This window comes from Micromonospora sp. NPDC050695 (genome assembly GCF_040654415.1).
Classification (GTDB): Bacteria; Actinomycetota; Actinomycetes; order Mycobacteriales; family Micromonosporaceae; genus Micromonospora.
Map to the genome: position 1 here is coordinate 1 of NZ_JBFAHZ010000020.1, position 106,979 is coordinate 106,979.

Consider the following 106,979-nt stretch of genomic DNA (forward strand, 5'->3'; position numbering starts at 1 on the left):
CCCTCAACCCACACCCCTACAACTCCATCTCCTCGAACTCCTCGACATCGACCCACTCGAGTGGTGTTGACAATCAGCCACGTGCGGAATGCAGGACTAGCGTCAGCCCCGGGCTCGCGCCCAGGAGAGGAAGCGCTCGGTCATCCGTGCCGGCGGGTGGTCCGGGTGGAGTTGGGTGAGCTGGTGGGTCGCCTCGTTCATCAGGGTGCCGAGGTAGATCAGCAGCCCCATCCGGTTGGTCCGGTACTCCGTCAGCAGGGCGAGCTTGGCCGGCTGGCACGGCCACTCCCGGCCGCAGTTGCGGCACCGCCACAGCGGGCGCATGGCGACATGCGGGACGGGCGGCCGGATCACCGCCACCGCCACCGCGTCACGCGCTGATGGATTGTCGGGCTGGGCACATCGACCTCCTCGGGATGGGGATGGGGTCGCTCCCGCAAGGGGGGAAACGGGAGCGACCCCGGGCCAGAGCCCGCCGCCGCCACGTCGGCCACCAGCGGACCCGCCACTGGTGACAGTCTGGTGATGACACGACTACGGTCGATTCGTTCTCGCGGCATCCGTGCAGCTCGGCGACCCAGATGGGCAGCCGTGACGGACACGCCGATCCAGAGTGAGCAGAGGCTGGGGAATCGATGGGGACCGCTACCGACTACGTCCTGGAGGAACTACGCCTGCTGCGGGCGGGGTCCGGGCTCAGCCAGGACGACTTCGGCAAGGGCATCGGGTATTCGGGCTCGCACGTCAGCTCGGTGGAGACCGGCGGACGACCGCCCACGAAGGAGTACATGCGGGCGATCGACGCCCACCACACGACCGACGGACGCTTTCTGCGCATGCTGGACAGGTTGGCCCGGCTCGACGCCGAGCCGGCCTGGCTGCGCGAGTGGATCGAGTTCGAGCGGGAGGCGACGACGCTGCGCTGGTTCGAGTTGGCGTACGTGCCGGGCCTGTTCCAGACCGAGCGGTACGCCCGCGCCACGCTGGCCGGCGGCCGGTTCGACGCCGAGGACGTCGACCGCATCGTCGCCTCCCGCCTGGAACGGCAGGCGATCCTGCACCGCCCACGTCCGCCGCAGCTCATCGCCGTCCTGGACGAGGCGGTGCTGCGCCGGCCGGTGCTCGACCAGCCCGGTCTCATGGTCGAGCAGTGCGAGAAACTGGTCGAGCTGGCGGCGGCCGAGCACATCCAGGTGCACATCGTCCCAGTGGACGCGGGGATGTACCTGGGGATGGGCGGCCAGTTCATCATCGCCGAGATGCCGGACGGCGAACGGGTGACCTACGCCGACAACCAGCTCACCGCGCAGATCGTCGACGCGTCGACCGACGTCGCTAAGCTGGCCAAGACGTGGGAGATCGTCCGCAACGAGGCGCTACCCCGCCGGCAGTCAATCGAGCTGATCAAGGAAGTGACGAAGTCATGGATGCCCTGACTCCACGCTGGCACAAGTCGACCAGGTCCGGCGGCAACGGCGGCGCCTGCGTCGAGGTCGCCGACAACATGCCGCACATCGTGCTGGTGCGCGACACCAAGGACCGCGATGGCGGCACCCTCCACGTCAGCCCGGCGGCTTGGAGAGCTTTCGTCGGTTACGCCAAACAGCACTGAACGTGCATCCAGGAGAGGCCCCTGCCCCGGGGCCTCTCCCCGCACGCTCCGTGCCGCTAGACCCGCGACAAACCGCCTCGTCGATCCCACCCCCCGCTCCGCGATCTTGCACCGGATCTGCCCGGGTCGTCCACGCCCAGACCGGGTCAGCCCGGTGGCCTGTGGCGGTTGGAGGCTGACACGCACGTCGGCACCGGGCATGCGGAGACGGTGACCGCACGCTTCAAGGATCTCTGTCTCGATGCCGCGGACCCGCTCGCCCTGGGCGGCTTCTGGGCCCGGATGCTCGACGCCGACGTGGCCGACGCCGGCGAGGGTGACACCCGCGTCGATCCCCGCTCCGCGCGCTCGGACGCCGAGTCGATCTGGGTGAACCGGGTGCCCGAGCCGAGGGTCGGCAAGACCCGCGTACACCTGGATCTGCGCCTGCCCGACGCGGGCCCGGCGGCGCTGCTCGCGGAGGGCGCCCGGCTCATCACCGAGCCGTCCGGCGAGGTGACCTGGTGGGTGCTGGCCGACCCGGAGGGCAACGAGTTCTGCGCGTTCGCGCCGCGTCGGGTGAACGACCGACTACCCAGCGCGGGCGGCGTCGACTAGCGTTTTGTAGCGCCGCAGCCAGCGCGTTCGCCGCCGCCGTCGACACGCCTCCGGCCGACTCCAAGCTGCCCGATCGGTGGGTAATCGCGGGAACGTCCCACCGCCGCTCCCCCGGTTCGGCAGGATCGTCCCAACGAGGAGGTGCCGTCGTGCAGGACACCCGCGCTCTCGCCCTGACGTTTGAGGTGAGCGGCCTGCCACCGGTCAAGACCGAAGCGTTGTCCATCTTCGCCGCCGGGCACCGGCAGGCGACGAGGGTACGCACCCTGCTCCAGGCCGCCCTCGCGGCGGCCCAGCGCACCGGCTGGACGCCGCTGCCTGGGCCCGTCGAGGTCGACCTGGTGCTGCGCTGCCCGCCCGGGCACCGAACATCCGACGCCAGCACCCTGCTCGGCGGCGTCTGTGCGGTGTTGCAGGACAAGAAGCGCGTGTCGTCCATCGGCCTGGCCCACCTCGGCGTCCTGGTGGACGTCGCCCTCTACGACGACGACCGGCAGATCCGCCGGTTGTCGTACCACGAGGAGCCGGCGGAGGAATTCTCGTACCAGGTGCGGGTCGCCGCCGTACCGACCGGGGTTTAACCGACGTCCGCGGTGGGGTATCGCGGTCGCCGACGAAGGGAGCACCGATGTCGGAGCCACATGTCACGCTCGACCCGCGCGGGCTCGATCCTGTGCAGCAGAAGCTGCGCGGCCCGCTGGAGGAGCAACTGACCTCGGCGCTTCAGGCCGCCACCGAACGGGTCAGCGCGGGCTACGCCGGCGAGCCGGTCGAGCAGGTCTGCCAGCGACTGCTGGACGAGACCCGCTCGGGTCTGCACCCCGACATCGCGGCCGGCTTCAACCCTGACATGGACGAGTTCTGCCGGGTCGCGGTGGCGATCGTCCGACGCGAAGGGGCCTGAGCGCGGGGCCTGTCGGTGGTGGCCCGACGCCACACCCGGACGGCGAGAGCCGGCCCAGGTCAGGTGGGCTCCGACCGCGGTGGGCCGCAGCACCCCACCGTCGGTCGGGTCCAGTTCGTCGTCTTCCAGCACCCACGTGTGCCCGTCTCTGGCCCCGACGCCGCGTCGGTGGTCACGGCCACCGCAGCAGCCTCGCCGCGATCATCGCTTCGCGCTCCTCCTGCCCCTCGGGCCGCAGCCGGCCGCCCCGGGTGAGCATCACCACGCCGTGCAGCAGGCTCCAGCCCACCTCGGCGAGAGTGTCCAGGTCCCGCCCCTCGGCGAGCGGGGCCAGGGCCGCCCGCAGCTCGGTGAAGACCGCCCGCGGCGCCGCCGGCACGCCATCGTCGCCGAGGGCCAGGTCGGGGGTCAGCGCGAGCATCGCGTCGTAGACCTCCGGATTCGCGTACGCGAAGTCGAGGTACGCGGAAGCGACCGCCGACCAGACGCCCTCGGGTTCGTCGGTGGCGTCCGCGTGCGCCTCCGCCAGGTCGGCGGCCAGGTCGGCGAAGGCGCACACCGCGACGGCGGCGAGCAGCGCCTCCAGATCGGCGAAGTGGCGGTAGATGTCACCGATGTCGATCTCGGCCCGCTCGGACAGCCGGCGGGTGCTCACCCCCGCCCAGCCTTCCGTCTCAGCCAGCTCTCGCGCGACCGTGACGATGAGGTCACGCCGGTCCTGTTCGGTGGCCTTCTCGGCAGGTCCGGGCACGCACCCGAGCGTACGGGCGAACACCACCCACACTTCTTCGGTGACGGATTGGTGACTGTCCGCGAGAAGCTGGGCGCGGCCGGCACCTGCCACACCCGAGGTCCGGCTCGTCAGGTGAGGAGATCACCGCGACGGGCGGGGACGTGGTCGTGCGGGACGACTCGGGCCCGAGCCCTTCATCGGGTGACCGGCGGCGCTGCCATCCCGGCCAGGGCCCGAGCTGAGCCCTGGCCGGGACAATATGGTCAGCCGATCCGGCTGGCGCGCTGCCGACGGCGGGTCAGCAACACCAGGACGATGCCGAAGAGAGCGAGCATCGCGCCAATGGTCAGCGGCGCGCCGACGCTGTCACCGGTCACCGGCAGGATCCGCGGGACGTAGCGGAAGGTGAGCCCGTTGGAGGCCCCACGGTCGGTGCTCACGACGACCGTGGTGTTCCCGGCCGCGCAGGGCGGGGTACGGAAGGTCAATGAACGCCCGTTCGGCGGCACGGTGACCTGGTTCGCCGGGATGGTCGCGCCGCAGATGGTGACCACCGTCCCGCCGGGCACGAATCCGGAACCACCGATCGTCACGGTGGTGCCACCACCGACCGGCCCCTGACCCGGGGTCACCGTGTCGATGACTGGCGGCGCGGGCGGCGCGACGTACGTGAACGGTGGCGCGGTGGCCGTGCCCGCGGGGAACACCAGGCGCACGTCCGCCGGCCCGGCCGAGTTCGGCGGCGTGACCACGGTGATCGTGGTGCCGGCCGGGTTGACGGTGAACCCGGTGCCCGGCACCCCGTCGAAGGTCACCCCGGACGCCCCGGCGAAGCCACTGCCGGTGATGGTCACCGTGGTGCCACCCGAGGTCGGCCCCGTCGTCGGGGTCAGCCCGGTCGCGTTGGCGGCACTACCGTCGGGCAGGTACGTGTAGTCCAGCGGTGCGGCCGTGCCGCCGCCGGTGCTCACCACCACCACCGCCGGCCCGACCGCGCCCGGCGGGGTGAGCGCCGTCAACGAGGTGCCGTCCGGGCTGACCGTGACGTTGGCGGCCGGGACCCCGTCGAAGGTGACGTTCGTGTCACCGGGGACGAGGGCTGTGCCGGTGATCGTCACCGTCTGGCCACCCGACTGCGGGCCCGCGTTCGGCGTGATCGACGTGGCGGTCGGAGGCGCCGCGACGTACGTGAACCCGTTCGGCGCATTGGCGTTCTCGCCCGGAATGAGCACGGCCACGTCCACGGGACCGACCTGCCCAGGCGGTGTGACAACGGTCAGCGAGGTGCCGCTCGGGTCCACGACGAGGTTGGTGCCCGACGTGTCGCCGAAGGTCACCTCGGTCGCCCCGGTGAACCCGGTGCCGGTGACCGTCACCGTCGTACCGCCGGTGGTCGGGCCGGTGTTCGGCACGATCGAGGTGATGGTCGGCGCGATGTACGTGAACGTCGGCGCGGTCACCCGACCGGCGGGGAAGACCAATTCAACCAGGGCCGGTCCTTGCGGGTTCGGAGGGGTCACCACGGTGATCGTGGTGCCGGCCGGGTTGACGGTGAACCCGGTGCTGGGCAGCCCGTTGAAGTCCACTGCCGCCACCCCGGTGAAGCCGGTGCCGGTGATGGTCACCGTCGTGCCGCCGGCCGTCGGGCCGGAGGGCGGCGTGAGACCGGTGATCACAGCCGCGCTGCCGTCGGCCAGGTAGGTGTAGCCGAGCGGCGGCGCTGCGCCGTTCACCGTGCTGACCACGACCGACGCCGGACCGATCGCGCCGGGCGGGGTGACCGCCGTCAACGAGGTGCCGCTCGGGTTGACCGTGACGGTGGTGGCCGGCGAACCGTCGAAGGTGACCGTGGTGCCACCCGAGATGAAGCCCGTACCGGTGATGGTCACCGTCTGGCCGCCCGACTGCGGGCCCTCGTCCGGGTTGATCGTCGCGGTGGTGGGCGCAGTGGGCGGGCGTTCGCAGTTGGCCTCGGCGACGATCACCGTTCCGATCGGGATGGTCGTCGGCACGCCGAGGATGGTGCCCGACAGGGTGAAGGTGGCTCGTATGGTGATCGCGGTGGCGCCGGCGGCGGTGGTCGTCTCGACGCGGGTCAGCGATGCGTTCAGGCTCGCGTCCACCAGCCCCGACACCACCACGGCCGCACTGCCGACGACGGCGGGGGTGTTCGCCGTCAGGGTCACCGCGGAGCCGAATAGTTCCAGCCCGACGAGCGTGGTGTCCGCGCCGGTCGGGCCGACCTGCGGGCAGGTCGCGGTGGCGGTGGCCTCGGTGGCGTCCAACACGTCGACGCCGAGCACGGCCAGGTTGAGGCCGTTGACGCTGGAGGACGCCGACGACGAGGCCGCTGCCCGGGTGGCGGTGACCTCCTCGACGGTGCCGCTGGCAGTCACGCCGAGCGCCCCGGGTATCGAGATGGCCAGCAGGGTCTCGGTGTCGGTGCCGCCGGCAGGCGGCGCGGTGGCGGTGCCGATGGTGGCGTCGGCGGTGATCACGGCCGTGCCGAGTACCTCCGCAGACAGGTCGACGACGACACCGCGGGCGTTCGCGTCACCCGGCGCCGCGCGTGCTGGCGTCCCCAGCCCCAGGGTCGCCAGGCCGGCGACCAGCAGCGCCGTGGATGCGCTCGTGATTCTTCTTCGCAGCAGGACAGGTCTCACCGATATTCCCCCGTTCAGATGGACTGACGGGTCTGCTCGGCGTGGGTCCACCCGTCACCGGGACAACGAGGGCAAATCGTGCAAGTTGCGCATAATGCTCATTTGGGTCGCAATCGTAGGTGATCCAGGATCGCCCACCTTGCCAACCGCTAGTTGCTCTTGATCAGTTTCATGGTCAGGCGAGACTCGACTCGCAGGACACCCGGTAGGCCGATGAGCTTGCCGCTGAGGAATGCCTCAAAGGCGCCATGGTCCTCGACAGCGACCCGCACGAGGTAGTCGGGGCGGCCGAACATGCGGCGAAACTCAACCACCTCGTCGTAGGCGGACACGGTGTCTTCGAACTCCTGCACCGTTTGGAGGTTCTGCGCCGCGATCTCGACGTCGATCAGAACCTCGAGCCCACGGCCGGTCGCGACGGGGTCGATCACGGCGCGGTAGCCGGCGATGACGCCGGTGTCCTCCAGCCGTTTGACCCGGCGCAGACACGGCGGCGGAGTGAGCCCCACCCGCCGTGCCAACTCGACGTTACTCAACCTGCCGTCCCGACTCAGTTGAAATAAAATTTCCCGATCAAGCGCATCAAGGCGTTCCCGATTACCCACACGACGATTATACGGCAACTATTTGGCACCAAATTACGCAGGCTTTGAAATACAATTTCAGCATGTCAAGCGATCCGACGGCGGCTGCCACCGGGAAGGACCACGACGTGAAGGCGCCGTCCTCGCTGCTCGCCGCACTCAAGGACTCCCTGCCCGTCGGACTGGGGCTGGCACCGTTGGGCGTCGCTCTCGGAGTGCTGGTCGTTCAAGCCGGACTGCACTGGTGGTGGGCCACGGTCTTCACCACGGTCATCTACGCCGGCTCATTCGAGTTCCTGCTCATTGGCCTCATCAGCGCATTCGCGCCGCTGGCCACGATCGCGGCGACCGCGCTGCTGGTCAACGTTCGGCACCTGTTCTACGGGCTGTCGTTCCCACTGCACCGAGTCCACAGCCGCAGAGGCAAGCTGTACAGCACCTTCGCGTTGACCGACGAGGCATACGCCCTCACCGCCAACAGGCAGGCTCAAGCATGGCCCGGCCGCCGCATCGTCGCGCTTCAAATGTTTCTGCACCTGTACTGGGTGGGTGGCGCAACACTCGGCGGGACACTCGGCGCACTGATCCCAGAGCGCGTCGCCGGTCTGGACTTCGCGCTGACCGCGTTGTTCGTCGTGCTGGCCATCGAGGCGATCCGGGCCCGCCGCCACGACCTCCCTACCCCACTCCTGGCCCTGCTCGCGGCGCTCGCCACCTACCTCAGTCTCCCGAACCAGTTCTTGCCCGTCGCCCTCACGCTGTTCACCACGGCGCTGCTCGTACGCCGATTTCTGACCACCCGGAGACCCACTCGTGCCTGACGCCCCGTATCTACTCGCCGCGGTCGTGACCTCCGCCGCCGTCGCGTGGGGACTGCGCGCCCTGCCGTTCGCCGTCCTGGACCGGCTCCGCGCCAGCCCCACCGTCACCTACCTCGCGGCCGCCATGCCTGCCGGCATCATGATCACCCTCGCGGCCTACTGCCTCCGCGACGTGCCACACCAGCGTCCCGACCGCCTGATCGTCACGCTGCTGGCTGTTGGCATCACCGTTGGGCTGCACCTCTGGCGCCGCAGCGCCCTTCTCAGCATCCTGGTCGGCACCGCCACCTACGTCACGCTCGTCAGCACCCTGCTCGCCAATTGAAGGGCGCTGTCGACCTATGAGGCCGGATGCCAGCCGAGCAGTGGGCCGAGTCGGGTTGCCATGTCGGTGAGGATCTGAACGTAATCGGCGTGCTCAAAAGTGAATGGCAGGGCGAAGGCGACCTCGGTCACCTCACGGAACGCGGCATGCGCGTACAGACGCTCGGCGATCATCTCCGCCGGTCCGACGATGTCGGGGGCGAACATCACCCGGCTCGGCCCGTGCGTTGACGTGGTCCGGGGCATCCGCTGACGGCTGTACTCCTCGTAGCGGGCACGCTGGTCCGGGGTGGCCGAGTCGGTGGGGATCACGACCAGGCCCTGAGAGACCCGGGCACGGTCGCCGTCCGGGTGCAGAGCTCGGAAGGCCCGGATCTGGGATAGCTGGACCTCGGCGAAGTCCGTGGACTCCTCTGCCTTCACCACGCTGCTGGTGAGCAGGTTCATGCCCTGCTCGCCGGCCCATCGCGCCGACCGGAGGCTTCCGGCGCCGTACCACATCCGGCTGGCCAGACCGGGAGAGTGTGGCTGCACCCGCTCGGAGAACGCCTCCATGCCCTTGACGCCGTCGAAGTCACTGGCCGGTGCGCCACGGACGAAGTCGAGCAGCCGCCGCAGCCGGGTGTAGTCGAACTCCTCGGCGTGTGCGGTGTCGGGGTACAGCGATCGCATGACGCTGTCGTCACGCGTCGGCGGGCCGACGCTCACTCCCGGGTTGAGCCGCCCGCCGGAGAGGATGTCGACGGTCGCCAGGTCCTCGGCCAGCCGCAGCGGATTCTCCCAGCCGAGGGGGGTGACCGCGGTGCCGAGTTCGATGCGGCTGGTCCGCTGTGAGGCAGCCGCCAGGACGGCGATCGGTGAGGAGATGCCGTACTGGAGGTGGCGGTGGCGCACCCAGGCGCTGTCGAACCCGAGTTGCTCGCCGAGCGCGATGATGTCCAGCGTCGACTCGTGGCCTGCGCGCGGGTCGGCCTCGTCGAACAGACCGATCGTGAGGAAACCGAGCTTCCTCAGCGGGGTCGAGGGTGCGGGCACCGGTTCCTCCAGGCGTACGGCGTGTTCTTGGCTGGTCTCACAACAGGTGTGTCGGACCGCGGTGCGAGCGCCGCTCGCCGGCGGCGTTTCGGGCATCCGGAGTGGACAGACGAGATCTGGGTCCAGCGAGAGTCTAGGAAAGTGTGACTGGACGATGTCTTTACCTGAGCTGGATCCTGCGACGACGCCAGTCGTCATCCGGCGCGACACCGGGGCGGGAAGGCGCGATCGGAGGCGCTTCTCACCGGATCACCGGCGCAGGGTGAGGATCAGGTCGGCGACCAGGGCCGTCCAACCGGTCTGGTGCCAGGCGCCCAGCCCCGCCCCGTTGTCGCCGTGGAAGTACTCGGGGAAGGCGACCAGGTCCCGCCAGTCCGGGTGGGTCTGGAAGAGCTGACAGGCACCGTAGATCGGCCGTCTCCCCCAGTCGTCCTGCGTGAACAGCGAGATCAGTCGGGCGGACAGGTCGTCGGCGATCTCGTCCAGCGTGCGCTTCACCCCGGAGCGGGTCGGGTACTCGACCTGGAGGTCGTCGCCGAAGAACGCCGCATAGTCGCGCAGCGCGCTGATCAGCAGGAAGTTCGTCGGCATCCAGATCGGGCCGCGCCAGTTCGAGTTGCCGCCGAACAGGCCGCTGGTCGACTCGGCCGGCTCGTAGCCGACGGAGAACTCCTGACCGCCGAGGGTCACCGAGAACGGCTTGTCCAGGTGCGCGCGGGACAGCGTGCGCAGGCCGTACTCGGACAGGAACTCGTCGGTGTCCAGCATCCGGGCGAGCAGCCGGACCACCTGCTCCGGGCCGACCATGGACAGCAGCCGCTGCTGGCGGCCGTCGGGGCCGAGCCGGCGGGTGCCGATCACCTGGGCGTACTCGGGGCGGTTGGTGAGGAACCAGCGCAGCCGGGCGCCCAGCTCCGGCAGGCGGTGCAGGGTCTTCGCCGTGAGCCGGGTGGTGGCCGCCAGTGGCAGCAGCCCGACCACCGAGCGCACCTTGAGCGGCACCTTCGTGCCGTCGGCGAGGCGCAGCACGTCGTAGAAGAAGGCGTCCTCGTCGTCCCACAGCCCCTGCTCGTACGCGGCGGCGGCGATGTACGCGAAGTGTTCGAAGAACTTGGTGGCGGTGTCCACCCAGGTCCGGTCGTGCTCGGCCAGCACGATCGCCATGTCCAGCAGGTTGAGCGCGTACATGGCCATCCAGCCGGTGCCGTCGGACTGCTCCAGCACCCCCGCCACCGGCAGCGCCGCCGAACGGTCGAACGGCCCGACGTTGTCCAGCCCGAGGAAGCCGCCCTCGAACACGTTGTTGCCGCCGGTGTCCTTGCGGTTGACCCACCAGGTGAAGTTGAGCAGCAGCTTGTGCATCACCCGGGCCAGGAACTCGAAGTCCCGGCCGCCGTCGATCTCGAACACCTTGAGCGCCGCCCAGGCGTGCACCGGCGGGTTCACGTCGCCGAACGCCCACTCGTACGCCGGGATCTGCCCGTTGGGGTGCAGGTACCACTCGCGGAGCAGGAGCAGTAGTTGTTCCTTGGCGAAGCCCGGGTCGACGCGGGCGATGCTGACGCAGTGGAAGGCCAGGTCCCAGGCCGCGTACCACGGGTATTCCCACGGGTCGGGCATGGAGATCACGTCGAAGCTGGTCATGTGCCACCAGGCGCTGTTGCGCCCGTGTCGGCGCCCGGCCGGCGGGGGCGACGAGCCCGGATCGCCCTCCAGCCAGCGCTTGACGTCGAAGTGGTAGAACTGCTTGCCCCACATCAGCCCGGCGATGGCCTGCCGGGCGACCAGCGCCTCGTCGGGGGTGGCGGCCGGCGGGATCACCCCGGCGAAGAACCGGTTCGCCTCGGCGCGCCGTGCCCACACCACCGCCTCGAACCCTTCGCCGAGGTCGGCCGGGGGCGGCGGGGCGGCGGCCGGCGGCGAGGCGGTGCGGGTGAGCCGCAACCGGATCTGCCGTTGCCCGCCGGCCGGCACGTCGAGGACGTAGTGCAGCGCGCCCTTGGTGCCCTCCCGCGCCGGGTTGACGGTGGCCGCGCCGTTGACCACGTGGTCGTTGATGCCGTCCTTCGGGTACGCCGAGCGGCCGGGCAGCCCCCAGAGCCGTTCGGCGTTGGTGTCGTTGTCGCAGAGCAGCGGCACCGGGCCGCCGTCGCCCTCCAGCAGCAGCTGGCCGAACACCCGGTGTTCACCGACCAGCCGGGTGCCCTCGCCGGTCAGGGTGGGAATGCGGTCCCCGCCGGGCAGGCCCCAGGCCCAGGTGTTGCGGAACCACAGGGTGGGCAGCACGTGCAGGTTCTCCGCCCGGTCGCCCCGGTTCGCCACGGTGATCACCATGCACAGGTCGGTCGGGGACGCCTTGGCGTAGTCGACGGTCACCGCCCAGTACCGGTCGTCGTCGAAGATCCCGGTGTCCACCAGCTCGTACTCGGTGTCGTCGCGGCCGCGCAGCGCGTTCACCGCGACGAGTTCGTCGTACGGGAAGGCGGCCTGCGGGTAGTGGTAGCGCCAGCGCATCCAGGAGTGGGTGGGCGTGGAGTCCTCGTACCACCAGTACTCCTTGACGTCCTCGCCGTGGTTGCCGCCGTCACCGCCGAGGCCGAACATCCGCTCCTTGAGGATCGGGTCCTTGCCGTTCCACAACGCGAGAGCGAACGCGAAGGTCTGTCGATCGTCGCAGACGCCCGCCATCCCGTCTTCATTCCACCGGTAGGCTCTGGACCGGGCGTGGTCATGTGGGAAGTAGTCCCAGGCCGTACCGTGCTCGCTGTAGTCCTCCCGTACCGTCCCCCACGCCCGTTCGGACAGATAGGGACCCCATGCGCGCCAGTCCTGCTCCCCCGAGTCGGCTTGGGCGAGCCGGAGCCGCTCAGCGTCGGGTGGCGAGGCGTCGGAGGACGAACGGTCAATGATCACGTGCACATCTTCGACGCCGCTGCGGTACTTGACCACAGCGGCCATTCTCGTCGTGGCGTGTTACACCCCGCAGCCGGTGGAGGAAAGTTGATCGACATTCACTTCGGCCCGCAGGTCTGCGGCGATCTGAGCAGCGCGGCGAGCCGGGAATGGCTGGTGCCCGACGGTCTCGGCGGGTACGCGATGGGCACCGTCGGCGGGTTGCGGACCCGCCGCTACCACGGTCTGCTCGTGGTGCCCGGCGAAACCCCGGCGTCCCGCCAGGTGGGACTGGTCAGTCTCGATCCGGCGGTCACCCTGCCGTCCGGCGCACGGGTGCGGCTCGGCGCGCACGAGTGGTCCTCCGGCGACGTGGACCCGCGCGGCTTCGAGCTGTTGGAGCGCTTCGACCTGGTCGACGGGCTGCCCCGGTGGCGGTGGCGGATCGGCGCGGTGGTGATCGAACGCGAGCTGGCCATGCTGCCGGGCCGCTCCTGCGTGGCGGTGGTGCACCGGCTGGTGGCCGGCGGGCCGGTCCGGTTGGAGCTGTCCGCCGCCTGCACCTGGCGCGACGCGCACGGCGAACGGCGCGCCGACGGGCCGACCCCGCAGGTCGAGACGGTGGCCGACGGCGCGGTGGTCGAGGGCGCGTACCGGTTGGCCGGGCCGGGCTGGGCACCGGAGGGGCAGTGGTGGCTGGGCGTGCACCACCGCGAGGAGGCCAACCGGGGTCTGCACCCGGACGAGGACCTCTGGTACGCGGGCCGCTTCGCCGGCGAGCTGGAACGCCCCGGCGACACGGTGTCGGTGCGGGCCTGGGCGGGCCGGCTCGACGAGGAGCCTCCGCCCGCAGCGGAGATCGTGGCGACCGCCCGGCGGCGCAACCGGCAGGTGGTGGCGACGGCGAAACCCGCCGATGACGTGGAGGCGACCCTCGCGCTGGCCGCGGACGCGTTCGTGGTGCGTCCCGGCGGCGGGACGGTCGACGTGGTGGCCGGGTACCCGTGGTTCGGCGCCTGGTCACGGGACACGATGATCTCGTACGAGGGGTTGTTCCTCTGCACGGGTCGCGCCGCCGAGGGCCGGGAGCTGCTGCGGTCGTACGCGGCGACGCTGTCCGAGGGGATGCTCGCCAACACGGCCGACACCGGACGGGTGGAGTACAACACCGTCGACGGCACGCTGTGGTTCCTGCACGCGGTGAGCCGGCACGTCACCGTCACCGGCGACACCGACCTCGGCGACGAGCTGCTGCCCGCGCTGCGGACGGTCGTGGACGCCCACGTGGCCGGCACCCGCTACGGGATCGCCGTCGACCCGGCCGACGGGCTGCTCACCCAGGGTGCTCCGGGCACCGCGCTGACCTGGATGGATGCCCGGGTGTACGGGGTGCCGGTCACCCCGCGTACCGGCAAGCCGGTCGAGGTCAACGCGCTGTGGATCAACGGGCTGGCCGGGCTCGCGGAGCTGACCGAGCTGGCCGGGCAGGACGCGGCCGACCTGTGGCGGCGGCACGGGCAGGCGACGTCCTCGTTCCGGGACCGCTTCCCGGCCCCGACCGGCTGGCTGCACGACGTGCTGGACGCGCCCGCTCCGGCGTACCCGCTGGGTGGCGCGGCCCTGCACGACGATGATGCACTCCGCCCCAACCAGCTGCTGGCCTGGTCGTTGCCGTTCGCGCCGCTGGAGCCGGACGAGCCGACGCTGCGCCGGGTCGCCGCGGGGCTGTTCACTCCGCTCGGGCCGCGCAGTCTAGCCCCGGACGCGCCGGAGTTCGTGGGCCGGCACGGCGGTGGTCCCGCGGAGCGCGACGGGGGCTATCACCAGGGCACGGTCTGGCCGTGGCTGCTCGGTCCGTACGTGGACGCCTGCCGCCGGGGAAAGATGTCAGTCGATGACGTTTTCATCGGCATAGAGGCCCATTTGACCGAATATGGGCTAGGATCGGTAAGTGAGACGGCCGATGGCCTCGCGCCGCACACCGCTACCGGGTGCCCGTTCCAGGCATGGTCGGTGGCCGAGCTGCTGCGGGTGCGGCGAAAGGGCCAGTAGCGCTTTACACGACCGCAACGGTGGTGTCGCCACTGGTTATCGCGATCCCGGCAGGATTGGCTCCGATCCAGGCGCGACGGCGACATCGAATCCGGTGTCGGTCGGCGCGCGCCCGGGGACAACTCAAAGGGGGCCGCATGTCACTCGATGCCCACGTGATCGACATCCACCCCGCCCGGCAGCTGCGGGTGCTGATGCTCTCCTGGGAGTACCCGCCGGTGCTCGTCGGCGGCCTCGGCCGACACGTGCACGCCCTCTCCGTCGCCCTGGTCGCCGCCGGCCACGAGGTCACCGTCGTCACCCGCCACGCCGAGGGCGCACCCCTGGAGGAGTACGCCGACGGCGTGCGCATCCTGCGCGCCCCCGAAGACCCGGTCACCTTTCCTTTGGCCACCGGCTCCCTGCTCGCCTGGACGATGGCGTTCAACCACACCCTCACCCGCACCGCCCTGCGCGCCACCCAGGCCGGCAGCTATGACGTCATCCACGCCCACGACTGGCTCGTCGCGCACACCGCCATGACCCTGCGCGACCACCTGGACATCCCCCTCGTCACCACCATCCACGCCACCGAAGCCGGCCGGCACCAGGGCTGGCTACCCGAGGAGATGAACCGCACCATCCACGGCGTCGAACACTGGCTCAGCGGCGTCTCCACCCGCGTCATCACCTGCTCGGGGTACATGCGCGACCAGGTCACCACCCTCTTCGACGTACCGGCCGCACAGGTCGACGTGGTGCCCAACGGGGTCGACGACCGCGCCTGGCGGGCCCGTCCGCGTGCGGTCGCCTCGGCCCGCGCCCGCTTCGCCGGGACCGGCCCGCTGGTCGGGTACGCCGGGCGGCTGGTCTACGAGAAGGGCGTGCAGCACCTCGTCCACGCGGTGCCCCGGCTGCGGGAGCAGCACCCCGGGCTGCGCGTGGTGATCGCCGGCGACGGCCCGTACCGCGCCGAGCTGGAGGCCCAGGCCCGCCGGCTGGCGCTCTCCTCGACCGTCCGCTTCACCGGTTTCCTCGACGCCACCCAGCTGCCCGCGGTGCTCGGCGCCACCGACGCGACCGTGGTGCCCAGCCTCTACGAGCCGTTCGGCATGGTGGCCCTGGAGGCGGCGGCCGCCGGCGCGCCCCTGGCCGTGGCCCGCACCGGCGGCCTCGCCGAGATCGTCGAGGCCGGCGTGACCGGTGTGACGTTCCCGCACAGCGACCCGGACGCGCTCGCCGGCGCGGTCGGTCAGCTCCTCGGCGACGAGGTCTTCGCCCGCCGGGTGGCCCGCAAGGCCCGCACCATGGTCGGCGAGCGCTACGGCTGGGCCACGATCGCGGCCCGCACGGCGGCCAGCTACGCCGCCGCCCGCCGCGAGCACGGTCCGCTGCAGGCCCGGCGTGCCGCGGCCCAACTGGCGGGTGGACGTACCCGGATCGCCATCCCGGAGGGCAATCTGCTCGCCACCGTCGACCACGCCGCCTGCTGAGGTGAGTCGGACGACCGATAGGTGACTTCCAATCCGCTGGTTAGGGTGTAGCCCGGACAGCGGCTGAGGAGGAGCGTGCGCAGGTGCTGATCGCCGGTCGGTACCGGCTGCTCGACCTGGTTGGTCGCGGGGGCATGGGTCGGGTGTGGCGTGCCCGCGACGAGATGCTGCACCGCGAGGTCGCGGTCAAGGAGGTCGTGCCACCGGGTTGGCTGGCCGACCACGAGCGTGCCGAACTGCGCTCGCGCACCCTGCGGGAGGCGCGCACCGCGGCCCGGCTCAACCACCCCGCGGTGGTCCGGCTCTACGACGTCGTCCCGGTCGAGGGCAGCCCGTGGATCGTCATGGAGTACGTGCCGTCGCGCACCCTGCAGGACGTCCTGGACGCCGAGGGGCCGCTGGAGCCGACCCGTGCCGCCCGGATCGGGCTGGCGCTGCTCGGCGCGCTGCACGCCGCGCACACGGCCGGGGTGCTGCACCGCGACATCAAGCCGCAGAACGTGCTCATGGCCCACGACGGGCGGGTGATGCTCACCGACTTCGGGCTGGCCACCTTCGACGGTGGCGACGGCGCGATGACCCGCCCCGGGATGGTGCTCGGCTCTCCGCAGTACGTCGCGCCGGAGCGGGCCGCCGAAGGGGTGTCCACGGTGGCGGCCGACCTGTGGTCGCTCGGGGCCACCCTGCACGCTGCCGTCGAGGGCCGCTCCCCGTACGCCCGCAGCACCGCCATGGCCACCCTCAGCGCGCTGGCCGCCGGCCCGCGGGACCCGGCCCCGCACGCCGGGCCGCTCGCGCCGGTGCTCGCCGGGCTGTTACGCCGCGATCCGCACGACCGTCTCGACCACGATGCCGCCCGCCGACTGCTCACCGCCGCGGCGGACGGTCGCACCGATCCAGCGCTGACGTCCGGCGGCGCCAACCCGCTTTTGGCGTCCGGTGGCGCCAACCCGCTCGCGGCGTCCGGCCCCGATGGTCCGGCGGACGGCAACCGCGCCGCCGCAGCCGATGGCCTCGCCGACGACCTGGTCGACCAGGACCCCACCATCCCGCTACCCGAGCCCGGCGAACCCGCCGCAGACCCGGGCGGCCCGGTCTCCACCACACCGCCGGACAGGCGGCGCACCGCTCGCCGGGCCGCGCTGATCGCCGTCGCTCTGCTGGTCGCCGCGGCCGCCGGCGTGGGTACCGCGTTGGCCGTCACCGGTGACGAGCCCAGCGACACCGCCGGGTGGCCCACCGCCGCGCCGCCGAACCGTCCCCCGGACGGGCCGGGCGGCCCCGGTCGCGGCCCCAACCGGCCCGGCCCACCCCCGGGTGGACGCGACGTCCCGCCGCCGCCGTTCGCGTGTGTCCGTCCGGATGTCGTCGGCGCGCCGGTGCTGGCCGGCGCACCGCTCCCGGGCGAGGCGTTCCGGCCGCCGCCCGGCTGGGTCTGGCACGCCGACACCACCGGCTTCCGGGTCTCCGTCCCGGCGACCTGGCACTACTCCCAGGACGGCGCGGTGGCCTGCTTCCAGGACCCGACGACCGGCCGGGCCTTCAGCGTCGCCCGGGGCGACAGCGCCGACCCGCTGGTCCGGCTACGCGCGGCCCGCGACGCTGCGGCCGCCGCCGGAGCACTGCCGGGGTACGACGAGATCCGGCTCGCCGCCAGCGACGGTGGCGCGGAGTGGGAGTGCCGCTGGGAGGCCCCGAACGGCCCGTGGCTGCACGCCCGGCAACAGGTCGTCGGGGCCGGCCGCTGGACGCTGGGCTGGATCACCGACGACAGGGACTGGAACCGGGCCGACACAGACTGGCGGGCAGTCCGAAACAGTTTCCGACCACCCCCCTGACCTGCACCGTATGGCCATGATCCGGACCACCGTCCGGCGTGGATCGAGGCCGCTCAGCGGATGAGAAACCCGCCTTCGGTGGCTATCGTGTAACTCGGGGTGACCGAGGGGGAGCGACCGTGCAGCAGTTGCTGATCGCGGGTCGGTACCGGCTGCGCGACCTGGTCGGCACCGGCGGAATGGGCCGGGTGTGGCTGGCACGCGACGAGATGCTGCACCGCGATGTCGCGGTGAAGGAGGTCGTGCTGCCGTCCTGGCTGGCCGAGGCCGAGCGCGAGGAGCTGCGGCTGCGGACGCTGCGCGAGGCACGCACCGCCGCTCGACTCAACCACCCGAACGTGGTCCGCATCTACGACGTGGTGCACGACCGGGACAGCCCCTGGATCGTGATGGAGTACGTGCCGTCCCGGTCGGTGCAGCAGATCATCAGCGCGGAGGGCCCGCTGAGCCCGCAGCGCACCGCCCGGATCGGGCTGGCGGTGCTGGCCGCGTTGCGGGCCGCGCACAGCGCCGGCGTGCTGCACCGCGATGTGAAACCGCACAACGTGCTGGTCGCCGACGACGGGCGGGTGGTGCTCACCGACTTCGGGCTGGCCACCTTCGACGGCGGCGACGGGGCGATGACCGGGCCGGGCACGGTGCTCGGCTCGCCGCAGTTCGTCGCCCCGGAACGAGCGCGCGAAGGGGTGTCGGACCCGCGTACCGACCTGTGGTCGTTGGGCGCGACGCTCTACGCGAGCGTCGAGGGCCAGTCGCCGTACGCCCGGTCGAACGCGATGGCGACGCTCAGCGCGTTGGCCACCGAACCACCGGACCCGATGCGCCGCGCCGGGCCGCTGCGCCCGGTGCTCACCGGCCTGCTGCAGCGCGATCCCTGGCGACGGTTGACCGCCGCCGAGGCGGAGGCGCTGCTGCGCGGCGCTGCGGCGACCCCGGACGAACCCACCGGCCCGGCCCGGTCCTCGGCGGTGGCGGCGGTACGCAGCGCCGGCCGGGCCCTGGCGCACACACCGGTCGACCCGCTCGGCGGTCCGCCGGCGCCACCCAGCCGTCACTCCGGCCGGCGGGGCATGGTGATCGGCCTGGCCGGCGCGGCCGTCGCACTCGTCATCGCCGGCAGCTTCACGTGGGCGCTGGTGGCCCGCGACACCGACCGGACACCGCCGTCCGGCACCGGCGGCGGCGCGGCCACCACCCGCCCGGCCGCGTTCGCCTGCTCGACGCCTCCGCCCGCGACGGCAACCCCGGTGCCGCCCTCGTCGCCGCCGGCCGACGGGCGGTACGGGCTGCTCGACGGTTGGACGTGGCACGACGACCCGGCCGGGTTCCGGATCGCCGTGCCGGTGGGCTGGGCGCGCTGGACCGAGGGTGCGGTGACCTGCTTCCGCGAGGTCGGTGGGGCACGGGTGCTCAGTGTCGAGGCGGGGCCGTCGCGCCCCGACCCGGTGGCGCACTGGAAGGCCGAGGAGGCTCGGCTCACCGCCAGCGACGCGTTGCCGGGCTATCACCGGTTCGACATCTCCGCGATGGACATCTTCGACGGCGGGGCGGCGTGGGAGTGCCGGTGGGAGAACGCCGCCGGCGACCAGGTGCACAGCTTCCGCCTGCTGGCCAACACGTCGGCCGGGCGTTCGTACACCGTCTCGTGGTTGACAAAAGAGTTCGACTGGCAGGTCAACGCGGCATACTTGCCGATGATCCGGCAGAGCTTCACCCCCGCTCTCTGACACCATCCGTTGTGGACCGACCGGGTGATGCCCCTGCGGCGCCGACGCTGACTACAGTGGCGTAGTTTTGGGCGCTCAAGATCCCTGGGGAGGGTGAGCCGAGATGATGGGACCGTCGCACGCGCTGTCCGGCGCGGCGGTATGGCTGGCCGGGTCCTGGGCGTTGGACCAGTTCGCCGACTACCACCAGTCGCCGCTCGCGTTGGCGGTGGGCACCGCGGTGTGCGCGGGTGGTGCGCTCTTTCCGGACCTCGACATGTCGGGCAAGGTGACCAAGAACCAGGGTGGGGCGACGGTGGCCCGCACGTTCGGCGTCTTCTCGCTGTTCGCCGCCGAGGTGATGGAGAAGATCTCCCTCGGGGTCTACTACGCCACGAAACTCAGCAAGGATCCGCGCCGCAACAACGGCCACCGGACGCTGACCCACACGCTTCCGTTCACCGTGCTGGTCGGGTGGGGCACCACCGCGCTCTGCGCCGCGTACGGCAAGTGGGCGGTGATCACCATCCTGTTCTTCATGTTCGGCCTGGCGATGCGCGGCCTGTTCGACGAGTGGGCCGAACGGGCCGGTTGGGTGATCATCACCCTCGCGTCGGCGGGCGCGGCCTGGTTCACCTTCGCCAACCTGCCGGGTGGGCGCGGCTATCCGCTGATCGGCACCGCCGTCGGCGTGGGCTGCTTCGTGCACATCCTCGGCGACATGATCACGAGAGCCGGCGTGCCGATTCTCTGGCCCGTCCCGATCAAGCGACGGATGTGGACGATGATCGGCCTGCCGAACGGCATCGCCCTGCGTACCGGCAGCAAGGCCGAGGTGGTCGTGCTGCGGGCAGTGCTGACGGTCGTGGCGGTCCTCGCCACGGCGGGCCTGATCGCACCGTCGGTGCTGCAACGGTTCAACATCGAGATATGACCGACCCGGCCGCGCCGTCACCTCCGCAGGCCGACGAGCGGGTGCCGGATTTCTGGCGCGCACTGGGGCTGCCGGGGCTCGCCGACGTACACGTGCACTTCCTTCCGCCGCGACTGCTGCGGCGGGTGTGGGCGTACTTCGACGCGGCGGGGCCCCTGGTCGGCACCGACTGGCCGATCCGCTACCGGTGGAGCGACGCCGACCGGGTCGCGCACCTGCGCCGGCTCGGGGTGCGGGCATTCAGCGCGTTGGCGTACGCGCACCGGCCGGGCATGGCGGCGGAGCTCAACCGCTGGACGCTGGAGTTCGCCCGCGCCACCCCGGGCTGCCTGGCCTCGGCCACGTTCTTTCCCGAGCGGGACGCCCCGCGCTACGTCGAGGCGGCGCTCGCCGGGGGCGCCCGGCTGTTCAAGGTGCACCTGCAGGTGGGCGGCTTCGCACCGACGAATCCGATGCTGGATGCCGTCTGGGGGACGCTGGCCGACGCGGGGGTGCCGGTGGTCGTGCACGCCGGGCACGCCCCGGTGGGGACCGCGCACACCGGGCCGGACCCGTTCGCCGCCCTGCTCGCCCGCCATCCTCGGCCGACGGCGGTGGTGGCACACCTCGGCGCCCCGGACTACCGGGCCTTCCTGGACCTTGCGGAGACGTACGAGCGGGTCCGGTTGGACACCACCATGGCGTTCACGCCCTTCTTCGACCGGTTCGTTCCATTCCCCGGTGACGAGCTGCCCCGGTTGCGCGAGTTGGGGCTCGCCGGCAAGGTGCTGCTGGGCAGCGACTTCCCGAACATCCCCTACCCGTACGCCGACCAGCTGACCGGCCTGGCCCGGCTGGACCTCGGCGACGACTGGCTGCGGGCGGTCTGCTGGAACAGCGCCGCCGCCCTGTTCGACCTCTCCTGACCCCACCCCCTCCCCCCAGGGTCACCGCAACCGCGACTCGCCACCCGCGCGCCGCCCCGTCCCCCGCGCGACGTCTCCCGCCTCCCGCCCCCAAGATCGCGCTCGATCCTCGAAGTAGTGGCCTCCCCAGCGGCCCGAGGGGACTACATCCAGGATCGAGCGCGATCTTGGGGGTGGGAGGGCCACGCGCACGGCGCGGGAGGGCCACGCGCACGGCGGTGAATTCTTTTCGACATCGGCTATTGACGTCGCCGTAACAGGTGGCCTAGCGTCCTGTCGAACCGCTTCGTCGAACCGCTTCGACGAAGATTCGGGAGCGGTCCCACGCCTGGCCGGAGGAGGTGCGCGGTGGCCACCATGCACGACGTCGCGCGCCTCGCCCGGGTCTCGGTCAGCACCGTGTCGTACGTGCTCACCGGCACCCGCCCGATCTCCCAGGCCACCCGGGACAAGGTGCTCGCCGCCATGGCGGAGCTCGACTACCAGCCCAACGCGATGGCCCGCGGCCTGGCCAGCCGGCGCAGCCGGATCCTGGGCCTGCTGATGCCGATGGACGAGCGCGGCCTGGGTGCGACCGAAACCGCCTTCGTCACCGGCGCCGCCGCGGCGGCCAGCACCGCCGGCTACCACCTGGTGCTCTCGCCGGTCGGCGGTGGGGATCTCGACGACCTGCGGCGGCTGGCCACCCAGCGGATGCTCGACGGTGTCGTGCTGATGGAGGTGCAGCTCGCCGACGAGCGGGTCACGGTGCTCCAGGAGGCTGGCGTACCGCTGGTCCTGATCGGCCGCACCGGCGACACCAGCGCGCTCTCCTACGTCGACATCGACTTCGAGCAGACCGTACGGGAGGCCGTCGCGCACCTGGTCGGCCTGGGGCACCGGCGGATCGTGTACGTCAACCACTCCGCCGCCACGCTGGCCAGCGGCTACGGCCCGGCGCTGCGTACCCGGGACGCTTTCGTCTCGGCGATGACCGGGCACGGCCTGGAGCCCGTGATGATCGCGGCCGAGGACAGCGCCGCCGGCGGGCGGGCCGCCCTGGCCGCGGCGTTCGCGCAGGCGCCGGAGCTGACCGCCGTGCTGGCCATGAACGAGACCGCGATCTTCGGCATCCTCGGCGAGCTGACCGGGCGGGGGCTGTCGGTGCCCGACGACGTCTCGGTCGTCTCGATGGTCACCTCGCCGCAGGTCGCCGAGCTGGCCACCCCGGCGCTGACCGCGATGACGTCACCCGGATCGGCGCTCGGCCGGATCGCGATCGAGGCGCTGCTGCGCCATCTGGACGGCCCCGCCGGAGGGCGTCATCAGCAGTTGCTGCCGTGCGCGCTGGAGATCCGCGGATCGACGGCCGCGCCGCGAAGCCGCCAACCGATGGGGGCTGACCAGTAAAAACAGCCCGCCGCCGCGCTGCAACGCGACGACGGGCCCAGTGAAGTACCGCTAGATACTCAACGAGGAGGATAGCAATGCAGCGATTCCACCGGATCGTCGCCGCGATCGCCCTGGCGGCGACCGCGACGACCACCGTGGCCGCCTGCGGCGGTGGTGACAACGGGGACAACAGCGACGCCAAGACCCTCAAGCTCTGGCACTACGAGAGCGAGAACAGCGCCATGGGGGTCGGCTGGAACCGGGCGATCGAGATCTTCAAGTCCGAGCACCCGGGCGTCGAGGTGCGCTTCGAGCGCAAGGCGTTCGAGCAGATCCAGCAGAACGCTGGCATGATCATCAATTCGTCCGAGGGTCCGGACATCATGGAGTACAACAAGGGCAACGCGACGGCCGGCCTGCTGTCCTCCCAGGGCCTGCTCACCGACCTGAGCGCCGAGGCCGACAAGCGCGGCTGGGCCGGCAAGCTCAGCCCCAGCCTGCAGACCACCGCCCGGTACAGCGACAAGGGCGTGATGGGTACGGGCAACTGGTTCGGCGTGCCCAACTACGGCGAGTACGTGACGGTCTACTACAACAAGGACCTGTTCCAGCGCAACGGCGTCAAGGTCCCGACCAGCATGGCCGAGATGACTGCCGCGATGGACACCTTCGTCGGCAAGGGCGTCACCCCGCTGGGCATGGCCGGTGCCGAGTACCCGGCCGGGCAGCTGTTCTACCAGCTGGCCCTCTCGAAGGCCGACCGGCAGTTCGTGGACAACTACCAGCTCTACAAGAACCCGGTCGACTTCAAGGCCGACCCGCTGAAGTACGGCGCGGACACCTTCGCCGAGTGGGTCCGCAAGGGCTACGTCGCCAAGGACTCGGCGAGCCTCAAGGCCGAGGACATGGGCACCGCGTTCATCGCCGGCAAGACCCCGATGATCGTCTCGGGCAGCTGGTGGTACGGCCGCTTCAAGGCCGAGATGAAGGCCAACTGGGACACCTTCCTCTTCCCGGGCAACACCCTGCAGGCCGGCTCCTCCGGCAACCTCTGGGTGGTCCCGACGAACAGCAAGGCCAAGAGCCTGGCGTACGACTTCATCGACATCACCCTGCGTCCGGAGATCCAGGACCTGATCGGCAACAACGGTGGCGTCCCGGTGGCCGGTGACCCCGCGAAGATCAGCGACCCGAAGGACCGCAAGCTGATCGAGGACTTCAACACGGTCAGCAAGTCCGACGGCCTGGCGTTCTACCCGGACTGGCCGGTGCCCGGCTTCTACGACGTACTGGTCGGCGGCTTCCAGGGCCTGATCAACGGGTCCAAGTCCCCGGACCAGGTGCTCGACACGATCGCCAAGCCGTACGCCGATGGCGTCAAGGAGATCACCGGCAAGTGACACGGTGAGCGGCGGGCGTGACCGGCACGACCGGCGCGCCCGCCCGCCCCGCTGGGAAGGATCTTCCATGGCAGTCTCCGAGACCGTCGCCCCCACACAGCCGGCGGCGACCCCGCCCCCGCCCAGCCGCGGACCTCGCGGCCGCAACGCGGCGTACTGGCTCTACCTGCTCCCCGGAGCGGTGCTGTTCATCCTGGTCATCGGCGCACCGCTGGTCGGCACCGGCTACCTGTCGTTGACCAAGTGGTCCGGCGTCGGCGACCCGACCTGGGCGGGCCTGGACAACTACCAGCAGCTGCTGCACGACGACGTGTTCTGGGCGTCGTTCCGCAACACCGTCGCGATGATCATCGCGATGGTCGTGCTGCCCACCCTGCTCGGGCTGCTGCTCGCCGCGGTGCTCTTCGACGTCATCGGCCGCCGGTTCAAGCCCCGCACGGCCGCCGCGCTGCGGGCCGCGTTCTATCTCCCGCAGGTGCTGCCCGTCGTGGTGGCCGGCATCGTCTGGGGCTGGATCCTGCGCCCCGACGGCGCGTTCAACGGCCTGCTCGACGCGGTCGGCCTCGGTGCGCTGCGCCACGACTGGCTCGGCGACCCGGACACCGCGCTGCCGGCCGTGATGGCGGTGATGATCTGGGTGCAGATCGGCTACCCCGTGGTCGTCTTCATGGCGGCGCTGCAGCGGGTCGACCCCGAGTTGTACGAGGCCGCCGAGGTCGACGGCGCGAACTGGTTGCACCGGTTCCGGGCGATCACCCTGCCGCAGATCCGGCCGGAGACCTTCGTGGTGGCCCTGACCTGCACCATCGCCGCGTTGAAGGTGTTCGGGCCGATCTTCGCCCTGACCCGGGGCGGCCCGGAGAACGCCACCAACGTGCCGTCGTACTTCGCGTACTACACGTTCTTCAAGAAGCTCCAGGTCGGCTACGGCTCCGCGATCTCCACCGTGCTCACGGTGATCATCGTGGTGGTCGCCGGTGTCTTCATCTGGATGCAGGCCCGCAGCGAGCGTCGGGACCGGGGGTTCTGAGATGGCCGTCATGATCACCGAAGCCCCCGCGCCGGCCGGTCGGCCGGTACGCGACCGGCACCACCGTGGCGCGAGCCGCTGGGTGGTGCTCACCCTGGTCACCCTCGGCGCGCTCGTCATGCTGGTGCCGTTCGCGTTCATGCTGCTCAACGCGTTCAAATCGCCCGGTGACTACTCGTCGGGCGGGCCGCTGAGCTGGCCGACCGAGTTCTACACCAAGGGCCTGCGGACGTACTGGACCGAGGTGAACTTCCCGCTGAAGCTGTGGAACTCGGCGCTCATCGCCGGGTCCGTGGCGGTGCTCGGCGTCGTCGTCGCGCTGCTCAACGCGTACGCCCTGGGCATCGGTCGGGTCCGTGGCCGGCTGTGGATCGTCGGGCTGTTCCTGCTGGCCAACATGCTGCCGCAGGAGGCGCTGATCTACCCGCTGTACTACGTGGCGAAGGAGATCGGCCTCTACAACACCCGACTCTCGGTGATCATCATCTTCACCGTGATCCAGAGCGCGTTCGGCACCTACCTGCTGGCCTCGGTCCTGGGGACGTTCCCGCGCTCGCTGCTGGAGGCCGCCGCGCTCGACGGCGCCGGCAAGTGGACGGTGCTGTGGCGGGTGGTCTTTCCCAACCTGCGGCCCACCCTCGCGGTGCTGCTCATCTTCTTCTTCATCTGGACGTGGAACGAGTTCCTCATCCCGCTGGTCATGCTCATCGACAACCAGACGCAGACCATCCCGGTCGCGCTCGCGTCGTTGCAGGGCGACCGGCTGATGGACGCCCCGACCACCAACGCGGGCGCGTTGATCAGCCTGGTGCCGGCCATCCTCTTCTTCCTCATCTTCCAGCGCACCCTCGCGCGCGGCATCACGGCAGGAGCCGAGAAGTGAAGTTCACCGACGGGTACTGGCAACTGCGCCCCGGTGTCAGTGTCCTGCGCCCCGGCACCGTCGAGTCGGTCGAGCCGGACGACCGCGGGTTCACCGTCTTCGCGCCGACCGGTCAGATCACCGGACGCGGCGACACCCTCAACCGGCCCGTGGTGACCGTCCGGTTCTTCACGCCCGCCGCCGGCGTCGTCGGGGTCACCATCGCCCACCACACCGGCGGGCTCCCCCGGGAGCCGCACTTCGGGCTGAACACCGACGACGCGCACCCGGTCACCGTGGACGTCACCGGCCTCAGCGCGTCGCTGACCACCGGCGACCTGACCGCCCGCGTCGCGCTCGTCGACGGCTGGCGGGTCGAGTTCCTGCACGGCGACCGGCTGGTCACCGCGTCCACGGGACGCAGCATCGGCGTCGTCACCGACGCCGAGGGCCGCCGGCACGTCCACGAACGGCTCGCGCTGGGCGTCGGTGAGACGGTGTACGGGCTGGGCGAGCGCTTCGGCCCGTTCGTCAAGAACGGCCAGACCGTCGACATCTGGAACGCCGACGGTGGCACCGCCAGCGAGCAGGCGTACAAGAACGTGCCGTTCTATCTCAGCAGCGCCGGTTACGGGGTGTTCGTCGACCACCCGGAGCACGTGTCGTTCGAGGTCGGCTCCGAGGTCGTCACCCAGACCCAGTTCAGCGTCGAGGGCCAGACCCTCACCTACTACGTCATCGACGGGCCCACCCCGAAGGACGTGCTGCGCCGCTACACCGCGCTGACCGGCCGGCCCGCACGCGTGCCCGCCTGGTCGTACGGGCTGTGGCTGTCCACGTCGTTCACCACCTCGTACGACGAGAAGACGGTGACCGAGTTCGTCGACGGGATGGCCGAGCGTGGGTTGCCGTTGTCGGTGTTCCACTTCGACTGCTTCTGGATGCGCCAGTTCCACTGGGTCGACTTCGTGTGGGATCCGGAGACCTTCGCAGACCCGGAGGGGATGCTGCGCCGGCTGCACGAGCGCGACCTGAAGGTGTGCGTCTGGATCAACCCGTACATCGCGCAGCGCTCCTACCTGTTCGAGGAGGGCCGCGCGGCCGGCTATCTGGTGCGCAACCCGGACGGCTCGGTCTGGCAGTGGGACAAGTGGCAGGCCGGCATGGCGCTCGTCGACTTCACCAACCCGGACGCGGTCCGCTGGTTCACCGGCAAGCTCAAGGCGCTGCTGGACATGGGCGTCGACTGCTTCAAGACCGACTTCGGCGAGCGCATCCCGACCGACGTGGTGTGGCACGACGGCTCGGACCCGCAGCGGATGCACAACTACTACTCCTACCTCTACAACAAGGCGGTCTTCGAGCTGTTGGAGACCGAACGTGGGGAGGGTGAGGCCGTGCTGTTCGCCCGCTCGGCCACCACCGGTGGGCAGCAGTTCCCGGTGCACTGGGGCGGCGACTGCGAGTCGACGTTCGTGGCGATGGCCGAGTCGCTGCGGGGCGGGCTGTCCCTGGCCGCGTCCGGCTTCGGCTACTGGAGCCATGACATCGGCGGCTTCGAGGGCACGCCCGACCCGGCGGTGTTCAAGCGGTGGGTCGCGTTCGGGCTGCTCTCCTCGCACTCGCGGCTGCACGGCTCCGGCTCGTACCGGGTGCCGTGGGCGTACGACGACGAGGCCGTCGACGTGCTGCGGCACTTCACCCAGCTCAAGCTCAGCCTGATGCCGTACCTCGCGGCCGCCGCGCAGGAGGCGCACCGCGACGGTACGCCGATGATGCGCCCGATGGTCCTGGAGTTCCCGGACGACCCGGCCACCGCGCACCTGGACCGGCAGTACATGCTCGGCTCGGACGTGCTGGTCGCCCCGGTGCTCAGCGCCGACGGTGAGGTCACCTTCTACGTACCCGCCGGCACCTGGACGCACCTGGTCACCGGCGCGCAGCTCACCGGGCCGGCGTGGGTGACCGAGAAGCACGGGTACGACAGCCTGCCGGTGCTGGCCCGCCCCGGCGCGGTCATCCCGTTCGGCTCCCGCACCGATCGACCGGACTACGAGTGGGCCGACGACGTGCGGCTGCGGCTCTACGCACCGGCGCCGGGGCAGCGGACCCGGGTGCGGGTACCGTCTCCCGGGCACGGTCCGGGCGCCGAGTTCGAGGTGCGCTACGACGGTGCCACGGCCAGCGCCGAACTGGTCGCCGGCGCCTCGACGGGATACATCTGCGAGATCCAGGGGACAGAACGATGACGCAACACCACTTCCCGGAGAGTTTTCTCTGGGGGTCGGCGACCGCCTCGTACCAGATCGAGGGCGCTGCCACCGAGGACGGCCGTGGCCCGTCCATCTGGGACACCTACAGCCACACACCCGGGCGGACGCTGAACGGCGACACCGGCGACGTGGCCGCCGACCACTACCACCGGTGGCAGCAGGACCTGGATCACATCGCCGAGCTGGGTCTGGGCGCGTACCGGTTCTCCATCTCCTGGCCCCGGGTGCAGCCGGGTGGGTCGGGCCGGTTCAACCAGGCCGGCATCGACTTCTACTCGCGGCTGGTGGACGGGCTGTTGGAGCGCGGGGTCCGCCCGGTGGCGACCATGTACCACTGGGACCTGCCGCAGGAGCTGGAGGACGCCGGCGGTTGGGCGTCGCGGGAGACCGCGCTGCGCTTCCAGGAGTACGCGGCCGGCATCGTCGGCGCGCTGGGCGACCGGGTGCACACCTGGACCACCCTGAACGAGCCGTGGTGCTCCGCGTACCTGGGGTACGCCTCCGGCGTCCACGCGCCGGGCCGCACCGAGCCGGCGGCGGCGCTGGCCGCGGTGCACCACCTCAACCTCGCGCACGGTCTGGCCGGGCGGGTGGTCCGCGAGCTGGCCCCGACCGCCGAGCTGTCGGTGACGCTGAACCTGCACGTCATCCGGCCGGCCTCGGATTCCGCCGCGGACGCCGACGCGGTCCGCCGGATCGACGCGCTGGCCAACCGGGCGTTCCTCGGCCCGATGCTGGACGGTGCGTACCCGGCCGACCTGCTCGCCGACACCGCGTCGGTGACCGACTGGTCGTTCGTGCGCGAGGGCGACGAGAAGCTGATCGCGGTGCCGCTGGACGTGCTCGGGGTGAACTACTACTCCAGCACCCTCGTCCGGGCCTGGGACGGGGTGTCGCCGCGCTCCGACGCCGACGGGCACGGCGCCTCGACCTCGACGCCGTGGGTGGCCGCCGAGCACGTCGACTTCCTGCCGCAGCCCGGCCCGTACACGGCGATGGGGTGGAACATCGACCCGCCGGCGCTGACCGAGCTGCTGCTGCGCCTGCGCCGCGAGTACCCGAGCCAGCCGATGATGATCACCGAGAACGGCGCGGCGTTCGACGACGTGGTGTCGGCCGACGGCCGGATCCACGACGATCGGCGCATCGACTACCTGCGCCGGCACATCGGCGCGATGGCCGACGCCCGGGCGCAGGGCGCGGACGTCCGGGGCTACTTCGTCTGGTCGCTGCTGGACAACTTCGAGTGGGGCTACGGCTACGACCGCCGCTTCGGGATCATCCGCGTCGACTACGACACCCAGGTCCGTACCTGGAAGGACAGCGCCCACTGGTACCAGCGGCTCGCCGCCACCGGCGAGCTGGACCAGCCGGTAGATTAACGATCTCTCCGCGCCGGCAAGCCTGAACGACGATCGTCCACCAGGCTTGCCGGCGCGGGAGCGCCCAGCCGCCCTGCCACTCATGATCGAAACGGCGATCGGTGGCAGCTCAGCGGTGCGGCGCTCGGCGTGTCGAGTCGCTCAGCTGCCAACGATCAAGGACAGTCCAGCCCCAAGGTCAACACTGGGGCAGACCGAGACCGCCCCGCTGGCTGGGCTGGATCCAGACTTCGGAGATGTAGCCGACGCGGCCGTCCAACCGGACGCCGTAGTACCGGGTCGAGGTGTACAGCTGCGGGTTGGTGTCGTCGGCCGGGTCGGAGTCGTTGCCGTTGGTGGTGCGTGGGCCCTGGGTCTGACAGACGGCCGGCTTGTAGGTGTCGCCCGTACGCCGATCGGTTCCGCCGATGTTGCAGCCCTTCTTGCTGCACGACCTTTCCGGGTAGGTGGTCAGGTAGGCCGGCACCGGGTCCTCGCCCATGCCGGTAGCACCCCTGGTGGCAAGATTGTGGACGGTCAGGGCCACCTGGACCGGAGCCTGTGGCGGGGGCGGGGGCGGCGAGGGTGCCTGGGGCGGCGTCTGCCGCTTCGGAGTCTGGGTGGTCGGCAGCGGCCTCAGCGGCGGCGCGGTCAGCGTCGGTAGCGGGGCGGCCGCCGTCGGCTTGACGGTCGGCGCTGGGTTGGCGTTGGGCAGGACGATCGGGGCGCAGCCGACGATCAGGCCGACCAGCGGATGAGCCAGACCCGCGCTGTTCAGATAGTCCTGCAGGGACCAGCCATTCTGGGCGTCGTCCATAACTACCGCCAAGCTGAGCGCGTCATTGTCGAGTCCCGCGGTCAGGACGCTGAAGGCGCAGGCGGCCGACTTTTCGCGGATTTCGGTGCCACTGCACGGGTTGGTCAGGCCACTGTAGGAGCAGATGGTGCGGGACAGGTCCTTGCGACCGACGCTGAAGGCGCCGTTGTGTTTGGAGCCGGCTTTGCCGTTTTGATCGCGGCACTCCAAATTCCACTTGATCGTGGTCTTGTCGGACTTCGCCGGGACCGTGGCCATGAATTCGTAGCCGGTGAAGTAGGGCGGGCGGTAGATCGATCCGAATCGCGAATGCTGCAACTTGAACGGGTAGTGCAGGGTCTTGGAGACGCTGCCATCGCTCATCTTGAGCAGGGCTGGGCTGCCGCCGTAGCCGTCCGAGAGGCTCGTTACCGACGAGCATGAGACCGAGCCTCTGACCATCACGGTCTGCGGATCCTTGTTGCTCGGCGGACCCCAGGGCCAGGTGACCGCGAAGCCCGGCGTTGCCAGCAGCAGCACGACTGCCAGGGCCACAACGGCCGAGGCAGCGCCGATCAACAGGCTCGGTCGGTGCAGTGGTGCCACGTCGCCTCCCGTCTGGACGGACTGGACGGACTGGAGGCCATGGTGGCAGTTCGGCCGGGCGGGTGCCGAGGCAATCCCACGGAGCCAGGCCGTCAGCTTGCCGACAGTGCCGCCTACGTTTGAGGGCCCAGGCCATCATCAGCGGGTGGCTGATGGGCAAGACCGCAACCCCGACCAGTTGGCACCGCTCAGACACCTACCCGCTGCGGCGGGACGGTCAGGCCGTACAGCGCCATCAGCTCCGGGGTGTCGACCCGGCTGCCGTCGGCCACCGAGTCGCAGGCGATGTCGACGATCTGGTCCTTGTGGGCCAGCAGGTACGGTCGGGCGCCCACGTCGGCGCTGGCCAGGGTGGCGATGCCGGGCCAGTGCCGGCGGCCGAACAGCATCGGGTAGCCGCGCAGCCCGTCGTAGGTGGCACAGACCAGCACGTCCGGGTACGGCAGCGCGGTCACCCGGCGAACCGCCGCGGGGGTCAGGCCCGGCATGTCGACCGGAACCACGACCACCGCCTCGATCCCCTCGTCGTCCATCGCGGCCAGGCCGGCCCGGATCGACGAGCCGACCCCGGTGCCCCACGCCTTGTTGATCACAACGGTGGCCTTGCCCAGGTCGGCGGTCTCCCGGACCTGCTCGGCGGCGGCGCCCAGCACGACCACGATCTGCTCGCAGTCGGCCTCGGTCATCGTGTCGATCATCTGGTTGACCAGGGGCTTCTCGCCCTGGTGCAGCAGGGCCTCGGGACCACCGATCCGTCGTCCCCCGCCTGCGGCGATGATCATTGCTGCGATGCGGTTCAGCTGCGCCCCCTCCAGCACGGAACCGACCGTGACCGGTCGGCCCCTCCTACGGACACTGCAACGAGGACGGCCGCCCGAGGGTGGCGGGGCGAAAAGGAGAAATAGTGCAACCGTTACACATCCCGGCGACCTCAGGTCGATCACCGGCGAGACGGCACCGCCGGTCAGGCCGCGTCGGCGTAGCAGTCGACGATGGACAGATCCAGCGGGAAACGGACCGGCGTCGCACCGAAGAGCAACGCCGACGCCCGCTCCCCCGCCCGGTTGACGGCCTCGGCGACGGCCTCGGCCTCGCCCGCCGGGGCGTGCACGACCACCTCGTCGTGCTGGAAGAAGACCAGCTCGGCCTCGCTGCCGGACAGCTCCGTCCGTAGTGTCGCCAGCAACGTCGACGCCCACTCCGCGGCCGTGGCCTGGATGACGAAGTTGCGGGTGAACCGGCCCCTCGACCGGGCGGCCCGCGCCCGCGGACCCTGCGGATCGACCGCCCCGTCCGGATCGACCGACGCGTCGTCGAGATCACCGAACCCGGCCGTCCCCGGCGGGCACGTCCGCCCCAGCCAGGAACGCACCAGCCCACCCGCCTCGCCGGTACGTGCCGCCGCCTCGACGAAACCGAACGCCGTCGGGTAGCTGCGCTTCAGCACCGCCAACGCCGGCACCGCCGCCCCGCCGGTCTGCCCGTACATGGCACCCAGCAGCGCCACCTTGGCCCGGGCCCGGTCACCACCGAAGGAGTCCCGGGCGAGCGCGGCGTAGAGATCGCCGGCACCACCGGCCGCCGCCAACCGGGCGTCACCGGAGACCGCCGCCAGCACGCGCGGCTCCAACTGGCCGGCGTCGGCCACCACCAGCCGCCAGCCCGGATCGGCCACCACCGCGCGGCGGATCACCTTCGGGATCTGCAACGCCCCGCCGCCCCGGGTGGCCCAGCGGCCGGACACCACCCCACCCGGCACGTACTCCGGCTGGAACCGCCCGTCGCGCACCCACTGCTCAAGCCAGGACCAGCCGTGTGCCGTCCAGATCCGGTAGAGCTCCTTGTATTCCAGCACCAGCGGCACCGCCGGGTGGTCCACGCCGCGCAGGACCCAGGCGCGGGTGTTGGGCAGCTCCACCCCGACCCGGGCGAACGCCCTCAGCAGCTCCGCCGGGGAGTCGGTGTGCAGGTGGCGTACGCCGAACGCGTCGGCGATCCGGCCGGCCAGGTCGGCCAACCGCCGCGGCGGGCCGCCCACCGGGGACGGCTCACCCAGCAGCTCGGCGAGGATCGCGTCGTGCACCTCGGCCCGCCAGGGCAGCCCGGCGACGCCCATCTCCACCGCGATCAGCGCGCCGGCCGACTCGGCGGCCACCAGCAACCGGAACCGGCCCGGGTGCTCGGTGGTGGCGACCCGGGCGAGCTGGTCGGCGTACACCTGGGTCAGTGCCTCGATGCCCGGGCCCGGCGGGCCGGGCAGCGTGTCGAAGAGCGCGGCCTGGCCGTGCCCGGGGGGCGCGGCGGCGCGCGGCGGCGGGTCGGCCGGCACCGGCCCGCCGGTCAGTCGGGCCCAGGCGGCGGCCAGCGAGCGGGGCTCGCCCCAGCGGCCGGCGTGCCCGAGCAACAGCGCCTCGGTCAGCTCCACGTCGTGGCACCGCTCGACGCGCACGCCGGCGCGCAGCAGCGCCGGATAGATCGCGCCCGCGCCGGCCCAGACCCATCGCGGATGCTCGGCGGCCTCCCGTGCGGCCATCGCCGCCGCGAGGTCGCTGACGGTCTCGATCGGGCCGGCCGGCCGGCCGGCGGCGTCGAGCGGACGCAGGTCTCCCCCGCCCCGCTCGTCTGCCACCACCGCCACCAGCACGAATGTGATTCTGCCTTCCCCGTGCGACAGGTAAACGGGTCGGTGGGTCGGCCGGGCGCTCGGTAGCGTGGTCGGGTGCCTCCGCAGATCCCGCATTCCGAGCCCGGCACTCCCGACACGCGCGGTCCGATGCGGTACCTGTGGTGGCTGGTCCGCCGCCAGCCCTGGCGGGTGCTGCGCGGCAGCCTGCTCGGGACGGCCTGGATGGTCGGGCTGTCGGCACGGCCCTACCTGATCTATCGCGCCGTCGACGACGGGTTGCGCGCCCGCGACACCCGCGCCCTGGCGCTCTGGGTCGCGGCGATCATCGTGGCCGGGGTGGCGCTGTCCTACCTGGGCATCATGCGGCACCGCACGATGACCTTCATCCGGGAGGACGCCAAGGCCCGCTCGGCGGAGGTCCTGCTGCGCCAGCTGTCCCGGGTCGGTGCGACGTTGCCGCGCCGCTCCGCCGCCGGCGAGGTGTCCACCGTCGGCGGCTCCGACATCGACTGGTCGGCGCAGGTGCTGACCCTGACCGGCCCGGGGGTCGGCGCGGTCGTCGCGTACGCGGTCATCGCCGTGGTGCTCTGGTCGATCTCGCCGGTGCTCGCGCTCTGCGTGCTGCTCGGGGTGCCGGCGGTCGGGCTGGTCGTCGGGCCGCTGCTGCGCCGCCTGGAGCGCGCCGAATCGGTCTACCGCAGGCAGCAGGGCGCGCTCACCGCCCGATCCGGCGACATCGTGGCTGGCCTGCGGGTGCTCGCCGGGGTGGGCGGCCGGGATCTCTTCGCCCGCCGGTACGCGGCCAGATCGCAGGATTTGCGCGCCGAGGGGTACCGGGTCGGCGCGGTCGTCAGCTGGATCGACGCGGCGACCGTCGCCATCCCCGGCCTGTTCCTGGCGGCGGTGGTGTGGTTGACGGCCCGGATGGCGGTGGCCGGTGACGTCACGATCGGTGAACTGGTCGCCGTCTACGGCTACGTGGCCACCCTGATCGTGCCGGTCTGGTTCCTGCTGGAGGGCAGTCACCAGCTGATCCGGGGTCGGGTCGCCGCCCGACGGATCGCCGACCTGCTCAGGCTCGGCCCGGACGACGTCGGCGGGCCGGGGCGGCGCTGGCCCGGGGGCGTCCCCGACGCACGCCACCCGCACGCCGTGGCCGCTCCGACCGGTCCCGCCGACCTGCACGACCCGGTGACCGGGCTGACCGTACGCGCCGGCCGGCTGACCGGCGTGGCCGTCGACGACCCGGCGGCGGCCGAGGCGCTGGCCGACCGGCTCGGCCGGTACGTGGTCAGCGACACCACCTGGGGCGGCGTACCGCTGACCGGGGTCGCCCTGGACGAGGTCCGCGCCCGGATCCTGGTCGCCGACCACGACTCGTACCTCTTCGCCGGGACGCTGCGCGACATCCTGCGCCCCGGTACCGACGACGAGCAGATCCGCGCCGCCCTCCGGACCGCCTCGGCCCAGGACATCGTCGACGCCCTGCCGGACGGGCTGGACACCGCGCTGGACGCCCGGGCCCGGACGCTCTCCGGTGGTCAGCGCCAACGGGTACGCCTGGCCCGGGCGCTCCTCGTCGAGCCGGAGGTGCTGATCCTCGTCGACCCGACGTCGGCGGTGGACGCGCACACCGAGGCGCGGATCGCCGAACGGCTGCGGGCCGCACGGGCCGGGCGGACGACCGTGGTGCTCGCCACGTCGCCGCTGCTGCTCGGCCGCGCCGACGAGGTCGCGCACCTGAGCGCGGGCCGGATCACCGCCACCGGCACCCACGCCGACCTGCTCGACCAGGATTCGGGCTACCGGCACCTGGTGGCCCGGGGCAGCGACGATCCCGGCGCGGGGCGGCCCGCCGACGCCGAGGAGGCGTACCGGTGAACCGGCTACCGGTCGCGGACCGCGGCACCGTACGGCGCGCCCTGCGGGACATGATCAGCCGGCATCGCCGGGCCGTCGGCGTCGTGCTGGTGCTGCACGGCGCCGCCGCGCTCGCCGGGCTCGCCCCGCCCTGGTTGCTGGGCACCATCGTCGACCGGGTCACCGCCGGTGCCACGGTGGCCACGGTGGACCGGCTGGCGCTGGCCATCGCCGGCTGCGTCCTGGCCAGCGCGTTGCTCTCCCGGTTCGCCCAGTACGCCGGCCACCGCTTCGGTGAACGGGCCGTCGCCGAGCTGCGCGAGCAGTTCGTCACCCGAACGCTCGGGCTGCCGGTCTCGGTCGTCGAGCGCGCCGGCTCCGGCGACCTGGCGACCCGTAGCTCGGTCGACGTGGCGACGGTCGGCACCACCGTCCGTGACGTGGTGCCCACCATCGTCATCGCCACGGTGCAGTTGACGTTGCTGTTCGGGGCGGTGTTCCTGCTGCATCCGCTGCTCGGGCTCGCGGCGCTGGCCGGGCTGCCGTCGATCGTGGCGGTGACCCGGTGGTACCTGCGCCGGGCCAGTTCCGCGTACCTCCGTGAGGGCGCGGAGTCGGCCGAGCTGACCGAGACGTTGACCACCACCGCCGAGGGCGCCCGCACGGTGGAGGCGCTGCGGTTGACCGACGAGCGGGTCCGGCACGGCACCACCCGCGTCACCCGGGTGTGGCAGGCCCGGAGGGCGACCCTCGCGCTGCGTACCGTGTTCTTCTCGGTGGTGGAGGCCAGCTATCCGCTGCCGGTCGCCATGGTCCTGCTCGTTGGCGGCTACCTGCTCTCCCGGGACATGGTCTCGCTCGGCGCGGTCGTCGCCGCCGCGCTCTACCTGCAACAGGCCATCGAACCGCTGGACCGGTTGCTCCAGTGGACCGAGCAGGCGCAGCGCGGCTTCGCGTCGTTCGCCCGGGTGCTGGGCGTCGGCCTGGTTCCGCCGGAGCCGCCCGGCACCACGGCCCCCTCCCGCGGCCAGCGGCTCGTCGTGCGCGGGGCGCGGTTCTCCTACGCCGGCGGGCACGACGTGCTGCACGGCATCGACCTGGAGGTGCAGCCCGGTGAGCGGCTGGCCGTGGTCGGCCCGTCGGGCGCCGGCAAGTCGACCCTGGCCCGGCTGCTGGCCGGGATCGACGCTCCTCGCCGCGGCGTCGTCAGCATCGGCGGTCGCCCGGTCACCGACCTCGACCCCGCCGAACGTCGCCGCCGGATCGCCCTGGTCACCCAGGAGCACCACGTCTTCATCGGTACGGTCCGTGACAACCTGTCGTTCGCCGCACCGGACGCCACAGACGAGCAGATGCGCGCCGCGCTGGCCACCGTGGGCGCCGACTGGTACGCCGAACTGCCCGACGGTCTGGACACCGCTCTCGGCGACGGCGCCCGGCAACTCGGCGCCGCCGAGGCGCAGCAGCTGGCCCTCGCACGGCTGGTGCTCGCCGACCCGCACACCCTGATCCTCGACGAGGCGACCGCCGCGCTCGACCCGAGCACCGCCCGGCGTACCGAGCGGGCCCTGGCGGCCGTGCTGGTCGGTCGTACCGTCATCGCGATCGCGCACCGGCTCAACACCGCGCACGACGCCGACCGGGTCGCCGTGCTGGCCGACGGCCGGATCACCGAGATCGGCAGCCACGATGACCTCGTGGCTGCCGACGGGGCGTACGCGGCGCTCTGGCACTCCTGGCACGGCCAGGCCGACGAGCGGTGACGGGCTACTTCACGGCGCCGGAGGTGAGGCCGGCCTGGATCTGGCGTTGGAACACCGCGTACACGATGATCATCGGGAGGATGGCGATGGTCAGCGCCGCGAACAACCCGGACCAGTCGGCCTCGTAGCCGGCGTTGACCGAGATGTCGGCGATGCCCTGGGTGAGCACCCACTTGTCCTTGGCGTTGGAGAGCAGCACCAGCGGCAGCTGGTACTGCGCCCACTGACCGATGATGTTGAAGATCGCGACGCTGATCAGGCCCGGCTTCGCCATCGGCATCATCACCTGGAAGAACAGCCGGGTGTGCCCACAGCCGTCGATCATCCCCGCCTCGGCCACCGACGTCGGCAGCGTCTTGAAGAACGCCGCCAGGAAGAACACCGTGAACGGCAACGAGTACGCGATGTAGACCAGCACCACACCGGTGTGGGTGTCCAGCAGGCCCAGGTTCTTCACCACGAAGAAGAGCGGCACCAGGGCCAGGAAGACCGGGAACGCCAACCCGGAGACGAACAGGTAGTAGATCGCCCGGTTGCCCCAGAACTTGTAGCGGGCCAGCACGTACGCGGCCATCGAGCCGAGCAGCATGGTGCCGAACGTGCTGCACGACACCACGATCACGCTGTTCAGGAAGTACCGGCCGACGTTCGCCTTGGTCCAGGCCCGCCCGAAGTTCTCCCACCGCAGCTCCGCCGGCAACGTCCACGGGCTGCTGAAGATCTCGGAGGTGTTCTTGAACGCGGCGAGGAACGTCCAGAGGATCGGCACGATCACGATGACCGCCCACACGGCGAGCGCGACGTGCCCCAGGCCGGCGAGGAGCCGTACCTCCGAACGGGGGCCCTTGCGCCCCCGCCGGGCGTTCGCGTCCGGGTCGCCGGTCTTCGGCGGTAGCGCCGCCGGTGTGGGCGGCAGCGTCGACTGCGGGTTCATCAGTACTCCACGCTTTCCCGCTTGGTGAGCCGCAGCGTCAGCGCCGCGAACGTGATGGTGAGGAAGAACAGCGCCACACCCATCGCCGAGGCGTAGCCGTACTTCGAGTAGACGAACGCGTTGCGGTAGATCTCCATGGCCAGCACGGTGGTGGCGCCGTCCGGGCCGCCACCGTCCACCGAGAGCACCGCGACGATGGCGAACGCGTCGAACGCCGCGATGCCGAGGTACACCCAGGCCACCTGGAGGGTGTCCCACAGCAGCGGCAGGGTGACCCGGAAGAACAGGGTCACCTTGCTCGCCCCGTCCATCTCGGCGGCCTCGTAGATCTCACCGGGAATGGAGGCCATCCCCGCCGAGAAGAGCACCACGTAGAAGCCGACCGCCTGCCAGACCAGCACCGCGATGATCGACCACAGGGCCAGGTTCGGGCGGACCAGGAAGAGGATCGGATCCAGGCCGAGCTTCATCAGCACGCCGTTGATCAGGCCGGACTCGTTCGGCCGGTACACCATCTGGAACAGCACCGCGATGATCGCCACCGCCAGGACCTGGGGGAAGAAGAACACCACCCGGTAGAACTTCGCCCCCCAGACCCCCTGGCGCTGCCCCCCGCTGCTCTTGCCGCCCACGTTCAGCAGGAAGGCGAAGAACAGCGCGATGGCGATGGTGATCAGCGGCAGGGCAAGCAGCAGTACGGCGTGGTGCTGGACCGCCTTCAGGAAGCTGCCGTCGTCGAGCAGCCTCCGGTAGTTGTCGAAGCCCACCCACTGGGGAGCGGACAGCCCCCGCCAGTTGGTCATCGAGATCTGGAACGCCTGCGCGTACGGCGCGATCACGAAGACCACGTACAGCGTGACCGGGGCGAACAGGAACCCGATCACGAATGGATACTTGCCGTGCCGCATGACCTCTACGCTCCGATCGATCAGCGCTTGAACTTGGTGACGGAGCTGTCCTTCTTGATCGCGTCGGCGCGCTTCTGGATCCGCTCCACGAAGGCGTCCGCGTTGATCCGGCCGAACATCAGCTCGTTGGTGGCGGTGCGCGCCTCCGTGTCGAGCTCCTTGTACCAGTTGTCGAAGAGCATGTTGAACACGTCCTTGCCGGCTGCCTTCAGCGCCGCTTGCGCGCTGGCCACACCCGGCGGGAACTGGAAGCCCTCGCTGCCGGCCGGCACGACCGTGGCGGCACCGACGGTCTCGGTGAAGCCCCGGGCGCCCGCCTTCGACAGCATCTGGCGCATGTACTCCAGGCCGCCACGCGGGTTCTTGCTCTTCGACGAGACGAAGTATCCCTCGCCACCGGCCGCCCGGATAGCGGTCGCCGGCAGCTTGTCCGACGCGGTCAGGCTGGGCACCGGCATGAGCTGATAGGTGAACCCCGCCGGCGTGTCCTTCTTCTGCTCGTTCTCCAGCCAGTCGCCGGACGGGTAGAAAGCGACCTTGCCCTGGTTCTGCCGCAGCTGCACGTCGGTGTGCTTGAGCCCCTCGAAGCTCTTGTCCGAGTACTTCGCGCCGATCTCGGCCCACGCCGCCGCGGCCTGCTTGACAGCGTCCTGCTTCCAGGCGCCGTCCTCCAGGTTGTCGATGTTCTTCAGGACGTCCGGGCCGCCGATCTTCGCGGCCTGGGTGAGGATCACGTTCCACTGGTAGTAGGCCGCGTTCGCCCCGGCGTAGCCGTACGGGGTGATGCCCTTGGCCTTGATCTGCTCGCAGAGCGCCTTGAACTGGTCGAAGGTCGTGGGCGCGGTCCAGCCGTTGTCCTTGAACAGCTTGCCGGAGTACCAGATGCCGTACACCGTCGAGACGTAGTACAGGACGAACGGCTTGCGCTGCCCGTCGGCGGTACTGAACATGCCCTGCTCGACCACGCCCGGGATGATGGTGTCGCGGACCTTCGTGCTCGGGTCGTCGACCGACGGCGCATCCCACAGCTCGGTGAGATCCTGCAGCTGACCGTCGTTGACGAGCGCACCGAAGTCGAGGAACTTCTCGCCCGAGTTGTTCACGAACTCCGGCGGGTTGCCGGACGCGAACCGCGGCTGGAGCACGGTGGAGACGGCCTGGGTGGACTGGTGCTTGATCTCCGCCTTGGGGAACGCCTTCTTGTAGAGCGGCTCGTGCACGTCGGTGGCGTACTTCTCGCCGTAGCCGCCGTTGAAGATGACCACCTCGATCGGGGCGTCCTCCTTGACGCCCAGCGGGTTCTTCTCGCTCTTGGTGCCGCCGGCGGCCTGTTCGTTGTCGTTGTCGCCGCCGCTGGTGGCGCAGGCGCTGAGCAGTCCGATGGCCGGAGTGGCGAGCATGCCCACGGCGGCGGCGCGACGCAGCACCGTGCGACGGTCGAGTGCGGCGGGGTGTTCGGGGGTAATCGACATCGTCGTCTCTCCTTGTGGAATGTCGGGTCAGGCGGTGCGCCGGAGACGCCCGGCGTACCGCGACTCGAGGGCGATGTTGTGCTCGTCCCCGCCGGGGACGTTGGCGGAGAGGTAGATAGGGGGCACCTCTCCGGCCTGGTGGAACCGTCGTACGACCTCCGCGGTCAGCAACTGCGCCAGCAGCGCCGTGGTGACCGAGGAGACCGCACAGACCGCGCCGCCGCCCTCGAGCGGCAGCAGTGCGTCGCCGTACGGCGCGCCGTTGTCCAGCACGACGTCGGCGAGGTCGGCGAGCCGTTGACCGGACGGGTGCCGTGGCGCCACCCGCGCGGTGTGCTCGACCGAGGTGACCGCGATCAACGGGTGACCGCGCTCGGTGACCAGCGCCGCCAGCTCGACCACCGAGCCGTTGATGCCGGATTGGGACGCCACCACGAACACGTCGCGCGGCTGGGGCGCCGCGAGCGCGTAGATCTGGTGGGCGATGGAGGGGTCGCGTTCCAGCTTGGGGTCGGCGAGCACGTCGCGCGGGGCGTCGCCGTGCACCACCAGGTCCCGGACCGAGAGCCGGTTGGTGGGGACCAGCCCACCGGCGCGGGCGACCAGTTCGGCGGCGAACGCCTCGGAGTGCCCGGCGCCGAACGCCTGGAGCACACCGCCGGCGCGCAGGCTGGTGGCGATCAGGTCGGCGGCGCGGGTGATCCCGTCGGCCTCGGAGTCGAGCAGCCGGTCGAGCACGGGGCGGACCGCGTCCGCGTACCCCTGGGCGCTGATCATGAGAGGGCTCCCTTCGCGGCCTTGTGCCCGTCGACGGCCTGCGCGGTACGCCGGAAGGCCGCGTGGGCGCGGTCGTGGGTGCGCTGGGCGACGGCGATGTAGAGCAGGTCGAGCACCACCAGCTGGGGGTGCCGGGCGGAGAGCGCGTCCGGCCGGAAGGTGGTCGCCTGGCTGGCGGTGACCAGCACGATGTCGGCCAGCTCGGCCAACGGCGAGCGGGGAAAGCCGGTGAGCGCGATCGTGGTGGCGCCGCGGCTGCCGGCCTCGGCCAGCATCTCGATCGTCTCCCGGGTCTGCCCGGTGTGTGAGATGCCGAGCGCCACGTCACCGGTGCGCAGCAGCGCCGCGCTGGCGAGCCCCTCGTGGATGTCGTTCCAGGCCCACGCGGCCACCCCGATGCGGTGCAGGCTGAACTGCATCTCCTCGCCGACCAGCGCGCTGCCGCTGGCACCGAAGATGTTGACCCGGGTGGCGCCGGCGATCGCCACGGCGGCCCGTTCCACCTCGGCGAGGTCGAGCAGGGCTGCGGTGTCGTGCATGGCCCGGGTGTCGGCGGCCATGATCTGGTCGAGCACCCGGGCGAGCGGGTCGCCCGGCTGGATCTCCCGTCCGATGTCGACGGTCCAGCCGGCCGAGCGGGCCCGGCCGGTCTCGGCGGCGATGCCCAGCCGCAGGTCGGCGTACCCCTCGAAGCCCATCGCCCGGCAGAACCGGGTGATGGTCGCCGGTGAGGTGCCGCTGCGCTCAGCCAGCTCGACGATGGTGGAGCGGGCGGCGGCCTCCGGGTCGCTGAGCACGTGCTCGGCGACCCGGCGCAGGGCGCCGGTCAGCTCGCCGAGACCGTTGCGGACGCGGGCCAGCACCCCGTCGGAGGCGGAGGTCCTTCGGTCGGTCACATCGGCGTCGACCACCGCGGTCCCCGCAGCGGTGTCCACCTCGTGATCAACCATGAGTCGCCTCGCCTTTCCGAAAAGACTGTTAACTGTTAGTGGTAAAAGTTCTTACTGAACGGCCCTCCGTGTCAAGACTGTGGGCGAAGTTTTCAAACTGTTACCTGTCGCACAGCACGTCGGAGCCGCCAGAATTTGCCCTTCGCGAGCGCGCCGACCAGCATGAACAGGCCCACAGCCGCGCAGCGCAAGGAGGCCCGTGCCGATGTCCGACACCGTCGTGGTCGGTCTCGACGTCGGGGGTACGTCCACCCGGGCGACCGCCCTGACCCTCTCCGGTGAACGCCTCGGCACCGGTCGCGCCGGCGGTGGCAACCCCACCAGCCACGGCGCCGAACGGGCCGCCGCCGAACTGCTGAGCGCGCTCCGCGGCGCACTCGCCGACGTCGACCCGGCCCGGGTGGCCGCCGGCACCATCGGACTCGCCGGAGCCGCCCGACTGCTCGCCGACCCCGCCGGGCGCGCCGCCTTCGACCGGGCCTGGCACGACGGCGGCCTACGCTGCCCGTACGCCGTGCACGGCGACGCCCTCGTCGCGTACGCCTCCGGCACCGCCGCCCCCGACGGCACGATCCTCATCGCCGGCACCGGGGCGATCACCGCGCAGGTACGCGACCTGCGGCTGGACCGCGTCGCCGACGGTCACGGCTGGCTGCTCGGCGACACCGGATCGGGCTTCTGGCTGGGCCGCGAGGCGGTGCGCCGACTCCTGGCCGACCTCGACGCCGGCCACACCCCGGGCACACTGGGCACGGCGATCCTCACCGAACTGGTGGGCAGCGCCGACATCGCCCCGCGCCCCCGCGACACCGTCGACGCCACCGTCCAGGCGGTCACCCGCCAACCCCCGATCGAGCTGGCCCGGCTCGCGCCGCTGGTGGTCACCGCGGCGACCGACGGCGAGCCGGTCGCCACCGCCCTGATCACCGAGGCCGCCGCCCACCTGGCCGAGAGCGTGGGCCGCATCCGCCCGACCGGCGCGCAGACACCTGTCGTCCTCGGCGGCGGCCTGCTCACCGCCGACACCCTGCTGGCCACCGCCGTCCGCGCCGAGCTCGGCCGCCGCTGGCCGGACGCACCCCTGCGCACCGCCGGCGACGGGGCCGCCGCCGCAGCCTGGCTCGCCGCCCGCGACCTGCCCGAGGTAACCGACCCGAGCGCCCTACACGCCCACCTCTTCCCCACCCCGTAACCCACCGCCCCGCACCCCGGTCCAGGCCAGGCCGGGCCGCGCCAGGCCGCGCCAGGCCGCGCCGCGCCGCGCCAGGTCATGATCGTGCTCGAACCAGGATGTAGTGGCCTCACGCCGCGGCAAGGGGACTACATCCGGGATCGAGCACGATCAAGGCGCTGGCCGCCGCTCCACACCCGCCTCGACGCGCCCCAGAGCGCCGGAACCGCTCCAACCCATCGCAGCAGGGCCAAGGTCCGCGCAACATCCCCGAAACTGCTGCCTCAGCACGCGCCGAGGCAGCAGTTTCACCGAAGTTGCGCGGATCTTGGGCGGGCCAGCGGCAGGCCAGCGGCGGGCCGGCGGCGGGCCGGCGGCGGGCCGGCGGCGGGCCGGCGGCGGGCCGGCGGCGGCCGGGGTCGGGGCCAGGTCGGGCCGGAGTCGAGGCCGGGTCGGGCCGGAGTCGAGGCCGGGCCGGGGTCGAAGCCGGGCAGCGGTCGGGGCCAGGTCGGGGTCGGACCGGAGTCGAGGCCGGGTCGGGCCGGGGTCGAAGCCGGGCAGCGGTCGGGGCCAGGTCGAGGACGGGCCAGGCCGGTCAAGGCCGGCGTGGGAGGGTTGAGGATCGGGACCGATCGAGGGTGCGGGTGTGGTGATCGGTATCAGTCAGATGGCAGGGGCGCTACTTGAGCTGGCCGGCGGTCAGGCCGGCCTGGACCTGACGCTGGAAGGCCACGTAGATCGCGAGCACCGGCAGCACCGCGATGCTCAACCCGGCGAAGAGCCGTGCGTAGTCACCGGCGTAGCCCTGGCTGACCGACAGCGCGAACAGCCCTTGGGCGAGCATCCACTTGGACTCGTCGCCCTGCAACAACACCTGCGGCAACAGGAACTGGTTCCAGTGGCTGAGGAAGTTGAAGATCGCCACGCTGATCATTCCCGGTCGCGCCATCGGCAGCATCACCCGGAAGAACAACCGGAAGTGACCGCAGCCGTCGACCAGCGCGGCTTCTGCCACCGAGGTCGGCAGGGTCCGGAAGAACGCGGTCAGGAAGAACACCGTGAACGGCAGCGAGTAGGCCGCGTACACCAGGATCAGCCCGAGCCAGGTGTTGAACAGGCCGGCGTTGCGGACCACGAAGAAGAGCGGCACCAGGGCGAGGAACACCGGGAACATCAGTCCGCCCACGAACAGGTAGTAGACGAACTGCCGGCCGCGGAACTCGTACCGGGCGAACACGTACGCGGCGGTGGCGCCCATCAGCATGGTGAGGCTGACCGAGCCGGTGACCACGACAAGGCTGTTGAGGAAGTACCGGCCGATGTGCGCGCCCGTCCAGGCCCGCGCCCAGTTGTCCAGGTGCAGCGCCCCGGGCAGCCCCCACGGGTCGGCCAGGATCTCGCCGTTGGTCTTGAACGAGCTGATGAACATCCACAGCAGCGGCAGGACGGTGAGCAGGCCCCAGATCAGCAGGAAGCCGTGCGAGAGGGCGTTGGCGACGCCGAGGTCCCGTCGGACGGGGCGATCCCGGCCGGCGGCCGGTGTCGGCGGGGTCACGGCGGGGGCGGGGTTGTCCAGTGTGGTCACGAGTACTCGATCCGTTCGCGCCGGCCGACCCGCAGTGACAGCACGGCCACCGAGAGGGTCAGGAAGAACATCACCACGCCGATCGCCGAGGCGTAGCCGAACTTGGTCTCGCTGCCGAAGGCGGTGTCGTACATGCGGACGCCGATCACGTCGGTGGAGAAGTTCGGGCCACCGTTGGTCATCAGCTGCACGAGGATGAACCCGTCCAGGGCGAAGATGGCCAGGTAGACCCAGGCGACCTGGACGGTGTCCCAGAGCAGCGGCAGGGTGACCCGGCGCAGGGTGGTGAAGCGGGACGCGCCGTCGAGCAGCACCGCCTCGTAGATCTCCTTCGGTACGGCCGACATCGCGGCACCGAAGAGCACCACGTAGAAGCCGACGTTGCTCCACACCATCACCGCGAGTACGCACCAGAAGGCGGTCGCCGGGTCACCGAGCCAGGTCGGTGAGGGCAGGCCGACGGCGTGTACGGCGCTGGTGAGCAGCCCCTTGTTGGGGTGGTAGACCTCCTTCCAGAGCAGCGCGATGATCACCACGGAGAGCACCTGCGGGAAGAAGTACACGGTGCGGTAGAGCGCGCCGCCGCGTACCCCGGTGACTCCGGCTCGGCCCTTGCGCCCGCCCATGGCGAGCATGGTGGCGAAGAACAGCCCGAGCACGATGGTCAGTACGGGCACCAGGGCGAGCAGGATTGCGTTGTTCTTCAGCGCGTTCCAGACGTAGTCGTCGTGCCACAGGGTCGTGAAGTTCGCCAGGCCGACCGGGTTGGCGTCGGCGGAGTAGCCGAGCCAGTCGGTGGTGGAGATCTGGAACGCCTGCAGGTACGGCGAGACGACGAAGAACACGTACAGCAGGACCGGCGGCACCAGGAACGTGACGATCAGCGGCCACTTGCCATGTCTCACGAGACGGACCTCTTCCGTTGGGTGCGGCCGGTGGGGGGTGGGGTCCGCCCCCACCGGCCGGGCGGGTCAGGCCGCTCGCTTGTACTTCTTGATCGAGCTGTCCTGGGCGATCGAGTCGGTGCCCTTCTGGCACTGGTCGAGGAACTCCGCGGGGCCGATGCGGCCGCTGAAGAACTCGCCGCACGCGGCGTCGACGAGGTTGCGCTCCAGCTTGCGGTAGTAGTTGTTGTAGACCCAGTTGAAGCCGTTGGCGCCGGACGCGTCGAGGGCCTTGACCACGGTGTTCAGCCCGTACGGCAGCTCGACGCCCTCGCTGGCGCCGGCGACCACGGTGAGGCTGGCGACCTTGCGGGTGAAGTCCTGCGCGCCCTTCTTGGACAGCATGGTGCGGAAGTACTCCAGGCCGCCGGCGAGGTTGCGCGCCTTGGCGGGCACCATGAACGGCTCGCCGGCGGTGCCGCGGATCGCCTCGAACGGCAGTTTGTCGCCGCTGCCGAGGCTCGGCGTGGGCGCGATGGTCATGTTGAATCCGGCCGGGGTGACGTCCTTCTGCTCGCTCTCCAACCAGGAGCCGCAGGAGATGAACGCGGCCTTGCCCTGGCACCAGGCGGTCTGCGACTGCTTGTGGTCCAGGCCGGACGAGCCGTCGAGGATGTACTTGTCCTTGACGATCTGGTGCCACGCGTCGGCGGCGGTCCGCATCGAGTCGGACTTCCAGGCGTTCGGCTCCAGGTTGTCGATGGCGGTGGCCACCGACGGGCCGCCGAGCTTGATCGCGGTGGCGATCAGCGGCCAGCTCATGTAGCGCGGGTGCAGGCCGGCGTACGTCCACGGGGCGATGCCGGCGGCCTTGATCTGCTTGCAGAGGGCGATGTGCTCGTCCCAGGTCTTGGCGTACGTCCAGCCGCGGTCGGCGAAGAGCTTGCTGGAGTACCAGATGCCGTACGCGGTGTAGGTGTAGTTGAGCACCAGGAACTTGCCGTCGTACGACCCGACCTCGACGGCGCCGGGCAGCAGCGTGTCGCGGACGGTCTTGCCGGGGACGTCGAGGCTCGGCGCGGCGAGCAGTTCGTCGAGGCCGGCGATGGCGTTCTGGCTGACCAGGCCGTTGAAGTCGATCTGGCCGGCGCCGGAGTTGTTGACCACGTCCGGTGGGGTGCCGTCGACGAAGCGCGGCTGGAGGGTCTTGCTGATCTCCTGGGTGGAGGAGTGCTTGATCTTCGCCTTCGGGTACTTCTCGGTGTACATGGCCTCGTGGGCCTTGGCGTACTCCTCACCGAACCCGCCGCCGAAGATCACCACCTCGAGCGGGGCGTCCTCCTTGACGCCGAGCGGGTTATCGGCACTCTTGGTGCCCTGGTAGGTCTCGGCATCGTTCTTGTCGCCGCCACCGCCGGTGGCGCAGCCGGTCAGCAGACCGGCGGCGGGGGTGGCCAGTAGGCCGGCAGCGGCACTGCGCCGCAGGATGTCGCGCCTGTTCATCAGGTCTCCTCGGGTCGGGTCGGGCGGGTCGCCGGTGCTTGGGGGAAGGCGTCCGCCGCGCGAGGTTCGTTGGTTCTCTTCAGTTCAGATGATGTTGCTGAAGAATTTCTACGACAGCCGGGCTCGGACTTCAAGTCCTGACGGTCGAACCGTTATCGCCACCGGCCATCGACCGGTCGCCTAGCCTGGGGCGATGCGCCGCCTGCGCCAGCTCGCCGAGCGCACCCCGGCCAGCCGGGAACGGTACGTCGACCTGCTCCGCGCGCTCGCCATCGTCATGGTCGTTCTCGGACACTGGGGCGTCACGGTGATCGTGCGCGACGCCGCCGGTCGTCCCACCGGGCACTCCGCTCTCGGCGAGCTGCGCTGGGCGTACCCCCTCACCTGGATCGCCCAGGTGATGCCGGTGTTCTTCCTGGTCGGCGGCTACGCCAACGCGATCTCACTGACCCGGCTGCGCGCCCGGGGCGGTGACGCGGCCGGCTGGCTGCTCGACCGCAGCGCCCGGCTGGTCCGCCCCACCAGCGCCCTGCTGCTGGTGCTGACCGCCGCCGCGGCGGTGGCCCGGCTGCTCGGCGCCGACCCGACCCAGGTCCGGCAGGTGGTCTGGTTCGCCACCATCCCGCTCTGGTTCCTCGTCGCCTACCTGGCGGTGGTCGTGCTCACCGGACCGATGTACGCGCTGCACCGCCGCTTCGGCCTGGCCGTCCCCCTCGCCCTGGTCGCGCTCGTCGGCCTCGGAGACCTCGGCCGGCTCACCGGCCCGGTGCAGCTGAGCTGGGGCAACTACCTGTTCGGCTGGCTGGCCGTACACCAGCTCGGCTTCGCCTGGCACGACGCCCGCGCCGCGCCGCCGCCCGGCCCTGGGATGACCGCGCCACCGCAGGCGGCGACCGACGCCGCCGGTCAGGCCGCGCCGCGGCCCGCCGGTCGGACCGCGCCGCCCAAGGCTCAGGCCGACGCCGGTCGGGCCGCGCCACCGCAGGCGGAGGCCGACGCCGCCGGGCCGTCGACGCCCGACCGTGCGGGGGTACGCCGGCACCCGCTGCCCACCTCCCGTCGTGCGGGCCTGGTGTTCCTGGCCGTCGGGCTGGCCGCCGCGCTGCTGCTCACCGGGCCCGGCCCCTGGCCGGTCGCCATGCTCAACGTGCCCGGCGAACGACTGGACAACGCCAGCCCACCCAGCCTCGCGCTGCTGGCCGTCGCCGCCGCCCAGCTCGGCCTGGTCCTGCTGCTGCGCGACCCGGTGGAGCGCCTGCTGGGCCGCACCGGCGCGTGGTCGCTGGTGATCGGCGTCAACCTCGTGGTGCTGACGGTCTTCCTCTGGCACCTGAGCGCCGCGATCCTGCTGATCGGGCTGCTCGACGCCACCGGGACGCTGCCCACCCCGGAGGTCGGTTCGGGCGCCTGGTGGGCGTGGCGGGTGCCCTGGCTGCTGCTGCTCACGGTGATCCTGGCGGTGCTCGTCGCGATCTTCGGACCGGTGGAGGCCCGCAGCACCCGGCACCGCACCGGGCGTCGGGCCGGCCGGGGCACCGCGACGCGGGCGGCGCTGACCGTAGCCGGGTACGCCGCCGTCGTGGCCGGGCTGCTGATCAACAGCGCGACGGCGGCCCGCGCCCCGGAGCCGCTCGGCACGCCCGCCCCGGCGTTGCTGGCGTACCTGGCCGGGGCGGGTGTGCTGCGGCTGCTCAGGTCTGGGTGGGGAACCCGAGGTTGACGCCGCCGTGCCGCGGGTCCAGCCACCGGCTGGTGACGACCTTGCCCCGGGTGAAGAACCGCACCCCGTCCTCGCCGTGCGCGTGCAGATCGCCGAAGAGCGACGACTTCCAGCCGCCGAACGAGTGGTACGCCATCGGCACCGGGATCGGCACGTTGATCCCGACCATGCCCACCTCCACCTCGTGCTGGTAGCGCCGGGCGGCACCGCCGTCGTTGGTGAAGATGGCCGTGCCGTTGCCGTACGGGCTCGCGTTGACCAGGTCCACCGCCTCGTCGTACGAGCCGACCCGGACCACGCCCAGCACCGGCCCGAAGATCTCGTCGGTGTAGATCGACATGTCCGGGGTCACCCGGTCGAACAGCGTCGGCCCGAGCCAGAAGCCGTCCGGGTCGCCATCCGGCGTCACGTTCCGCCCGTCCACGACCGGCACCGCGCCGGCGGCCACCCCGGCGGCCACGTAGGACCGCACCCGCTCCGCGTGCGCGGCGGTGACCAGCGGACCCATGTCGCAGCCCCGCCGGCCGTCACCGGTGCGCAGCCCGGCCAACCGTTCGGCGATCCGCTCGACCAGCGCGTCCGCCACCGGCTCCACGGCCACCAGCACCGAGATGGCCATGCACCGCTCCCCCGCCGAGCCGAACCCCGCGTTGACCGCCGCGTCGGCGGCCAGATCCAGGTCGGCGTCCGGGAGCACCACCATGTGGTTCTTCGCACCGCCGAGGGCCTGCACCCGCTTGCCCGTGGCGGTGCCCCGCTGGTAGACGTACCGGGCGATCGGGGTGGAGCCGACGAACGACACCGCGCGCACCTCCGGATGCTCCAGCAGCGCGTCGACCGCCTCCTTGTCGCCGTTGACCACGTTGAGCACCCCGTCGGGCAGGCCCGCCTCGGCGAACCACTCCGCCAGCAGCAGCGCCGCGCTCGGGTCCTTCTCGCTCGGCTTGAGCACCACCGCGTTGCCGCAGGCCACCGCCACCGGCACGAACCACAGCGGCACCATCACCGGGAAGTTGAACGGGGAGATCACCGCGACCACGCCGAGCGGCTGCCGCAGGGTGTACGAGTCGACCTCGGTGGACACGTTCTCGCTGAACGCGCCGCGCAGCGCCGACGGCAGGCCGCACGCGTACTCGATCACCTCCAGGCCACGCTGCACCTCGCCGGCGGCGTCGGCGAGCACCTTGCCGTGCTCGGCGGTGATCACCTCGGCGAGCCGGTCCCGCCGGGCGTGCACCAACTCCCGGAACGCGAACAGCACCGCCGACCGCCGCGCCAGCGACGCGTCCCGCCAGGACCGCGCCGCGCGGACCGCGGCCTGCACCGCGACGTCCACGTCCGCGGCCGAGGCCAGCTCGACCTCGGCGGTACGCCGACCGGTCGCCGGATCGAACACGTCGCCGCGCCGCTCGGACGTGCCGCCGACCCGCTTGCCGTCGACGAAGTGACCGATGCTCATGCCGCCACCCCCGCAGCCGACCGGATCGCGTCGACGAGGATCGCCAGGCCCTCCCGGGCCTCCTCCTCGGTCAGCGTCAACGGTGGGCCCATCCGCAGCACGTTGCCGTAGAGACCGCCCTTGCCGGCCAGCAGGCCACCGTCGCGCGCGGCTTCGAAGACCTGGTTGGTCAGCGCCGGGTCCGGCTCACCGGTGCCCGGCCGGACGAACTCGACGCCGAGCATCAGCCCCTTTCCGCGTACCTCGGCGACGCAGTCGAGGCCGCCCACCGCGGACCGCAGGCCGTCGGCGAGGATCGCGCCGACGCGGGCCGCGTTCGCCTGGAGGTCGTGCTCGACGAGGTAGTCGAGCACCGCGTTGCCGGCCGCGGTGGAGATCGGATTGCCGCCGAACGTGGAGAAGCTGATCGCCGGCACCGCCTGGAGCACCTCGGCGCGGCCGACCACCCCGGCGAGGGCGAACCCGTTGCCGATGCCCTTGGCGAAGGTGAGCAGGTCCGGCGTGACGCCGTGCGCCTGGTAACCCCAGAAGTGCTCGCCGGTACGCCCCCAGCCGGTCTGCACCTCGTCGGCGATGAACAGGATGCCGTGCTCGTCGAGCACCTTCTTCCACCCGGCGAAGAGCCCGTCCGGCGGGTGCACGAACCCACCGACGCCCTGGATCGGCTCGGCGATCAGCGCGGCCACGGCACCGGCGGTCTGGGTGGCCAGCACCTCCCGCAGATCCTCCACCGCCGCGTCGACCTGCTCCTCGGCGCTGAGCCGCGCGAGCAGGCCACGCACGCGGTCCCCGGAGTGCAGCCACGCCACCTGCAACGGGTTGAGCCCGCTCGCCGACCAGTTGCGGTTGCCGGTGACGCCCATCGCCGCGTACGACCGGCCGTGGTAGCTGTTGCGCACCGCCAGAACCTGGTGCGAGCGGCGGTGGTTGGTGGCGACCAGCAGCGCCGCCTCGTTCGCCTCGGTGCCGGAGTTGGTGAAGAAGACCCGGGCATCCGGAATGCCGGAGCGCTGGGCGATCTTCTCGGCCAGCTCCACCTGGTGGCGGATCAGGTAGAGCGTCGAGGTGTGCACGATGCCGGTGGCGAGCTGACGCTCGACCGCCTCCCGGATCTCCGGGATGTCGTAGCCGATCATGTTGGTCAGCACCCCGCCGAAGAAGTCCAGGTAGCTGCGCCCCTGCGCGTCGGTGACCCGGCGGCCCGAACCCGACACCAGCTCGATCGGCTCGTCGTAGTACAACGGCATCCAGGACGGGAGCACGGCCCGGTGCCGGGCCAGCAGGTCGTCGGTCATCGTGGCAACCCTTCAGCGGCGTTCGTGGATACCGCACGCTCCCACCGCCGGCCGATGCGAACAACTGTCAGCGTGTAGCGCAAGGACATCGCAACCTGACAGCACGTCAACGGTTTCCGAGGCACCGATCATGGTTGACCGCTGTTTACCGCAGCACCTAGGAGCCACTCCCACTCGATCCGTAGTCTGACGGATCACGCTGACCGCCCAGACCACGGCCGTCACCAGCAGGACGGCGCTCCACGTTCCGGTCTACCCGCTCCGCTCTGTGGGACCGTCAGTCCCGCAAGGTCGCGGCGCTCGCACAGAGGTCGAACACGCGGGTGAGCCGATCGATCTCGCCGTGCGCGGTCATGCGGGCCTCCCAACAGCTCGACCCGTCCCAGAGCGTCAGATTGACGTGGAGCTGCGCACCGACCACACCGAGCGGCAACAGGCCCACCCGCACTCCGGCCTCGCGCTGCCGTTCCACCAGCGCGGACAGCTCGTCAGTCAGTGTGGCGTAGACGAAGACCCGGGTGCGGCGGCCGGTAGCATCCGGCAGGTGCAGAGAACGGACGCGGCCCTCTCCACCGGGACGATCGACGAGCGGATCGCGGCGGAGGTTCGGGCCTGGATCTGCTCCGCACCGCTCCGCGGCCTGGTCCGGCAGTTCGGCGGTAGCTGGCCCGACGGCGACCTCACCGAGGTGCTCCGCTTTCTGGACGACTTCTCCGCCCGGCACTGGGACTTCCGGGGCGGTCGGGAACGGCCCGAGGCCCGCGAGCCCGACCTCGACCCGGCCACCGCGGAACTGGTGCTCGCCTCGGCGTCCGCGCTCGGGCTGATCCACCCGGTGCCGCCGACCCGAGGCGCGTACGCCCACCTGGTGGTGCTCGGCGGCCTGGCGCACGCCTGCGTACGCCGCGTCGCCTACGCCGCGCACCTGCTGCGTACCGGGCTCGCGGTGAGTGGCGAGGTGGCCGTGCTGGGCAGCTTCCGGCCGTTGTCCGACTGGGAACGCCGGACGCTGGCCGACGCGGGCCTGCCGGCCGACGAGACCGAGGTGGACGTGCTGGACACGGCCGTCCGGCGGGTGTTCGGGGTGGCCGCCCCGGCGGAGCGGGACGGCGTCGACGCCGGCCACCCGCACCACTCCTGGTCGTCGCGGACCTACCGACCGGACGGGCTGCCGCCGGTGCGGGTGCTCGCCGCGCCGTCCAGCGAACCGGACCGGCGGCGCGCGCACACCGCCGACACGCAACGGTTCTGGGCCGGGCACGCGCAGCTCGCCCGCGGCGACGAGGTGCTGATGGTCACCGCGCCGATCTACGTGCCGTTCCAGCACTGCGACGCGCTGCGGACCCTGGCCGTGCCGTACGGCTGCGGCATCGACACGATCGGGGTGGACCCGACGCTGGCCGACCTGGCGGTGCTGCCCGAGCAGACCCTCACGCCCGGGCGCTACCTCCAGGAGATCCGTTCGGCGATCCGCGCGATGCGCGCCCTGCACGACCTCCGCTGAACCGGGGCCACCCGGCAGTGTCGGCGACGGCCCAGCTCAGCCTGCCGTGTCGCCGCGCCCAGCTCAGCCGGCGGTGTCGGCGCGCCCAGCTCAGCCGGCGGTGTCGGCGACGGCCTGGGCGAAGACCTCGGAGCGGTGCTCGAAGTTACGGAACCGGCCGTAGCTGGGCGCGGCCGGGGACAGCAGCACCACCCCGCCGGCCGGCGTCACCTCCCGGGACAACCGGACCGCGTCCTCAAGGTCGTCGACCAGCTCGGTACGGACCTTGGGCAGTCCGGCGAGCGCCTCGACGATGCGGGCGCCGCTGTCCGGGATGCCGATCACGGTCAACTCGCGCTCCGCGAGGTGCTCGGCAAGCGGCGTGTAGTCCAGCCCCCGGTCGGTGCCGCCGACGATCACGGTCAACGGCCGCCCGTCGTACGCGTCGATGGCGTGCATGGCCGCGTACGGGCTGGTGGCCAGGGTGTCGTCGACGAAGGTCAACCCGGACGGGTCGGTGATCTCGGTGAGCCGGTGGGCCAGCCCCTGGAACTCGGCGACCGCGATGGCGAGGCTGTCCTTCTCGGCCACCACGTCGATGCCGAGCGCGTCGAGCACGGCGAGGGCGACGCACAGGTTGCCCTCGTTGTGCCGGCCCACCAGCGGCAGGACGGCACGCGGGAACAGCGGCTGGTCGCCGAGGTGGAACCAGGGCGTGCCGTCCGTACCGGTGGCGACGTGGGTGGTGTCGGGGCGGCCGGCACGCACCGCCGGCAGGTCCCCCAGTTCGGCGCCGAGCCGGGGGTCCGCGCCGTTCACCACGATCGTCTGCGGGTCGTGGGCGAGCAGGTTGAGCTTGTCCCGGTAGTACTCCCGTTCCCCGCCGTGCGCATCCAGGTGCTCGGGGAAGAGCGCGGTGACCACCGCCACCCGGGGCGAGTCGGTGAGGTCGCTGCACTGGTAGCTGGACAGCTCCAGCACGTACAGCTCCGCCTCCGGCAGGTCGAGGGTGGGCACGCCGATGTTGCCGCCGAAGACGTTCGGTCGGCCCGTCGCGGTGAGCAGGTGGCTGATCAGGCTGGAGGTGGTGCTCTTGCCCTTGCTGCCGGTCACCCCGACGGTGCGGGCGGCGTGGTCGGCCATCCACAGCGCCGTGCCCTGGGTGACCGGCACGCCGCGTCGACGCAGCTCGACCATCCACGGGTGGGTCTGCGGCACGCCCGGCGAGCGGACCACCACGTCGGCGGCGGCCAGCCGCTCGAAGCCCGCCTCACCGGTGATCAGCGGCGCCGCCTCGGCCAGCGGGCCGTCCCAGGGCAGCGACAGGAAGTTGGCGCTGTCGTCGACGGCGACCAGCTCGGCGGGGCCGTGCGCGGCGATCGCGGTCACAGCGGCCCGGCCCTCCCGGCCGGTCCCCCAGACAGCGACGGTACGTCCGCGCAGGTCAGACAGGCGCACGGGGCTCTCCTCGAAGATCACGGCGGCGGCGGGGCGGGCCCGGTCCGGACACGGCCGGACGAACCAGGGCCTAGTATGGCGTGTGCCCAACGAGCAGCTCCGGCGGATGGACGCCTTCACGTTCCCGTCCTACTCGATCGACTTCGCCACCGGCGAGGTGTTGTTCGACTACGCCCTGACCGGCCCGGCCGGTGAGCAGCGGTTCACCGAGGTGATCACCCTCCCGCTGCCGGCGGAGCCACCGTCGGACGAGACGGTGGCGACCGTCAACCGGGTGCTGGAGGTGCTGCACCTGGTCGCCGGGGTCAGCTACTACAAGGCCGCCGCGCCTCCCCGACTGGTGCTGCCGGCACCGCTGGGCGCGGCCACCGTCGACTACGTCACGGCCATCTACACCAAGGGCCTCGCGGAGTACGCGTACCGCAACCAGCTGCCGCACGTGCTCCAGCTGCGCCCGGAGGTGCCGGCCGGTTCGCCGGAGCCGCCACGGGTGTACGACGACTCCGGCCGCCGCCCCCTCTCCGCGGTCGGCGGCGGCAAGGACTCGATCGTGAGCCTGGAGGCGCTGCGCCGCGCCGAGCTGGACCCGGTGCCGTTCTCGGTCAACCCGAACCACGTGATCGTCGCGGTGAACGAGGCGTCCGGGCTGACCCCGCTGGCCGCGCGGCGGCGCATCGACCCGGTGCTGTTCGACCTGAACGCGTCCGGTGCGCTGAACGGGCACATCCCGGTGACCGCGATCAACTCGCTGATCGCGGTGGCCACGGCCGTGCTGCACGGGCTCGGTCCGGTGGTGATGTCCAACGAGCGTTCGGCGTCCGACCCGAACCTGGTCTGGGACGGACACGAGATCAACCACCAGTGGTCCAAGGGCGTCGAGGCCGAGGGGCTGCTGCGGGCGTCGCTGGCCGAGCACGCCGGCCTGACCGAACCGTACTTCTCGCTGCTGCGCTCGCTGTCCGAGCTGCACATCGCCCGGCTGTTCGCCGAGTTCACCCGGTACGACGACGTGGTGACCAGCTGCAACCAGGCGTTCAAGCTGCGGGACGCGAGTGAGCGCTGGTGCCGTGACTGCCCGAAGTGCCGGTTCGTCTTCCTTGCCATGGCGCCGTTCATGGCGCGCGAGCGCGTGACCCACATCTTCGGCGGTGACCTGCTGGCCGACAAGTCGCAGATCCCCGGCTACCGCGAACTGCTCGGCGTGGACGGGCACAAGCCGTTCGAGTGCGTGGGCGAGGTCGAGGAGTCGGTGGTGGCCCTCGGCCTGCTCGCCGAACAGGACCAGTGGCGCGACGCCCCGGTGATCCAAGCGCTGGTGGAGGCGGTGCCGGCGACGGCCTGGTCCGCGGTGGCCAGCTCGGACGTCTTCACCCCCGGCGGCCCCAATCACATCCCGGAAACCTACGCAAAAGCGCTGAACACCCTCATCTGACACTCTCGCTCGCCCTGGGTGTGGGTCGCTGCTCCTTTGGAGCTGTTGTCGTAAACGAATCGAAGCGTGGTTGACCCAAGCCACGCCCGAAGCAGGCCGGGCCGAGCCGAGCCGAGCTGAGCCGGGCTGAGCCGAGCCGAGCCGAGCCGGGCGATTAAGCCCACGGCATCAACTCGACAGCGTGCCTGAGTGGCCCCGACGCCAGGCGACCTCGTCCGCGTCGATCATGGAGTTGTGGTGGGCGCAACAGACCGTTTCGCGACTTTTGTGGGGCACCACAACTCCATGATCGACGCGGCGGGGCCGGGGCGGGGCCGGGGGCCGCGGGGCCGGGGGGCCGGGGGGGCCGGGGGGGCCGGGGGCCGGGCGGGTTAGGGGGTTCGGACTGCTTCCAGGGCCAGTAGGGCTACGTGGAGGGAGAGGCTGGCCTCCACCGAGTCGAGGTCCACGTCGAGGATGCGGGCGATGCGGGCCAGACGTTCGTAGAAGGCCGGTCGGGACAGGTGGGCCGCGGCGGCGGCGGCGGACTTGTTGCGGCCCTGCTCCAGGTACGCGCGCAGGGTGTCGAGCAGCTGCTCCCGGGGGTGGCGGGCGTCGTACTCGAGGAGCGCACCGAGTTCACGCTCCACGAAGGTCTGCAACCGGGGCTCGTCGCGCAGCAGGTGCAGCAGCCCGGCCAGGCCGACGTGGGGAAGCCGGAAGATCGGCAGGTCACGACGGTCCCGGCGGGCCGCCTCGGCGATCTGCCGCGCCTCTACCAGCGACCGACGGGCCTCGCGCAGGCTGCCCACCCCGGATCCGGCGGCCACGATCACCGCACCCGCGCCGGCACCTCGGGACGGCTCGGCACCGGACGCCGACCGGGATGCGTCGCCGCCGGAGGGTGCGCGGCCGGTGCCGGCGTCGAGGCGTACCCGACGGAGTGCGCCGGCGAACGCGGACAGCGCGCGGTCCTCGGCGGCCGGGTCCGGCAGGGCCAGCAGGGCGCCCACCGAGTTGTCGTCGACGGCACTGGTCAGCGCGGTCAGTTTCGCCTCCCGCAGCGCCTGGCCGACCGCCTCGGAGAGGTCCCGCAGCCGGGCCTGACCGGCCTCGGGGCCGCCCTCTCCGGCGGGGTCGTCGGCGCGGTGGCGGACCATCACGCCGACCAGGTGCCGCCGGTCGAGCACCACGCCGAGCGCCTTCGCCCGCAGCGCCACCTCGTCCACCGGCCGGGAGTGGTCGAGCAGCGCGGTGAGCAGGGTGCGGTGGATCTGCCGTTCCAGACCTTCGGCGTCGCGGCGGATCAGCCGGCCCAGCGCGAGGGTGGACGCGGCCCGTTCGATCAGGATCGTGAGCCGGGTCGGCGGGCCGGCGGCCGGTGCACCGGCCCGGGCGCTGGGCACGTCGCCGCTGGCCGGCCAGCGCAGCAGCAGCCGACCCCAGTCCTGCCCCCGGGCTCCGACCGCGGTGACCAGCCAGCCGCTGTCCGGGTCGTACGCGGTCCGCCCGGCCGGCCGGATCCGCCGGGAGTGCTGCTCCCAGCCGTCCAGCAGCAGCTCGGCGCTTTCGCCGGCCGGGTCGTACCCGAGGACCTGCCGGGACAGGTTCTCCAGTACCACGGGGCAACCTGACAGCTCGGCGGCCTGCCGGATCACCTCGGTGGCGTCGGCACCTTCGACGGAGAGGTCGTTGAACCGCTGGTGGATCTCCTCGGTGGCCCGCAGCTCGGTGAGCTGCGCGTCGACGATCAGCGCGTGCACCGCCTCGGTGATCCGCACGAACGGGGTGGCCCGACGCAGTTCCACCAGGGGAAGGCCGCGCCGTTCGGCCGTGGCGACCATCACCCTGGGTACTCCGCTGACGTACCGGCGGCCCAGCTCGACGACCAGCCCGGAGACTCCGACGTCGGCGAGGTCGCCGATGAACGCGCGCAGTCCCGCGTCGTCGCCCGGCAGCCCGATGCCGGTGGTGAGCACCAGCTCGCCGCCCCCGAGCAGGGTGGCGATGTCGGGCACCTCGGCGACGTGCACCCAGCGGACGGGCCGGTCCAGCCCCGCGTCGCCGGCGACGACGCGGGGCGCGCCGTGGCGGACCGGGTCCAGGGCGAGGACCTCACGGACGGTAGGGAACACGGCCGACACGCTACCGTCCGTGACGCCGGAACTCGACTTGCCTCCGCCGGGCGGGCCGGCCCCGGGCGCCTGCCACCGGCGGCCGGGGGTCAGCCGGGCTCAGTCGACGCCGAACTCCATGGCGGCGCGGTCGAGGGCCTCGTCGGCGGCGGAGGCGACGCCTCGGGAGGCGATGGCCTCCGCGCCACCCTCCGGCATCGCACCGATCAGCCCGGTCGAGGCTGCCTGCGCGGCGCCGATCATCCGCTGGGGGGCGGCACCGCCGACCATGCCGAGGGAGGCGTACTGCTCCAGCTTCGCCCGCGAGTCGGCGATGTCCAGGTTGCGCATGGTGAGCTGGCCGATCCGGTCCGACGGGCCGAACGCCGAGTCCTCGGTACGCTCCATCGACAGCTTGTCGGGGTGGTAGCTGAACGCCGGGCCGGTGGTGTCCAGGATCGAGTAGTCCTCGCCCCGGCGCAGCCGCAACGTCACCTCGCCGGTGACCGCCGTGCCCACCCAGCGCTGCAACGACTCGCGCAGCATCAGCGCCTGCGGGTCCAGCCAGCGACCCTCGTACATCAGGCGACCGAGGCGGCGACCCTCGTTGTGGTAGTTGGCCAGGGTGTCCTCGTTGTGGATGGCGTTGACCAGCCGCTCGTACGCGGCGTGCAGCAGCGCCATGCCGGGCGCCTCGTAGATGCCCCGGCTCTTGGCCTCGATGATCCGGTTCTCGATCTGGTCGGACATGCCCAGGCCGTGCCGGCCACCGATGGCGTTGGCCTCCAGCACCAGGTCGACGGGGCTGCCGAACTCCTTGCCGTTGATCGTCACCGGGCGGCCCTGGTCGAAGCCGATGGTGACGTCCTCGGTGGGGATCTCCACCGACAGGTCCCAGAACCGGACGCCCATGATCGGGTTGACCGTCTCGATGCCGGTGTCGAGGTGTTCGAGGGTCTTCGCCTCGTGCGTGGCGCCCCAGATGTTGGCGTCGGTGGAGTACGCCTTCTCGGTGCTGTCCCGGTACGGCAGGCCGCGCTCCAGCAGCCACTCCGACATCTCCGTACGCCCGCCCAGTTCGGTGACGAAGGCGGTGTCGAGCCACGGCTTGTAGATGCGCAGCTGCGGGTTGGCCAGCAGGCCGTACCGGTAGAAGCGCTCGATGTCGTTGCCCTTGAAGGTCGACCCGTCGCCCCAGATCTGGACGTCGTCGGAGATCATCGCCCGCACCAGCAGGGTCCCGGTGACGGCCCGGCCCAGCGGGGTGGTGTTGAAGTACGCGCGTCCGCCCGAGCGGATGTGGAAGGCACCGCAGGTCAGTGCGGCGAGCCCTTCCTCGACCAAGGCTGCGCGGCAGTCGACGAGTCGGGCGACCTCGGCGCCGTAGCTGAGCGCACGACCGGGCACCGAGGCGATGTCGGGCTCGTCGTACTGGCCGATGTCGGCCGTGTAGGCGCAGGGGACGGCGCCCTTGTCGCGCATCCACGCGACCGCGACCGAGGTGTCGAGGCCGCCGGAGAAGGCGATACCGACACGTTCGCCGATGGGCAGGGAGGTGAGAACCTTGGACACGGGGAAGATTATTCAACAAGACGCATGGTCATGCAAGTCGAAGTGGTTACTCGCTGTCGCTCGGCGCGTCGTCGCGGCCCAACTCCCAGAGCGCCACCGCCGCTGCGGCGGCCAGGTTCAACGAGTCGACCCCGCGTCGCATCGGGAGGACCACCCGCACGTCGCTGGCCGCCCGAGCCGCCCCGTCAGGCCGGGCCCCTCACGAGCAGATCGCTGGGGGCTTCGTCCACCACATCCCGATCTTGACTGAGGGGATGATGGACGGAACCGCTGTGACCTTCACGCTCGCGGCGCTGCACGCGACCGGCTACCGAGTCGACATGGAATTCTGGTACGGCGAGGCTGAGTCCTGCTGTCCACCCAACCCGCCGCAGTCCGGCGGCAAATGACAGAGAGGTAGCCATGCGCCGCGAATGGGCCGCCCTGCCTGGGACGGTCGTGACGGAGATAGCCGAGCGCGTCGGCGGGATCATCGACGTACGCCCAGCTCTGACGGGCAACCACGCCGAGATCGCGTCGAGTGTCGTCGGCACGTCCGGCATGGTCTTCGTCAAGGCCGCCACGACCGGGCTGAGCGTCCAGACGCTGCGCTATGAGCTGGCGGCAACGGGGGCGGTCGACCGGTTCCCGCCGGCCGTCCTGTGGCACTTCGAGCGCGACGGCTGGTTGGTGGTGGGGGCCGAGCTACTTGACGGCCCCCACCCCGACCTGTCTCCCGGAAGTCCAGATCTGGACCTGCTCCAGGTGACCCTTAAGGCCCTTCAGGGCAAGTCGGCTCCGCCCGGGACCTGGTTCACTCCGGCGGGCCGCCTCGGGTTTGCGTTGCCCGAGATGCAAGGCCGAACGCTCGTTCACTCCGACATCAACCCGACCAACCTCATCCTCACGGCGAACGGGCTACGCGTTGTCGACTGGGCGTGGACGACTGAGGCCGCCTCGTGGGTCGAGCTGGCGCTGCTCGTGCAGTGGCTCATCGGCAGTGGCCACAGCCCGGCGCAGGCCGAGGAGTGGCTGGGGCAGTTCCCCGCCTGGACCTCGGTTGGCCGCGACACTCTCGACGCCTTCGCCGCGATGAACGCCGCGAAATGGGCGGTCAAGGCCGAACAGAGCGCAGACGGGTGGGTGCATGATCTTGCGGCCTGGACCTGCGCATGGGCGAAGCACCGGAGCGCCGCCGGCTGACGATTTCAGCGCCCACGACCGCCCGCCCCGGGTTCGCCTCCTCCCCCCGAAGAGGACGAGCTGGGGCGGGCTACTAATTCAAGCTGGAGGCATTCCCAGCTCATCCTCGCGGCCCAGCTCCCAGAACGACACCGCAGCAGCAGCCGCCACGTTGAGCGAGTCGACACCACGGCGCATCGGCAGGACCACCCGCACGTCACTGGCCGCCTGCGCCGCCGCCGTCAGGCCGGGGCCTTCCGCTCCCAGCAGCAGGGCGGCCTTCGCTCGCTGAGCCGCGGTGAGGCGCTGAATCGGCACTGCATCGGGTGCCGGCGTCATGGCCAGGATCGTGAAGCCGGCGGCGCGCACCAGGTCCAGCCCTTCCGGCCACGGGTCCAGCTTCGCATAGGGGACGGCGAACACCTCGCCCATACTGACCCGCACACTGCGTCGGTAGAGCGGATCGGCGCAGGACGGCGAGAGCAGCACCGCGTCGATACCGAGAGCGGCGGCTCCCCGATACACCGCTCCCAGATTCGTGTGGTTATTCAGCCCTTCCAGCACCGCCACCCGGTGGGCGCTGGCCAACACGTCCTCGGCCGCAGGCAACGGCTTGCGATGAAAGCTGGCCAGCACGCCTCGGTGGACGTGAAATCCGGTGACGGCCTCCAGCACCTCCTGGTTAGCCGCGTACGCCGGTCCGTGGTCGAGCAGGTCGCCGAGCTGGTCTACCCGCTTCGCGTCCACCAGGAAGGAGCGCGGCTGATAGCCCGCGCGCAGCGCCCGGCGCAGTACCAGCTCCCCCTCGGCGATGAACAGGCCGTGCGGCGGCTCCCAGCGGGTGCGCAGCTCGACGTCGGTGAGCGCGCGGTAGTCGGCGATCCGGTCGTCGTCGGGGTCGGTGATCTGGTGGACGGGCACCCGACGATTCTGCCGGACGGGAAGCCCTGCCCTCCGACGCCCGCCCGACCGGGTGTTTTGTCCGAAGAAGACGGGGAATGACCGGCGGAGTATCCGACCAGACGGGAAGGGATCAGCCAGGTGAGCGCAGACCGCACCACGGCGATGGAATCCGGCGCTCTGCCCCGGCACCCGACCGTCGCGGACCACATCGTCTCCCGCCTGTTCAGCTGGGGCGTCCACCGCTACTTCGGTTATCCCGGCGACGGCATCAACGGCCTCACCTCCGCGCTGCAACGCACCGAGGGGCGGGCCCAGTTCATCCAGGTCCGCCACGAGGAGACCGCCGGCTTCGCCGCCTCCGCGCACGTCAAGTACGGCGGCGGCCCGCTGGGCTGCGCGCTGGTCACCAGCGGGCCGGGCGCCATCCACCTGCTCAACGGCCTGTACGACGCGAAACTCGACCACCAACCGGTGATCGCCCTGGTCGGGCACACCGCGACCACCGCCGAGGGCGGCGGCTACTACCAGGAGGTCGACCTGCTCGCCCTCTACAAGGACGTGGCCGCGGCGTTCCTGGCCCAGCTCGACCACCCGGCGCAGGTACGCCACCTGGTCGACCGGGCGTGCCGGACGGCGCTGGCCCGGCGTACCGTCACCGCCCTGATCCTGCCCCTGGACATCCAGGACGAGCCGGCCGTCCCGAACCCGCCGCACGCGCACGGCTACTACCAGACCAGCAACGCGCCGAGCAGCACGCCGACGATTCCACCGGAGGCGGACGTGCGCCGGGCGGCGGAGGTGCTGGGCGGCGGGCAGCGGGTGGCCATGCTGGTCGGCCAGGGCGCCCTCGGCGCGCGCGACGAGGTCCGTGAGATCGCCGATCGGCTCGGCGCTGGCGTGGCCACCGCACTGCTCGGCTTCACCGCCGTCGACCACCGCGCGCCATGGGTGACCGGCGCGATCGGGCTGCTCGGCACCCGACCGAGCTGGCAGCTGATGAGCGGCTGCGACCGGCTGCTGATCGTGGGCAGCAACATGCCGTACTCGGAGTTCTACCCGCCGCCCGGGCAGGCCCGCGCGGTGCAGATCGACCTGGACGGCACCCAGCTCGGGCTGCGGTACCCGACCGAGGTGAACCTGACCGGCGACGCCCGCCCCACCCTGCAGGCGTTGCTGCGCGAGCTGGGCCCCGGCCCCGGGCCGGCCGCCTGGCGGGCCGAGATCGCCGAGGCCACCTCGGCGTGGCGCCGGGCGCAACGCGACCTGGCCGAGCAGGCCGCCGAACCGGTCAACCCGCAGCTGCTCTTCCACACCCTCAACGAGCGCCTCCCCGACAACGCGATGCTCGCCGTGGACTGCGGCACCACCACCGCCTGGTACGCCCGACACATCCAGGTCCGCCCCTCGATGCTGGCCAGTCTGTCCGGCACGCTGCTGTCCATGGGCGGAGCCATGCCGTACGCGCTGAGCGCGAAGTTCGCCCACCCGGACCGACCGCTGATCGCGCTGATCGGTGACGGCGCCATGCAGATGAACGGCGTCAACGAGCTGATCACGGTGGCGAAGTACTGGCGCAGCTGGGCCGATCCGCGGTTCGTGGTGCTGGTGCTCAACAACCGGGATCTGGCGTTCGTGAGCTGGGAGCAACGCTCCAGCGAGGGGACGCCGATGTTCCCGGACAGCCAGCAGCTGCCGGACATCGCCTACCACCAGTGGGCGGAGGTGCTCGGCCTGCGCGGCGAGCTGATCGACTCGCCGGAGCAGATCCCGGACGTCTGGGAACGGGCGCTCACCGCCGACCGGCCGGTGGTCATCAACGCGCTGGTCGACCCGGCCGAGCTGATGCTGCCGCCGCACTTCACCGCCGAACAGGCCCGCAAGACCGCGGCGGCCGTACTACGCGGCGACACCGACTGGGCCGGCATCATCCGCCGCGGCCTACCCGCGACGATCGCCAGCTACCGCCCCCGCCGCCGCGACCGCTGAACCCTGCGCCCAGCCCCCACCACGCCCCTGCCCCCGCGATTCAGCCTCGGCGGTTGAGCCAGCGCTGCAGGGCTGAGCGGGGGTCCTCGGTGGTGGGTTGCTGGCGGTCCGGGACCGCGGGGCGTTCCACCGGGCGGCGCGGTTCGCCGGCCAGCTCGCGGCTGGGCGCGGCGAACGCCTTCTCCGGCTGGCCCTTGACCGCGGTGGCGATGACCCGGGCGACGGCGTCGATCACCTTCGTCTGCACGGCGGAGCCCACCGAGTCGGCCGGGTCGTCCGGGTTGGTGGCGATGCCGGCCACCGCGACCTGCGGGGTGAAGCCGACGAACGTCTCGGTCGCGTTCTGCTCCGAGCTACCGGACTTGCCGGCCACCGGTCGACCGTCGAGGATGTCGTTCACACCGGTGGCGGTGCCGCCGTTGCACTGCCCGTACGGCGACTGCTGCCCCACCGGGCAGCGGGCGGCGTCGGTCGCGGCGCGGGCCACGTCGGCGTCGAGGACGCGCTTGCAGGACGGCTCCCCCACCGGCACCTTCGTGCCGTTCGCGGCGGTCACCGAGACGACCGGCAGCGGTGTGCAGTAGGTGCCCTCGGCGGCCACCGTGGCGTACGCGTTGGCCAGGTCCAGCGGGGTGGTGGCGGCCACGCCCAGGGTGAACGAACCCCAGTTCGCGGCGTTGTCCTTGGCGAACGCGGCGTCCGAGTCGGCGCGAAACGTGATCCCGAGCCGCTGCGCCATCTGCACCACCTTGTCCTGGCCGACCTGCTCGGCCAGCCAGACGAAGTACGTGTTCACCGACCGGCCGAAGCCGTCCCACATCATCCGGTACCCGTCCATCCAGTCCGGGTTGGCGTTGGCCGGGCACCAGTGGCCGTCGCAACTGCCCGGGCCCTCCGCGGCGTACCGGGTGGGCAGCTTGGCGGGCGCGTCGAAGCCGGTGGAGAGGGTACGGCCCGACTCCAGCGCGGCGAGCATGGTGAACAGCTTGAACGTCGAACCCGCCTGGTACCCGTCGACGCTGGCACCACCGGAGATCAACGGGTTGACGGTGTTCGGGTAGTTGGCCTGCCCGGCCGGGTTGTCCGCGAGGCTGTAGTGCCGGTTGACCGCCATGGCCAGCACCCGACCGGTGCCCGGCTGCACGGCCGCGATCGGCAGGGCGCGCTTGTTGTCGTACCCGTAGACCTTGGTCGCCTGCTGCTGCGCGGTGGCCTGGACCTTCGGGTCCAGCGAAGTGATCACGGTGTAGCCGCCCGAGCGCAGGGCCTGCTCGCGCTCCGGCACGGTGGCCCCGAACGCCGGCTGGGTCAGCCACCAGCGGCGCAGGTAGTCACAGAAGTAGCCCCAGTCGTCGTGCCCCTGCGACACCGCGGTGCAGCCGTTGGGCGGTGCGGTGGGGTGCAGGGTCAGCGGCTCGGACTTCGCCCGCGCGGCCTGCGCGGCGGTGACCGCCCCGGTGGCGACCATGGAGTCCAGCACGTACGACCGGCGGGCCAGCGCCTCGTCCTTGTCGCCGTCGATGGGGCTGTACGCGTCCGGGGACTGCACCAGGCCGGCGAGCAGCGCCGACTCGGCGAGGGTCAGCTTCGCCGGGGGCTTACCGAAGTAGCGCTGGCTGGCCGCCGCGATCCCGTACGCGCCGGAGCCGAAGTAGGCGATGTTCAGGTAGCGGTCGAGAATCTCGTCCTTGCCGAGGCTCTGCTCGAGCGCGCCCGCGTACCGGATCTCCTGGAGCTTGCGCCCGACGGTGGGGTCGGTGGCGGCGGCCCGCTCCTCGGCAGTGCGGGTGGGGTCGGTCTTGAGGACGTTACGGACGTACTGCATGGTCAGCGTCGAGCCGCCCTGCTCGGTGCCGCCGCCCTTGACGTTGGCGACCAGTGCCCGGGCCAGGCCGCGCAGGTCGGTGCCGCCGTGGTCGTAGAACCGCCGGTCCTCGGCCGCCACGATCGCCTGCCGCATCACCGGGGCGATGTCCTCCAGCGCGACGTCGGTGCGGTTCACGTCGTAGAACGTGGTGATCAGCGTCTTACCGTCGTTGGCGTAGAGGTACGACCGCTGCGGGGTGGCCGGGGTGCGCAGCGAGTCGGGCAGCGCGGCGTACGTGCCGAGCGCCGAGCGGGCGGCGAACCCGAGCAGCAGGTTGCCCGGCAGCGCGGCGACCGCCAGGGCGAGCCCGGCCAGCAAGCCGGCGAGCAGCACGGTGAACAGCCGCGACAGCGGCGAGCGGGAGGCGGCCATGCTCCCCAGGATTGCCACAAAAACCGCCAACCGACCACCCCCGCCCGGCGATTGTCAGCAACTTCACGGCCCCCCACCAGCGAACCCCCACCAACCCCGCCCCCACTCCCCCTCCCGCCCCTCCTTCCCTGGTGATCAAGAGGTTTGCGTCAGCCGAGAGCCCTTTTCTGACGCAAACCTCTTGATCACCAGGGATCGGGGTGGGTGGGCGGGGTTTAGGGGGTGGGCGTGCTGACGCTTGCGGCGGCGGCGTCTCGGGCGGTTTCGCGGGGCATCAGTCGGCCGGAGCGGTAGCCGATGCCGATGCCGGCGATCAGCACGAAGATCGCGCCGAAGGTCTGCAGCGAGCCGATCAGGGCACCGCCCAGGCCGAGAAGGGGCGCGGCGATGATCAGCATGACGCCGTCGCCGAGGCTGAACGAGCCCGAGCGGGCCACCGCCCAACCGGTCAGGAACCAGCCCACGCTGTAGAACGTCGCGCCGAGCAGGACCAGCGACCGGGCGGAGGTGCCGAAGACCGGCGTCTGCTCCTCCAGCCCGGCGAACGGCAGCATCAGCACGGTGCCGGCGATGCTGACCAGCAGGCCGGCGGCGGCCACCCGGCGGCTGCGGGTCGCGGCCAGCAGCCCGGTGAGCGCCAGCAGGGCGAGCAGGCCGAGCCAGACCGCGGCCACCCAGCCGATCAGGTACACCGCGCGGCCGTCGGCCGGATACGGGTCGTTGCCCACCCCTCCGTCACTGGCCATCGCCACCGCGCCGTAGAGGATGGCGTACGCGGGCAGCAGCCACACCGCGGCCCGCGCGAAGCGGCGCACCGACCAGGCCCAACTGGCGTTCGTGGCCGGGCCGGCCGGGGTGGGCTCACCGACGAACGGCAGTACGCCGAACCCGCCACCGGTGCGCCGGGAGCCCAGCGGAGCCGCCGGGTCGTGCGCGCCGGGCACGGGGGTCGAGGACCACATCCGATTCGCCGGATCCTTCATGCGTCACCTCGCTCGTCGTCGAGCGGTGCACCGACGCGCCGGGGCGCCCCGATTGCCTGGTCACCACCCGTCCTAGGACCGATCGTGGCAGGCGTCGGAGCGCCCCATGAGTCTTTCTCGCATTTACCCGGCCTGGTGGCCGGCAGACTGGATCAGCCGCGCTCGCGCTGGTCGGCCGGGTCCTCGACGAGGCTGGCCGGCGACACCGGCTCCGGGGCGGGCAGCCCCTGCTGACCCTTGCCGCCGGTGGCCTGCGCCTCGGCGACGCGTACCTCATCGTGGATCTGCTGAGCGGCGGCCGCCGCGGCCTGCGCGGCCTCCGCGGCCTCGCGCTCGACCTGGCTCGCCTGGTCCGCGGCCTCCGGTGCGGGCAGGTCCCCCACCATCTGGCTCAGCCCGCCGAGCGCGCCACCCATCCCCTCCAGAGCCTTGGTCAGCTCGGCCGGGACGATCCAGACCTTGTTGGCGCTGCCCTGGGCGATCTGCGGCAGGGCCTGCAGGTACTGGTAGGCGAGCACCTTCTGGCTCGGGTTCGCCTGGTGGATCGCGTCGAAGACCGTCCGGATCGCCTTCGCCTGACCCTCGGCCTGCAGGATCCGGGCCTGCCGGTCACCGTCGGCCCGCAGCACCGCGGACTGCTTGTCACCCTCGGCGGTGAGGATCACCGACTGCTTGTGGCCCTCGGCCGTGAGGATCGCCGCGCGGCGGTCCCGCTCAGCGCGCATCTGCTTCTCCATCGAGTCGCGGATGCTGGCCGGCGGCTCGATCGCCTTGATCTCCACCCGGGTCACCTTGATGCCCCAGCGGCCGGTCGTCTCGTCCAGCACGCCGGAGAGGTGCCGGTTGATCTCGTCGCGGCTGGTCAGCGCCCGCTCCAGGTCCAGCGAGCCGATCACGTTACGCAGCGTCGTGACGGTGAGCTGCTCGATGGCCTGCAGGAAGCTGGAGATCTCGTAGGTCGCGCGGACCGAGTCGACCACCTTGAAGTAGAGGACGGTGTCGATCGAGACCACCAGGTTGTCCGAGGTGATCACCGGCTGCGGCGGGAAGCTGACCACCTGCTCCCGCATGTCGACCTTGGTGCGGACCGCGTCGATGAACGGCACCAGCAGGTTGAGGCCGGGGTTGAGGGTGCGCTTGTACTTGCCGAGCCGTTCCACCACGTCCTGGCGCTGCTGCGGCACGATCCGCACCGCCTTCGCCAGCGTTATCACGGCGATCAGCGCCACCGCGATCACCAGCACCCCGATTACCGTCATCCCGTTCACCCTCTCGCTTCCGGCAGCTCGCCGGCGGAAGAAACGTCGTCCTGCCAGACCAGGGCGGTCGCGCCCCGGACCTTAATCACCCGAACCCGTTGACCAGGGTCGTAAACCTGCGTCGTGTCGTACGAGCGGGCGCTCCAGAGCTCGCCGTCAATCTTGACGAGGCCGTGCTCGGCGTCCACCCGTTCCAGCACCATCGCCGTGGAGCCCTCGATCGCCTCCACACCGAACGGCTGCTCGCCGCTGTCCAGCGCGGAACGGCGATGCCGTCGCATGACCGGGCGGGCCACCACCAGACTCAACGCCGACACCACCGCGAAGACCAGCGCCTGCACGGCCACCGGCGCGCCCAGAGCGGCAGCGCCCGCGGCGGCGAACGCACCGACCCCGAACAGAATCAGGAAAAGCGTCGTCGTGAAGATCTCGGCGACCGCCAGCACCACACCCAACACGATCCACACCACGGCGTCCACACCACGATCGTGACACGCACATGCACGCGCGACCTTCCCGGGAAGATCAGTAGGCTCGGCGAAGCCATTTCCGGCCGACCAAAACACCTGAAATCAGCGGCGCCGATCCGAGGAGACCCCCGTGACCCTGCTGCCCGAGACCGCCCGACAGATCGACACCCGGGTCGCCCAGGCACAGGCCGACGGTCACGCCCCGTCGCTGGTACTGGGCGTGGTCCGCGACGGCACACTGGCGCACGTGGCCACCGCCGGCGAGCACCCCCGCCCGGGCGTCGACCTGCAGTACCGGCTGGGCTCGATCAGCAAGACGATGACCGCCACCCTGATCATGCAGTTACGCGACGCCGGCCGGCTCGCCGTCGACGACCCGCTGGAGGAGCACCTCCCGGGTACCGGCGTCGGCACGCTCACCCTGCGCCAACTCCTCGGGCACGCCAGCGGCATCCAGCGCGAACCCGAGGGCGACTGGTGGGAGCGGACCGCCGGGGTCGACCTGACCACCCTGCTCGCCGGGCTCACCGCCGACAAGATCGCCTACCCGCCGCACGCCACGTACCACTACTCCAACCTGGCGTACGGGCTCCTCGGCGGCGTGCTCGAACGACTCACCGGGACGCCCTGGATCGACCTGCTCGACGAGCGGATCCTCACCCCGTTGCGCATGCGCCGCACCACGTACACCGAGACCGAGCCGTTCGCCCGCGGCTACGTCGTACACCCCTGGCACGACACCCTGCGCGAGGAGCCACGTACCGACACCGGCGCGATGGCCCCGGCCGGGCAACTCTGGTCGACGATCGAGGACCTGGGCCGCTGGGCCGCGTTCCTCGCCGACCCCGACCCGTCGGTGCTGGCCGCCACCACGTTAACCGAGATGTGCTCACCCGTGGTGATCAGCGACCTGGAGGCGTGGAAGAGCGGGCACGGCCTCGGGGTGGAGCTCTTCCGGGAAGGCGACCGGGTGTACGTCGGGCACGGCGGCTCGATGCCCGGCTACGTCGCCTCGTTGGCCGTACACCGACCCAGCCGTACCGCGGTGGTCGGCTTCGCCAACTCGTACGGCCTGCGCACCGGGCACATCGGCGCGCTCGGCCGGCAGCTCCTCACCCTGGTGCTGGACGCCGAGCCCGCGCCGGTCACGCCCTGGCTGCCGGCCGCCGCCGCGCCACCGGCCGAACTGGCCGAGCTCACCGGCCGCTGGTGGTGGATGGGCAGCGAGATCGAGGTGTCCGTCGATGCCGCCGGCGAACTGCGCGCCGGCCCCGTCGGTGCGCCGAATCTGCGCTTCGTGGCCGAGGGGCCGGACCGGTGGCGGGGCCACGCCGGCGACGAGAATGGCGAGATCCTCCGCGTGCTGCGCGACGGCCACGGCCGGGCAGTCGCCCTGGACATTGCCACCTTCGTCCACACCCGCACCCCCGACCAGGTGCCCTGAGTCCCGCGCTGCCCCCACCCCTTCCGCGACCCGCGCCGCCCACGAAACGCGCCGCCTCGCCGGCGACATCCGCGCCGCCTGTCCAAGATCCGCGCAACATCACCGATGGTGGTGCCTCGTCGCGCTCGGAGGCAGCAACATCAGGGAAACTGCGCGGATCTTGCGGTGCGGGCGCGACAGGGGGCCGGGCGGCGGGCGGCCGGGCCGGCAGGCGGCCGGGCCGGCGGGCGGCGGGCGGCGGGCCGGCGGGCCGGCGGGCCGGCGGGCGGGCGGGTCAGGCTGGCTCGGTGACGAAGTCGATGAGGCGTTCCATGGCGTTGATCAGGGGTGTTTCCACGTCGGCGAAGCTGTTCACCCGAGACAGGATGTGCCGCCACATGTCGGCCGGCTCGGCCACCCCGAGGGCCGCGCAGACCCCCTCCTTCCACGGCTGCCCCGGCGGCACCACCGGCCACGCCGCGATGCCCAGCGCCGCCGGCTTGACCGCCTGCCACACGTCCACGTAGGGGTGCCCGGTCACCAGCACGTACGGCGAGTTCACGCGGGCGACGATCCGACTCTCCTTGCTGCCCGGCACCAGGTGGTCGACGAGGACGCCGAGTCGTCGGGTCGGGCCGGGGCCGAAGTCGCGGACGTCGGCGTCGAGGTCGTCGATGCCGTCCAACGGCTCGACGACCACACCCTCGATCCGCAGGTCGTCGCCCCAGATCCGCTCGACCAGCGCGGCGTCATGGATGCCCTCCACCCAGATCCGGCTGGCCTTTGCCACCTGAGCCCGGACGTTGTCCACGGCCACCGAACCGGACGCGGTGCGCCGACGGGCCGCCGGCACCGGCGCGCGGGTGGGACGGCGCAGGGTGACCGGGCGACCGTCGAGCAGGAAGGCGGCGGGGAGCAGCGGGAAGTTGCGCCGCCGACCGTGCCGGTCCTCCAGGATCACCGCGCCGGCCTCGAAGCCGACCACCGCACCGCAGAATCCGGAGTCGGCGTCCTCGACCACGAGGTCCGGTTCGGCGTCCACCTCGGGGGTGACCTTGCGTCGCCGCCAGTCCCCCGCCAACACGTCCTCGCCGTATCGCCCCGCCATGTCCAGCACGCTAACTCCCCCACCGCCCGCCCCACTCCCGACACACCGCCCGCCGCCCCACTCCGTCGATCATGGGGTTGTGGTGCCTCGCGAAAGTCCTGCAATCCACGTTTACCGCCCACCACAACTTCATGATCGACACGGGGCAGCGGTGGCGGCCTTCGCAAGCCGAACAAGGGCGAAGGGGGCAGTTCGGGGCAGGGCGGGCGGCCGGAGCGGCAGTCGAGACAGGGCCGGCCGTGACCACGTACCCTTTCGGCATGTCCACCCCCGCAACGGGCGCGGCCACAGTCGCGCCGCGCCGGTCAAGCCGGTTCGTTGCCTGGGTGCGCGCGTGGCGCGCTGGGTTGGTGCCGTACGACGAGGTCGCCGACGCCATCGCCGGCGACGAGGAGCACCTCGTCGCGGACGCCCCCGGCACCTGGACCGACGTCCCGCTGGGCGCCGCGCTGCCCACCCTGGCCAAGCTCTCCCCGGACGAGATCCGTCTGGTGCTGCCGGCGCCGGGTGACCCCCGGGGTCTGCCCGGCCCGGGGGATTTCGCCGGAGCCGCGCTCGTCACGGGCGAGGCGGTGGTGGCCGGCGGGCTCGGTTTGATCCCGCAGGTGCGGTCGCACACCTCCGGTTCGGGGGACTGTTTCGAGACGGTGCTGTGGCGGGTGTATCCGCTGCCGGCGAACGCGCACGCCGCCTCCCTCTCGCTGCCCGGCGCCGCCGAGGCGGAGGCCGAGCTGGCCGCCGCGCTGGCCGAGACGACCGCCGCGCTGACCCGCCTCGACGTGGCCCAGTGGCGACCCGAGCTGGCCGGCGCGCTGGCCGCCCTGCGCCGCCCGGACGGCGCCACCGACCTGCCACCGGGCTTCGACCCGCGGGCCCGGCGGCTGTTCGCCCGCGCCGCGGTCCTCGACCGGGTGCTGGCGCTGGCCGGCCACGCCGCGCCCGGTGGGGCGATCAACAACTACGAGGCCCAGCAGCGCGACGCGGCGCTGCGCCCCCTCACCGCGGCCTGCCGGCAGGCGCTGGTGGCCGCCTGCAACGCCCCCCTGCGCCCCTGACCGGAACGCCCGAGCGACGCCCCAGCGGGCAAGATCGCCGCCCGCAGCGGGCAAGATCGCACTCGATCCAGGATGTAGTGGCCTCCGGCGGGAGGATGACCACTACTTCCTGGATCGAGCGCGATCATCGCCACGCGGCGCGAGGCGGCCCAGCGCGCGAGGCGGCCCAGCGCGCGAGGCGGGTCAGCGCGCGAGGCGGGTCAGACCTCGTCGAGCAGGTCTGCGACGGAGTTGATGATGCGGGACGGGCGGTACGGGTAGCGCTCCGCTTCGGTGCGGCTGCTGATCCCGGTGAGCACCAGGATCGTCTCCAGCCCGGCCTCCAGGCCACAGAGGATGTCGGTGTCCATCCGGTCACCGATCATCGCGGTGCTCTCCGAGTGCGCGTTGATGGTGTTCAACGCCGAGCGCATCATCATCGGGTTGGGTTTGCCGACGAAGTACGGCTCCACCCCGGTCGCCTTGGAGATCATGGCGGCGACCGAGCCGGCGGCGGGCAGGGCGCCCTCCACCGACGGGCCGGTCACGTCGGGGTTGGTGCAGATGAAACGGGCCCCGTCGTTGATCAGGCGGACCGCCTTGGTGATCGCCTCGAAGCTGTAGGTGCGGGTCTCGCCGAGCACCACGTAGTCGGGGGCGAAGTCGGTGAGCACGTACCCGACGGCGTGCAACGCCGTGGTCAGCCCGGCCTCCCCGATGACGTACGCGGTGCCGCCGGGCCGCTGGTCGGCGAGGAACTGGCCGGTGGCCAGCGCGGACGACCAGATCGACTCCTCCGGCACGTCCAGTCCCATCCGGCTCAGCCGGGCCGTCAGGTCGCGCGGGGTGTAGATCGAGTTGTTGGTCAGCACCAGGAACGGCTTGCCGGAGGCACGCAGCCGGTTGATGAACTCTGGCGCGCCGGGTACCGGCTGACCCTCGTGCACGAGTACGCCGTCCATGTCGGTCAGCCAGCTCTGCACGGGCTTGCGGTCATGCATCGGTTCCCCCAGCGGGCGTCGGACGGCGGGTCGGCACGCAGCAGACGGTGGGGCAGCTGTCCCACATCGGCAGCTCGCCGAGTCGACGGCGCAGCTGCGCGCCGTCCGGGTCGGTCCGCTCGGTGACCAGCTCACGGACCATGGTCACGAAGCGCGGGTCGGTGCCCGGTGTGTCGGCCCGGACGAAGTCCAGGCCGAGTTGCTTGGCGGTCTCCAACGCCTCGGTGTCCAGGTCCCACACCACTTCCAGGTGGTCGGAGACGAACCCGATGGGGCTGACGACCACGCTGGTGGTGCCGCTCTGCGCGAGGGTGGCCAGGTGATCGTTGATGTCCGGCTTCAGCCACGGCACGTGCGGCGGGCCGGAGCGGCTCTGCCAGACGAGGTCGTACGGGAGGTCGGGGGCGGCGGCCGCGGCCACCAGCCGGGCGGTCTCGTGTAGCTGCGCCTCGTACCGGCCGCCGTGCGGGCCGGCGTTGGCCGCCATCGAGCTGGGAATGGAGTGGGCGGTGAAGACCAGCCGGGTGCTGTCCCGCTTCGCCGGGTCGAGCTGGGCCAGGGCGGCGCGGACGGCGTCGGTGTGCGGCTCGACGAAGCCCGGGTGGTCCCAGAATTGGCGCAACTTCTCGATCACCGGCGCGTCCGGGCCGACCGCGGCACGGGCGGCGGCGATGTCCTCCTGGTACTGCCGGCAGGACGAGTAGCCGCCGTACGCGCTGGTGACGAAGGCCAGCGCCCGGGTGATCCCGTCGTCGCGCATCTGGGTCACGGTGTCGGCGAGCATCGGATCCCAGTTGCGGTTGCCCCAGTAGATGGGCAGGTCGAGGCCGTGCGCGGCGAAGTCGGCGCGGACGGCGGCCAGCAGCTCGCGGTTCTGCTGGTTGATCGGGGACACCCCACCGAAGTGCTGGTAGTGCTCGGCGACCTCGGCCAGCCGCTCGGGCGGCACACCCCGACCGCGGGTCACGTTCTGCAGGAACGGCATCACGTCCTCGGGCCGCTCCGGTCCACCGAAGGACACCAGCACCACCGCGTCGTACGACATGGGGTCATTCTCGCCCCTCGGCCCGGACGGCCCGGCGACGCCCCCTGCTCCGGACGCGTGGGTCACGCGTCCGGAGCGCCGGGGGCGTCGTCGTGGCAGGGTCAGGCGCCGATGGCGTGGTAGCCGCCGTCGACGTGCACGATCTCGCCGGTGGTGGCCGGGAACCAGTCGGACAGCAGTGCCAGGCAGGCCCGGGCGGCGGGCTCCTGGTCGGTGAGGCTCCAGCCCAGCGGGGCCCGCTCGGTCCAGGCGTCCTCGAACTGGTCGAAGCCGGGGATCGACTTGGCGGCGATGGTGCGCAGTGGGCCGGCGGCGACCAGGTTGCTGCGGATGCCCTGCTTGCCCAGGTGCAGCGCCAGGTAACGGGACGCGGACTCCAGGCCGGCCTTGGCCACGCCCATCCAGTCGTAGACCGGCCACGCCTTGGTGGCGTCGAACGTCAGTCCGACCACCGCGCCGCCGGGCGACATCAGCGGCAGCGCCGCCATCGCGAGGGACTTGTAGGAGAAGGTGGAGACGTGCAGGGCGGTCGCCACGTCCTCCCAGGGCGCGTCGAGGAAGCCGCCGCCGAGGCAGCTCTGCGGGGCGAAGCCGATCGAGTGCACGACACCGTCGAGGCCGTCGACGTGCTCGCGGACCCGGTCGGCGAGGCCGGCCAGGTGCTCGGTGTTGGTGACGTCCACCTCGATGACCGGCGCCGGCTCGGGCAGCCGCTTGGCGATCCGCTCGACCAGGGAGAGCCGGCCGTAGCCGGTGAGCACGACCTGCGCGCCGTTCTCCTGAGCGAGCTTCGCCACCGAGAAGGCGATCGAGGCGTCGGTGATGACACCGGTGACGAGCAGGCGCTTACCGGCGAGCAGTCCGGACATCGCAGATTTCCTCCGTAGTGAGAAAGGGTCAGTGGCCCATGCCGAGGCCGCCGTCGACCGGGATGACGGCGCCGGAGACGTACCCGGCGCTGTCCGAGGCCAGCCAGGTGACCACCGCGGCGACCTCGTCCGGGCTGGCCATCCGGCCGGCCGGGATGGACTTGCGGATCTCCGCCTTGCGGTCGTCGGACAGGCCGGCGGTCATGTCCGTGTCGATGAAGCCGGGCGCCACCACGTTCGCGGTGATGTTGCGGCTGCCCAGTTCGCGGGTGATCGAGCGGGCCACGCCGACGAGGCCGGCCTTGCTGGCCGCGTAGTTGACCTGACCGGCACCGCCGGACAGGCCGACCACCGACGAGATGAAGACCATGCGGCCCCACTTGGCGCGGAGCATCTTGCCGGAGGCCCGCTTGGCGACCCGGAACGCGCCGGTGAGGTTGGTGTCCAGCACCCCGGTGAACTGCTCCTCGGTCATCCGCAGCAGCAGCGTGTCGTCGGTCATGCCGGCGTTGGCGACCAGCACCTCGACCGGCCCCAGCTCAGCCTCGACGGCGGTGAACGCGGCGTCGATCGAGGCGGCGTCGGTGACGTCGGCGCGGACGCCGAACAGCCCGTCGGGTGCCTCGCCGCTGCGGTGGGTGACCGCCACCCGGTCGCCCTGCTTGGCGAAGGCCTGCGCGATGGCCAGGCCGATCCCCCGGTTGCCCCCGGTCACCAGCACGGTACGGGCCACTGTTCCCCCTTGCGAATGGTCAGCACGGACGCGTCGGAGCCTAGGCGTTACCGGCAGGTAAGCGCTAACGGGAGTCGTGTCACACCGGGGTACGACACCGGGATCAACCCCTGGTGGCACGCCTTGCGGCGGGCTCGGCCCGTAGCCTCCCGGTGGTGAACCGGCAACCGATCGCCGTGGCCCTGCGAGCCCTGCGGCACACCCTGCTGGGCCCGGACGCCCCGGTCGAACGCCCGCTGCTGGCCCGTTGGCCCACGCTGGCCCCGTACGGCGCGCCCGTCGGGCTGCTCGCCGTGCTCGGCCTCTTCCTGATCACGCTGACCGTGGAGAGCGAGTGGGGCCTGTCGCTGCCGGTCGCGGTGCTGTTCGCGGCGATGACCGTGGCGCCGCTGCTGGCGCTGCCCCGGCGTCCGCTGCTGGCCTGGCGGCTGACGGTGCTGGCCCTGCTGATCTGCACGTTCAACGCGCCGGCCGACCGGTCCTGGCCGTGGACGCCGCCGCTGGCGCTCGGGTCGGTCGCGGTGGTCGCGGTGGTCGTCGCGCGGGTCGACCGGCCGGTGCTGCTCTGGGTGGTGACGATCACCACGGTGCCGGTGCTGACCCTGGTGCACCCCGACAACCGGGTGCCGGTCCTGCTGCTGCTCGGCGCGCTGGCGATCGTCGGCGATCTGATCCGGCGCAACCAGACGTCCCGGCGCGCGTTGGCCGCGCAGACCGAGCTGAGCGAGCGGGAGCAGGAACGGCGTGCGGTGCTGGAGGAACGCACCCGGATCGCCCGGGAGCTGCACGACGTGGTGGCTCACCACATGTCGCTGATCGCCGTGCAGGCGGAGACCGCCCCGTACCGGCTGACCGACGTGCCGGCGCCGGCAACGGCGGAGTTCGTCGCCATCGCCGCCTCGGCCCGCGACGCGCTGACCGACATGCGGCGGCTGCTGGGGGTGCTGCGCAGCGAGGCCACCGGTGCCCAGACCGCGCCACAACCCGGCCTGGGCGACCTCGACGCGATGGTGGAGGCCGCCCGCCGGGCCGGGCTGCCGGTGACGTTGGACGCCGGGCCGGTCCAGGACGGGCGGGTGCCCGCGCCGGTCGGGCTGGCCGCGTACCGCATCGTGCAGGAGGGGTTGGCCAACGCGGCCCGGCACGCGGCCGGGGCCGCGGTGCGCGTCACGGTCCGCGCCGACCCGTCCAGGCTGGGAGTACGCGTCGAGAACTCCCCGGCCGACGCCGGACCGAGCGCCGACGGCGGGCCGGGGCACGGGCTGACCGGCATGCGGGAGCGCGCCACCTCGGTGGGCGGTACGTTCACCGCCGGGCCGCTGCCCGACGGGGGTTACGCGGTGGCGGCCGAACTGCCGTACGAGGCGGAGAGCGGAGACGCATGATCAAGGTGCTGATCGCCGACGACCAGGCGATGGTCCGGCAGGGCTTCGGCGCGCTGCTCGCCGCCCAGCCGGACCTGCTGGTGGTGGGTGACGCCGCCGACGGTGCGCAGGCCGTCGCCGCCGCCCGCCGGCTCGACCCGGACGTGGTGCTGATGGACGTCCGGATGCCGGTCATGGACGGGCTGGAGGCCACCCGCAAGCTGCTCGGCGACCGGGCGGCGCAGCGCCCCCGGGTGCTCATCCTCACCACCTTCGACCTGGACGACTACGTGTACGAGGCGCTGCGCGCCGGGGCGAGCGGCTTCCTGCTCAAGGACGCCCCGGCGGCCGACCTGGTGCAGGCGGTGCGGGTGGTGGCCGAGCAGACCGTGAAGACGCACGTCGGGCGGATCCTGGCCAAGCTGGGGCTGCGCGACCGCGCCCAGGCCGTGGTGCTGGCGTACGAGACGGGTCTGGTGGCCGCCGGCGAGTAGTCCCGGGGAGCCAGCCCACGGACGGCTCCGCGGGACGACGACCGGGCACCGCCCACCCGCCCATTCTCCCTCCGGACGACATTCCGGAGGGAGAACGTGATGCGACGACGAGGTGCCAGCCGGCTGGCGTTGGGCGCGCTGCTCGGCGTGAACCTGATCCTGCCGGCACCACCCGGGCTGGTCGCGGCGCCCGGGTTCGTCGAGGCGTACCCGGTGACGGCGGCGGCGATGCGCGCGGCCGGCCCCCCGTACGCGGACTGGGTGGCCGGCGGACGCCGGTTCCTGCTGTTCGACCGGCGCGGCGACGGTCGCGTCGTCGAGGTGCTGGGCGACCTGGCGGGCGCGGACCGGATCGCGGTGTTGGTGCCGGGGGTGGGCAGCACGCTCGCCGACTACGACCGGGGGCTGGGCGGGGTGGCCCGCCGCGCTCCGGCGGCGCAGGCCGGGCAGCTGTACCGCCAGCTGCGGTCGGCCGATCCGGCGGCGCGGGTCGCGGTGCTGGCCTGGCTGGGCTACGACCCGCCGGACGGGGTGTTGACGGCCGCCGGTGGCGTCCGCGCCCGACAGGGTGCGGCCGGGCTGGCCGGCCTGCTGCGGGAGCTGGCCGCGCGCCGGCCGGCCGCGACGATCACCCTGGTCGGGCACAGCTACGGGGCGCTGGTGGTGTCGCTGGCCGCCACGGACGCCCCGGTCCAGGTCACCGACGTGGTCAGCCTCGGCGGGGTCGGCGCCGGGGTGCGGCACGCCGACGACCTGCCCGGTGGGCGCCGGTTCTGGGCGGCCGAGGCGCCCACCGACTGGATCTACCTGTGGCACCAGCCGGTGCTGGTGGCGGTGACCGCGCTCACCGCCCGGGCCGGGGTGGCCCTGCCGGGTCTGCACACCGCGCCGGACGGTCCGGGCTGGGTGCTGGCCCGGTGCTGCTGGTTGCCCCTACTGGCGGTCGTGCTGGTCACGCTGGTGCGGGTGGACCGGCCGGCGGACCGCCGCGGGGCGGGGCGGCGGCCGGGCGGTGGAGGGGGCACCGGCCGGTCGGCCGAGTGCGTCCGGTCGACACCTCAGGTGTACGATCATCGACGTTCCGGCCGGGCCGACTTGCAGGAGGTGATCGCTGTGCGAGATAGCGATCCTCCCAGTCGTGGCCGGGCCGATGGTCAGCCCCGCTGAGCCACGACTCAGTCTGGTGAGCTGACCCCGCTCCGCTCCCGCACCGCTTCGGCTCCTGCCGAGGCGCGTGTGCCGCGCCGTCCGACCCCGGACGGTCGCCGGGAGCCGCCCGGTCACGACTTCGTGTGCGCGTCCCCACCCCCTGCGGTCCGCCCCCGCACGCGGACCGTCCAGCCGCCACCGGAGCCGTCCATGAGCCGTTACGTCGCCCCGCTGGGCTTCACCCTCGCCGCCGTCTGGGTGGCCGTCGTCTTCGTCCTGGCCGGCGGCGGTCACTGACCCACCGCCGGCCCTCGCTCGACGCGCCCGCTCAGAGCATCCGCGACGACCACAGCAGGCTGAGCGCGCCCGCGCAGAGCGCCAACAGCAACGCCACTCCGGCGTACCACTGGGTCACCTCGCGCGGCTCGGTGCGGAAACCGATCGAGCTGCCCATGTCCTGGTAGACCTGCTTCAACTCGCTCACCGAGGCCGCCTCGTAGAAGTAGCCCTCGGTGGTCTCGGCCAGCTCGGCCAGGGCCATCCGGTCCACCGGCACCCGCTGGAGCTGCCCGCCGATGTCGACCTGACCGGTGTCGGTGCCGAAGGCGATGGTGGACACCGGCACGTTCGCCGCCTGCGCGGCGGCCGCCGCCTCCTCCACCGACCGGCCCGAGGTGCGGAACCCGTCGGAGAGCAGCACGATCCGGGCCGGTGGGATGCCCGCCGCGCCGTCCGCCGGCACCGACCGGATCGCCTCCAGGCAGGTGAACACCGCCTCGCCGGTGGCGGTCGCCTCGGCCAGCACCAGCCCGTCGATGGCACTGGTCACCGCGTCCCGGTCCTTGCCCGGCGGCACCAGCACGTTCGCGGCCTTGGCGAACGACACGAGGCCCAGGTTGTAGCTCTCCGGCAGCTCGCTGACGAACTGCTTGGCCGCCTCCTGCGCCGCCTCCAGCCGGTTCGGCGCCACGTCGTCGGCCTGCATCGACAGCGACACGTCGATGGCGAGCATCACGGTGGCCCGCTCCAGCGGCTCCTTCGTGTCCACCGCCGGCCGGGCCAGCGCGGTGGCCAGCACCAGCAGGCAGAGCAGGAACGCGGTCGCCGGTACGTGCCGACGCCAGCCCAGCCCCTTCGGCGCCAGCGTGCGCAGCAGATCCACGTTGGTGAACCGCATCGCGTACGCCCGGCGGTGCAGCTGCCGCCAGACGTAGAACGCGGCGAGGGCGAACACCGGCAGCACGGCCAGCAGCCACCACGGTTGCAGAAAACGGATCATCGTGTCGTCCCCCGGGTACGCGCGTGCCGCTGCGCGGCCACGAAACGCACCATGTCCAGCAGCCAGTCTCGGTCGGTACGCAGACGCAGGTGGGCCGCGCCGGCGCCGCGCAGCGCGGCTGCGATCGTGGCCCGCTGGGCGGCGGCAGCCTCCGCGTAGCGCTGCCGCAGCCGCGGGTCGGCGGTCTGCACCTCGTGCAGCTCGCCACTTTCCGGGTCGACCACCGGCAGCACCCCCACGTCGGGCAGCTCCAGCTCGCGCGGGTCGACCACCTCGATGGCCAGCACGTCGTGGCGGACGCGCAGCTTGCGCATCGGCCGGGACCACTGCTCGGCCGGCGCGAGGAAGTCCGAGACCACCACGGCCACCCCGCGCCGTCGGGGCGGGCGGTTGAGCATCTCGACGAGGGCACCCAGGTCACCCCGGCCGGGCTGGATCGCGGTGCCGGCGACCGCGCGCAGCAGGCCCTGCGCCTCCTTGCGGCCGGAGCGGGCCGGCAGCCGGGTGAGCACCCCGGGCCCGACCGGGGGCGACCCGCCCCGCCAGCGCCGGGCCGGCGCGGGCGTCCCCCCGCCGGTGCCGATCACGGCGCCGATGCGGTTGCCGCCGCGCACGGTCAGGTGGGTGATGGCGGCCGCGGCGGCCACCACCACCTCCCGCTTGAGCCACTGCCCGGTGCCGAAGTCCAGGCTGGCCGAGAGGTCCAGCGCCAGCCAGGTCTCCAGTTCCCGATCGGCGACCGTACGCCGCACGTGCGGCGTCGTGGTCCGTGCGGTGACCGGCCAGTCCATCCGGCGTACGTCGTCGCCGGGCCGGTATTCCCGTGACTCCCCCGCCTCGCTGCCCGGCCCGGGGAGCAGACCGGCGTAGTCGCCCTGGAGCAGACCGTCGAGCTTGCGGGTGACCAGGAGCTGGAGCCGGGACAGCACCGCCTCGCTGCGGTCGCCGAGAGGGGCGGGACGAGGGGTGGGTGAGGTCACGGGCGCTGCCCGGGCCATCCGGCGCCCGGCGGCGCGACGGTCGGCGATGCGGTGGCCTGCTGGCGGGGAGCGACCGCCGGCAGCGGGATGGTGGACATCACCCGGTGCACGATGTGGTCGGCCGGCACGTCGTCGGCGAGCGCGTCGTAGCTGAGCACCAGCCGGTGCCGCAGGATGTCCGGGGCGATGTCCTGCACGTCCTGCGGCAGGGCGTAGTCGCGTCCGCGCAGCAGCGCCAGGGCGCGGGTGGCCCGGACCAGGCCGAGCGAGGCGCGCGGGCTGGCCCCGTACTGGATCAGCTGGGCGACGTCCGGCATGCCGTGCTCGGCCGGGGCGCGGGTCGCCAGCACCAGACGCACCGCGTAGTCGACCAGGGCGTTGTGCACGAAGACCTGGTCGGCCTTGCGTTGCAGGGCGATCAGCTCGGGGGTGTCGAAGACCGCCGTCGGCTCCGGCGCGGCCACGCCCATCCGGTAGACGATCTCGCGTTCCTCCGCGTCGGTGGGGTAGCCCACGACGATCTTCATGAGGAACCGGTCCCGCTGCGCCTCCGGCAGCGGGTAGACGCCCTCCTGCTCGATCGGGTTCTGGGTGGCCATCACCAGGAACGGGTCGGGCACCCGGTGGCTCTCCCCACCGATGGACACCTGCCGCTCGCTCATCACCTCCAGCAGCGCCGACTGCACCTTGGCCGGAGCCCGGTTGATCTCGTCGGCGAGCAGGAAGTTGACGAAGACCGGGCCCAGCTCCACGTCGAACTTCTCGCTCGACTGCCGGTAGATCCGGGTGCCCATGATGTCGGCCGGCACCAGGTCCGGGGTGAACTGCACCCGGGCGAAGGACCCGCCGACGACCTTGGCGAGGGTCTCCACGGCGAGGGTCTTGGCCACCCCGGGAACCCCTTCGAGGAGGCAGTGGCCGCGGGCGAGCAGCGCGACGAACATCCGCTCCACCATCCGGTCCTGCCCGACGATCACCCGCTTGATCTCGAACAGCGCCTTCTCCAGCAGAGTGGCGTCCTGCGCGGGTGTGGTCGCCGGGGCGGGTTTCTCCGGGGCCGACGCCCCGTTCGGCGTCGGGGCGTCGGGCATGGTCGGCTGGGCCACCGGTCCTCCACAGCGTTTGTCGGTCGTCGCGGCTGGTGCGGTATCAAGACTCGCACGCCTTCCTGAGTGTCGAGGTGGGGAGAAGCCGATTTTTGCCGCGCCGTCCTCAGCAGCCGAATCGCGCGTCACGGGTGGACACGGACCCGTCCGCCGCGTGTACGATTCACCCCGTCGCCGGGCGGCTCCCCCCGTGGCCGCCCGGCGCTCAAGCCCTCCGTCCCGCCGCCCTAGACTGGCCGGGATGAGCATCCCCTCCCCTGCCGACGAGCCCCTGGTCTGCTCGGCCCGGGGTTGTCGCGCCCCCGCCGTGTGGGCCCTGAAGTGGAACAATCCGCGCCTGCACGACGCCGAGCGCCGAAAGACCTGGCTCGCCTGCGAGGAGCATCGGGGCAGCCTCGGTGATTTCCTGGAGGCTCGCGGCTTCCTGCGTGCCGTCGCTGAAGTGCCCGGATCGCCTACGCTCGACGTGTGAGCGGCGACCCACCGGCTTCCCCCGGCCCCACCTCCCCGTCCTGGCCGCCCACCCCGGCCACCCCACCCGGCGTCGCGCCGCCGCCCGGCGCGTTTCCCGCGCCCGGCACGCTCGGCCCGCACCCCACCGCTGCGGACGTCGCGTCGCCCGCCCCGCTGCCGCCGGGCGCGGTGCCGCCACCCGGCCACCGGCCGTCAGCCACCGCCGACCATCGCGCGCCCGACCTGCCGGCACCCGGCCTCCTGCCGCCCGACCCGGGCTCATCCGTCGGGCGCGGGCCGTTGGAGCCCTGGCCGGACACGGTGCACTGGCAGTCGATCTCCACCGACCTGATCTGGGTGGAGCTGATCCGGCTGGCGGTCGTGGTCGCCATCGGGCTGGCGGTGACGGCGGTCGGCTGGGCCTTGAGCGGGCACTGGCTGTTCGGGCTCGCCCTCGCCGTCGTGCTGGGGCTCGGCGCGTGGCGGGCCATCACCGTCGTCCGGGCGGTCCGGGCCTGGGGGTACGCCGAACGGGAAAACGACCTGCTGGTGCGGCACGGGCTGCTGGTCCGGCGGCTCTCCATCGTCCCGTACTCGCGGATGCAGTTCATCGACGTCAGCGCCGGGCCGTTGGAACGCGCCTTCGACCTGGCCACCGTGCAGTTGCACACGGCGGCGGCGGCCAGCGATGCCCGGGTGCCGGGGCTGCGCCCCGCGGAGGCGTCCCGGCTGCGCGACCGGCTCACCGCGCTCGGCGAGGACCGGGCGGAGGGCCTGTGAGCACCCGCGCGGGCAGCCGAGGGCCGCGCCGATGAGCGACGGGCCCGCCGAGCCGAGCACCGTGCCACCCACCGGCCCGACGCCACCGGGGCCGGCGCTGCCCACTGGTGTGGCACCGCCTGGCCCGGTGCCGCCGGGGGCGCCCGCGCCGTGGCCGACGCCACCGGGCGACGGCGACGGCGAGCCACGGCAACGACTGCACCCCCTCAGCCCACTGCTGCACGGGGCCAAGTCACTGGTCGTGGTGATCGCCGGGTTGTCCTGGTCGACGCTGTCCCGGGTCGGCTTCGGCTGGTTCGCCGCGATGGTGGGGGCGCTGGCGCTCGGCGCGACCGTGCTGTCGGTGATCAGCTGGTACAACACCGGCTACCACGTGGTGGGCCGCGAACTGCGGGTGTACGAGGGGCTGCTCTGGCGGCGTACCCGGGCGATCCCGCTGGAACGGTTGCAGGCCGTGGAGGTGGTCCGGCCGCTGCTCGCCCAGCTCACCGGCCTGGCCGAGCTGCGCCTGGAGGTGGTCGGCGGGGGCAAGACCGAGGCGCCGCTGGCGTACCTCGGGGTGGCCGACGCGGCCCGGCTGCGCGGGCGGCTGCTGGCGCTGGCCGGGCGGGTGGCGCAGACACCCGCGCCGGAGCACCCGGTCGCCCCGGGTGTCGCGACGGCTCCGGCGGCCACGCCCGGTCGGCCGCTACACGCCGTACGTAACAAGGATCTGCTGGTCAGTCAACTACTCACCCCGCAGGCGTTCCTGCTCCCGTTCGGTGTCGCCTTCGTCGTGGTGCAGTTCCTCACCGCGGGGTCGTGGTCGTTCGTCGCGGTCGCCAGCACGTTGACCGCGATGGCGGGTGTGCTGCTGCAACCGATCCGCCGGGTCCTCGACGACTGGAACTTCCGGCTGGGCCGCGACGGCGCCACGCTGCGGGTGCACAACGGTCTGCTGGAGACGCGGGCGCAGACCGTGCCGCTGGAGCGGGTGCAGACCGTGCGGGCCACCTGGCCGTTGTTGTGGCGGGTGAACGGCTGGCTGCGGTTGCGCCTGGAGGTGGCCGGTTACTCCGTCGCCGAGGCCGATGACCGCAACCGACCCGACCGGCTGCTACCGGTCGGCGACCTACCGACGGCGGCGGCGATCGTCGCCGAGGTGCTCCCGGGGGTACGCCTCGACGCGCTCACGCTGAGTCCGCCGCCGCCCCGCACGCGCTGGCTGCACCCGCTGGGGCGGCGTGCGCTCGGCGCGGGACTGTTCGAGCGGGTCTTCGCCACCCGGTCGGGCCTGCTGACCCGGCAGGTGGCGATCGTCCCGTACGCGCGGATCCAGAGCGTGCGGGTGGTGCAGGGGCCGGTCCAGCGCCGGCTGGGGCTGGCCACCGTCTACGCGGACACCGCCGGCGGCTCCGGCGCCACCGCCCAGGACCGCGACCTGGCCGAGGCGTGGGCCCTGTCGGCCGAGCTGACCTCCCGGGCGCACGCCGCCCGCCTGCGCTGAGGCCCAGCGGGGCGCCGGGTCAGTGGTCGGCGGGGACCGCCGGCTGTGGGGTGGGCGTCGGTGGTGTCTCCGCGACCGGTTGCGTCCCGGGTTTCGGGTGGCGGGCCCGCCAGGCGGCCCACCCGCGCTCGGCCAGGCCGACCACCAGGTAGGTGATTCCCACGTACGCCCAGCCGACCAGCACGTCGATCACGTAGTGCTCACCGGAGTAGACCAGGGTGAAGGTCATCGCCAGCGGGTACGCCAGCAGCAGCGGCCACCAGCGGCGGCGGGTGGTGGTCAGGAAGAACAGCACCACGAACAGCGCCCACGCGGTGTGCAGCGACGGCATCGCGGCGACCGGGTTCGAGGCGATCTGACCGGCGTTGAGGACGTTGCCGGCACCGTGCATGCCGAACGCCTTCCAACCCCGCGTGGAGATCCGGGCGACCTCGGTGAGCAGGCCGTTCTGGGCGGCCCACCAGGGCGGTGCGGCCGGGTAGACGAAGTAGGTGACCAGGCCGGCGGCGCACAGGAACCCCCAGCGGCGCATGTACGCGGCCCAGCGGTGCCGGTCGCGCAGCCAGAGCACCGCCGCGGCGGTCAGCGCCACCACGAAGTGCGAGAAGTACACCCAGCTCGCCGCGACGTCCCACCAGTGCACCTGCGGGCGGTACAGGTGCTCCTGCAACCAGACGGTGGGCACCTCCCCGCCGGTGGCCCAGCCGAACATGAACCGGTCGGCGACGATCAGCTCCATCGCGTGCGGGGTGGCGCCGTTGTCGGCGAACCCCCGCGAGAGGTTGTAGACGACGAACAGCAGCACCACCGGCACCCAGTCCCGGGCGAAGCGCAGGTGGCTGCGCCACGGCCGGTCGCTGTTCCAGGCGATCGTCGCCAACCAGATCCAGACGAACGCGTACGCGGGGTCGGTGGGCAGCCCGATCGCCAGCCACGCGGCGACGAAGGCGACCGCCCAGACCGTCATGGCGACGATGCGCCGACGGCCCCCGTCGGGCGACGCGGGCGGGTCGGTCCGGGCGGGGGGCTGGGGGTCAGTCACGACGGCCATCGCGGTCAAGGTTAACGACGGGTACAGCATCGACCGACGGGGACCACCCGTCGGTGGGTCGGGATGGGTGCGCCCGGATCGGCGGGCGCGTGCTCGACGCGTCCGGGGAGCACCTAGGCTGACGACCATGCAGGAGCAGCCCGAGCCGGCCTTCGCGCCGGGTCTGACCGCCCAGGTCGAGTTGACCGTCAGTGACGCCGACACCGCCCAGGCGGTCGGTTCCGGGGACGTACCGGTGCTGGGCACTCCCCGGGTGCTCGCGCTGGCCGAGGCGGCCACGGTCGCGGCGACGGCGGTCGGCATGCCACCCGGGTCGACCACGGTGGGGACGCGCGTCGAGCTGGAGCACCTGGCGCCGACGGTGGTCGGCCGGACGGTCCGGGCGCAGGCGCTGCTGGCGACCGTCGACGGTCGCCGGCTGTCGTTCGAGGTCACCGTCAGTGACGGCGATCAGACGGTGGCCCGGGGGCGGGTGGACCGGATCCTGGTGGACCGGCACCGCTTCGTCGAGCGCGCCGGGCGGTCCTCGTGACCGCCGGGTTCGTCGAGGTCGCCGACCGGGTGTACGTGCGGCCCGAGCCTCTGCTGCGGGTCAACGTGACGCTGGTCGTCGGCGCGGATGAGGCGCTGCTGGTAGACACGCTGTCCTCGGCGGCCCAGGCCACCGCGCTGGCCGACGCCGTCCGGGCGGTCACCGACCGTCCGCTGACCATCGTCAACACCCACCACCACTACGACCACTGCTTCGGCAACGCCGTCCTGGCCGGCGACCCGCCCCGCCCGGTGTACGCGCACCACCTGGCCGCCGCGGCCCTGCGCGAGCAGCCGGAGCGGCTGCGCCGGCAGGCGTACGAGGAGCTGCGTCAGGAGCACCCGGCGCTGGCCGCCGAGTTGGCCGACACGCCACTGCTCGCGCCGACGCACATCGTGCAGACCGAGACGGAGCTGGATCTGGGTGGCCGGCGGGTGCTGCTGCGTCACCCGGGGCGGGGGCACACCGACGCCGACCTGGTGGTGCACGTGCCCGACGCGGACGTGCTGGTCGCCGGGGACCTGGTGGAGCAGAGCGGCCCGCCCGCCTTCGAGGACTCGTACCCCCTGCAGTGGCCGGACGCGGTCACGGACCTGCTGCGGCTGACCACCGCGCGCACGCTGGTTGTGCCGGGCCACGGCGACCCGGTGGACGTCGAGTTCGTCCGCGCCCAGCACGCCGAGCTGGCGCGGCTGGCCTGGCTGATCCGGGCCGCCAACACCGGCGGCGCGCCCCCCGAGCGGGTGGCCGCCGAGGCCCCCTTCGGCGCCCGCGCCGCCCTGGTGGCGGCGAACCGCGGCTACCAAGAGCTCAACGGAACCCCGTAGTCCCCCGTCCCCCGTCCAGTCGGCGGGGGACCGGGACCGTCAGGCCGCGAAGCGGCGTTCGACGTCGGCGCGGGTGGGCATGGCGGTGGCGCCGCCCGGGGATTCGCAGACCAGGCCGGCCACCCGCAGCGCGAACGCCACCCTCTCGATCCAGCCGTGCGGGGCGGCCGGTTCGCCGTCGACGAGCAGGTCGGCGATCAACGCGGCCATCACCGAGTCACCCGCTCCGGTGGCGTCGACGGCGTCGACCTTGGGGGCCGGCACGAGGACCGGGTCGGCATCGGCGGCGGCCAGCACCGCGCCGGCCGCGCCGAGTGTCACCACGACCGTGGTGGCCCCCAGCTCACGCAGGTACGCGGCCACCCCCTCGACCGGCTCACCCGGATAGAGCAGTTGCGCGTCGGCGCCGCTCAACGTGACCACGTGCGCTCCGGCGGCGAACTCGGCCACCACCTCGCGCAGCCCGGCCAGCGCGGCCGGGCCGTCCAGCAGCCGGGGCCGTACGTTCGGGTCGAAGACCCGCAGACCGGTGGCGAGTGACCAGGCTCGGCGGGCGGCGGCCAGGGTGGCGGGTTGCAGCAGCACGACCGACCCGCAGTAGAGCACGTCGGCGCCCTCCACCAGTGCCAGGTGCAGGTCGTCGGGACCGAGCAGACCGTAGGAGGGCGGTTCGCCGTAGAAGCGGAAGTCGGGTTCCGGGCCGGCGAGGGTGACCACGGCGAGCGAGGTCGACGCCGGTGCCGTCACCGCGCCGGCCAACCCGACGTCGGCGGCGGTCAGGAAGGCGCGGATCCGGCCGGCCAGCACGTCGTCGCCCAGCGATCCGACGAACTGTGCCGCGCCGCCGAGTCGGGCCACCCCGACGGCGACGTTGAGCGGGCCACCGCCGATGGCCTGCCGGTAGACCCGCTCGCCGTCGCACTCGCTGTCGAGCAGGTCGACGAGCGCCTCGCCGAGCACCACCGCGTATCCCATTCGGAGGTCCTTTCGTCATCCCCAACGGCCACCGCATGATCAGGCTGGCACCGCGGACGCGCCGCTGCGCGCGCGCCGGGTCAACCCGGCTGGTGGATCGGGCCGGCGAGCGCGGCCAGCGGCCGACCGGACCCGCCCCAGCGGGCCGCGACGATCTGCGCGGCCACGCTCACCGCGGTCTCCTCCGGGGTACGCCCACCGAGGTCCAGCCCGATCGGGGAGGCGAGCCGGGCGAGTTGCGCCTCGTCGAGCCCGGACTCGCGCAGCAACTTGTGCCGCTCGTCGTGGGTGCGCCGCGAGCCCATCGCCCCGACGTACGCGAGCCGGTGGCGCAGCGCCAGCCCCAGCAGCGGCACGTCGAACTTCGGGTCGTGGGTGAGCACGCAGACCACCGTCCGTCCGTCGACGCGGCCGGCGTCCAGCTCCGTGCGCAGGTAGCGGTGCGGCCACTGCGCCACGACCTCGTCCGCCTCCGGGAAGCGCCGTGCGGTGGCGAAGACCGGCCGGGCGTCACACACGGTGACCCGGTAGCCGAGGAACGCGCCGATCCGGGCCACCGCGGCGGCGAAGTCGATCGCCCCGAAGACGATCATCCGGGGTGGTGTGGCGTACGCGGTCACGAAGAGGCTGAGGCCGGTGCCCCGACGTTGGCCGTGGTAGCCGTACCGGAGCATGCCGCTGTGTCCGGCGGCGAGCAGCCCGAGAGCGTCGGCGGTGGCGGCGTCGTCGAGCCGGTCGTCGCCGAGGGAGCCGATGACCTGCTCGCCGGTCAGCACCAGCCGCCGACCGAGCCGCCGGGCCGGATCGACGGGGACCGCGCTCGACGGGTCGCCCGCGTCGGCCGCCACGCAGGTGACCACCGCCGCCGGCCGGCCGGCACGGCGCGCGGCGTCGAGGGCGTCCACCTCCGCGAGGCGGCCGGGGTCGACCCGTTCCACGAACACGTCGAGCACCCCGCCGCAGGTCAGACCCACGGCGTACGCGTCGTCGTCGCTGACTCCGTAGCGGGTCAGCTCCGCTACGCCGGTGTCGAGGACGTGGCGGGCGCGTTCGTACAGGTCCGCTTCCACGCAGCCGCCGGAGACGCTGCCGGTGACCGTACCGTCGGCGGTGACCAGCATGGCGGCGCCGGGCGGCTGCGGCGCGGAGCGCCAGGTGGCCACGACGGTGGCCAGGGCGACCGGCTCGCCGGCGCGGCAGCGACGCAGCAGTTCGTCGAACACGTCCGGCACGCGTCGCCACCTTTCCGGCATATTTCTCCCTCTGAGCAGGATATGTCGCTCAACGCGGCAGCACGGCCCGTCCCCTATATCGAGGGTTGGCTATTGCATCGAGTCCGGCGGCGTGGTGGGATGGCGCATACCGGGCGGTGCGAGGGCTGCCGCGCCGCCGGTTGCCGGGTTGTTCGACGCGAGGGCGCCGGTCCGTGACAGGACCGTTGACGGCGCGCGTCCACCGGCCGTTTCCGGCCAGGGCACGTCGCCGTGATCGCCACATCCCACCCGATTGCGGCGGGGCGGCCCGGGCGGCGCGCCTCGCGAGTCAGGAGACCCCGTGAACCGTTCCCGTACGGCCGCGCTGCTCACCGCGGCCGTTACCCTCGCCCTGGGTGCCGTCGCCCTGGCGTCCAGCCCACAGCCGGCCGCCGCGCACGGCGCCGCGATGACCCCCGGCAGCCGCACCTACCTGTGTTGGCAGGACGGCCTGAGCCAGACCGGCGAGATCCGCCCCAACAACCCCGCATGCTCCGCCGCCGTGGGTCAGAGCGGGGCGAACTCCCTCTACAACTGGTTCAGCGTGCTGCGCTCCGACGCCGGCGGCCGGACCACCGGCTTCATCCCGGACGGGCAGCTGTGCAGTGGTGGCAACCCGGGCTACCGGGGCTACGACCTTCCCCGCACCGACTGGCCACTGACGCACCTGACCGCCGGGGCGCGGCTGGACTTCCGGTACAGCAACTGGGCGCACCACCCGGGCACCTTCTACTTCTACGTGACGAAGAACAGCTGGAGCCCGACCCGCGCGTTGGCCTGGAGTGACCTGGAGGAGCAGCCGTTCCTCACGGTGACCAACCCGCCGCAGCGCGGCGGCGTCGGCACCAACGAGGGGCACTACTACTTCAGTGGCAACCTGCCGTCGGGCAAGAGCGGCCAGCACATCATCTACTCACGCTGGGTGCGCTCGGATTCGCAGGAGAACTTCTTCGGCTGCTCCGACGTGACCTTCGACGGCGGCAACGGTCAGGTGACCGGTGTGGGTCCGGGTGGCACGCCGCCCACCCCCACCCCGACCCCGACCACCCCGACGCCGACGCCGACCGACCCGACGCCGACGCCGACCACGCCGACGCCCCTGCCGCCCAACGGCGACTGCATGGCGGTCTACAAGGTGGTCAGCGCCTGGCAGGGCGGCTTCCAGGGCGAAGTCATGATCATGAACCACGGCAGTACGCCGTTCTCCGGCTGGACCGCGAGCTGGACCTGGCCCAGCGGACAGTCGATCAGTCAGATCTGGGGCGCCACACAGACGTCGTCCGGCTCAACGGTGACCGCGACGAACGTCTCGTACAACGGCACGGTCGCACCGGAGGGCACCACCACGTTCGGCTTCCTGGCCAGCACCACAGGAACGAACGCGCTCCCAACGGTCACCTGCGCCCGCCGGTAACCGCACACCCCTCTAGATGATCAAGAGGTTTGCGTCGCCGGAACGGCTCCGGATGACGCAAACCTCTTGATCAACAGGGGTGTCAGTGTCAGCGGACCATGGAGCCGACCACCGGCTTCGTGAGCAGGGCGGACTGGTTGCGCTGGATGCCCGGGTCGAGGGTCTTCGCCACGAAGATGGCGTGCCAGATGCAGAAGATCAGCACCGTCCACACCTTGCGGGAGTGGTCGGCCTCCTCCCGCTTGTGCTCGTCGAGCAGCCGCAGCGCGTACGACAGGTCGAGCAGGTCACCGGCCCCCGACGTGCTCAGCACGTGCCGGGCCCACTCGTACATCTCGCCGCGCAGCCAGACCCGGGTGGGCGTCGGGAAGCCCAGCTTCTTGCGGTTCACGATGGCCGGCGGGACGACACCCTGCAGCGCCTGCCGCATCGCGTACTTCGTGGCGTCGGAGCGCGGCGGCAGCTTCAGGTCCACCGGGATCTTCGCCGCCACGTCGAACACCTCGCGGTCGAGGAACGGCACCCGCACCTCCAGCGAGTGCGACATCGAGATCCGGTCCGCCTTGACCAGGATGTCGCCGCGCAACCACGTGTAGAGGTCGACGTACTGCATCTTGGTGACGTCGTCCAGCTCGGTGCACTCGGCGTAGATCGGGGCCGTCACGTCGGTGTAGCGCACCGAGGGGTCGTAGCGACGCAGCAGGTGCTGCTTCTCCTCCTCGGTGAACATCCGCGCGTTGCCGTAGTAACGCTCCTCGATCGGGGTGGTGCCGCGCTCCAGGAAGCTCTTGCCCTTGACCCCCTGCGGGATCGCCTTGGAGACCGCGCGCAGGCCCTTCTGCACGCCACCCGGCAGGCCGTTGACGGTGCCGAGCGACAGCGGCTCCCGGTAGATCGTGTAGCCGCCGAAGAACTCGTCCGCGCCCTCACCGGAGAGCACCACCGTGACGTGCTCGGCGGCCTTCTTCGCCACGAAGTACAGCGGCACCAGCGCCGGGTCGGCCACCGGGTCGTCCAGATGCCAGACGATCTTCGGCAGCGCGTCGATCATGTCCTGCGGACCGATCTTGGTGGGGATGGTGGTGACGTCCAGGTGCCGGGCCGAATCCTGCGCGACGTCGATCTCCGAATACCCCGGTACGTCGTAGCCGACGGTGAAGGTGAGGATGTTCGGGTTGAACTCCCGGGCCAGCGCGACCACCGCCGTGGAGTCGATGCCGCTGGACAGGAACGAGCCCACCGGCACGTCGGAGCGCATGTGCATGCGCACGCTCTCCCGCAGCGTCTCCCGGATCTCGTGGTACAGCTTCTGCTCGTCGTCGACCGGCGCCGGCCGGAACACCGGCCGATACCACCGGCGTACGTCGATCCGCCCGCCCGGCGTCCAGGTCAGGTACTCCCCCGAGCCGATCCGGCTGATGCCCTTGTGCAGGGTGCCGGGCTCCGGCACGTACTGCAGGGTCAGGTAGTGGCTCAGGCTCGCCGCGTCGATACCCGCGTCACCCTGGTAGTTGCTGTGCGCGAACGGCAGCAGCGCCTTCTTCTCCGACGCCAGGTAGAGCCCGTCGGCGGTCTCCAGATAGTGCAGCGGCTTGATGCCGAAGTAGTCGCGGGCACCGAACGCGCGCCGCTCCTGCCGGTCCCAGATGACGAACGCGAACATGCCGCGCAGCCGGGTGAGCACCTGCTCGCCCCAGTAGTGGTAACCGGCGACGATCACCTCACCGTCACCGGCGGTGGCGAACTGGGCGCCGAAGTCCCTGATCAACTCCTCGCGCAGCTCGATGTAGTTGTAAATCTCACCGTTGAAGGTCAGCAGGTAACGGCCGTTCGCGTAGGGCAGCGGCTCGTGGCTCGACGCGACGTCGATGATGGCGAGCCGCTTGTGGGCGAACACTCCGTCCGCGTACCGGCCGGAGGCGTCGCCGACCACCTCGACCCCTGTCTCGTCAGGGCCGCGGTGGTGCAGGCATTCCAATGCTCCGGCGATGTGGTCGCGGTGCGCGGCGGCGTTGCCGTTCGCGCTGAAGAAGGCCAGGAGTCCGCACATGGTGGTCATCTTCCCACGCGTGCCACAGGCCCGTCGCAGCCGTCCGTCGATCCGGAGCGCTCCCGGGCGGCGCCACCGCGAACCGGGCGCGCGGTACCGTCGGGACCAGCAACGAAGCGGAGGGAGCGGCGCAATGACCGAGGGACGCACCGACGGTACGCCAACGGACGGTACGGAATCGCACGATCCGGACTTCCCGGGGGCATTCCTGTCCTTCATGCGGCAGGGCTGGCGGGACACCGCCCTCCCGGTGACCCCCCGCGCCGAGGCGCCCAACTACGCCAAGCGGCGGGCCGCCCTCTCGGCGGCCTTCCCGGGCGAGACGCTGGTGATCCCCACCGGCACCGAGAAGGTCCGGGCCAACGACACCACCTACCCGTTCCGGCCGGGCAGCGACTTCGCCTACCTGACCGGCGACCACGACCCCGACAGCGTGCTGGTGCTGCGCCCGAACGGCTCGGGGCACGACGCCACGCTGTACATGCGGCCCCGATCCTCCCACGAGACCGACGAGTTCTTCCGCAGCCGCCACGGTGAGCTGTGGGTGGGCCGGCGGCACACGCTCAGCGAGAAGTCGACCGAGCTGGGGCTGCCCACCGCCGACCTGACCGACCTGGAGGCGACGCTCGCCGACCTGGCCCCGGGCCGTACCCGGGTGCTGCGCGGCTTCGACAGCCGGGTCGACGCGGCCGTCCGGGTGTACGACGGGGTCCGCGTCGAGGGGCAGCCGGCCCGGGACCGGGAGCTGGCGATCGCCATCTCGGAGCTGAAGCTGGTCAAGGACGAGTGGGAGATCACCCAACTCCAGGACGCGATCGACGCCACCGTACGCGGCTTCGAGGACGTCGCCCGGATCCTGCCGGCGGACCGGGCGGTCTCCGAGCGGCTGCTGGAGGGTGTCTTCGCGCTGCGGGCCCGCCACGACGGCAACGACGTCGGGTACGGCTCGATCGTCGGCGCCGGCGAGCACGCCACGATCCTGCACTGGATGCACAACCACGGCGCCACCCGCCCGGGTGACCTGCTGCTCATGGACATGGGCGTCGAAGGCCGCAACCTCTACACCGCCGACGTGACCCGGGTGCTGCCGGTCAGCGGCCGGTTCACCGCGCTGCAACGCCAGGTCTACGACATCGTGTACGCCTCGCAGCAGGCCGGCATTGAGGCCATCCGGCCCGGGGTGACGTTCAAGGACGTCCACCGGACCTGCATGCGGGTCCTCGCCGAGGGTCTGTCCGAGCTGGGTCTGCTGCCCGTGAGCGTGGACGAGGCGATGGACGAGAAGTCGACCGTCTACCGGCGGTGGACGCTGCACGGCTTCGGCCACATGCTCGGCATCGACGTGCACGACTGCTCGAACGCCCGCAAGGAGATGTACCGCGACGGCACGCTGGGCGAGGGCTACGTGCTCACCGTCGAGCCGGGTCTGTACTTCCAGCCGGAGGACGAGCTGGTCCCCGCCGAACTGCGCGGCATCGGCATCCGCATCGAGGACGACGTGCTGGTCACCTCGACCGGTGCGGCGAACCTGTCGGCCGGCCTGCCGCGCACCTCCGACGAGGTGGAGACCTGGCTGGCCGAGCAGCGCGAGGCAGGCCCCCGCCTGCCCGGCTGACCTCAACGCCAGCACCGCTGGCACCCCCCGCACCGCCGGGCCGCGACGTCTCACCGTCGCGGCCCGCGCCGTCTTTACCCGACCCCGGCCCGGCCCCACCCCGGCCGCGACGGCCGGGCGCCGCTGCGGCTTCCGTCGGTGTTTGCGCTGCTCACGCCCTTACCGCCATCCCCGACCTGTTCACCGACTCCTGCCCCAACCTGAGTTGAATGCGGGGTTTTCTCAGATAAGTCCGCATCGCGAAGATGGTTCTCATACGGTGGGGATCGGAGGCTGCAACCTATTTGTAGCTGGTCGTGGCGCCTCGCGCGGTGCGACCCCGTCTGGTAGCAGGAAAGGGCGGAAGGCTCTGATGTCCTACGACGTAACGACTACCGACGGCGGAGCCTCGACAGCTCCGCCGACACGACGACGACGAGCGCTCTGGGTCGCCGGTGTGGCCGGGCTGACCGGTGTGGTCGGCCTCGCGGCCCTCGGCGGCCTGGCCGCCCGCGACGACAAGCCCAGCTCCGACCGGGTGTCCGACGCCCAACCGTCGACCAACCGGCAGAACGTCAGCGACGCCGGCGGGAACGAGGGCGGCAAGGAGAGCGACGGCAAGGGCGACGAGTGGAGCGGCGACGACTGGAGCGGCTTCGACGACCGGGGCGGCAAGGACGACAAGCGCGACGAGAAGGACCGCACCAAGCAGGTCCCCTGCGACAGCGACAAGTTGATCCAGGCGATCACGTACGCCAACAACTCCAACGGCGGAGTGCTGGAGCTGGCCAAGGGTTGCACGTACATCCTGACCCGCAGCCAGGACGGCAACGGCCTCCCGGTGATCACTCAGCCGATCACCCTCAAGGGGGAGCACACGACCATCGGTCGTGAGGCCACCGCCGACTACTTCCGCATCCTCAATGTCGGCCCGGGCGGGGACCTGGTCGTCAAGGGTCTGAGCATCAAGGGCGGCCAGACCATCGAGCAGGCGATGACCGCGGACCCGGCGGCGGTCTGGGCACCGTATGTGACGTCGGTCCGGACCACGACGGCCACGCCGGGGGTCACGCCCCCAACGCCGGCCACGGCCGCCAAGCCCGCAGCGGCGACCGCCGCCAAGCCTGCGACGGCCACGGCCGCCAAGCCCGCCGCCAAGGCCACGGCAGCCACGGCGACCGCCGCGAGGCCAGTCACGACTGCCAAGCCCGCAACGGCGACCGCCGCCAAGCCCGCCGCCAAGACCACGGCCGCCAAGACCACGGCGAAGGCGGTAGCCAAGCCGGCGGCAGCCACACCGGCGAAGCCGGCGACGGCCGGGCCGGCGGCGGTCCCGCTGGTCGAGGAGCCGGGGTCCACCGACGGTGCCGGGGTGCTGGTGCAGCCCGGTGGTCGGGCGGAGATCCTGGACAGCGAGTTGCTCTACAACCAGTCCGGCGGTAACGGCGGCGGGCTGGCGAACTTCGGCAGCACCCGGCTCAGCAAGACGACGGTCGCGCACAACACCGCGTTCCTCTTCGGCGGCGGCATCTTCAACGCCGGCGTACTCCAGGTCGACGAGTCGAAGATCAAGGACAACACCGCGATCATCGGCGGTGGTGGCATCTCCAACGGCGCGGCGGAGATCTTGACCGAGGACGTCGAGGGCGGCGCGGTCTGGGTCTACAAGAGCGAGATCACCGACAACGAGACGCTTGGCTTCGGCGGCGGCGTCCTGGACGTCCAGGGCACCACGACGTTGCACCAGACGACGGTCAGTGGCAACACCGCGGTGCTCGACGGTGGTGGCGTCGCGGTGGCCGACAGCCAGCTCACCCTCAAGGACGCCACGGTGGTCAAGAACAGCGCCGCTCGCGACGGTGGCGGCGTGTTCGTGACGTCCGACAGCGTTGCGACGATCGAGAACAGCAGGATCAAGGACAACACCGCTGGCTCCTCCGGCGGTGGCCTCCTCAACGATGACAGCCGTACGACGCTGCGCGACAGCGAGGTGGTGGGCAACCGGGCCGTCGGTCCGTTCGCCCGCGGCGGCGGCATCGTCAACACCGAGGGGAGCGAGGTCACGCTCCACCGGACGAAGGTGGCGTACAACTTCTCCACCCTCGAACCGGGCGGCATCTTCAACAGCCTCGGCGGCACCGTGACGCTGGACGACGAGTCCTCGGTCACCGCCAACCGCCCGACCAACTGCTTCAACGTTTCGGACTGCTTCGCCTGATCGGGGTGGGGCTGAACCACATAAAGAGGGTGCGCCCCTCCGGGCCGGTGACGGCGCGGAGGGGCGTACCCATTTGGGCAGCTCAGCGGCGTGCGGCCCGGCTTGGGCGGGGGTGTGCCCGCGCGGGGCCTCCGGGCCGTCCAGGGGCGGACACGAACCTAATGTGGGGTTCTTTCGGATAAGCCCGCGAGGCGAGGAACATTCTCATACGTTGGTTTTGGGAGCTACAACCGATTTGTAGCAGGGGACGCCCGCCTGAGGGCGGCGACCCTGTCTGGTACGAGGAGAGGGCAGAGAGCTCCGATGTCCAACTACCTAACGAACAACGAAGCCTCCGGGCGGGCGACGGCCAAGCGCCGCCGCAAGCTCTGGCTCGCCAGCGGCGTGGCCGGTTTGACGGGCGTGGTCAGTCTCGCGGCGGTGGGCGTCGCGGGCAGCGCCGGAGCGGTCGGCCTGAACTGGAACACCGCCCAGGTGAGCATGGATGGCGACCAGGGCGGTGACGAGGGCCGCAACTGGGACAAGGACAAAGACAAGGACAAGGACCGGGACAAGGACCACGAGCGCGGGAAGGAGGTGCCCTGCGACACCGACAAGCTGATCCAGGCGATCGTGTTCGCCAACAACAAGCACGGCGGTGTGCTGGAGCTGGCCAAGGGCTGCACCTACAACCTGACCCGCAACGACTTCGAGGGCAACGGCCTGCCGGTGATCACCGAGAACATCACCCTCAAGGGTGAGCACACGACGATCTCCCGGGAAGCCACCGCGGACTACTTCCGCATCCTCAACGTCGGCAGCGGTGGGCACCTCACCGTGAAGGGCCTGACCATCAAGGGTGGCCAGACCATCGAGCTGTTCGACGCCGTCGAGCCGGCTGCCGTCTGGTCGGCCTACTCGGACTCCGAGGCGATCGCCGCGCAGGTGAAGGCCGGCGTCCCGCTGGCCCAGGCGCTCAGCACCCGCCAGGCCAACCCGAAGGCGGGCCTGAAGGCCGCGCCGAAGGTCACGCCGAAGGCCACGCCGGGCGTCGTCACGCCGCTCGTCGAGCAGCCGGACGACAACGACGGTGCCGGCATCCTGGTCCAGCCGGGCGGCACCGCCGAGATCGTGGAGTCCGAGGTCGTCCTCAACCAGTCCGGCGGAAACGGCGGTGGTGTGGCCAACTTCGGCACCACGAAGATCTGGCACAGCACCGTCACCCGTAACACCGCCTTCTTCTTCGGTGGTGGCGTCTTCAACGCCGGCGTGCTCAAGGTCGACGAGTCGAAGATCACCGACAACACCGCCGTCATCGGTGGTGGCGGCATCTCCAACGGCGCCGCGGAGATCTTCACCGACGACGTCGACGGCGGGACCGTCGAGTTGAAGAAGGCCGAGATCAGCGACAACGAGACGCTGGGCTTCGGCGGCGGCCTGCTCGACATCGAGGGCAACACCACGGCGTACGAGACCAAGTTCGTCTCGAACACCGCGGTCCTCGCCGGCGGTGGCCTGGCCGCGGCGGACAGCCAGCTCAACCTGCACAACGTCACGGTCGAGAAGAACAGCACCGCCGGTGTCGGTGGTGGTGTGGCCATCGCCTTCGACAGCGCGGTCACGTTCGAGAAGAGCAGCATCAAGGACAACACCGCCGGCTTCTTCGGCGGCGGGCTCTTCAACGCCGGCAGCGTCACCACGCTGCGCGACAGCGAGGTCGTCGGCAACCGGGCCATCGGCCCGATCGGGGTCGGCGGCGGCATCTTCAACATCTTCGGCCAGGTCAACCTGTCGAAGACGAAGGTCGCCCACAACTTCTCCACCTTCGCTCCGGGCGGTGTCTTCACGTTCTTCGGCGAGGTGAACCTGGACGACAAGTCCGCGGTCACCGCGAACCGTCCGACGAACTGCCTGGCCATCCCGGGCGGGACCATCGAGAACTGCTTCGGCTGATCCCGCAGGAGTGACGGCGGTACGACGCTGACACAACAAACCGGCCCCCTTCCGCGTCTCGCGGAAGGGGGCCGGTCGTGTCGTCACTTCTGGACGAACACCGCCACGCTGCGCGCCGGCACCGTGAACGTGCCCGCCGACGAGTCGAACGAGGCGGTCCGCAGCACCGGGTCGGCCGAGTTCGCCAGCACCGGGTGCAGTGCCACGTCCGCGCCGCGCAGACCGGTCAGCGTCTGCGTCGCCGCCGCCGGGGTGCCGTTGAAGACCACCGTCAGCGACTTCCACGACCCACCCAGCCCGCGGGCGTCCAGGGTCATGGTCAGCACACCCGGCGTCTCCTGCGCCCCGGACAGCGGGAACGCCACCCGTTGCTGCACCTGCTGCGCGGTGGCCAACCCGAACACCGGTGACGACGCCCGGACGCGCAGCAGCTCGGCGTACCGGGCGTCGGTGGTGGTGATCGCCGCGCAGTCCGGCACCAGCGCCGGGTCGGCCAGCAACGGTCGCGCGTACGGCCACTTGTCCTCGTTGTCCTGCGCGGGCGGCAGACCGGCGCCGAACCCGTTGCCCTGCTGGCAGTTCCAGCGGATCTGGTTGAACCAGTCACCGGAGTTGAACGAGTTGCGGTCCAGCGACTTCGACCGCAGCCGTTCGGTGCCGGCGGTGACGAACCCGGTGCCCTGCCCCAGCACCACCGTGCCCAACGCCAGCACCTGCATCCGTGCACGGTCGGTCGCCGAGGTGCCCTGCGGCAGCTTGTACGCCAACGCGTCGTACAGGATCTCGTTGTCGTGCGCGTCGACGTAGGTGACGGCCTCCCCCGGTGCGGCGGTGTACCCGGCCGGCGAGCCGTTGTAGTCGACCTGCGCGCCGGTGACCTGCCGTCCGGCGGTGTCGGTGAACCGGTATCCGCGCAGGTTGCCGGTGAGCCCCACCTTGATCAGGTCGTGGGCGTGCAGCAGGCGGGCCTTCTGCTCGGCCGGTGACCCGTTGACCGCGTCGCCGTTCGGGTCGGTGTACAGCCCGGACGCGAAGCCCTGCACCCGCGGGTTGGCGTCGAACGGCCCGCCGCCGCGTACCGCGTCGCGCAGCCGGTCGTTGAAGGTCCCGATGCCGGTGCCGGCCATGTTGGCCTGGGTGGCCTGCACGAACCGGGCGTCGTTGGCGACCTCGCCGAAGTTCCAGCCCTCGCCGTACAACATGATCGCCTTGCCGTCCACGCCGTCCCGGGCGACGGTCAGCTTGTCCAGTGCCGTGCGCACGGCCAGGATGCTCGCCTTCGGGTGGTGACCCATCAGGTCGAACCGGAAACCGTCCACCTTGTACTGCCGCGCCCAGGTGACCAGCGAGTCGACCACCAGCTTGCCCATCATGGCGTGCTCGGGTGCGGTGTTGGCGCAGCAGGTGGAGTTGGCCACCGTGCCGTCGTCGAGCAGCCGCTGGTAGTAGCCGGGCACGATCTGGTCCAGCACCGACGTGTCGTCGGTGCCGGCGGCCGACGTGTGGTTGTAGACCACGTCCATGACGACCCGCAGGCCGGCGCCGTTCACTCCGGCGACCATCCGCCGGAACTCGGTGGTCCGCGCCGCACCGGCCGGGTCGACGGCGTAGCCGCCCTCGGGCACGGTGTAGTGCAGCGGGTCGTACCCCCAGTTGTAGCCGTCGGTCTCGGCGACCGCCGCGACGCACGCCTGCTGCTCGGCGGAGTCCGGCGGGAGCGCCGCCAGGTCGCAGGCCGGCTGGCGCTGGTCGGCCCGCTTCTCGGGGATGGTGGCGAAGTCGAACGCCGGCAGCAGGTGCAGGTGGGTGACACCGGCGTCGCCGAGCGCCCGCAGGTGGGTCATGCCGGCGCTCTTCGGGTCGCTGAACGCGAGGAACGTTCCCCGCCGCTCGGCCGGCACGCTGTCGTCGGCGATGGAGAAGTCGCGCACCGACAGCTCGGAGACCTGCGCCTTCGCCGCCGGCACCGCGGCCGGCTTGCGCAGCGTCCGCCACCCGGCCGGAGCGAGCGCCGGGTCGTTCAGATCGACCAGCTGGCTGTGCGTGGAGTCCGCGGCGAGAGCCACCGAGTACGGGTCGGTCACCGAGGCGGTCACCATTTTCTGCGCCGCCGGCTGCCACGCCTGCACCTGGTAGCGGTAGTACTTCCCGATCCAGGTGTGGTTGCCGCGCACCGACCAGACGCCGGTGCGGTCGTCGCGGCGCATCGGCACCGTACTCGGCGCGGCGGCGGGCGAGTCGAACACCTGCAGCGCCACCGTCCGGGCGGTCGGCGCCCACAGCGCGAGGCTCGGCGTACGACCGGCGAACGTCGGCCCGAGCGTCGCGTCGGTGGCCCGCGAGTAGACGTCGTCGAGCACGCCGGGGATCTGCACGCCGGTCGCGGCGAGCAGGGCGCCCTCGGCGTCGCGTTCGGTGACGAGCACCTGCCCACGCAGGGCCGCCGGGACCTTCGCCAGGTCGCCGCGGTCCAGCGTGAAGCTGCGGTACGACCACAGATGCGGGAACGCGGTGCGCTGGGCCTCGGTGAGCCCGTTGCGCTGCGCCCGCAACGGCAGACTGGTGTACGTCCCGGTCAGCTCCCCGTCGACGACGCTGACGCCGCCGGTCGGGGCGGCGACCAGCGCGTACACCTTGCCGTCGGTCGGGCCGGTCTGCCACGCGACGGTGGACCGGTCGATCCAGTGTGCCTTCTGCTTGCTGATGTCGGTGTCACCGCCGGCGCTGGTCGCGGTCGACGGCAGCAGGCGGCCCGGGGTGGCGGCGAGCAGCCACACCTCCCGGCCCACGCTGGCGACGTCGAGCCGCTGGTCGTCGGGCAGGTCCTTGGTGTCGCCCTGGTGGATGATGTAGTTCAGCCCGGTGGCCCCGGCCGCCAACGGCACCCGGAACACCGCGCCGAACGCGTCGACGGACGTCGGCCGCAGCGGCGCGGACCACTCGGTCGGGTTGGCCGCGCCGTCCCACAGGTGCAGACCCCAGCCGTCGTAGGTGCCGTCGGCCCGCCGGTAGTGGATGACCGCGGTGCCCTCCTCGACCGGCGGGGCCGGCTCACCGGCGGCCGCCTGCCTGCTCGGGTAGATCGCCGGGTCGCCCTGCTTGAGCCAGATCTCGCCGGTCTGGGTGACGTCGATGCTGCGGTCGGAGGCGACGTCCTTCGTGCCAGCCTTGTCGACCACCAGGAAGCCCACCGACTTCGCGCCCGGCTTGAGCTTCACCCACGCGAACCGGCCGTACGAGTCCTCCCCAGTAAACGGCTGCCCCTTCGGCCACTCGGTGACGTACGCCGGGTCGATGTCACCCCAGGCGTACAACCCCCAGTCGTCGTACCCGCCGGCGGGGCGCTGGTAGTGCACCACCGCCCACTCGCGGGATCCGCCCTGCTCGGGCGTGCCCACGACGGCGGTGGACCGGGCCGTCGCGGTGCGGCCCCGGCCGTCGCGGACCACCGCCTTGTACTCGATCCGGGTGCCGCCGGCCAGGCCGGTGAGGTCGTGCTGCACGGTGTACGGCGCGTGGTCGGCGCTGCCCAGCAGCGTCCACCTCCCGCCGGCGACCCGGGCGGCGACGGTGACGGTCGCGAGGGGGTCGCCGGTGACCTGGGCGGTGACGGCCGCCCGGGTGGCGACCGGCGCGTCCGGAGCCGGAGTGGTGAGGGTGACGCTCGGCCTGCCGGCCGCCTGCGCGATGGGGGTGCCGGCCCGGTACACCGCCGCCGACAGCGGCGCGACGGTGAGGGTCAGCGTGCCGTCGCCGCTGGCTGACACAGTGCCCGAGCCGCCGTAGATGCCGGAGAAGGTGGCGCCGGCCGACCAGGTGTCCACGGTGACAGTCTGCGCGGTGTCGGCGTTGTTCACCGCCACCACGTACTCGGTGCGGTCGGCGGGAGCGATTCGGGAGGCGGCGAAGACACCCGGGCCGTCGGCGGCGTACCGGGTCACCTGCACGCCGTCGCGCAGCGCCGGGTGCGCCTGGCGCAGCCGACCCAGCTCGGCGATGGTCCGGTACAGCGGGTGGGCCGTGTCGAACTGGTCGCTGGCGTGGGTGCGCTCGGTGCCGAGCAGGTCGTCGTCGAGGTAGTCGGGGACCGACGATGCGAACATGTCCTGCCGGGCGTCCTTGTCCCCGCCGGGGCCGGTGAAGCCCTGCTCGTCGCCGGAGTAGACCACCGGCTGGCCACGGGTGAGGAACATCAGCTGGTGGGCGAGCTGGTCGCGGCGCAGATGGCTGCCCGGGTCGGTACCGCCACCGGCGATGAACGAACCGATCCGCCCCATGTCGTGGTTGCCGAGGAAGGTGGTCAGCCGGCCGGCGTCGGTGTCCCGCGCGGCGTACAGGTCGTCGCGGGCGTACACCTCGGCGAGTGCCTTCGCCGAACCGGCGCCGGCGGTGAAGCCCCGCGCGGCCTCCTGGAAGGCGAAGTCGAGGGTGGCCGGCAGGCCACCCTGCCGGACGTAGCTGGAGCTGATCTCCGGGTCGGCGCTGTACACCTCGCCGAACATGAAGAAGTCCTTCTTGCCGGCCTTCTCGGCGGCCCGCTCGATGCCCGCGCTGAACTGCGGCCAGAAGTCCATGTTGACGTGCTTGACGGTGTCCAGCCGGAACCCGTCGACCCCGGTCGCGCCGATCCAGTCCCCGTACGCCTTGGTCAGCCCCCGCACCACCTCGGGACGCTCGGTCCACAGGTCGTCGAGACCGAAGAAGTCGCCGTACTCGCTGTTCTCGCCGGCGAAGGTGGAGTCGCCCCGGTTGTGGTACATGGTGGCGTCGTTGAGCCAGGCCGGCACCTTCACGGTCGCGTCCTGCGGCTCGGCGAACGTCGGCGTGTACGGGAAGGACGTCTGGTCGACCGGCGGGAACGCGCGGCTGCCGTCGGCGTAGTTGCGGTCCTCGAAGGCCCGCCCCCGCGCGTCGGTGTACGGCGAGGTCGCCTTGTCGACGTACGCGTAGGAGTCCTCGGCGTACGTGATGACGTCGGCCGTGTGGTTGACGATCACGTCGAGGTAGATCTTGATGCCGCGCTGGTGGGCGAGCGTGACCAGCCGCTTCATCTCCTCGTTCGTGCCGAAGTGCGGGTCCACCTGCGTGAAGTCGGTGATCCAGTAGCCGTGGTAGCCGGCCGAGATGTCGGTGCCGGCACCCTGCACCGGCCGGTTCTTGAAGATCGGGGCCAGCCAGATGGCGGTGGTGCCCAGGCCCTGGATGTAGTCGAGCTTGTCGATGACGCCCTTGAGGTCGCCGCCGTGGTAGAAGCCCTTGTCGGTCGGGTCGAGCCCGGTGCGCAGGCGGTCGCCGGCAAGGCCACCGGAGTCGTTGCGGCGGTCGCCGTTGGCGAACCGGTCCGGCAGGACGAAGTAGAACTGCTCGGCGCGTGCGGACGTGTCGCCCGCCTTCAACAGCGCGTCGGCGGCCGGTTCGACACCCCACTGGGCGGCACCGGCGGCGGCGAGGGGGTCGACGCCGGACGGACGGGAGTCGTCGGTGGCGCCGAGCTGGCGCACGGCGACCGGGGCGCCGACGAGGGTGACGGTGAGCAGGGAGACGAGAGCCAGCAGGGCGGTGCGCGGTATCGGCGGGGGTTTCATCGACGCCTTCCTCTGGTGGATTGGCCGCACGCTAACCCTTGCCGAAACATTCTGCAATACCTTGCAAACATGGTCGCAACAAAGCAGCATCCTTGCAGAGGCACCGCGACCGTCCAGGTCAGAACCCGCTACAGCGCACCCCGTCGACCGTGCATCCCCGCGGCGTCGTGGACGCCCGCTCCAGGTGGAACCGCAACGGCGCCGACCCGCCGGGCGGGACGTCAACCCCACTGGCGTACGTGAAACCCCCGCCGAACTGCCGCAGCGTCCCCTGTGGCGCGCCCTCCACCCAGGCCGTCACCAACCGCCCACCGGAGAACTCCAACCGCACCGTCCACCCCCGAGGCCCACCGGACGCGTTGACGACCAGCACCTCACCGATGAACCCACCGTCGAAGCTCTGCACCACCCGGTACCGACCAGTGACCGCCGGCGGCCCCGCCGGAACCCGGGTGGGCGTGCGCGTCGCCGTCACCGTCGGGCCGGCCATCGGTGTCGGCGACACGGCCGGACCGCTCGACGGCAGACCACTCGCACGCGGGGACAACCCCGGCACCAACGGTGCAGCCGACGAACCCGCCGACGTCGGCGTCGGATCACCCGACGGGTCCGGCGGCACCTGCGGCAACGGCAACGCCGGCGGAGGCGACCCCGCGTCCGGTGCCGGGCTGCGCCCCCGGTACGCGCCCAGGGCGACGATGAGCAGCACCACCATCACGACGACACCGGCCAGCACCACAACCCACGGCGACGACGCGATGGCGACCGGGCCATGAGACGGTCGCGGGGCACGACGCATGCCGGACATGTACCTCCCTCAGCGGGCCGTCCGGGCAGCGTAGCGACCGACGGCCAGGCCCGGAAGCGCCTCGCGCGCCCGGGCAGTCAGCCGAGGCGGCAGTCGACCCCGTTCACCGTGCACCGCAACGGCGTGGCCCCGGACTCACCCCAGCCGAGCCGCAACCGGACGGTCCGGGTGTCGCCCGGGCTCAACGAACGGGTGCCCCGCACCACGAACTCGCCGTCACCCCGCCCCCACACCGAAACCCCCGAGTCGTCGCTCGCCCGCACAGCCCACATGTCGTCGTCGTACGCCAACTCGACCCGCCAGTCCACCGACTGGCTCGTCTCGTTCGTGATCGACAGCACCGCCGCGGTCCCGTCCCAGCCATCCGTGCCGACCTGGTACCGGGCCGTCACCGCCTCCGCCGACGACGGCGCCACCGCCGGGGCACTCGACCGCCCCGGTGACGGCGAGGCCGTGGTGACCCGAGGCGACGGCGACCGGCTGCTCCGCGACGGCCCAGGCGACGCCGTCCGCCGCTCCACCCCCGCCGGCGTCGGCCCACCCGTCGGCGACACGGCCGCCGGCACCGTCGGCAGGAACACCGGCGGCGCGGCCCGCGGCCCGCCATCTCTCTCCCTGGTACGGAACGACAGCAACGCGACCACCAACAGCACCACCAGCACGCACACGCCGAGCAGCACCACAACCCACGGCACCGACGCCAACATGCGAGCCGCCCGCACGTCTGCCGCACCGTCCGGCCGCACCGCCATCAGGTCTCCCCTCGTCCCCACCGACGCGCCAGCCTAGCCAGCACCGACGGATCGGGCCGATCGGCCCACCCGACACAGCCAACGGCCCGGCCGCCCGGACGACCCCGACCGATCAGACCGTCCGGACGACCGTGCAGATGACCGGCTCCGCATCGGCGGTACGCAGCAGATAGCGGTACCGCTCCCCCGGCACCGCACGCCCCTGACTGTCCAGAAACTCCCACTCCACCGCCACCATCGTCAGCAGTGCGGACATCGGCTGGACGTCATCGATCCGGGCGTGCGCCGCGACCAACTCCCGATCCTGGTAGTCCGGCGCGGCGCCCACGAAGGACAGCGCCACCGCCGCCGGCGTCGTGAACGAGAAGCTGTAGGTGTCCGCCACCACCAACCCGGGCAGCGCGTAACAGCCGGCGATGGCCGGCAGGTCACCGGAGATCAGCGCCACGCCGTACCGGTCGAAGAAGTCCGCCAGAGTGTCGAGATCGGTGGAGGCGTTCACGCGACAGTCGGATAACTCATCCACTCGGTCCTATCTGTGCTAGCCGGACTCCACCGGCCTTAACGGAAATTCGACATATTCCGTTACACAGATCTCCCTACAGGCCCGGCATGCCACCGCGACTTCGGTCGCTGGTGTGCGGGCGGTCGCTGGGAACACCGGCCTGACCGCCCCGGGTTACCCCCCGGTTACATCCCCCGGCACGGCCGAGTACCACAGGCCCGACGGCCTGGCGGAATGATCCCCGGGCCCGGCCGGTTACACCCCCCGGCACAGCCGAGCACCACAGGCCCGACGGCCTGGCGGAATGATTCCCAGGCCCGGCCGGTTACACCCCCGGCACGGCCGAGCACCACAGGCCCGGCAGTCTGGCGGAATGATCCGCCGCTGCGGACCGTTGCACCCTGTCCCGACGCCGGCCCCCCTGTGGGCCGCCGGGCAGATCCCCTTGAACTTCCCCCGCAC

Annotated in this window: 88 protein-coding genes and 1 pseudogene; 44 read left to right on the forward strand and 45 right to left on the reverse strand. The window is 71.8% G+C overall.

What is annotated here, in order from left to right; translation table 11 throughout:
• Positions 1-102: 102 nt before the first annotated feature.
• Positions 103-324 (reverse strand): flavin reductase, encoded by a 222-nt coding sequence (locus AB0H52_RS17330; RefSeq protein WP_357948461.1) that lies wholly within the window; start codon positions 322-324, stop codon positions 103-105.
• Between the two features lie 311 nt (positions 325-635).
• On the opposite strand from AB0H52_RS17330, the gene AB0H52_RS17335 reads away from it, so the two are divergent.
• The 5 genes from AB0H52_RS17335 (at position 636) to AB0H52_RS17355 (ending at position 3,113) form a co-directional block, all read left to right on the forward strand.
• Entirely contained in the window at positions 636-1,436 is an 801-nt protein-coding gene (locus tag AB0H52_RS17335; RefSeq protein WP_357948464.1) for a helix-turn-helix transcriptional regulator, read from the forward strand.
• Positions 1,424-1,612 carry a DUF397 domain-containing protein gene (locus AB0H52_RS17340; RefSeq protein ID WP_357948467.1) on the forward strand — a complete coding sequence of 63 codons (189 nt, stop codon included), beginning with the start codon at positions 1,424-1,426 and terminating at the stop codon, positions 1,610-1,612. Before AB0H52_RS17335 ends, AB0H52_RS17340 begins: the two co-directional genes overlap by 13 nt.
• Positions 1,613-1,780: 168 nt before the next feature.
• Positions 1,781-2,209 carry a VOC family protein gene (locus tag AB0H52_RS17345; RefSeq protein WP_357948470.1) on the forward strand — a complete coding sequence of 143 codons (429 nt, stop codon included), beginning with the start codon at positions 1,781-1,783 and terminating at the stop codon, positions 2,207-2,209.
• 149 nt (positions 2,210-2,358) lie between these two features.
• The gene (locus AB0H52_RS17350) at positions 2,359-2,790 is read left to right on the forward strand and encodes a hypothetical protein (protein ID WP_151490655.1); all 432 of its coding nucleotides are present in this window, start codon (positions 2,359-2,361) and stop codon (positions 2,788-2,790) included.
• Between the two features lie 47 nt (positions 2,791-2,837).
• On the forward strand, positions 2,838-3,113 hold the full coding sequence (locus tag AB0H52_RS17355; protein WP_151490654.1) for a hypothetical protein: 276 nt from the start codon (positions 2,838-2,840) through the stop codon (positions 3,111-3,113).
• 172 nt (positions 3,114-3,285) lie between these two features.
• Here AB0H52_RS17355 and AB0H52_RS17360 read toward each other — a convergent pair whose 3' ends face one another.
• The 3 genes from AB0H52_RS17360 to AB0H52_RS17370 all read right to left on the reverse strand — a co-directional run bounded on the left by AB0H52_RS17360 (position 3,286) and on the right by AB0H52_RS17370 (position 7,114).
• Positions 3,286-3,864 carry a TetR/AcrR family transcriptional regulator gene (locus AB0H52_RS17360; protein ID WP_357948474.1) on the reverse strand — a complete coding sequence of 193 codons (579 nt, stop codon included), beginning with the start codon at positions 3,862-3,864 and terminating at the stop codon, positions 3,286-3,288.
• 245 nt (positions 3,865-4,109) lie between these two features.
• Entirely contained in the window at positions 4,110-6,509 is a 2,400-nt protein-coding gene (locus AB0H52_RS17365; protein WP_151490653.1) for an IPT/TIG domain-containing protein, read from the reverse strand.
• Positions 6,510-6,658: 149 nt separating this feature from the next.
• Entirely contained in the window at positions 6,659-7,114 is a 456-nt protein-coding gene (locus tag AB0H52_RS17370) for an Lrp/AsnC family transcriptional regulator (protein WP_151490652.1), read from the reverse strand.
• Between the two features lie 62 nt (positions 7,115-7,176).
• Here AB0H52_RS17370 and AB0H52_RS17375 point away from each other — a divergent pair, with 62 nt between their 5' ends.
• On the forward strand, positions 7,177-7,914 hold the full coding sequence (locus AB0H52_RS17375) for an AzlC family ABC transporter permease (protein ID WP_151490651.1): 738 nt from the start codon (positions 7,177-7,179) through the stop codon (positions 7,912-7,914).
• The gene (locus AB0H52_RS17380; protein WP_151490650.1) at positions 7,907-8,239 is read left to right on the forward strand and encodes an AzlD domain-containing protein; all 333 of its coding nucleotides are present in this window, start codon (positions 7,907-7,909) and stop codon (positions 8,237-8,239) included. Before AB0H52_RS17375 ends, AB0H52_RS17380 begins: the two co-directional genes overlap by 8 nt.
• 14 nt (positions 8,240-8,253) lie before the next feature.
• Here the strand turns inward: AB0H52_RS17380 and AB0H52_RS17385 are convergent, their stop codons facing one another.
• Both AB0H52_RS17385 and AB0H52_RS17390 read right to left on the reverse strand, forming a co-directional pair.
• A complete protein-coding gene (locus tag AB0H52_RS17385; protein ID WP_278121997.1) occupies positions 8,254-9,273 on the reverse strand; it encodes an LLM class flavin-dependent oxidoreductase in 1,020 nt (339 codons plus the stop codon).
• A gap of 249 nt (positions 9,274-9,522) precedes the next feature.
• On the reverse strand, positions 9,523-12,231 hold the full coding sequence (locus AB0H52_RS17390) for a glucosidase (RefSeq protein ID WP_357948479.1): 2,709 nt from the start codon (positions 12,229-12,231) through the stop codon (positions 9,523-9,525).
• Positions 12,232-12,273: 42 nt separating this feature from the next.
• Here AB0H52_RS17390 and AB0H52_RS17395 point away from each other — a divergent pair, with 42 nt between their 5' ends.
• From AB0H52_RS17395 to AB0H52_RS17450, 12 genes are all read left to right on the forward strand, one after another.
• Positions 12,274-14,217, forward strand: a complete 1,944-nt coding sequence (locus tag AB0H52_RS17395; RefSeq protein ID WP_151490647.1) for an amylo-alpha-1,6-glucosidase — start codon at positions 12,274-12,276, stop codon at positions 14,215-14,217.
• Between the two features lie 137 nt (positions 14,218-14,354).
• Positions 14,355-15,689 carry a glycosyltransferase family 4 protein gene (locus AB0H52_RS17400; RefSeq protein ID WP_192580313.1) on the forward strand — a complete coding sequence of 445 codons (1,335 nt, stop codon included), beginning with the start codon at positions 14,355-14,357 and terminating at the stop codon, positions 15,687-15,689.
• A gap of 83 nt (positions 15,690-15,772) precedes the next feature.
• Entirely contained in the window at positions 15,773-17,527 is a 1,755-nt protein-coding gene (locus tag AB0H52_RS17405; protein WP_357948482.1) for a serine/threonine-protein kinase, read from the forward strand.
• 119 nt (positions 17,528-17,646) lie between these two features.
• On the forward strand, positions 17,647-19,254 hold the full coding sequence (locus tag AB0H52_RS17410) for a serine/threonine-protein kinase (protein ID WP_151490646.1): 1,608 nt from the start codon (positions 17,647-17,649) through the stop codon (positions 19,252-19,254).
• 103 nt (positions 19,255-19,357) lie between these two features.
• Complete coding sequence (locus AB0H52_RS17415; protein ID WP_151490645.1) at positions 19,358-20,167, forward strand: metal-dependent hydrolase; 810 nt, start codon at positions 19,358-19,360, stop codon at positions 20,165-20,167.
• The gene (locus AB0H52_RS17420) at positions 20,164-21,072 is read left to right on the forward strand and encodes an amidohydrolase family protein (protein WP_357948486.1); all 909 of its coding nucleotides are present in this window, start codon (positions 20,164-20,166) and stop codon (positions 21,070-21,072) included. Before AB0H52_RS17415 ends, AB0H52_RS17420 begins: the two co-directional genes overlap by 4 nt.
• Before the next feature lie 357 nt (positions 21,073-21,429).
• The gene (locus tag AB0H52_RS17425; RefSeq protein ID WP_225854885.1) at positions 21,430-22,461 is read left to right on the forward strand and encodes a LacI family DNA-binding transcriptional regulator; all 1,032 of its coding nucleotides are present in this window, start codon (positions 21,430-21,432) and stop codon (positions 22,459-22,461) included.
• 77 nt (positions 22,462-22,538) lie between these two features.
• On the forward strand, positions 22,539-23,843 hold the full coding sequence (locus AB0H52_RS17430) for an extracellular solute-binding protein (RefSeq protein WP_151493314.1): 1,305 nt from the start codon (positions 22,539-22,541) through the stop codon (positions 23,841-23,843).
• 67 nt (positions 23,844-23,910) lie between these two features.
• The gene (locus AB0H52_RS17435) at positions 23,911-24,873 is read left to right on the forward strand and encodes a sugar ABC transporter permease (RefSeq protein WP_357948489.1); all 963 of its coding nucleotides are present in this window, start codon (positions 23,911-23,913) and stop codon (positions 24,871-24,873) included.
• 10 nt (positions 24,874-24,883) lie between these two features.
• Positions 24,884-25,756, forward strand: a complete 873-nt coding sequence (locus tag AB0H52_RS17440) for a carbohydrate ABC transporter permease (protein WP_357948492.1) — start codon at positions 24,884-24,886, stop codon at positions 25,754-25,756.
• On the forward strand, positions 25,753-27,984 hold the full coding sequence (gene yicI / locus AB0H52_RS17445) for an alpha-xylosidase (protein ID WP_357948495.1): 2,232 nt from the start codon (positions 25,753-25,755) through the stop codon (positions 27,982-27,984). The genes AB0H52_RS17440 and yicI overlap by 4 nt, the downstream gene beginning before the upstream one ends.
• Complete coding sequence (locus AB0H52_RS17450) at positions 27,981-29,390, forward strand: GH1 family beta-glucosidase (protein ID WP_151493069.1); 1,410 nt, start codon at positions 27,981-27,983, stop codon at positions 29,388-29,390. Before yicI ends, AB0H52_RS17450 begins: the two co-directional genes overlap by 4 nt.
• A gap of 178 nt (positions 29,391-29,568) precedes the next feature.
• Here AB0H52_RS17450 and AB0H52_RS17455 read toward each other — a convergent pair whose 3' ends face one another.
• The 3 genes from AB0H52_RS17455 to AB0H52_RS17465 all read right to left on the reverse strand — a co-directional run bounded on the left by AB0H52_RS17455 (position 29,569) and on the right by AB0H52_RS17465 (position 33,445).
• Positions 29,569-30,771 carry a hypothetical protein gene (locus AB0H52_RS17455; protein ID WP_357948498.1) on the reverse strand — a complete coding sequence of 401 codons (1,203 nt, stop codon included), beginning with the start codon at positions 30,769-30,771 and terminating at the stop codon, positions 29,569-29,571.
• A 188-nt stretch (positions 30,772-30,959) separates the two neighbouring features.
• Entirely contained in the window at positions 30,960-31,553 is a 594-nt protein-coding gene (locus tag AB0H52_RS17460) for a nucleotidyltransferase family protein (protein WP_151492857.1), read from the reverse strand.
• A gap of 182 nt (positions 31,554-31,735) precedes the next feature.
• Positions 31,736-33,445: a bifunctional 3'-5' exonuclease/DNA polymerase gene (locus AB0H52_RS17465; protein ID WP_151492858.1), complete on the reverse strand. Its 1,710-nt coding sequence runs from the start codon at positions 33,443-33,445 to the stop codon at positions 31,736-31,738.
• Positions 33,446-33,544: 99 nt separating this feature from the next.
• On the opposite strand from AB0H52_RS17465, the gene AB0H52_RS17470 reads away from it, so the two are divergent.
• Positions 33,545-35,278, forward strand: a complete 1,734-nt coding sequence (locus AB0H52_RS17470) for an ABC transporter ATP-binding protein (protein ID WP_357948501.1) — start codon at positions 33,545-33,547, stop codon at positions 35,276-35,278.
• Between the two features lie 50 nt (positions 35,279-35,328).
• Positions 35,329-37,020, forward strand: a complete 1,692-nt coding sequence (locus tag AB0H52_RS17475; RefSeq protein ID WP_357948573.1) for an ABC transporter ATP-binding protein — start codon at positions 35,329-35,331, stop codon at positions 37,018-37,020.
• Positions 37,021-37,024: 4 nt separating this feature from the next.
• On the opposite strand, the gene AB0H52_RS17480 is transcribed toward AB0H52_RS17475, so the two are convergent.
• From AB0H52_RS17480 to AB0H52_RS17500, 5 genes are read right to left on the reverse strand one after another with little or no spacing between them, the layout of a single operon-like run.
• Positions 37,025-37,954 carry a carbohydrate ABC transporter permease gene (locus AB0H52_RS17480; protein WP_151492855.1) on the reverse strand — a complete coding sequence of 310 codons (930 nt, stop codon included), beginning with the start codon at positions 37,952-37,954 and terminating at the stop codon, positions 37,025-37,027.
• Entirely contained in the window at positions 37,954-38,862 is a 909-nt protein-coding gene (locus AB0H52_RS17485) for a sugar ABC transporter permease (protein WP_278121983.1), read from the reverse strand. The genes AB0H52_RS17480 and AB0H52_RS17485 overlap by 1 nt, the downstream gene beginning before the upstream one ends.
• Positions 38,863-38,882: 20 nt before the next feature.
• Entirely contained in the window at positions 38,883-40,334 is a 1,452-nt protein-coding gene (ngcE, locus tag AB0H52_RS17490) for an N-acetylglucosamine/diacetylchitobiose ABC transporter substrate-binding protein (protein WP_151491672.1), read from the reverse strand.
• Positions 40,335-40,361: 27 nt separating this feature from the next.
• Positions 40,362-41,111 (reverse strand): SIS domain-containing protein, encoded by a 750-nt coding sequence (locus tag AB0H52_RS17495; RefSeq protein WP_151491671.1) that lies wholly within the window; start codon positions 41,109-41,111, stop codon positions 40,362-40,364.
• Positions 41,108-42,061 (reverse strand): MurR/RpiR family transcriptional regulator, encoded by a 954-nt coding sequence (locus AB0H52_RS17500; protein ID WP_151491670.1) that lies wholly within the window; start codon positions 42,059-42,061, stop codon positions 41,108-41,110. Before AB0H52_RS17500 ends, AB0H52_RS17495 begins: the two co-directional genes overlap by 4 nt.
• 205 nt (positions 42,062-42,266) lie before the next feature.
• Between AB0H52_RS17500 and AB0H52_RS17505 the strand changes: the two genes are divergently transcribed.
• Complete coding sequence (locus AB0H52_RS17505) at positions 42,267-43,253, forward strand: BadF/BadG/BcrA/BcrD ATPase family protein (protein ID WP_357948506.1); 987 nt, start codon at positions 42,267-42,269, stop codon at positions 43,251-43,253.
• Positions 43,254-43,911: 658 nt separating this feature from the next.
• Here AB0H52_RS17505 and AB0H52_RS17510 read toward each other — a convergent pair.
• The 3 genes from AB0H52_RS17510 to ngcE (AB0H52_RS17520) all read right to left on the reverse strand — a co-directional run bounded on the left by AB0H52_RS17510 (position 43,912) and on the right by ngcE (AB0H52_RS17520) (position 47,204).
• On the reverse strand, positions 43,912-44,817 hold the full coding sequence (locus AB0H52_RS17510; protein ID WP_192580394.1) for a carbohydrate ABC transporter permease: 906 nt from the start codon (positions 44,815-44,817) through the stop codon (positions 43,912-43,914).
• On the reverse strand, positions 44,814-45,722 hold the full coding sequence (locus AB0H52_RS17515) for a sugar ABC transporter permease (RefSeq protein ID WP_151491668.1): 909 nt from the start codon (positions 45,720-45,722) through the stop codon (positions 44,814-44,816). The genes AB0H52_RS17510 and AB0H52_RS17515 overlap by 4 nt, the downstream gene beginning before the upstream one ends.
• Before the next feature lie 66 nt (positions 45,723-45,788).
• Positions 45,789-47,204, reverse strand: coding sequence for an N-acetylglucosamine/diacetylchitobiose ABC transporter substrate-binding protein (ngcE, locus tag AB0H52_RS17520; RefSeq protein ID WP_357948509.1), 1,416 nt, complete (start codon positions 47,202-47,204; stop codon positions 45,789-45,791).
• 193 nt (positions 47,205-47,397) lie between these two features.
• Here ngcE (AB0H52_RS17520) and AB0H52_RS17525 point away from each other — a divergent pair, with 193 nt between their 5' ends.
• Positions 47,398-48,924, forward strand: a complete 1,527-nt coding sequence (locus tag AB0H52_RS17525) for an acyltransferase family protein (RefSeq protein ID WP_357948512.1) — start codon at positions 47,398-47,400, stop codon at positions 48,922-48,924.
• Here AB0H52_RS17525 and AB0H52_RS17530 read toward each other — a convergent pair.
• The 3 genes from AB0H52_RS17530 to AB0H52_RS17540 all read right to left on the reverse strand — a co-directional run bounded on the left by AB0H52_RS17530 (position 48,896) and on the right by AB0H52_RS17540 (position 52,150).
• Positions 48,896-50,383, reverse strand: coding sequence for a CoA-acylating methylmalonate-semialdehyde dehydrogenase (locus AB0H52_RS17530; RefSeq protein WP_357948515.1), 1,488 nt, complete (start codon positions 50,381-50,383; stop codon positions 48,896-48,898). The genes AB0H52_RS17525 and AB0H52_RS17530 overlap by 29 nt on opposite strands.
• Positions 50,380-51,678 carry an aspartate aminotransferase family protein gene (locus AB0H52_RS17535; RefSeq protein ID WP_357948518.1) on the reverse strand — a complete coding sequence of 433 codons (1,299 nt, stop codon included), beginning with the start codon at positions 51,676-51,678 and terminating at the stop codon, positions 50,380-50,382. The genes AB0H52_RS17530 and AB0H52_RS17535 overlap by 4 nt, the downstream gene beginning before the upstream one ends.
• Positions 51,679-51,955: 277 nt before the next feature.
• Entirely contained in the window at positions 51,956-52,150 is a 195-nt protein-coding gene (locus AB0H52_RS17540) for a hypothetical protein (RefSeq protein WP_357948521.1), read from the reverse strand.
• 72 nt (positions 52,151-52,222) lie between these two features.
• On the opposite strand from AB0H52_RS17540, the gene AB0H52_RS17545 reads away from it, so the two are divergent.
• On the forward strand, positions 52,223-53,182 hold the full coding sequence (locus AB0H52_RS17545) for a hypothetical protein (RefSeq protein ID WP_151491664.1): 960 nt from the start codon (positions 52,223-52,225) through the stop codon (positions 53,180-53,182).
• 90 nt (positions 53,183-53,272) lie between these two features.
• Here the strand turns inward: AB0H52_RS17545 and murD are convergent, their stop codons facing one another.
• Positions 53,273-54,619, reverse strand: coding sequence for a UDP-N-acetylmuramoyl-L-alanine--D-glutamate ligase (murD, locus tag AB0H52_RS17550; protein ID WP_151491663.1), 1,347 nt, complete (start codon positions 54,617-54,619; stop codon positions 53,273-53,275).
• Between the two features lie 82 nt (positions 54,620-54,701).
• Between murD and AB0H52_RS17555 the strand changes: the two genes are divergently transcribed.
• Entirely contained in the window at positions 54,702-56,051 is a 1,350-nt protein-coding gene (locus tag AB0H52_RS17555; protein ID WP_151491662.1) for a hypothetical protein, read from the forward strand.
• A 371-nt stretch (positions 56,052-56,422) separates the two neighbouring features.
• Here the strand turns inward: AB0H52_RS17555 and AB0H52_RS17560 are convergent, their stop codons facing one another.
• From AB0H52_RS17560 to AB0H52_RS17570, 3 genes and pseudogenes are all read right to left on the reverse strand, one after another.
• Positions 56,423-58,174 (reverse strand): PucR family transcriptional regulator, encoded by a 1,752-nt coding sequence (locus tag AB0H52_RS17560; protein ID WP_278121961.1) that lies wholly within the window; start codon positions 58,172-58,174, stop codon positions 56,423-56,425.
• A gap of 90 nt (positions 58,175-58,264) precedes the next feature.
• Positions 58,265-59,716 carry an argininosuccinate synthase gene (argG, locus tag AB0H52_RS17565; RefSeq protein WP_151493198.1) on the reverse strand — a complete coding sequence of 484 codons (1,452 nt, stop codon included), beginning with the start codon at positions 59,714-59,716 and terminating at the stop codon, positions 58,265-58,267.
• Between the two features lie 46 nt (positions 59,717-59,762).
• Positions 59,763-59,885: pseudogene (locus tag AB0H52_RS17570) on the reverse strand (RNA methyltransferase); the annotation flags it as partial.
• 88 nt (positions 59,886-59,973) lie between these two features.
• On the opposite strand from AB0H52_RS17570, the gene AB0H52_RS17575 reads away from it, so the two are divergent.
• Together AB0H52_RS17575 and AB0H52_RS17580 are read left to right on the forward strand one after the other, a co-directional pair.
• Positions 59,974-60,105: a hypothetical protein gene (locus AB0H52_RS17575; RefSeq protein WP_357948526.1), complete on the forward strand. Its 132-nt coding sequence runs from the start codon at positions 59,974-59,976 to the stop codon at positions 60,103-60,105.
• Between the two features lie 13 nt (positions 60,106-60,118).
• Positions 60,119-60,898 carry an aminoglycoside phosphotransferase gene (locus tag AB0H52_RS17580; protein ID WP_357948529.1) on the forward strand — a complete coding sequence of 260 codons (780 nt, stop codon included), beginning with the start codon at positions 60,119-60,121 and terminating at the stop codon, positions 60,896-60,898.
• A gap of 78 nt (positions 60,899-60,976) precedes the next feature.
• On the opposite strand, the gene AB0H52_RS17585 is transcribed toward AB0H52_RS17580, so the two are convergent.
• The gene (locus tag AB0H52_RS17585; RefSeq protein ID WP_278121956.1) at positions 60,977-61,798 is read right to left on the reverse strand and encodes an RNA methyltransferase; all 822 of its coding nucleotides are present in this window, start codon (positions 61,796-61,798) and stop codon (positions 60,977-60,979) included.
• A 144-nt stretch (positions 61,799-61,942) separates the two neighbouring features.
• Between AB0H52_RS17585 and AB0H52_RS17590 the strand changes: the two genes are divergently transcribed.
• Positions 61,943-63,766, forward strand: coding sequence for a thiamine pyrophosphate-requiring protein (locus AB0H52_RS17590; RefSeq protein WP_357948576.1), 1,824 nt, complete (start codon positions 61,943-61,945; stop codon positions 63,764-63,766).
• Between the two features lie 40 nt (positions 63,767-63,806).
• On the opposite strand, the gene AB0H52_RS17595 is transcribed toward AB0H52_RS17590, so the two are convergent.
• From AB0H52_RS17595 to AB0H52_RS17610, 4 genes are all read right to left on the reverse strand, one after another.
• On the reverse strand, positions 63,807-66,005 hold the full coding sequence (locus AB0H52_RS17595) for a transglycosylase domain-containing protein (RefSeq protein WP_192580544.1): 2,199 nt from the start codon (positions 66,003-66,005) through the stop codon (positions 63,807-63,809).
• Positions 66,006-66,220: 215 nt separating this feature from the next.
• Positions 66,221-66,988, reverse strand: coding sequence for a hypothetical protein (locus AB0H52_RS17600; RefSeq protein ID WP_278121954.1), 768 nt, complete (start codon positions 66,986-66,988; stop codon positions 66,221-66,223).
• A gap of 152 nt (positions 66,989-67,140) precedes the next feature.
• On the reverse strand, positions 67,141-68,247 hold the full coding sequence (locus AB0H52_RS17605) for an SPFH domain-containing protein (RefSeq protein ID WP_151493221.1): 1,107 nt from the start codon (positions 68,245-68,247) through the stop codon (positions 67,141-67,143).
• A gap of 5 nt (positions 68,248-68,252) precedes the next feature.
• Positions 68,253-68,726 (reverse strand): NfeD family protein, encoded by a 474-nt coding sequence (locus tag AB0H52_RS17610; RefSeq protein ID WP_151493220.1) that lies wholly within the window; start codon positions 68,724-68,726, stop codon positions 68,253-68,255.
• 121 nt (positions 68,727-68,847) lie between these two features.
• Between AB0H52_RS17610 and AB0H52_RS17615 the strand changes: the two genes are divergently transcribed.
• Positions 68,848-70,161, forward strand: a complete 1,314-nt coding sequence (locus tag AB0H52_RS17615; RefSeq protein ID WP_357948534.1) for a serine hydrolase domain-containing protein — start codon at positions 68,848-68,850, stop codon at positions 70,159-70,161.
• 274 nt (positions 70,162-70,435) lie between these two features.
• On the opposite strand, the gene AB0H52_RS17620 is transcribed toward AB0H52_RS17615, so the two are convergent.
• Entirely contained in the window at positions 70,436-71,248 is an 813-nt protein-coding gene (locus tag AB0H52_RS17620) for a DUF3097 domain-containing protein (RefSeq protein ID WP_357948537.1), read from the reverse strand.
• A gap of 260 nt (positions 71,249-71,508) precedes the next feature.
• On the opposite strand from AB0H52_RS17620, the gene AB0H52_RS17625 reads away from it, so the two are divergent.
• Positions 71,509-72,303: a hypothetical protein gene (locus tag AB0H52_RS17625; protein ID WP_151492733.1), complete on the forward strand. Its 795-nt coding sequence runs from the start codon at positions 71,509-71,511 to the stop codon at positions 72,301-72,303.
• A gap of 200 nt (positions 72,304-72,503) precedes the next feature.
• Here AB0H52_RS17625 and AB0H52_RS17630 read toward each other — a convergent pair whose 3' ends face one another.
• The 4 genes from AB0H52_RS17630 to fabG all read right to left on the reverse strand — a co-directional run bounded on the left by AB0H52_RS17630 (position 72,504) and on the right by fabG (position 75,930).
• Positions 72,504-73,283, reverse strand: a complete 780-nt coding sequence (locus tag AB0H52_RS17630; RefSeq protein ID WP_030337797.1) for an HAD-IIA family hydrolase — start codon at positions 73,281-73,283, stop codon at positions 72,504-72,506.
• Positions 73,276-74,328, reverse strand: coding sequence for a ferrochelatase (locus tag AB0H52_RS17635; protein WP_151492732.1), 1,053 nt, complete (start codon positions 74,326-74,328; stop codon positions 73,276-73,278). Before AB0H52_RS17635 ends, AB0H52_RS17630 begins: the two co-directional genes overlap by 8 nt.
• Positions 74,329-74,429: 101 nt before the next feature.
• Entirely contained in the window at positions 74,430-75,197 is a 768-nt protein-coding gene (fabI, locus tag AB0H52_RS17640) for an enoyl-ACP reductase FabI (protein ID WP_151492731.1), read from the reverse strand.
• A gap of 28 nt (positions 75,198-75,225) precedes the next feature.
• Positions 75,226-75,930: a 3-oxoacyl-ACP reductase FabG gene (gene fabG / locus AB0H52_RS17645; protein ID WP_151492730.1), complete on the reverse strand. Its 705-nt coding sequence runs from the start codon at positions 75,928-75,930 to the stop codon at positions 75,226-75,228.
• A 155-nt stretch (positions 75,931-76,085) separates the two neighbouring features.
• On the opposite strand from fabG, the gene AB0H52_RS17650 reads away from it, so the two are divergent.
• The 4 genes from AB0H52_RS17650 to AB0H52_RS17665 all read left to right on the forward strand — a co-directional run bounded on the left by AB0H52_RS17650 (position 76,086) and on the right by AB0H52_RS17665 (position 79,234).
• The gene (locus AB0H52_RS17650; RefSeq protein WP_357948542.1) at positions 76,086-77,315 is read left to right on the forward strand and encodes a histidine kinase; all 1,230 of its coding nucleotides are present in this window, start codon (positions 76,086-76,088) and stop codon (positions 77,313-77,315) included.
• On the forward strand, positions 77,312-77,788 hold the full coding sequence (locus AB0H52_RS17655; protein WP_357948545.1) for a response regulator transcription factor: 477 nt from the start codon (positions 77,312-77,314) through the stop codon (positions 77,786-77,788). Before AB0H52_RS17650 ends, AB0H52_RS17655 begins: the two co-directional genes overlap by 4 nt.
• Before the next feature lie 99 nt (positions 77,789-77,887).
• Positions 77,888-78,955: an alpha/beta hydrolase gene (locus AB0H52_RS17660; protein WP_357948548.1), complete on the forward strand. Its 1,068-nt coding sequence runs from the start codon at positions 77,888-77,890 to the stop codon at positions 78,953-78,955.
• 69 nt (positions 78,956-79,024) lie between these two features.
• On the forward strand, positions 79,025-79,234 hold the full coding sequence (locus AB0H52_RS17665; RefSeq protein ID WP_151492727.1) for a hypothetical protein: 210 nt from the start codon (positions 79,025-79,027) through the stop codon (positions 79,232-79,234).
• Between the two features lie 31 nt (positions 79,235-79,265).
• Here AB0H52_RS17665 and AB0H52_RS17670 read toward each other — a convergent pair whose 3' ends face one another.
• The 3 genes from AB0H52_RS17670 to AB0H52_RS17680 are packed head-to-tail and all read right to left on the reverse strand — an operon-like array spanning position 79,266 to position 82,302.
• Positions 79,266-80,216, reverse strand: coding sequence for a VWA domain-containing protein (locus tag AB0H52_RS17670; RefSeq protein ID WP_151492726.1), 951 nt, complete (start codon positions 80,214-80,216; stop codon positions 79,266-79,268).
• Positions 80,213-81,214, reverse strand: coding sequence for a DUF58 domain-containing protein (locus AB0H52_RS17675; protein ID WP_357948551.1), 1,002 nt, complete (start codon positions 81,212-81,214; stop codon positions 80,213-80,215). Before AB0H52_RS17675 ends, AB0H52_RS17670 begins: the two co-directional genes overlap by 4 nt.
• Complete coding sequence (locus tag AB0H52_RS17680; RefSeq protein ID WP_151493367.1) at positions 81,193-82,302, reverse strand: MoxR family ATPase; 1,110 nt, start codon at positions 82,300-82,302, stop codon at positions 81,193-81,195. The genes AB0H52_RS17675 and AB0H52_RS17680 overlap by 22 nt, the downstream gene beginning before the upstream one ends.
• Positions 82,303-82,543: 241 nt before the next feature.
• Here AB0H52_RS17680 and AB0H52_RS17685 point away from each other — a divergent pair, with 241 nt between their 5' ends.
• The 3 genes from AB0H52_RS17685 (at position 82,544) to AB0H52_RS17695 (ending at position 85,021) form a co-directional block, all read left to right on the forward strand.
• Positions 82,544-82,774 (forward strand): hypothetical protein, encoded by a 231-nt coding sequence (locus AB0H52_RS17685; protein WP_151493366.1) that lies wholly within the window; start codon positions 82,544-82,546, stop codon positions 82,772-82,774.
• Between the two features lie 224 nt (positions 82,775-82,998).
• Positions 82,999-83,535 carry a PH domain-containing protein gene (locus AB0H52_RS17690; RefSeq protein WP_192580534.1) on the forward strand — a complete coding sequence of 179 codons (537 nt, stop codon included), beginning with the start codon at positions 82,999-83,001 and terminating at the stop codon, positions 83,533-83,535.
• A 31-nt stretch (positions 83,536-83,566) separates the two neighbouring features.
• Complete coding sequence (locus AB0H52_RS17695) at positions 83,567-85,021, forward strand: PH domain-containing protein (RefSeq protein WP_151493270.1); 1,455 nt, start codon at positions 83,567-83,569, stop codon at positions 85,019-85,021.
• Positions 85,022-85,040: 19 nt separating this feature from the next.
• Here the strand turns inward: AB0H52_RS17695 and AB0H52_RS17700 are convergent, their stop codons facing one another.
• Positions 85,041-86,072 (reverse strand): phosphatase PAP2 family protein, encoded by a 1,032-nt coding sequence (locus AB0H52_RS17700; protein WP_357948555.1) that lies wholly within the window; start codon positions 86,070-86,072, stop codon positions 85,041-85,043.
• Between the two features lie 127 nt (positions 86,073-86,199).
• On the opposite strand from AB0H52_RS17700, the gene AB0H52_RS17705 reads away from it, so the two are divergent.
• Together AB0H52_RS17705 and AB0H52_RS17710 are read left to right on the forward strand one after the other, a co-directional pair.
• Positions 86,200-86,604 (forward strand): hotdog domain-containing protein, encoded by a 405-nt coding sequence (locus AB0H52_RS17705; RefSeq protein ID WP_151491111.1) that lies wholly within the window; start codon positions 86,200-86,202, stop codon positions 86,602-86,604.
• Positions 86,601-87,431 (forward strand): MBL fold metallo-hydrolase, encoded by an 831-nt coding sequence (locus tag AB0H52_RS17710; RefSeq protein WP_151491110.1) that lies wholly within the window; start codon positions 86,601-86,603, stop codon positions 87,429-87,431. The genes AB0H52_RS17705 and AB0H52_RS17710 overlap by 4 nt, the downstream gene beginning before the upstream one ends.
• Before the next feature lie 39 nt (positions 87,432-87,470).
• Here the strand turns inward: AB0H52_RS17710 and AB0H52_RS17715 are convergent, their stop codons facing one another.
• Both AB0H52_RS17715 and AB0H52_RS17720 read right to left on the reverse strand, forming a co-directional pair.
• Positions 87,471-88,406, reverse strand: a complete 936-nt coding sequence (locus tag AB0H52_RS17715; protein ID WP_151491109.1) for a PfkB family carbohydrate kinase — start codon at positions 88,404-88,406, stop codon at positions 87,471-87,473.
• Positions 88,407-88,486: 80 nt separating this feature from the next.
• A complete protein-coding gene (locus tag AB0H52_RS17720) occupies positions 88,487-89,638 on the reverse strand; it encodes an XdhC family protein (RefSeq protein WP_151491108.1) in 1,152 nt (383 codons plus the stop codon).
• A gap of 322 nt (positions 89,639-89,960) precedes the next feature.
• On the opposite strand from AB0H52_RS17720, the gene AB0H52_RS17725 reads away from it, so the two are divergent.
• A complete protein-coding gene (locus AB0H52_RS17725) occupies positions 89,961-91,073 on the forward strand; it encodes a lytic polysaccharide monooxygenase (protein WP_357948559.1) in 1,113 nt (370 codons plus the stop codon).
• Between the two features lie 88 nt (positions 91,074-91,161).
• Here the strand turns inward: AB0H52_RS17725 and asnB are convergent, their stop codons facing one another.
• Entirely contained in the window at positions 91,162-93,123 is a 1,962-nt protein-coding gene (asnB, locus tag AB0H52_RS17730) for an asparagine synthase (glutamine-hydrolyzing) (protein WP_151491106.1), read from the reverse strand.
• Positions 93,124-93,256: 133 nt separating this feature from the next.
• Between asnB and AB0H52_RS17735 the strand changes: the two genes are divergently transcribed.
• From AB0H52_RS17735 to AB0H52_RS17745, 3 genes are all read left to right on the forward strand, one after another.
• Positions 93,257-94,738, forward strand: coding sequence for an aminopeptidase P family protein (locus tag AB0H52_RS17735; RefSeq protein WP_151491105.1), 1,482 nt, complete (start codon positions 93,257-93,259; stop codon positions 94,736-94,738).
• A gap of 352 nt (positions 94,739-95,090) precedes the next feature.
• Entirely contained in the window at positions 95,091-96,935 is a 1,845-nt protein-coding gene (locus tag AB0H52_RS17740) for a right-handed parallel beta-helix repeat-containing protein (RefSeq protein WP_357948562.1), read from the forward strand.
• A 303-nt stretch (positions 96,936-97,238) separates the two neighbouring features.
• Positions 97,239-98,867 carry a hypothetical protein gene (locus tag AB0H52_RS17745; RefSeq protein ID WP_151491103.1) on the forward strand — a complete coding sequence of 543 codons (1,629 nt, stop codon included), beginning with the start codon at positions 97,239-97,241 and terminating at the stop codon, positions 98,865-98,867.
• Between the two features lie 83 nt (positions 98,868-98,950).
• Here the strand turns inward: AB0H52_RS17745 and pulA are convergent, their stop codons facing one another.
• The 3 genes from pulA to AB0H52_RS17760 form a co-directional block, all read right to left on the reverse strand.
• On the reverse strand, positions 98,951-104,452 hold the full coding sequence (pulA, locus tag AB0H52_RS17750) for a pullulanase-type alpha-1,6-glucosidase (protein ID WP_357948565.1): 5,502 nt from the start codon (positions 104,450-104,452) through the stop codon (positions 98,951-98,953).
• A gap of 118 nt (positions 104,453-104,570) precedes the next feature.
• Positions 104,571-105,260 (reverse strand): cellulose binding domain-containing protein, encoded by a 690-nt coding sequence (locus AB0H52_RS17755; protein ID WP_357948568.1) that lies wholly within the window; start codon positions 105,258-105,260, stop codon positions 104,571-104,573.
• Positions 105,261-105,337: 77 nt separating this feature from the next.
• Positions 105,338-105,601, reverse strand: a complete 264-nt coding sequence (locus AB0H52_RS17760) for a hypothetical protein (RefSeq protein ID WP_255473708.1) — start codon at positions 105,599-105,601, stop codon at positions 105,338-105,340.
• Between AB0H52_RS17760 and AB0H52_RS17765 the strand changes: the two genes are divergently transcribed.
• Positions 105,588-106,049, forward strand: a complete 462-nt coding sequence (locus AB0H52_RS17765; RefSeq protein ID WP_192580358.1) for a hypothetical protein — start codon at positions 105,588-105,590, stop codon at positions 106,047-106,049. The genes AB0H52_RS17760 and AB0H52_RS17765 overlap by 14 nt on opposite strands.
• A 75-nt stretch (positions 106,050-106,124) precedes the next feature.
• Here the strand turns inward: AB0H52_RS17765 and AB0H52_RS17770 are convergent, their stop codons facing one another.
• The gene (locus tag AB0H52_RS17770; protein WP_151491100.1) at positions 106,125-106,514 is read right to left on the reverse strand and encodes a hypothetical protein; all 390 of its coding nucleotides are present in this window, start codon (positions 106,512-106,514) and stop codon (positions 106,125-106,127) included.
• Positions 106,515-106,979: the final 465 nt, after the last annotated feature.

What these genes read in the sequence shown, in the direction of transcription:
- AB0H52_RS17330 (WP_357948461.1), bottom strand. Translation starts at nt 324, where the DNA reads ATGCGCCCGCTGTGGCGGTGCCGCAACTGCGGCCGGGAGTGGCCGTGC.
- AB0H52_RS17335 (WP_357948464.1), top strand. Translation starts at nt 636, where the DNA reads ATGGGGACCGCTACCGACTACGTCCTGGAGGAACTACGCCTGCTGCGG.
- AB0H52_RS17340 (WP_357948467.1), top strand. Translation starts at nt 1,424, where the DNA reads ATGGATGCCCTGACTCCACGCTGGCACAAGTCGACCAGGTCCGGCGGC.
- AB0H52_RS17355 (WP_151490654.1), top strand. Translation starts at nt 2,838, where the DNA reads ATGTCGGAGCCACATGTCACGCTCGACCCGCGCGGGCTCGATCCTGTG.
- AB0H52_RS17375 (WP_151490651.1), top strand. Translation starts at nt 7,177, where the DNA reads ATGTCAAGCGATCCGACGGCGGCTGCCACCGGGAAGGACCACGACGTG.
- AB0H52_RS17390 (WP_357948479.1), bottom strand. Translation starts at nt 12,231, where the DNA reads ATGGCCGCTGTGGTCAAGTACCGCAGCGGCGTCGAAGATGTGCACGTG.
- AB0H52_RS17400 (WP_192580313.1), top strand. Translation starts at nt 14,355, where the DNA reads ATGTCACTCGATGCCCACGTGATCGACATCCACCCCGCCCGGCAGCTG.
- AB0H52_RS17415 (WP_151490645.1), top strand. Translation starts at nt 19,358, where the DNA reads ATGATGGGACCGTCGCACGCGCTGTCCGGCGCGGCGGTATGGCTGGCC.
- AB0H52_RS17420 (WP_357948486.1), top strand. Translation starts at nt 20,164, where the DNA reads ATGACCGACCCGGCCGCGCCGTCACCTCCGCAGGCCGACGAGCGGGTG.
- AB0H52_RS17425 (WP_225854885.1), top strand. Translation starts at nt 21,430, where the DNA reads ATGCACGACGTCGCGCGCCTCGCCCGGGTCTCGGTCAGCACCGTGTCG.
- AB0H52_RS17430 (WP_151493314.1), top strand. Translation starts at nt 22,539, where the DNA reads ATGCAGCGATTCCACCGGATCGTCGCCGCGATCGCCCTGGCGGCGACC.
- AB0H52_RS17435 (WP_357948489.1), top strand. Translation starts at nt 23,911, where the DNA reads ATGGCAGTCTCCGAGACCGTCGCCCCCACACAGCCGGCGGCGACCCCG.
- AB0H52_RS17440 (WP_357948492.1), top strand. Translation starts at nt 24,884, where the DNA reads ATGATCACCGAAGCCCCCGCGCCGGCCGGTCGGCCGGTACGCGACCGG.
- AB0H52_RS17450 (WP_151493069.1), top strand. Translation starts at nt 27,981, where the DNA reads ATGACGCAACACCACTTCCCGGAGAGTTTTCTCTGGGGGTCGGCGACC.
- AB0H52_RS17460 (WP_151492857.1), bottom strand. Translation starts at nt 31,553, where the DNA reads ATGATCATCGCCGCAGGCGGGGGACGACGGATCGGTGGTCCCGAGGCC.
- AB0H52_RS17470 (WP_357948501.1), top strand. Translation starts at nt 33,545, where the DNA reads ATGCGGTACCTGTGGTGGCTGGTCCGCCGCCAGCCCTGGCGGGTGCTG.
- AB0H52_RS17475 (WP_357948573.1), top strand. Translation starts at nt 35,329, where the DNA reads ATGATCAGCCGGCATCGCCGGGCCGTCGGCGTCGTGCTGGTGCTGCAC.
- AB0H52_RS17480 (WP_151492855.1), bottom strand. Translation starts at nt 37,954, where the DNA reads ATGAACCCGCAGTCGACGCTGCCGCCCACACCGGCGGCGCTACCGCCG.
- AB0H52_RS17485 (WP_278121983.1), bottom strand. Translation starts at nt 38,862, where the DNA reads ATGCGGCACGGCAAGTATCCATTCGTGATCGGGTTCCTGTTCGCCCCG.
- ngcE (WP_151491672.1), bottom strand. Translation starts at nt 40,334, where the DNA reads ATGTCGATTACCCCCGAACACCCCGCCGCACTCGACCGTCGCACGGTG.
- AB0H52_RS17495 (WP_151491671.1), bottom strand. Translation starts at nt 41,111, where the DNA reads ATGATCAGCGCCCAGGGGTACGCGGACGCGGTCCGCCCCGTGCTCGAC.
- AB0H52_RS17500 (WP_151491670.1), bottom strand. Translation starts at nt 42,061, where the DNA reads ATGGTTGATCACGAGGTGGACACCGCTGCGGGGACCGCGGTGGTCGAC.
- AB0H52_RS17505 (WP_357948506.1), top strand. Translation starts at nt 42,267, where the DNA reads ATGTCCGACACCGTCGTGGTCGGTCTCGACGTCGGGGGTACGTCCACC.
- ngcE (WP_357948509.1), bottom strand. Translation starts at nt 47,204, where the DNA reads ATGAACAGGCGCGACATCCTGCGGCGCAGTGCCGCTGCCGGCCTACTG.
- AB0H52_RS17525 (WP_357948512.1), top strand. Translation starts at nt 47,398, where the DNA reads ATGCGCCGCCTGCGCCAGCTCGCCGAGCGCACCCCGGCCAGCCGGGAA.
- AB0H52_RS17530 (WP_357948515.1), bottom strand. Translation starts at nt 50,383, where the DNA reads ATGAGCATCGGTCACTTCGTCGACGGCAAGCGGGTCGGCGGCACGTCC.
- AB0H52_RS17535 (WP_357948518.1), bottom strand. Translation starts at nt 51,678, where the DNA reads ATGACCGACGACCTGCTGGCCCGGCACCGGGCCGTGCTCCCGTCCTGG.
- AB0H52_RS17575 (WP_357948526.1), top strand. Translation starts at nt 59,974, where the DNA reads ATGGACGGAACCGCTGTGACCTTCACGCTCGCGGCGCTGCACGCGACC.
- AB0H52_RS17580 (WP_357948529.1), top strand. Translation starts at nt 60,119, where the DNA reads ATGCGCCGCGAATGGGCCGCCCTGCCTGGGACGGTCGTGACGGAGATA.
- AB0H52_RS17590 (WP_357948576.1), top strand. Translation starts at nt 61,943, where the DNA reads ATGGAATCCGGCGCTCTGCCCCGGCACCCGACCGTCGCGGACCACATC.
- AB0H52_RS17595 (WP_192580544.1), bottom strand. Translation starts at nt 66,005, where the DNA reads ATGGCCGCCTCCCGCTCGCCGCTGTCGCGGCTGTTCACCGTGCTGCTC.
- AB0H52_RS17600 (WP_278121954.1), bottom strand. Translation starts at nt 66,988, where the DNA reads ATGAAGGATCCGGCGAATCGGATGTGGTCCTCGACCCCCGTGCCCGGC.
- AB0H52_RS17605 (WP_151493221.1), bottom strand. Translation starts at nt 68,247, where the DNA reads ATGACGGTAATCGGGGTGCTGGTGATCGCGGTGGCGCTGATCGCCGTG.
- AB0H52_RS17620 (WP_357948537.1), bottom strand. Translation starts at nt 71,248, where the DNA reads ATGGCGGGGCGATACGGCGAGGACGTGTTGGCGGGGGACTGGCGGCGA.
- AB0H52_RS17625 (WP_151492733.1), top strand. Translation starts at nt 71,509, where the DNA reads ATGTCCACCCCCGCAACGGGCGCGGCCACAGTCGCGCCGCGCCGGTCA.
- AB0H52_RS17630 (WP_030337797.1), bottom strand. Translation starts at nt 73,283, where the DNA reads ATGCATGACCGCAAGCCCGTGCAGAGCTGGCTGACCGACATGGACGGC.
- AB0H52_RS17635 (WP_151492732.1), bottom strand. Translation starts at nt 74,328, where the DNA reads ATGTCGTACGACGCGGTGGTGCTGGTGTCCTTCGGTGGACCGGAGCGG.
- fabI (WP_151492731.1), bottom strand. Translation starts at nt 75,197, where the DNA reads ATGTCCGGACTGCTCGCCGGTAAGCGCCTGCTCGTCACCGGTGTCATC.
- AB0H52_RS17655 (WP_357948545.1), top strand. Translation starts at nt 77,312, where the DNA reads ATGATCAAGGTGCTGATCGCCGACGACCAGGCGATGGTCCGGCAGGGC.
- AB0H52_RS17660 (WP_357948548.1), top strand. Translation starts at nt 77,888, where the DNA reads ATGCGACGACGAGGTGCCAGCCGGCTGGCGTTGGGCGCGCTGCTCGGC.
- AB0H52_RS17670 (WP_151492726.1), bottom strand. Translation starts at nt 80,216, where the DNA reads ATGATCCGTTTTCTGCAACCGTGGTGGCTGCTGGCCGTGCTGCCGGTG.
- AB0H52_RS17675 (WP_357948551.1), bottom strand. Translation starts at nt 81,214, where the DNA reads ATGGCCCGGGCAGCGCCCGTGACCTCACCCACCCCTCGTCCCGCCCCT.
- AB0H52_RS17685 (WP_151493366.1), top strand. Translation starts at nt 82,544, where the DNA reads ATGAGCATCCCCTCCCCTGCCGACGAGCCCCTGGTCTGCTCGGCCCGG.
- AB0H52_RS17695 (WP_151493270.1), top strand. Translation starts at nt 83,567, where the DNA reads ATGAGCGACGGGCCCGCCGAGCCGAGCACCGTGCCACCCACCGGCCCG.
- AB0H52_RS17700 (WP_357948555.1), bottom strand. Translation starts at nt 86,072, where the DNA reads ATGGCCGTCGTGACTGACCCCCAGCCCCCCGCCCGGACCGACCCGCCC.
- AB0H52_RS17705 (WP_151491111.1), top strand. Translation starts at nt 86,200, where the DNA reads ATGCAGGAGCAGCCCGAGCCGGCCTTCGCGCCGGGTCTGACCGCCCAG.
- AB0H52_RS17715 (WP_151491109.1), bottom strand. Translation starts at nt 88,406, where the DNA reads ATGGGATACGCGGTGGTGCTCGGCGAGGCGCTCGTCGACCTGCTCGAC.
- asnB (WP_151491106.1), bottom strand. Translation starts at nt 93,123, where the DNA reads ATGTGCGGACTCCTGGCCTTCTTCAGCGCGAACGGCAACGCCGCCGCG.
- AB0H52_RS17735 (WP_151491105.1), top strand. Translation starts at nt 93,257, where the DNA reads ATGACCGAGGGACGCACCGACGGTACGCCAACGGACGGTACGGAATCG.
- AB0H52_RS17740 (WP_357948562.1), top strand. Translation starts at nt 95,091, where the DNA reads ATGTCCTACGACGTAACGACTACCGACGGCGGAGCCTCGACAGCTCCG.
- AB0H52_RS17745 (WP_151491103.1), top strand. Translation starts at nt 97,239, where the DNA reads ATGTCCAACTACCTAACGAACAACGAAGCCTCCGGGCGGGCGACGGCC.
- pulA (WP_357948565.1), bottom strand. Translation starts at nt 104,452, where the DNA reads ATGAAACCCCCGCCGATACCGCGCACCGCCCTGCTGGCTCTCGTCTCC.
- AB0H52_RS17755 (WP_357948568.1), bottom strand. Translation starts at nt 105,260, where the DNA reads ATGTCCGGCATGCGTCGTGCCCCGCGACCGTCTCATGGCCCGGTCGCC.